We start from the raw sequence: 115343 nt of genomic DNA, 5'->3' as shown, positions 1-115343 counted from the left end.
AGCTGCAATTAAACGCCCTGAAACAGTTCGATGCGTCGCTGAAGGCGCTCGTGACTTCCGGCGGGATGGCTCAGGTCGCAAGCAACTGACGGTGTGGTCCCACGATCATCAGGGCGCGCCAAACAGCATCGTCCAATAAATACCCAAATCGCTACGCGAGTCCGTGGCATAAGCTGCACCCACTTGGGTAAACATCGGGTTCATCAGGTTGGCGCAATGCCCGGGACTGGCCAGCCACCCCTGCATCGCCTGGCTCGGAGAACCTTGCCCGGCAGCGATGTTCTCGCCGATCTGCCGACCACGGTAGCCGACGGCCCGCGCCCGGTCCGCTGGTGAGTCACCCTCCGGATCCTGGTGCGCGAAGTAATTGCCGTAGGCCATCGCCCGGCTATGCCCCTGCGCTGCCAACCCCAAGGCGTTGTTCCAGGTCAGTGGCCGCGCGGCGGCGAAGCGCCGATACCCACACATGCGCGGCTTCGCCCGTGCCGCATTGACCTGTGCCAGCAACGCTTTATCCGCGGTTCGCCGATCAGTCAGGTGAGCATCGACCAAGGGGCGCGCCAGTACCATCTGCCACCGACTGCCCGCGCGAGTGACGCCAATATCGGTCGCTTGGGTATCGAGCAGCGCATCGCAGTAGTCACTCTTGAGCATGGCAAAAGCCGCCTCGACATCGCGCGCGCCGGCCACCTGGATAGCCTGCACCGTCGCCGCCTGATAACCGGCGGCCTTCAACCCGTCCCGTAAACCGCCGTCATAACCAACAGGCAAGGCCAGGCTAGACTTCAGCGCCAACGGCGTCATGGCAGAGGCCGTGCGTCCCTCGCAGCGCTGGGGATGGGCGCGGTAGCCGTTGATGGCTTGCACCAGTTGCCGTTCCCCTTCGGCATAAGCGGGATGGGCGAGCAGGGGGAGCAAAGGGATGAGGCAGAGCGAAACAAAGCGGGAGGAGCGAACGGTTAGGCGCATGAGGCGAACAGCTCAGATGGAATGACGAGGGGCTGGGCAGCAAAGGGGCTGCGGTAGTGACCGGCAAAGCCCGAATAGGACTGCGGGCTTCAACACAAGTTTCACCGGCAGCGGATACACATTCAGAGTTGGAGCCGTGCGTTCGCTGCGGACGGTCAGTTTTATTCCTTTGCGTCTCAAGGCGTTGCACATCGATACTGGCAAAAGGGGCACGCAGCTGCGAGCCGCACGACACTGATTCAAGGATCAAACAATGCTGTTAAGTAAACGCGATCAGGCGCAGATCGAGCGTCGTCTGGTGGCGACCCTGACCGACGCCTGTGAGACGGCCAAAGCCGAAATGGTCGGGTTCTGCTGGCTGACCCATGAGGTTGATTACACCGTGTTCCCGTCCAGCCTGATGGTCGTCTGGGTCTTTGACACACAGGCCAACAAGGACCAGGCCCTTGCGAGTGGGCAGGGTGAGCGCATGGTCGAACTGACGGCGGTGGCGTTAAGCGAAGCGGATATCCACGTCAGTCCGGTGTCGGCCCACGTTCACGTCGATACTGAAGAGCAATGTCAGCGTGCCAATGCCGGAAACTGGCAGCAACGCTTGGCGCGCAAGCGCTCGACTCGGGGTTGAGTCGTGGCCAAGGACATCGAAAATCCCTGCATTTCCGTTTGCCAGCTAAGCGGTGATCTATGCGTGAGTTGTGGTCGCACCAAGGACGACATCAGAAAATGGAAACGCATGAAGCGACCCGAAAAAATGGCCGCCGTGCAACGAGCGGGCCTGCGCCTGAAGAGTTTGCAGAAAAAGGACGCTTGAAATGCGGGTCTCAGTGCGGCTTCGGGTCCTGATCGACGCACCCCTGGATAAAGCCTGATCCGCCTTAAAAAACGCATTCCCACAACTACACTGCGCGAACACCTCGGGAGCCGAACATGAGCAACGCGAAAGAATCGACTGAAATAAAATGGCTTCCAGATGTGGAAGAGCAGGACTACCCCGCGGCACAGTCCTACCTCCTTCTGCTATTCAGCGAAAACCGGGTGCAGAAAATCATTTCCGCCCTGCGTGCGGCTGACATCACCCAATTCAAGGCAAAGGACATCTTCCGTGCGTCAGAACTTTCCCTGCTTGGCATCAGCAACTCCCATGTAGATAAAGACCGCAGCAAAATCAAGAACGGAACGCCGCTGTCACCGTTGCTGCTGGTCAGGGGAGAGACAAACGACAAGCTGATCATCGCGGACGGCTATCATCGCCTCTGCGCCATCTACGGCGTTGCCGAAGATGCCTGGATCAAGTGCAAGATTGTTTAGGCCTGTTTACTGGGTTGATTAAGTGGCAGATACAGAAGTATGCGGTTATAGCCCTCGCGGCTATAAGCCTCTGAGTGTCCCTATTTCGCTGGATTCTGTTTAATGAATGCGATCCACCGGCTGTGCCTGGTCTTGGGCGACCAGTTATCCTTTGACCTGGCCTCATTGAAGGGCCTGGACACCGAGCGTGACACCGTGTTGCTGGTCGAGGTGATGGAGGAGGCCAGCCATGTGCCCCATCATCCGCAAAAAATCACGCTGATCTTCAGCGCCATGCGCCACTTTGCAAAGGCGTTGCAGCAGCAAGGCATCCGTGTGCAGTACGTCGCCCTCGATGATCCGCAAAACACCGGATCGGTGCCAAGCGAGTTACGGCGTTGGCAGTCGCTAATGCAGCCGGACGAACTGCACATGACAGAGTGCGGTGACTGGCGTCTGGAGCAGTCGCTTAAGGACTGCGGCTTACAGATCCAGTGGCATGTCGATACCCGCTTTCTCTGTACCCGTGCCGAATTCTCTTCGTGGGCCAAGGACAAAAAGCAGCTGCGCATGGAGTTCTTCTACCGTGAGATGCGGCGCAAGAGTGGGCTGTTGATCAACGGCGACGGCAGTCCGGTCGGAGGTGCCTGGAATTTTGATGCGGAAAACCGCAAGGCACTGCCCAAGGGCGTGATTGCCCCATACCCGGCCCGTTTTTCCGCAGACTCAATCACCCAAGAAGTGCTTGCGCTGGTGGGGGAACGCTTCAGCAGCCACTACGGTTCTCTGGATGCCTTTGACTATCCGGTGACCCACGTCGATGCCCAGGCGCTGTGGGATTACTTTCTGGATTATGGCCTGGCCGGATTCGGCGATTACCAGGACGCCATGGCCAGCGACGAGCCTTTTCTGTTTCATGCCCGCATCAGCGCTGCGCTCAACATTGGGCTACTGGATGTCCGTCAGCTGTGCAGCGATGTGGAGTCGGCCTATTTGTCGGGCAGGATTGCGTTGAATGCCGCCGAGGGCTTTATCCGCCAACTGATCGGCTGGCGTGAATATGTACGTGGCGTCTACTGGCTGAAGATGCCCGACTACGCCAGTGGCAATGTATTCGGTAACAGCAGGCCGCTGCCAGAGTTCTACTGGACAGGCGAAACGAAAATGAACTGCATGCGCCAGGCTATCGGTCAAAGCTTGAAACATGCCTACGCCCATCACATCCAGCGGCTGATGGTCACCGGCAATTTTGCTCTGCTCGCCGGTATCGCGCCGAGCCAGGTATGCGAATGGTATCTGGCAATCTACATGGACGCTTTCGACTGGGTTGAGCTACCCAATACCCTGGGCATGGTCATGCACGCCGATGGCGGTTATCTGGGTTCCAAGCCTTACTGCGCCAGTGGCCAGTACATAAAACGCATGTCTGACTACTGCCGTGGCTGTGCGTACAAAGTCAGTGAAAGCACCACTGACGATGCCTGCCCCTTCAATTCGCTCTACTGGCATTTTCTGATGCGGCACAGCAATATTCTGCGCAGCAATCAACGCATGGGTATGGTCTACAAAAACCTCGAACGCATGCCCGAATCCAAGCAGCAAGCGCTCTGGCAACGTGGCCAGACACTGCTCGCCAAACTGGATGCCGGGGAGTCGCTTTGAAAAAGAGTGCCAATGGTGATGGAGTCAGTAGGTCAATGGAGAGCCATGCATCAACAAAAGACTAGCCACCGAATGTGGCCACTCAAACCGATCCTGCTGATGTGCTCTCTCTACCTGCTGGCATCAAGCGCCGTCGCCGCGCAGGTGCCGAACGAGACGCTGACGATCATGGTCGAGGATGCTGCCGACCCTTGGTCGAAGAGCGACGGCACAGGTTACGCCAATGACGTAGTCGTCGCCGCGTTCAAGGAGATGGAGGTTGAGGTGCGACTGAAAGTCGTGCCTTATTCACGTTGCAAATACATGGTGCTCAATGGCAAGGTCGCGGCCTGCTTCAACATGAGTTGGCTGCCCGAGTTCGAGGGCAAGATCAAGCTGGCGGCGCTACCGATCTACGCGGCGAATGACGACATCTTCGAACATATCGACGCCCCCTTACCGAAGCCTCCAGACGGCATATGCACGTTGCCGCCCGGGACTGTACTGGGCATCACCAACGACTATGAATATTCGCCCCAGGTCATGGCGCTACAGAAGTCCGGGGTGCTGTTCGAGAACGTTCACTCGGACTTACTGAATCTGAAGAAACTGGCCGCCCGGCGCGTCCAGGCGGCATTGGTCATTACCAACGACCTTGAGGCTCAGGCACAGAAGGCCAAACAGTCGGGCACAGAAAACTCGGTGCGCTTCGCCTTCAATTGCGGAGTGGTCACCGCGACCATAGGCTTTAGCCTGGCTCACCCAGACGGATTGCGTGCATTGAAGACGTATGAAAAGGGATACCAACGTATCGGGGCCAAAGGTGTACTCAAGCAGATTCATGCACGCTGGTTTCCTTAGTTGCACCGCTGCCCGACAGGCAGCAGGTGCTCCGTAAGGGATCGTGTGAAGCTAAGCCTCCCAGCCCGCCCCACTGACCGCTGCCTGCGCCAGTGGGTGCAAGTCGGCCCCCTGATGCTCCGTCTGCCAGGTCAGCAACTCCTTGCGCATGCCGGGCGTCCAGAACATCTGCAGATGATTACGCACGCCGAGCACGGCCTGTTGCTGGTCCGGTTCGCTGGCGAAGTACTGGGCGATCTGGTTGGCCATTTTGATCAGGTTGGCAGTGCTCATCGGCGTACCTCGGCTTTTGTTCCGGCGGTACGCGCCTGGCGGCGTTCGTCGAGCAACGTTTGCTGTTTATCGCTGAACTCCTGGTAGCGTTTTTGCCACTCGGAAGGGTGGTAGACGCGGCTGACTTCCACGGCGGTGACCTTGTACTCCGGACAGTTGGTGGCCCAGTCGGAGTTGTCGGTGGTGATGACGTTGGCCCCCGATTCAGGGAAGTGGAAGGTGGTGTACACCACGCCTGGGGCGACCCGTTCGGTGACCCGCGCACGCAACACGGTCTGTCCGGCGCGGCTGCCGATGCCGACCCAGTCACCTTCGTTGATGCCACGGCTCTCGGCGTCGGTCGGGTGGATTTCCAGGCGGTCTTCGTCGTGCCAGGCGACGTTCTCGGTACGCCGGGTCTGGGCGCCGACGTTGTACTGGCTGAGGATGCGCCCGGTGGTCAGCAGAAGGGGATAGCGATTGTTGACCTTTTCCTCGGTGGGCACGTAGCCGGTGAGCATGAAGCGCCCCTTGCCGCGCACGAACTCCTCGATGTGCATGGTCGGCGTGCCGTCCGGTGCTGCGTCGTTGCACGGCCATTGCAGGCTGCCGTGGCTATCCAGTGCGGCGTAGCTGACGTTGCTGAAGGTCGGCGTCAGGCTGGCGATTTCATCCATGATTTCTGACGGGTGCTGGTAGTTCATCGGGTAACCCAGGGCGTTGGCCAGGGCCACCGTGCCTTCCCAGTCGGCCTTGCCGCCCAGCGGTTCCATGACCTTGCGCACCCGGGAGATGCGCCGCTCGGCGTTGGTGAAGGTGCCGTCTTTTTCCAGGAACGAGCTGCCCGGCAGGAACACGTGGGCGAACTTGGCGGTTTCGTTGAGGAAAATGTCCTGCACCACGATGCATTCCATAGCCGACAGGGCCGAGGTGACGTGCTGGGTATTGGGGTCGCTCTGGGCGATGTCTTCGCCCTGGCAATACAAGCCCTTAAAGCTGCCGTCCAGAGCTGCCTCGAACATGTTGGGGATGCGCAGGCCCGGGTCGGGTTGCAAGGTGACGTTCCAGGCCTGTTCGAACTGGGCCCGTACCACCTCGTTGGAGATGTGCCGGTAGCCGGGCAGCTCGTGGGGGAAGGAACCCATGTCGCAGGAGCCCTGAACGTTGTTCTGCCCACGCAGCGGGTTCACGCCCACGCCTTCGCGACCAATGTTGCCAGTGACCATGGCCAGGTTGGCGATGCCCATGACCGCCGTGCTGCCCTGGCTGTGCTCGGTGACGCCGAGGCCATAGTAGATCGCGGCATTGCCACCGGTGGCATACAGACGGGCGGCGGCACGGATGTCGGCAGCGGCGACACCGCAGATGGCGCCAAGAACTTCCGGCGAGTTTTCCGCGCGGCTGACGAACTCGCGCCAGTGGGCGAAATCGCTGCCCTCGCAACGGGCGTCGATAAAGGCCTGGTTGAGCAGGCCTTCGGTGACGATGACGTGGGCCAGGGCGTTGAGCATGGCGACGTTGGTGCCCGGGCGCAGGGCCAGGTGCAGTTCGGCGCGGGCATGCACCGAGTCCACCAGATCAATGCGGCGTGGGTCGATGACAATCAACCGCGCGCCTTCACGCAGGCGGCGTTTGAGCTGGGAGGCGAACACCGGGTGGGCGTCGCTTGGGTTGGCGCCCATCACCAGGATCACGTCGGCCTGCATCACCGAGTCGAAACTCTGGGTGCCGGCGGACTCGCCAAGGGTTTGTTTCAGGCCATAGCCGGTCGGCGAGTGGCAGACCCGCGCACAAGTGTCGACGTTGTTGTTGCCGAACGCGGCGCGCACCAGCTTCTGCACCAGGTAGGTTTCTTCGTTGGTGCAGCGGCTGGAGGTGATGCCACCAATGGAGTCGCGGCCGTATTTTTGCTGCAGTCGGCGGAATTCGCTGGCGGCGTAGGTCACCGCCTCATCCCAGCTGACTTCCTGCCAAGGGTCGTTGATGTGCTGGCGGATCATCGGCGTGGTGATGCGATCCGGGTGGGTGGCGTAGCCCCAGGCAAAGCGCCCTTTGACGCAGGAGTGGCCGTGGTTGGCGTGGCCGTTTTTGTCTGGAACCATGCGCACCAGTTTGTCGCCTTTCATCTCGGCGCGGAACGAGCAGCCCACGCCGCAATAGGCGCAGGTGGTGATCACGCTGCGTTCGGGCTGACCCAGTTCGACCACGCTTTTTTCCATCAGGGTCGCGGTGGGGCAGGCCTGCACACAGGCGCCGCAGGACACGCATTCCGAGTCGAGGAAGTTATCGCCACCGGCGGCCGCGACCCGGGATTCGAAACCGCGCCCGGTAATCGTCAGGGCAAAGGTGCCCTGGGTTTCTTCGCAGGCGCGCACGCAGCGGTTGCAGACAATGCACTTGCTCGGGTCGTAGTCGAAGTAGGGGTTGGAGGTGTCCTTCACGTCGGCCAGATGGTTGTCACCTTCATAGCCGTAACGCACCTCCCGCAGGCCGACCTGGCCGGCGACGGTTTGCAGCTCGCAGTTACCGTTGGCCGAGCAGGTCAGGCAGTCCAGCGGGTGATCGGAGATGTACAGCTCCATGACGTTGCGGCGCAGGGTGGCGAGCTTCGGCGTCTGGGTGTGCACGCTCATGCCTTCACTGACCGGCGTGGTGCAGGACGCCGGGTAGCCGCGCATGCCGTCGATCTCCACCAGGCACATGCGGCAGGAGCCGAAGGCTTCCAGGCTGTCGGTGGCACACAGTTTGGGAATGGTGGTGCCCAGCAGCGCGGCGGCGCGCATCACCGAGGTCCCTTCGGGCACGCTGATGCTGCGGCCGTCGATATTCAAAGTGACCTGGACCTGGCTGTCGCGGGCCGGGGTTCCAAGGTCAAGAGTGCCTAGGGCGATATCTGTGGCAGGGTCGAAGAGAGTGATCATTGGTCGGCCTCCGAAGATTGCAGACCGAAGTCGGCGGGGAAGTGCTTGAGGGCGCTGGCCACCGGATAGGAGGTCATGCCGCCCAACGCGCACAGCGAACCGTAAAGCAGGGTGTCGCACAGGTCCTTGAGGATGATCGCCTGCGCATCACGAGCGCTCTGGTCAGGCGCGGCCAGCAGGCGGTCGATCACCTCCACGCCCCGGGTCGAGCCGATGCGGCAGGGGGTGCATTTGCCACAGGATTCCTCGGCGCAGAACTGCAGGGCAAAGCGCGCCATGTGGGCCATGTCCAGGCTGTCATCAGCCACCACCACACCCCCGTGACCGAGCATCGCGCCGATGGCGGCGAAGGCTTCGTAATCCAGCGGCGTGTCGAATTGCCCAGGTGGCACCCAGGCGCCGAGGGGGCCGCCAACCTGGGCGGCCTTCAGCGGCCGGCCACTGGCGGTACCACCGCCGTAGTCTTCCACCAGTTCCCGCAGGGTCAGGCCAAAGGCCCGTTCCACCAGGCCGCCGTGACGAATATTGCCCGCCAGTTGGAAGGGCATGGTGCCCAGCGAGCGGCCCATGCCGTAATCGCGATAGAACTGCGCACCCTTGGCCAAAATCAGCGGCACCGAGGCCAGGGTCAGCACGTTGTGCACCAAGGTCGGCAGACCGAACAGACCTTTCAGGGCGGGGATCGGTGGCTTGGCGCGGACGATCCCGCGCTTGCCTTCGAGAGAGTCCAGCAGCGCGGTTTCCTCACCGCAGATGTAAGCGCCAGCACCGACGCGCACGTCCATATCGAAGGCCTGGCCGCTGCCGCCGACATTGGCGCCGAGGTAACCGGCGGACCGGGCGATGTCCAGCGCCTCGCGCAGTGTGGCCACGGCCTGTGGATATTCCGAGCGCACATAGATGTAGCCGTAGCTAGCCCCGACAGTGAGACCGGCAATGGCCATGCCTTCGATCAGCAGGAAGGGGTCGCCTTCCATCAACATGCGATCGGCGAAGGTGCCGGAGTCGCCTTCGTCGGCGTTGCACACAATGTATTTCTGCGCAGCCTGGGTGCCGCGCACCGTGCGCCATTTGATCCCGGCCGGGAAAGCCGCGCCGCCACGGCCACGCAGACCCGAATCGAACACCGCAGTCGCAGTCTGCTCGCCGCCCAGGACGATGGCCTGGGTCAAGCCCTCGAAGCCGCCGTGGGTCCGGTAATCCTCCAGGGACAGCGGCCGGGTAATGCCGGCGCGGGCGAACAGCAGGCGTTGTTGCGTCTTTAGATAAGGCAACTGCTCCACCAGGCCCAAGGCCAATGGATGAGCGGACGGCTCGCCTTGCAGCGCATCGAGCAGGGACGGCACATCGGCAGCGGTCAGCGGGCCGAAGCCGATACGGCCTTGCGGGGTGTCCATTTCCAGCAACGGCTCCAGCCAGTACAGGCCGCGCGAGCTGGTGCGTTGCAGGTCCAGCGGCAGATTGCGTTCCTGGGCCAGAGCGGCCAGGGCCCGCGCCACCTCATCGGCGCCCACGGCGCGGGCAAGAGAATCAACAGGCAAATAGAGGCGCGGCATCATGCGTCCTCCCGGCAAGCGTCGAGCAGGGCATCCAGACGCTCGGCACTGAGCCGCGCATGCACCTGGCCATCCAGCTCCAGGGCGGGCGAACAGGCGCAGGCGCCGAGGCAATACACCGGGCGCAGACTGATGTTGCCGTCGGCACTGCTGCCGTGGTCGTCCAGTTGCAGGCGTTCGCGCAACTGCGCGGCAAGCTGCTCGGCGCCGCGGCTCTGGCAGGACTCGGCCCTGCACAGACGCAAGATATGCCGGGCCGGGGGGGCGGTGCGGAAGTCATGGTAGAAACTGATCACCCCGCGAACCTCGGCCTGACTCTGGTTCAGGGCGTGAGCAATCTCGGGGATGGCGGCATCCGGGATGTAACCGATGCCCTCCTGAATCTCATGAAGGATCGGCAACAGCGCGCCGGGGCAGCCCTTGTGGCGCTCCAGCAGGCTGTTGACCATCGGCAGGTGCAACATCTCATCAGGCATACAGCATTCCTCACGATCACGGGCAAACCAGGCGGTCGCCGGTTGTCCGAAAGTGTCGGCTGCGGCACTCACACCACGTCACGGTATCGTGGCATGTTCAGGCCGTTGGCCAGGGCACCCTTGGCGGGCATCTTGTTGGGCCCGGTGCGGTCTTTGCCGCACCTCTTCAGGGCATAAAAGGCAGCTTGCCACGCCGCCTTTGATTCAACCGCACCAAAGCGACGTGCTCGGTTCTTTCTACGACCATGGGTTGAGTCTAGAAGAGGGTGGGCCGAGGTGTTGTCCCTGAATGGTCGTTATGCCGTTTTGCTTTAGGGGTTGTGCAAATACCATGATCAAACATTCTTTAAATCATTGGCTTTAAATGATTATTTTCTGACGTGGCAAATCAACCGTGGGAGCAGGCTTGCCTGCGAAGAGGCCCGTCGTGCAAAGAAGAGCGTCATGACTTTCGACAGCACAGCGTCGAAGACGCGGCGAGGCCTCTCATCAAGCTAGATGTAACTGATTGAAATATAAGGGTGGGGTTTCAACGGTCGGTTGGAGCTGACTTGTCTGCGAAGACGCTACAACACGGCCTACCAGACACACCGCGCCGCATGGCCTTCGCAGACAAGACTGCGCGTCCTGCGATCGACGGTGCAGCGCTCGCGGTGTTGGCCTGGCTCGTCGCGGCGACTCTGCTGGTGACGTTCTGGATTCTGTTTCACGGGTAACGCGGGAACTCAAGGTGCTGACTTGCTACAGGGGGGCAGGGGGGCAGGGGCTTAAGCAAAAGGCAAAAACCGTTGCGCTCCCAGTAGAGTATTTTCACACGGTTACGGTGGCGATTCAGGAAGACGAAGAGTACAGGGTCGAACACGGCGACTTTGATATCCAGTTCGACCAGAGCGGCCAGGCCGTCGATTGACTTTCGAAAGTCCACCGGCTTTGGGTAGAGGTACACTTTTTCAACTTTGGCGTCGGGTCGCATCATGACGGTGCTGGCTCCAGAGAGAGATCGGGAGCACAGCGTCAGGCATTAGTTGGCGGCTTGGAATGTGGGCTTTATGGCGCGCTTACCTTCCAAACAACTCAATAAAAAAAGATTTTTCTATTTCGATTGATACCATAGCATCAGAAATATGGAATAAGGCCTGCAGGGCTATTACGTGGCTTATAGATCCTGTCCGCTCCAATAGAAAGGATGTAGTGCTTTCGCTCCCGTAAATTACCACAACTAAAAGCATCAATCTCTAATTAAGTTTTTTTGATTATCCATCCAGTTTTTAGTTGTAACGAAATCGAACAGTGTATCGTTGGCACTATTTATCATCCTGTAGTTCCTGTCTGCCCAGCAGTTCTTTGCAGCTTCAAAGTGGCTATTTCCTTCGGAATGGCACTTGTAGCTTACTGAGGTTCTATTGTTATCGATTTCCCTCATGAATATAGCGGTTTTGGAGTCGGAAATTATATCAATACAGTCATCCAACAATCCTTCAGGCCCCATGCTCCCCCAATTAGTCGTTTTTAATTTTCTATCCCAGCACTCTTTAAAATTTTCTTCCGTCGGATTGTTGGTAGCCAGAATAAATTCTACCACTCGGTTAACTTGGGTAGTTATTTCAGGCTTTGTCTCATACAGACCGGTTGTAGCCCCTTGATATATGGAGTTCACAACTTTGAAACGTCTATTTTCTTCTTTGATCTGATTTAGGCTTTCTATCGTGGCGGAAAACTTTATTTTTTGATCTTGCAACTCCTTGCCTTGATTAAATGCAAGTACGGAAACGCCAACTAGTCCAAGTGTCGTCAGTAGAGCAAATGCTTTTATCATTAAGTACTAGCCTCTTTGTTCCCGTTTCAAAGCCGGAAGGCGGGATTTTGCAGTACGCAATTGCCGCTTACTCCCTCTGTTTCCCCGAATCACGACATTAAGTTTCCCATCTAAAGTTAAGATGGTTTCTTTTTTGATATTTTTGTAATTCCTATTTAGCTCGTACTCAAATGAAACCGTATCGCGTTTATAAATCCACTGCTGGGCTCCACACGCTATGAAACTGTACGTTTCACCCTCAATCTCTATTTCATGAGCGTGCAAGGCTGATGTATTACCTCCGCGACTTGGTGGCCTGTATTCCTCTTTTAAGTAAAGTATATATTCAGTTATTTTCTTGTTTTCAACCTTTAGCGTTCCCATGAGCTACTTCTTATGGTTCGGACGATAGAGGTTACTAAGATGCCATTGTCCTGTCTACCTGACGAGATTTTCATTGGATATAGGCAATCTGGCCGTCAAAGGTAAGGATGCAGAGCCTCCACACCCTTGATGACCTCAATCAAGATATCACTCGGCAAACGTGTACCCGATTATGATCGGTCTAGTAGTGTCTGGAGAGAATAATCGTGCGAAACCCCAGAAAAGCCACATTGCGTGACTTTTCTATTTCCCTTGATGCAGATACACCAAAAGTCCAAATTAGCCCGGAAATGGCACTTTTAATGATGATTGACGTTTGGCATTTTTTGCGATCTTGAAAGGTGCAATGCACTGCCAGAATGGCGAGCCGCTACATGCCCAAGCGAAGCGTAAAGGAGGGTAAAAGGATAGATTTTCTGGATAGAAAAAGGTATGCGTCCGGCCAACACACCTTCCTGATCCTGACGCCAAGGGCGATGGTGTCCACCTAATTTAAGTGGACACCATTTCTAGCCTTTTAAGCGGATCTTCCATGCAGCCACAACGCCGTTCCTACTCCAAATCCTTCAAGGCCCAGGTCATTCAAGAGTGCTCCCAGCCCGGGGCCTCGATTGCCAGCGTTGCGCTGAGCCACAGCCTCAACGCGAACCTCGTCCATAAATGGATTCGAGTGCAAACGCAGAAAGCCATGGCGCTGCAACCTGCTTTCATTCCGCTACCCGTACAGTTAGCCGGAGCAAATTCGCAAGCCGCGTCATCGACTATCTGCCTCGAAATCCCACACCCGCGCGGCACCGTGAAAGTGAACTGGCCGACCGAAAGCGCCGCTGCCTGCGCCACCTTTCTGCGAGACCTGTTGCGATGATCCGCATCGACGCCATCTGGCTCGCCACCGAGCCGATGGACATGCGCGCCGGCACCGAAACCGCGCTGGCGCGGGTGGTTGCAGTGTTCGGTGCGGCGCAGCCGCACTGTGCTTATCTGTTTGCCAATCGCCGCGCCACGCGCATCAAGGTGCTGGTGCACGACGGGTTGGGTATCTGGCTGGCAGCGCGCCGCCTGCATCAGGGAAAGTTCTTCTGGCCGGGTTCTCGGCACGGCCCTCAAATAGAATTGGGCGCCGAACAACTGCATGCCCTGGTGCTGGGTTTGCCTTGGCAAAGAGTCGGGCCTGGCAGCGCGATTTCCATCGTGTGACGCCTGCCATGGCCAGCCTGGCCGTGCAATTGTCCGATGAGTCTATCGCCGGTGTAGCCTTGCTCTGGCAAAATAGGCGGCATGACTTCGCTTCCAAACCTCGACCAACTAAACCCTGAACAACTGCGCGCTCTGGCGGCGCAGTTGATGCAGCGTGTCGAGAGTCTCGATCAGAAAGTCGAGACGATGGGCAAGCAAATCCACCACCACAAAACGGTCAACGAGAAACTGGCCCACGAGATCGCGCAGCTCAAGCGTTTCAAGTTTGCCAAGCGCAGCGAGCAATTAAGCCCGGATCAAGCCAGCCTGCTTGATGACCTGATCGACACCGACATCGCGGCCATCGAAGCCGAACTTGAGGCGCTGCAACCCGCGCCCGTTTCGACCGAGGCCCGGCAAAAACCTAAACGCACCGCCTTGCCGCCGCAGTTTCCGCGCACCCTGATCCACCACGAGCCCGACAACAGCCATTGTCAGTGCGGCTGCGCCCTCAAGCGCATTGGCGAGGATGTCAGCGAGAAACTCGACTACACGCCGGGCGTGTTCACCGTCGAGCGTCACATCCGCGGCAAGTGGGTCTGCGATCAGTGCGAAACCCTGATCCAAGCACCGGTTCCGGCGCAGGTCATCGACAAAGGTATCCCAACCGCCGGGCTGCTGGCCCATGTCATGATTGCGAAGTTCGCCGACCATTTACCGCTCTATCGTCAGGAGTCGATTTTTGGTCGGGCCGGTTTGGCCATCGCCCGCTCGACCCTGGCGCAATGGGTCGGCAACTGTGGTGTGCAGTTGCAGCCGCTGGTCGATGCCCTGCGCGATGCTGTTCTCGAACATGGCGTAATCCACGCCGATGAAACGCCGGTGCAGATGCTCACGCCGGGCGCGAAGAAAACCCATCGCGCCTATGTCTGGGCTTATGCCACCAGCCAGTTCTCGGACTTGGCGGCGGTCGTCTACGACTTCAGCCCCAGTCGCGCCGGGGAACATGCACGCAACTTCCTGCAAGACTGGAAGGGCAAGCTGGTCTGCGACGATTTTGGCGGCTACAAGGCCAGCTTCGAACTCGGCGTGACCGAGATCGGCTGCATGGCCCATGCGCGGCGCAAGTTCTTCGAACTGCACGCCACCAACAAGAGTCAGCTCGCCGAACAGGCCATGCGCTACATCCAGCTGCTTTACGAAATCGAGAGCGAAGTCCGCGACCTTGAACCGGATTTACGCCGCCGAATACGGCAAGAAAAAGCCGTGCCGGTAATGGATGCCTTGCATGCCTGGATGATCGCCCAGCGCCAGATCGTGCACGACGGCTCGGCTATCTCTAGAGCTTTGGATTACAGCCTCAAACGCTGGATGGCGCTGTCGCGCTATATCGATGATGGGTCGGTACCCATAGATAACAACTGGGCAGAGAACCAGATTCGGCCATGGGCGTTAGGTCGCAAGAACTGGCTCTTTGCAGGATCACTGCGCAGCGGCAAACGCGCGGCGGCGATCATGAGCCTGATCCAGTCGGCGCGCCTCAACGGGCATGATCCGTACGCCTATTTGAAGGACGTCCTCACGCTCCTGCCGACACAGCGTGCGAGTGAGATTTCCGAGTTGCTGCCGCACCGGTGGCAACCGGTTTAGTTACGCAAGGCGGGATGCCCGGACGCATACAGAAAAAGGGTAGAAATTTCTTTCTACCACCTCTCTATGTTATTGATTTATAAGGATTTATATGGTGCCAGAGGGAGACTCGTGCGTTCTATATAATCCGTGGCTTTTGGCCGGGTTGTACAGTTAGGGATACATACAGGGATACAAGCTTTCGGCGGCTGTTATGTCTAACGACTGAATTGACATTCATTCTCCGAATTCAATCTGCATCCTGCGCCGTCTGGCATCCATAAGCTCAGACATAATGTCCGACCTGATGCTGGTTAGACCCTGCTTAATTTTTATACTGAGAGCGTTCATGTGGTACCACTGCTTTGACTGACTAGCGTCTGGCCAAGTCACCTCTTCAAATAGCTCGTCCAGTACCGTCAGTTCCAGTGCCGTCAGTCGAATGGCTGTCTCGGCAACGGTTGCGGTCTCTTCAGTGGTGTCGTCAGCGGAATCCAGGATGGATTTTTCTCTGAGCTTCACTGCTACGTCGCTAAGCAGGTTGCCCTCCTGAGAGTGATCTTCTGAGGCAAACTGCTCACACATAGCAATGAGTGACGCAAAATCTTGAGGTATCAGCAGCAGATCCGTTACTCGCTCTAACACAGCGGGCTTTTTTAGCTCCTCCTCCAGAAGCTCCATGACGTTCTTTTCTTTCTGGAACCCCAGCGAGCGTATATTTCTTCTCGCTCTCTGCTTCAGCACCTCTGGAACAGCCCTATCCTCGATCATGTCGTTCAATCGCTGAAGGAAAGGTTCGGCTGCATCCTCCCCCTTTGTCGTGTGCACATGGGCGTAATTGACGACGGCTTGCTCAAGCAAGCGTTCCATCTCATGGATAGAGGGACTGTTATCAGTCATTGGGTGAATTCCTTTTGATCGCCGGGTTGAGCCATTTTGTCGTGTGCCGTCTCTAGACGCTTTGGGGGCGGGCACAAAGAACAGCGTGACAGAGGAGTATTGATCACTTCAAGGAGTTCAATGATATGTAGCGCGCGAAAGCTGCCGGGGCCCCTGAGGATTAAGCTACTGCACGGGGTCGGAAAGCCGCGAGATCTTGGTAGCGACAGTTCCCCGGGCTTACTGAAATTTCGACGTTGAAATTGAAAGGATATTGAAGAAAAAAGGGCGTTGCTGCCGCAACGGTAAAGGTGAGCCATTGTGTTGTTGATAGCGAACGGTTGAGCTCGGTCAACCTTGGGGATGGTGTCAACCACGTCAACCTGTCAACCAACGTAGAAAACTCAGTCGCTAACAAGATGCTGCGGGTTCTTTGCCCCGTAGCCCTCCGCAATGCCCAGGGTCCCCAGCGGACTACCAAGCCATAGGGCAAATGCACATGTGAACAAGCAGTTCACCCGGTTCACCTGTTCACTAAGCTGGGCATTTTTCCGCTAACACGATCACGCGGGTTTCCGACCCCGTGTCTACAGAACATTCCCAGGGGCCCTGGCAAATTCGACACCCCAGTCGTTGCATACCACCTCTGGATAGACGGCACCTACCAAGCGACCCGGCATTCGGCGACCCAGCGTTCGAATTCTGCATCAGTCGATACCAGCCAGTATCCCACTCGCTGGCGGCATTATCATCAACGGGGTGTGGGGGCTCGAAAAGACGTGTTACAGGTGTTGCGCGTGTTGCACTTAGAGTTAACTTGTTGAATTTATGGCGTTTTAATTATGTTACACACCGCAAATCTTTCACGGGCGGTGGGTGTTACAAGCCGAATAGGTGTTACAGCAGCGCTCACAAGTTTGGGTGAACCGTAGGCCGGAATCGGTCAAAAGGAACAAGTAGGATGCGCCTACGCCTAGGAGCCTAAAGGAGACTCAAAAATAGGTAGTTGGTAATGCTTAATAAATATTTGCCCCGGGAGTTGTGTCAACTGAACGCTCGACGTACAAGGTGTAATTTGCCGGCGCTTACATTCGACCACGAAGCTTGATGGCTGAGACGTACGGTAATACACCGCAGCACCATAGGAGAAATAAGTGGCGACTACCAAATCAGCCATGAAAATGCCGGAGTTACTGGTTTTTGCCAAGCCATTAGCTGTAGGGTTTATCGCCGCAGAGGTTTGGCGTGCCGCGCATTACCTTGGCAGAAACTTCGCTCCGATCGTAGGGGACTTTGAGTTATGGATGCAGATAAGTGGAATTCTAGCCGCGTTGCTTCTTTGCCTGACGTACGCCTACAAACGGGAAGCACATGTTGCAGCTTTTCGAATGGTTCGGAGCTTTCGGATCGATCTACTATTGGCACTTGGCATTGGCATCTGGACAAATGAGCTGACATCACCATGGCTATCCAAGGTCCACACCGCTTTAGAAGTTGCGGATCCTTATTGGACGCCAGCAGTTCTGATCCTCCTTTGCGCAATGCTGATGTCGCCGCTATTTCAGCAGTACTGGCCCAGAACTAGAAGACCGATTCAACAGCTTTTTTTTATCGCGGACGAGGAAATCAGAGACAAAAAAGAAGACGTCCTCGCGAGTGAAATGCAGGCCAAATCTTTCGCGGAGACCGTACTCGCATGCGGCGCCCATCCTGGTCTTGTTTTTGGAGTCGATGGCCCCTGGGGAGTCGGAAAGACAAGCTTCATTAATCTCGCAGCGCGTCATTGGGCAAGCGCAGAAGAAAGGGCTATTGTGTGTCGCTTCGAACCCCTTCGATACGCGTCAGAGCCCGACCTTGCTGACCGCTTGATCAGAGACCTTTCCGCAGCTATTCAGCGTGAAGTTTTCGCTCCAGAGTTTCGACCTGCGGCATCCCGGTACTCTCGATTGATAAAGGGAAGAGCTGACGTTTCTTTTCTCGGCTTTAAATTGTCGGTGGAGCCGTCTCAGGAAACCGTGGATGAACTGCTGGATGATATTGATGAGGTCCTCCGGCGTATTGGCCGCCGGGTAATCATTGTCATCGATGACCTCGATCGTCTGGACGCAAAAACCACAAACTCCGTTCTATTCGCTACTCGGCGAACGTTCAAGCTTTCCCGAGCCACATATGTGCTTTGCTACGACACGGAAATTCTCGCTAAAAACCAAGATGAGGGATCGAGAGCACGGGAGTTTCTTGAAAAATTTGTCACAGTAAAATTGAGTTTATTCGTCGATAGCTCAGGTATCAGAGATTTCCTACGGAGGGATTGGCAACGCGTAGAAAACCAGCAGGGCTCAATTCCTTCCGACACGATGATGAAACTTGGTTCGGTGCTCAGCGAGTTGGCGGATATTCTCGACGGCAGTCTTGCGGCCAGCTACCTACCGTTTGTGGGCGATCTGCGCAAAGTGAAGCGGTTCGTTAACGCCATGCTGTTAATGCAACTCGAACGCAGTAATTTAGGTCGAACCGACTTCAATAAAAGGGACCTTATCAACCTGATCCTTTTACATTTAAATTATCCCGGGCTGTTCAGACTAATTTATGCGCAAGAAACTGAAGGTCGTTCTGGATCCTTTTCACTTTGTCGTATCCCCGGACAACCAGACTTCACTAACTCCGACGGGTTTTCAGAGCTGATAACGGGGCAACCAGAGCCAGCAAAATTTTTATTGAAACAGCTTTTCGATGTGGCCACGCTAAACTTCCCTGCTCGACGTGACGTGGAAGAGTCGGTCTTAGCAGCGCGTGCTTGTTTCAACGAAGAGTCTTTCAGAAACCTTGAAAACTATTTAAAGCTTATTGTTCGATTTGCTACGCCCGAACCACAACAGACATTTATTCTCTACCAAAATGCAGTGGGGCAGGTCAGCGAAGGGGTATCCGTTGTTTCAATTCTTGAGTCCGAGGACTTCCAGTTAGAGCAAGGTCAATACGCACATGACCAATTCTGGAGGGTCCTCGTGAACCAATCATATGCCCTAACTAAAGCAGTTGCGGATGACGCTATCAGCACTCTCGTTGACTACCTACCAAAGTATTCCTCTGTGGCAAACAATGATAGAAGCCTGCGGCAGAGATCGATCTACTCACTGCTGCGGCTACTAGATCGTGCTGGATGGGGAAGAACAGCCGGTCAACAGCATCTGAACACTGCCGAAAATATCGTAGAGATAGCATGGCGAATTTTTGGAGAGCGCGCTTACGAAGGTGAGGGATTACTCGAGCGACTTATTGGCAACGACCGTGGGGTTTTAGGCTGGAACGATTTGATGCTATTTAGGCTTCAGTGTTCTGCTGACCGAAACGGGCAGTTGAATAATCTTCAATCGGCGCTCCTCGTGCATGAAGACTTAAAGGCCACGACCAATGGCTTGGTAAGTAAGCTCGCGCTGTCGGCAATGAGGAGGCTATCGCAGACGATTGCTGAATTATTTTGGCATGCCTATGTTGACGCAGGAAGAAATTTTTTTAAGGAAGTCGACGATGCGCCTGATGAAGAGTTTCTAGGCGAGGCTTCGCTCTTAATCAGCGAGAGTGCTGTTGGAGATGAGAATTCGATTGCACGTCGTATTTCGTCCGTCCGCTCTGACCTGAAGTCATTTGTAATCTATCAGCTAAGTAATACTAATCCTCCAGATGGATCAGGCGTGGGTTGCGGGTACTACGACCTTCGTGACCATAAAGATGGTGGTGGTATTGCGCTGCTGATGGGAGAATATGTATTTGGGTTTTGCTTTAATCCAGATGTTGACGAAGACAATATTTTCCATTTTATCGATTACTGTTTGGCTAATCTTAGCAATGCTTTCTTCACTAGCTTAGATGAAAGGGGTTATGTTCCGTCTAAGGAGGGTCTCACAGGAGGTTTCGATCCGACAGAGATGGGGCGCTACTGGGCTAAGCACCGCGAGTTTATTCGCGAAAAGCTGGTACACGTCAAGGAGCGATATGTGTTTACATCTAACTACACAGCATCGTACAGCGAACATCTTGACGGTGTTTTTTCTGTTTTAGATGAGCTGGCAGTCGAAGCAATTGGAGCGGCTGCGATGTGAGTCCAGTAATTCCGGCTTGAGATTACGGATTGAATGGCGGAAATAATATAACCCTTCACTCCCTAGGCTTGCCTTCTGGATCAATCTGGCCCTAGGTTTACTCCTCCATGGCCAATTGATTCATCTGCCGCATAGCGTTCCCAAGACAGCTGTCGACGCATCCACCTGGCCGCTTTAGGTCAGACGGAGGCCCTAACGTTAACGGCCTGGCCGATTGTTGCTTGGGAGCGATTCTCAACGAGATGGTTATGTTCCGTCTCGATAGTAGGTGCCCCACCGCTAGAGAGCGGCATCGAAAAGACGTTCTGAGGGATGAAAATGACAATCGAATTAAAGGACTTGATGGAGGACACTAGACTCGGTCGGTTGTTTTCCACGCCCGGGCGTGCGTGTGCTTTGCAAATTTGGATTGCGCAAATTCAAAATGACGATGGCCTGGAGAACCGATTTGTTTACGGTCGTCTCCTTCCATATAGCTTTTCCTCAGGAGTATGGAGTGCGCCCAGCGACGATAAGTTTGAAGCTGTTGGTGACTGGCGCGCTCAGGTGATTCGCGCCACTCTCTACATTGATAGCGATCATGCAGGTGAACTGCTGGGCAAGCTTTCAAAAGGAGACAACATCAAGGAAATCAGTAGCTCGCTTGACCTAAAGCTGTCGGATTCGCTTGAGAGGCGTATCGGGACTTTCAGCTTGAGCGATAGCTACGTATGCAGGCCAGCGGCGTTGCTATTGAATCGCGATGCGCATGAGCATCTTGGTCCACAAAGCCCTCACGGTAGTGCTTCGGCTTTTAGTGCCGCAATTACCACTGTCGACAAGGAGCAATTGTTCACAACTGCGCGAGGCCTTGACCAAGAAATGGCGCGCTTCCTCGTTAAACGAATGAACGCTGATACCGGTTTGGATTTCTCTAGCAAGGATGCGGCACGATTTGGCGATTTGGAATTGCTTGTTTTCCCGACCCTAGACGACCACGAGAGAGAGCTCTTGGATGTGTCGTGGGCAGATGGATGCAAAGCACTTGTGGTCAAACTAAATCTGACGCAACTGCCGAGCTTTTCGAAGCTCTTCGTCCACGCCCAAATAATGAACGATGCACAACGCATATTTTCGAGCATTGCGTCGGTCGATAAAGGAGCAACGGATGTCATCGAGTGTACGATCGAATTGCCTGATGGTTATTGGGATATTGCCGATTCGGTGGAAATCGAAATACATGGAGTGAAGGACGGAGCCTCTGCAGCCACGTTGTGCTGCACCTGGAAGAATCATTATATTCGTGAAGTCTCCATATCAGGACACGCCCTAGGAGGCTTGAACGCAGAAGTTAAGTTGGGCTGGTTGGACAATGCACTAAAGAAGAAGCTGCGAGGGTCCCCCAGGGTGAAAGCCGCGCAAACAGGTAATCGCGGTCATGGCGGATTTGCCTCGGTGATTGGTGGTAGAAAGGCAGACCCCTGGGTAGTGGTCAATCGAAAAATAAATGAATTACTTAGTGTTTTACATCCGCCAAAGTCCGAGGCGCGTTTCTTCGGTCGCCTAAGCGAGGGCGACGGCACTGAGCGCCTACAATTTGTAGAGTGGATCAAGCAGCAGTTTGCGAAGCACCGAGACCATCAGATCATTTTCTTCGACCCTTACTTTGAAGACGCTGGGATAGGTCTATTTTTCCCCAATGCGTCCGACAAAGGGGAGTATGTGGTCTTCACCACAGTTGTGCCGACGACTCCATCAACTCAAAGTCAGAAATCTTTTACCGGCGCTGACCCTGATCCCAACCGTATCGACAACCTGCTGGCGAGCTGCAAGAAGCTTCAAGGGCTGGCACAGCGGATTGACCTCAAAATATTCGGAGTCAAGCCGGGTGCTTTGCATGATCGCTATATGCTCATTGCGGATCGGCGGGGCCTTCCAGTTGCAGGTTTCAATCTTTCGAATTCAATTCAGAAGGCAAACGAAGATCATCCGTTACTCATCACTCCTATCCCTATGGATTCGTTGCATGAGGTCTTCAAATATGCGACTCGATTGATATCGAGAGCTGCGAACGGGTCGAGCGCGGATGGCGAGTACATAGAGCCAATTTTCGATTCTAAACGTCAGGAACAGCCTGTCCGACAACGGAGCGAGCGATTGAGTTTCCTGAGCTGGGATATGACGGGCTCGGTTCTCTCGACTTGGATCGGGGACGATTCGCTTCGGGGCTTACATGGCGAGGAATTGCGTGTTCGACTGGCGGAGCTGGATCTACTCGATGGTGAATCTTTACGATTTCCTAAGACTCCAGGTATGGACGCGTGTGTCAGTGGCTTAAGCACGATGGAAGACGCTTCTCAACAGCGGTGGGAGATTGTGGCTGAGATACTCGCACATACAACTCATGGAGATTCTCCGTGGGGCGCTGCTGACGACCAGAAAGTTGCGTTCTTCGACTTCCTAGAGGGCTCGCTTGAAAACGCATTCTCGCGGATCAGTGACATAGCGCCCGATACCTCTTTTGAGTCGGTTCAGCCGCACTTGTTTCAGCAAGATTTGGAAAGTTTTCTTCGCGGATCTTACTCCTACGAACACTTCCGCCATCGAATTAAATACCAAGCATTGACATGGGCGGATGTCTACGCGATCAAGATCTTGTGGAGTGTCGCACCAGAGAAACTGGTGAATTTGTCGGAGCGCTGCGCGGTCACACTTGATAAAGAAGAGCTCCACCGAGATGCCATCAAGCTATCCCTATTGAGTCAAATTGTCGGGGAGGTTTCTCTTGCAATCGCATTCGGGATTACGAATAAGCAAAGGGAGAGTTTGTTGCGAAGCACGAACGGGCTTCTGAAATGGATGGGATTGGCCAGTCTGCGAGATGCGTCCAAGAATGGTGGCGGGGCGAGGCAAGTAGTAGCTCGTCTAGCATCGTTTGATCGGCAGACAAGCATTCGGACGATGTGTTGGTTGTTAAGCGGTCTGGCACGGGAGGAAGGGAACGGTGAGTCAGTGGATATTGTTCGGCAAGCGCTCTACTACACATTGCCACCGAAGCTAGACAAGAACGAAGCTGAATTTCTTGTTGAGAGCCTGCGAGGCCACATGCGCGAGCTAGGATGGTCTGAGCCTTGGTTGTTTGCCGAGGTGATTGTGCCGCTCCTGGAAGAAGAACGAGTAACGCCGGAAGCACTATCTAGTACATGGATGAAGGAGTTGTACTCGTACCTCGACGAAAAGTTGCTTGGTAAGACCGTCAGCTTCGACCGTTCGCGCGAAGGACGTATTACCGAAGTCGCGGCGTTTCTCCTTGCGAGAAGTTCTTTCGAGACCCAAGGCAAAGCAATCGATGTTCTACTAAAGACTTTGAAGAAAGCACGCACGAACGTGCAACAACCGTTGGCCAGCACGATGAACTGGAACAAGTGGGATTGTTCCTTAGAAGTCGCGATGTGGATCTACGCGTTTTGCCGACATGTCGAGCATCACATGGATGACTCCGCAAAATTACCGGTTCAATTCGTTGATTTGTGCCAGCCATCAAGGGATGTCGCAATGGTTCGCACATTGGACGAATGGCGTTATAACGGAGTGCAGCGAGGGGCGCTTGCGGGGTTTATTGAAGAGGTTGGATATATTTGATTTGGGTCCTGGTGATCAACAAGGTAGGTCAATGATTCCTTCATTGGCGTCGCCTCATTTGGTGGCTCAACAGTGGGCCACCGAGGAGCGGGGTTGTGAGGCGCTCCGCTTCATATGTAGGGTTCTGTCCTGGAGCTGCCTGCCGAAATTGAATGCAACGGAAGCTTTCGTGAGCTTCCGTTTATCCGAATCACCGTTTTTTCAGCTTATGCTCAATGAGCCCCATTTCTGCCTTGATTGCAGTGATGGTGAGCTTCTGCGTCGCTGTGCTTTTTCCATTGGTGGTATCCACGAGCTTGAGTAGTGCGGTCAGGTAGGCTTTTCTCGCACTAAGCGCTTCTGAAGTGGTCGAGGTGTTTTGTGCCGCTGCGTTCATGGCATCGATCCTTGGAGGGATTTAAACAGCCCGCGAAAGCAGACTGTTTCAGGGTAAACGGGTGTTACATCGCGAGCAGATCGCGCGTGCGATGCTGGCTCCCACGGTCTACCAGGTCGCGCCACCTCCAACTGCCCGAGTTTTCACCCTGCTCAGGGATGTCGAGCTTGAACAAGGACACCGGGTCGCGGCCAATCAGGTTGGCTGCGGCGTAAAGCTTACCTCCCACATCAAGCAGCGCTCGGGCGGCTTCATTCCACCTTTCCTCCAGGGCGTCGTGGGCGAGCCGTAAGGCGGTGTTCTCAATTTTTTGGTGTTCTACCTGAGCCTCGCTAATGTGTCGGTCAACGGTTGCCAGCTCTTGCTCCAAGGCGGTGATGATCAGTAGCTGGCGGCGATGTTGTTCGGTCGCGGTAGTGAGGTTTTTCGCCGCTTTCTGAGCGTCTGTGCTGGCTGCTTTTTCGCCTTCGACGTCACCCCAGGCCACGGCTCGTGCGTAAGCGGTAGCCGCCAGGGTCTCAGCCTGCCGTGCGCTGCCCATCTCTTCCTGCGTTTGCTGGCGAATTTCCTCCAGGCGAGTGCTCAGGCTGTGCCGTTTAGCGTTGAGTTCCAATTCATCCGCCATCCAGTTCGCCATGTCGGCAATGTAGCCCTCCATTAAGCTTTCTCGGTTGGCCAGCGTCTCCAGGAGGTCGAGCTTCTGATCCAGCCTGAAAATCTGATCATCGATTGAGTCGATCTTTATTTTTCGACTGCTGATTTCATGCCTGACGTCGCTCTCGCGGCCTTGGTTGATGACGTACTCACTTTGAAGTGCTGCCTCAAAGGTTCTGGCTACCTGGGTTGCTGTCAACGACAGCGCTTGCACGATCTTTTCTATGCCTGTGGATAATTAGGTCAAGGCTCGACTTTCGAAAACTCCACAACTGCGGATTAAGTTATCCACCGGTGAAAATCCGTGGTTTTCAGCGCGTGATTCAAAAGCAATAAAAGATATACCTGTCCTGTGTTCTACCCGTCTCAAAAATGGCTTGAGTCCATTACCTCACTAGCGCGGGACATCGACGTTAGTAGGCACTGGGATTTTCTTGGGGGCAATCAGCGCAAGGTAATCCTTGGGCGGCATTAACTCGATGCTGTAGTCCTTGATCGGGATGATTTTGGCTTTGTGGTCTTCGTAAATAACCAGCCTGGTATCGGACGTCGTGACGAGAAACCCGGTGGCAATGATTTTGGTGCCGTCCATGATTACGTGACAGTGGGTTTTTTGGGCTTCAGGGTGATCGCAGCCCTTGTCGTAAATCGCCAAGTCACGTTCTAACGCTCTGTTCGCGCCGTATTCACCAACAATGCCTGGCAAGATAATAAACGGAAAAATCACCAAGGGAGTTAGCAGAATCAGTATTGCAATCGCTGTTGAAAACGTCAGCAGACCCGTTATCAGGGCGACATACCTGTTTCGGCCCAATGCTTTGGAAGCTGATCTTGCAAATGAAGTCTTCGGCAATAGGTTGATGCAGAACACCTCAAGGGAAAATAGCAAAACCCCGCCAATAACCAAAATCCAGACAGTGGGACTAGCGATCAAGGTGGCCCAGTTTTTAAAAGTTTCAAGCACTGCTGTATAGGCGTAAACAAAGTAGTCCCGAGCCTCACTCTTGAATAGTGTCTCAGGAACATTGAACTTCCCGAGGTACGTTTGCCAGAAGACCAAGCCTGCGACGTAGGGCGCTGAGTAGCAGATGAATCCAAGAATCGGAAGTGCCGCGAGCCAGGTGAAACGTGCAGCCAAGGCGGCAATTGGTTTTTCGATAACCTGTGGCGTTTCTTCAATAACGTCCATGTAAGTCTCGGTTGTAGGCGTGAGGTTGTAGTCTAAGGGGGCAGGGCGGCATCCCCCTACAGCCCTGCGGCAAGACGCTGGGACAGTGTGGGCCAATGCTTTTGATGTGTATGTGAAAGCTGACCGGGACGCATAGTTTTGTCTGCGAATAAGCCCGGCACGGGCTTCTGACAGGTTTGGGTTTGACCCTATAGCCATGATCTGGATCGAGTGGCGGCAGGTAGACCGCGTTGAATGGTCTTCGCAGACGAGTCAGCTCCCACGTCCTGAACTGCGCCTCAAAAGTTGGACACCCATCCGACCTTTGGGGTGTTTTTCATGGGCAAATATTCAAAGCAGCTCAATCTATCCGCCATCACCGCTTCCCTTGAACGGGGTAAAGGTTTCCGCTATGTAGCCGTTCAGTTTCAGATGGATCCTACCTTGCTCTGTCGTTGGGTCGCGCCCAGTCCTTGACCGCGGAAAGGTAGGTGCGGCCTTCCGGAGCCAGTGAAATCAATTATTTTCACGACCGCAACGCAGTCGATTACGGACAAGCTTTTTAGCGAGAACTACCTTGCAACGCGCAGGGATCAGCAGTTGGCTGAAAATTCCACATCCGAGCCTTTCCCCAGCCCCAACCACTTTCCTGCGCCCATAAAAAAAGGCCTTGCAAAGCAAGGCCTTTCTTTAATTTGGTGCCCCGAGGGAGACTCGAACTCCCACTCCTTTCGAAAACGGATTTTGAATCCGCCGCGTCTACCGATTCCGCCATCAGGGCTTGATGGGCGCGGAGTATAGAGAGGGTATTACCGTTGGTCAATCATGTTTCGTGGTGAATGTTCATTATTTCCGCTAAACTTTCCGGCCCTGCTAGACGAACCCCATCATGCGTGTTGCTGACTTTACCTTCGAGCTCCCTGATTCTTTGATTGCTCGCCATCCTTTGGCCGAGCGTTGTGGCAGCCGCTTGTTGACCCTGGATGGGGTTAGCGGCGCATTGGCGCACCGTCAATTCACCGATTTGCTGGAGCATTTGCGCCCCGGCGACTTGATGGTGTTCAACAATACCCGGGTGATCCCGGCGCGTCTGTTCGGGCAGAAGGCTTCCGGCGGCAAGCTGGAGATTCTGGTTGAGCGTGTGCTCGACAGCCATCGGGTATTGGCCCATGTGCGGTCGAGCAAGTCGCCCAAGCCGGGCACGATGATCCTGATCGATGGCGGTGGCGAGGCCGAGATGGTGGTCCGTCATGACACTTTGTTCGAGCTGCGTTTTGCCGAAGAGGTGTTGCCGTTGCTGGAGCGGGTCGGCCATATGCCGTTGCCTCCTTATATAGACCGTCCCGATGACAGCGCCGACCGCGAGCGTTATCAGACGGTGTATGCCGAGCGCGCCGGGGCGGTTGCCGCGCCGACTGCGGGGCTGCATTTCGATCAGGTGTTGCTCGATGCGATTGCGCAGAAGGGCGTTTCAACGGCTTTCGTGACCCTGCATGTCGGTGCGGGTACGTTCCAGCCGGTCCGCGTTGAGCGGCTCGAAGACCACCACATGCACAATGAGTGGCTGGAAGTCAGTCAGGACGTTGTCGATGCCGTGGCGGCGTGCCGTGCGCGGGGCGGTCGGGTGATTGCGGTGGGCACCACCAGCGTGCGTTCGCTGGAAAGTGCTGCGCGCGACGGTCAGCTCAAGGCGTTCAGTGGTGACACCGATATCTTTATTTTCCCCGGGCGTCCGTTCCATGTGGTCGATGCCCTGGTGACCAACTTTCATTTGCCTGAATCCACGCTATTGATGCTGGTTTCGGCGTTCGCCGGTTACCCCGAAACCATGGCTGCCTATGCGGCGGCAGTGGAGCATGGGTACCGCTTCTTCAGTTACGGTGATGCAATGTTCATCACCCGCAATCCCGCGCCGACAGCTCCCAAGGACTCGGCCCCAGAGGATCACGCATGAGCAACACCAGTCGTATGTCTTTCGAGTTGCTGGCCACTGACGGCAAAGCGCGTCGCGGTCGCTTGACCTTTCCTCGGGGTGTGGTCGAAACCCCTGCTTTCATGCCGGTCGGTACTTACGGCACGGTCAAAGGCATGCTGCCTCGGGATATCGAAGCGACTGGCGCGCAGATCATCCTCGGTAATACCTTCCACTTGTGGCTGCGTCCCGGGACTGAAGTGATCAAGCGTCACGGCGACCTGCACGATTTCATGCAGTGGAGCGGGCCGATTCTTACTGACTCCGGTGGTTTTCAGGTGTTCAGCCTGGGCGCCATGCGCAAGATCAAGGAGGAGGGCGTGACCTTCGCCTCTCCGGTCGATGGCGCCAAGGTGTTCATGGGGCCGGAAGAGTCGATGCAGGTCCAGCGTGACCTGGGCTCGGACATTGTGATGATTTTCGACGAGTGCACGCCATACCCGGCTGATGAAGACGTGGCGCGGGTCTCTATGGAGCTGTCGTTACGTTGGGCCAAACGCTCGAAAATCGCCCACGGCGAAAACACGGCGGCGCTGTTTGGTATCGTTCAGGGCGGCATGCACCAGGATCTGCGCATGCGCTCGCTGGAAGGCCTTGATCAGATCGGTTTCGACGGTCTGGCTATCGGCGGTCTGTCGGTCGGTGAGCCCAAGCACGAGATGATCAAGGTGCTGGACTACTTGCCGGGCATGATGCCGGCTGACAAACCTCGTTACTTGATGGGCGTGGGCAAGCCAGAAGATCTGGTTGAAGGTGTACGCCGCGGTATCGACATGTTCGATTGCGTGATGCCAACCCGCAACGCGCGCAACGGCCATTTGTTCATTGATACGGGTGTGTTGAAAATCCGTAACGCGTTCCATCGTCATGACGATTCGTCACTGGATCCGACCTGCGATTGCTATACCTGCAAGAACTTCTCGCGTGCGTATCTGCATCATCTGGATAAGTGCGGGGAAATGCTGGGGAGCATGCTCAATACCATTCACAATTTGCGGCATTACCAAGTGCTTATGGCTGGTTTGCGCGAGTCTATTCAACAAGGTACATTGGCCGCCTTTGTCGATGCCTTCTATGCCAAACGCGGGCTTCCAACGCCGCCTTTGGATTGATTGAGTACTGAGTTTTCTACCCTATTAACAAAATTTTGCAATTGGAGTGCTAAATGAGCTTTTTTATCCCTACCGCGTTCGCGGACGCTGCTGCACCTGCCGCCGGTCCTGCTGGTTCGGGCTTTGAATGGATTTTCCTGGTCGGCTTCCTGGTCATCTTCTATCTGATGATCTGGCGTCCACAGGCCAAGCGCGCGAAAGAACAGAAAAACCTGCTGGGCAACCTGCAAAAAGGTGACGAAGTTGTCACTTCCGGTGGTATTGCGGGCAAGATCAACAAAGTGACCGACGACTTCGTGGTCATCGAAGTGTCTGACACCGTTGAACTGAAAATCCAAAAGGCCGCTATCGCTGCCACGCTGCCTAAGGGCACCTTGAAAGCGATCTAAGTTTCAGTCTTTTACCAATCGACGGGGCGCGCAAGGCGCCCCGCGTTATAAGCGGGCGGCGTGATGCTGAACAAATACCCTCTGTGGAAATACGTACTGATCCTGGCGGTGCTGGTGGTCGGTTTTATTTATTCCGCACCCAATCTCTACCCTGACGATCCGGCCATTCAAATCAGCGGCGCGAGCACTGCGTTGCAGGTGAACCAGGCTGACCTGGATCGTGTGAGCCGAGCGCTTACCGATGCGGGCATTAAGGTCAAAGGCTCCACCCTGGCCGAGAAGGGCAAGGGCGGTTTGTTGCGTCTGACCAAGCAAGAAGACCAGTTGCCAGCGAAGGACGTCGTGCGCAAGGCTTTGGGTGACGACTATGTCGTTGCGTTGAACCTGGCTCCGACCACGCCGAAGTGGTTGCGCAGCATCGGTGCAAGCCCGATGAAGATGGGTCTGGACTTGTCCGGTGGTGTGCACTTCCTGCTGGAAGTGGATATGGATAAGGCTCTGGATGCGCGCCTTAAGGTGTATGAAGGCGAAGTCAAATCCCTGTTGCGTAAAGAGCGTGTGCGTTATCGCAGCCTGCCGCAACTCGACGGTGGTATCCAGCTTGGTTTCAGCGATGCAGATTCTCGCGAACAAGCGCGTACCCTGATCCGCAAGAGCTTCAACGATTTTGACGTGACCACCAGCGAACGCGGCGGTTTGTCCGTACTGCGTCTGGCGATGACGCCGGCCAAGCTGGCCGAGATTCGTGAATACTCGATCAAGCAGAACTTGACCACGGTACGTAACCGGGTCAACGAACTGGGTGTCGCCGAGCCTTTGGTTCAGCGTCAGGGCGCCAACCGTATCGTGGTTGAGCTGCCGGGCGTGCAGGACACCGCTGAAGCCAAGCGTATTCTGGGCAAGACTGCCAACCTGGAGTTCCGTCTGGGCGCCGGCCCTGAAGATTCGAAAGCCACTACCGAGATGTTCGAGTTCCGTGAGGGCGGTCGTCCTGCGGCACCGGTCGAGCGTGGTCTGATCATCACCGGTGACCAGGTGACTGATGCCAAGGCTGGCTTCGACGAACACGGTCGTCCGCAAGTGAACATCCGTCTGGATGGTCATGGCGGCGAGCTGATGAGTCGTTCGACTCGCAGCAACGTGGGTCGCAGCATGGCGGTGATCTTCATCGAGCAGAAGCCGACGACGACCTACGTCAAGCAGATGGTCAACGGTGTCGAGAAAGACGTACCGGTCCAGACCTTCAAGGAAGAGAAGAAAATCATCAGCCTGGCGACCATCCAGTCGCCGCTGGGTAGCCAGTTCCGTATCACTGGCCTGAACGGTCAGGGTGAGGCGTCCGAGCTTGCGCTGCTGTTGCGTGCCGGTGGTCTGGCTGCGCCGATGTACTTCGCTGAAGAACGTACCATCGGTCCAAGCCTGGGTGCTGACAACATCACCAAAGGTATCGATGCATCGCTGTGGGGCATGTTGTTTGTGTCGCTGTTCATCATGGCGATCTACCGTTTCTTCGGCGTCATCGCCACCGTCGCACTGGCCGTGAACATGGTCATGCTGCTGGCACTGATGTCCTTGCTGGGTGCAACGCTGACCCTGCCGGGTATCGCCGGTATCGTTCTGACGATGGGGATGGCGGTCGACGCCAACGTACTGATCTTCTCGCGGATACGTGAAGAGATCGCTGCGGGCATGACGGTGCAGCGGGCAATCAATGAAGGCTTCGGCCGGGCATTCACCGCGATCCTCGACGCCAACCTGACAACATTGTTGGTCGGCGGCATTCTCTTTGCGATGGGCACAGGCCCTGTCAAAGGCTTTGCGGTGACCATGTCGCTCGGGATCTTTACCTCGATGTTCACGGCCATCATGGTGACCCGCGCAATGGTCAACCTGATCTTCGGCGGACGTGACTTCAAGAAGTTGTGGATTTAAGGGGCTGCCATGTTACGTACGATTAACTTCATGGGCGTTCGCAATGTTGCGTTCGCCTTTACCATGTTCCTTACCGCGCTGGCGTTGTTTAGCTGCTTCCACAAAGGGCTTAACTACGGTCTGGACTTCACCGGCGGTACGCTCATCGAGCTGACCTACGAGCATCCGGCTGATCTTGGCAAGGTGCGTGAGGAACTGGTTACTGCCGGTTACCACGAGGCCGTTGTGCAGAGCTTCGGCGCTACCACTGATTTGCTCGTGCGTATGCCGGGCGAAGACCCGCAGTTGGGTACTCAGGTTGCGGAAGCCTTGCGCAAAGGCGGCACGGATAACCCTGTCACCGTCAAGCGCGTCGAGTTCGTTGGCCCGCAAGTGGGTGAAGAGCTGCGCGATCAGGGCGGCCTCGGCATGCTGATGGCGCTGGGCGGGGTATTGATTTACCTGGCCTTCCGCTTCCAGTGGAAATTCGCGGTCGGTGCAATCGTCTCCCTGATTCACGACGTGATCGTCACCATCGGGATCCTGTCGTTCTTCCAGGTGACCTTTGACCTCACGGTGCTTGCTGCTGTGTTGGCGATCATTGGCTACTCGTTGAACGACACAATTGTGGTCTTCGACCGGGTCCGGGAAAACTTCCGGATACTGCGCAAGGCGTCGTTGATTGAAAACATCAACATCTCCACCACGCAAACCCTGTTGCGCACCATGGCGACCTCGATCTCCACCTTGCTGGCAATCGTGGCATTGTGGGTTTTCGGTGGCGACAGCCTGCACGGTTTCTCCGTCGCATTGTTCATCGGTGTACTGGCGGGTACTTACTCCTCCATCTACATCGCCAACGTGGTGTTGATCTGGTTGAACCTGAGCACCGAGGATCTGATTCCTCCTGTTGTGGCTGACAAGGTTGATGAGCGTCCGTAAAGCCTGAGTGCTTACCGGTTTGGACCCAGAAGGGCGTGAGTGTTGAACTCACGCCCTTTTTCGTACTCCAAGGCTGGGAGTAGCGTGGGAAATTTCGCGCGAGGTTACCAGGAGGTTCAAGTGAACAAGTCGTTGCTAATTGGTGCTGTGCTGGGTGCTGTCGGCGTGACTGCCGGGGGTGCTGTCGCCACGTATAACTTGGTGAAAAGCGGCCCTGAGTATGCAGAGGTGTTGGGTGTGCAACCCATCAAAGAGCAGGTCAAAACCCCGCGTGAAGTGTGCAAAGACGTAGCGGTCACCCGTCAGGCGCCGGTCAAGGATCAGCATCAGATCATGGGTAGCGTGCTGGGTGCTGTGGCCGGTGGCTTGCTTGGTAATCAGGTGGGTGGCGGTAACGGCAAAAAAATCGCGACGGTCGCCGGTGCAGTGGGCGGTGGTTACGCAGGCAACAAAGTTCAGGAAGGCATGCAGAACAGAGACACGTACACCACGACTCAGACCCGCTGCAATACGGTCAATGACATCAGCGATAAGGTCGTGGGTTATGACGTGAAATACAAACTGAACGACAAGGTCGGTCAGGTGCGTATGGACCGTGATCCGGGTAACCAGATTCCGGTCAACAAAGAAGGTCAGCTGGTATTGGGTCAAGGCGCTCAGTAATACGCGTCAGTATCGGCATCAAAGAAAAGCACCTTCGGGTGCTTTTTTGTTTATGCGGGGTATAAAAAAACCGGCGAACGCCGGTTTTTGTTGTCGACCCTGAGGCTTAGCGCTTCAGCGAGGCCGGCAGGTGCGGTGCGATCGAGGTCAGCACAGCTTTGAAGCACTTGGTGTTGCCTGCAACGATATGACCTTTTTCAAGGAACTCGTGACCGCCAGTGAAATCGCTCACCAGGCCGCCGGCTTCTTGAATCAGCAGTGCGCCCGCTGCCATGTCCCACTCGGACAGGCCCGACTCCCAGTACGCATCGAAACGACCGGCAGCTACATAGGCGAGGTCGAGGCTGGCGGAGCCTGCACGGCGAATGCCGGCGGTCTGACCGACCAGGCTGCGGAACATGCCCAGGTAGTTTTCCAGGTTGTCCATTTGTCCTTCGCGGAACGGGAAGCCGGTACCCAGCAGGGCGCCTTCGAGGCTTTTACGCTGGCTGACGCGCAGACGGCGACCGTTAAGCGCGGCGCCACGGCCACGGCTGGCGGTGAATTCTTCCTGGCGGACCGGGTCGAGAACCACGGCATGTTCAAGACGGCCACGGTATTTGCAGGCGATGCTGACTGCGAAGTGCGGAACGCCGCGTACGAAGTTGGTGGTGCCATCAAGCGGGTCGATGATCCACAGGTACTCTGTGCCTTCGCCGCTGCCTTCGTGCATGCCGCTTTCTTCGCCAAGGATACCGTGAGTCGGGTAAGCCTTGCGCAGGGCAGCAATGATGTTGTGCTCGGCAGCCCGATCGATTTCAGTGACGTAATCCTTCGCGTCTTTTTCGTCGACCTTGATGGTATCCAAGCGCTCGATGGAGCGGAAAATCAATTCACTGGCGCTGCGGGCGGCGCGCAGCGCGATATTCAGCATGGGCTGCATGGACGTTTCACCTAGGTCGTTAAAGAAAGCCGAACATTGTAGGGCGTAGCATCAATTATTTCCAGCGTGCATAGCGTCCATAGCGTTAATGGGGGTGGTTCTGTAAGATTTGCTCCCCTTTCTCCCGTCTGTGAGAACTTGCATTGCTGCAAAATATTCGTGTTGTCCTGGTCGGTACCAGTCACCCCGGTAATATCGGTGGAGCTGCTCGTGCCATGAAAAACATGGGGCTTTCACGCCTGGTGCTGGTCGATCCACTGGTTTTCCCTAACCATGAAGCGGATGCGCGGGCTTCTGGCGCAAGCGATATCCTGGAAAACGCGCAGGTCGTCGCGACCCTGGAAGACGCGCTGGTCGGCTGCAATCTGGTGTTGGGCACCAGTGCGCGTGATCGGCGAATCCCCTGGCCGCTGCTCGATCCTCGCGAGTGCGGGGTGATGGCGTCCGAGCAGGCGGCGCAGGGCGCGGAGGTGGCGCTGGTGTTCGGTCGTGAGTATGCCGGCCTGACCAATGAAGAGCTGCAGCGATGTCACTATCACATCCATATCCCCTCGGACCCTGAGTTCAGTTCGCTCAATCTGGCGGCAGCGGTGCAGGTGCTGGCCTATGAGGTGCGGATGTCCTGGCTCGCTGCGCAAGGGCAGCCGACCAAGGTCGAGAAGGTCGAAGTAGCCTCTGCGCGCAGCGTGGAAGAAGTCACTATGGATGAGATGGAGCTGTTTTACGGCCATCTCCAGTCCACGCTGGTTGATATCGGTTTTCTCGACACGGAAAACCCGCGTCACCTGATGGCACGCTTGCGTCGCCTGTTCGGTCGTCGCGCGGTGTACCGGTCGGAGATGAATATTTTGCGGGGCATTCTTACCGAGACGCAGAAAGTGGCGCGCGGCGAGCCCCATAAGCGGAAGGATCAATGATGTTCGAGCGTTTGCGAGAAGATATTCAAAGTGTGTTCCATCGCGATCCTGCTGCGCGCAACGCTTTTGAGGTGCTGACCTGCTACCCCGGCATGCACGCAATCTGGCTGCATCGTTTGTCGCATTACCTGTGGGCCCTTGACTGGAAGTGGCTGGCGCGCGTGGTGTCCAACTTCGGCCGCTGGTTGACCGGCATTGAGATTCATCCGGGGGCGACGATTGGGCGGCGCTTCTTTATCGATCACGGGATGGGCATCGTGATTGGCGAAACCGCGGAAATCGGCGACGACGTCACGCTCTATCAGGGGGTGACGCTGGGCGGAACCAGCTGGAACAAGGGCAAGCGCCACCCGACGCTCGAGTCGGGCGTGGTTGTCGGGGCGGGTGCCAAGGTGCTAGGGCCGTTCACGGTCGGTGCTGGGGCCAAGGTCGGCTCCAATGCAGTGGTCACCAAGGCGGTGCCTGCCGGTGCCACTGTGGTGGGCATCCCGGGGCGGATCATCATCAAGTCCGACGACGACGTGGAAGCCAAGCGTAAAGCCATCGCTGAAAAGCTCGGTTTCGATGCCTATGGCGTCAGCGAAGATATGCCTGACCCTGTGGCACGGGCGATTGGTCAACTGCTTGATCATCTGCAGGCGGTCGACGCGAGGCTTGAGGGTATGTGTGGCGCGCTTAACGCGTTGGGCAGTGATTACTGCGCCAAAGAGCTGCCTGCGTTGCACGACGAGGTGTTTGACTGCGTGAAAGACGGCGGCGAAACCAAGGCTGGCTGAAGGGCAGATCGGGCTCGCCGGTACTAGACCTAAGGGGTGTGCCAATGCACCCCTGCGTTTGTTATGATGTCGCCGTTGTTTGCGGGTAATCCCGACTGATTTACTCGGTCTTATAGTTGACTTAAATACTCGGGAATAGCATACTCGCAGTCATTCCGAACCTCCGTGGTACATGCCATGCGACTGACTACAAAAGGCCGATACGCTGTAACCGCCATGCTTGACCTGGCATTACATGCGCAGCACGGGCCAGTGTCTCTGGCCGATATCTCCGAGCGGCAAGGCATATCCCTGTCCTACCTAGAGCAACTGTTCGCCAAGCTGCGTCGCAGTAATCTGGTGTCGAGCGTGCGGGGGCCTGGTGGTGGTTACCAGTTGTCCCGTGACATGCAAGGTATCCAGGTCGCGCAGGTGATCGACGCGGTCAATGAGTCGGTCGATGCAACACGTTGCCAGGGTCTGGGTGATTGCCATGCGGGCGATACCTGCCTGACTCACCACTTGTGGTGTGACCTGAGTTCGCAGATTCACGATTTTCTTAGCGGTATAAGCCTGGCTGACCTTGTGACTCGCCGTGAGGTACAAGAAGTCGCTCAGCGCCAGGATCTGCGTCGAAATACATGCAGAACGCCCCAGCTGGATAAGATTGAAACGTCCGCCGTCGAATGAACGCAGATGAATGCGCGGCGCGCCTGCCTGATAGGAGATATTCAATGAAATTGCCGATTTACCTCGATTACTCCGCGACTACCCCGGTCGATCCGCGCGTCGCGCAGAAAATGAGTGAATGCCTGCTGGTTGACGGAAACTTCGGTAACCCGGCATCGCGTTCCCACGTCTTTGGCTGGAAAGCTGAAGAGGCAGTGGAGAATGCCCGCCGTCAGGTCGCTGATCTGGTGAACGCCGACCCGCGTGAAATCGTCTGGACCTCCGGTGCTACCGAGTCCGACAACCTTGCGATCAAAGGCGCTGCGCATTTTTACGCCAGCAAGGGTAAGCACCTGATCACCAACAAGATCGAACACAAAGCGGTCTTGGACACCATGCGCCAACTGGAGCGTGAAGGTTTCGAAGTCACGTACATCGAGCCTGGTGAAGACGGTCTGATCACGCCTGCGATGGTTGAAGCGGCTTTGCGCGACGACACCATTCTGGTCTCGATCATGCACGTCAATAACGAAATCGGCACTATCAACGACATCGCGGCCATCGGTGAGCTGACCCGTTCGCGCGGTGTGTTGTTCCATGTCGATGCGGCCCAGTCCACGGGCAAAGTCGAAATCGACCTGGCCAACCTCAAGGTTGACCTGATGTCTTTCTCGGCCCACAAAACCTACGGCCCTAAAGGTATTGGCGCGCTCTACGTGAGCCGCAAACCGCGCGTTCGCATTGAAGCGACCATGCACGGTGGCGGACATGAGCGTGGCATGCGTTCGGGGACATTGGCGACTCACCAGATCGTTGGTATGGGTGAAGCGTTCCGTGTTGCCAAAGAAGACATGGCGTCTGAAAACGTACGCATCAAAGCCCTGAGCGCTCGCTTCCTCAAGCAGGTTGAAGGTCTGGAAGAGCTGTACATCAACGGCAGCATGATTTCCCGTGTACCGCACAACCTGAACCTGAGCTTCAACTACGTCGAAGGCGAGTCGTTGATCATGGCGCTCAAGGATCTGGCGGTTTCGTCCGGTTCCGCTTGCACCTCGGCTTCGCTGGAGCCGTCCTACGTCCTGCGCGCCATTGGCCGCAACGATGAACTGGCGCACAGCTCGATTCGCTTCACCTTCGGCCGTTTCACCACCGAAGAAGAAATCGACTACGCCGCGCAGAAAGTATGCGAGTCCGTCACCAAGCTGCGCGCTTTGTCGCCGCTGTGGGATATGTACAAAGACGGTATCGACATCTCCAAGATCGAGTGGGCTGCGCACTAATTAAGTCGCCTGCAAGAGCGGCTACCTGATGAGAGAGGATTAGCACCATGGCATACAGCGAAAAGGTCATTGACCACTACGAAAACCCGCGTAACGTCGGCAAGATGGACGCGGAAGATCCTGATGTTGGCACCGGCATGGTCGGCGCACCGGCGTGCGGCGACGTAATGCGCCTGCAAATCAAGGTCAACGAGCACGGCATCATCGAAGACGCCAAGTTCAAGACCTACGGTTGCGGTTCGGCTATCGCCTCCAGCTCCCTGGCGACCGAGTGGATGAAAGGCAAGACTCTGGATGAAGCAGAGACCATCAAAAACACTCAGCTGGCTGAAGAGCTGGCGTTGCCGCCCGTGAAGATCCACTGCTCGGTACTCGCAGAAGACGCTATCAAGGCGGCTGTTCGCGATTACAAGCAAAAGAAAGGCTTGCTCTGAACAGAGCCTTTTTTAACGAAGCTTGATTCAAGTAAGGAGTTTCGATGGCTATCAGCATGACAGAAGCTGCTGCTCAACACGTACGTCGCTCCCTTGATGGGCGCGGCAAAGGTGACGGCGTTCGCCTGGGTGTTCGCACCACGGGCTGTTCCGGTCTGGCCTATGTGTTGGAGTTCGTCGATGAGGCGGGCAGCGAAGACACTGTGTTCGAATTGCACGGCGTCAAAGTGATCATCGATCCGAAAAGCATGGTCTACCTCGACGGTACTGAGCTCGATTTCGTCAAGGAAGGGTTGAACGAAGGCTTCAAGTTCAACAACCCGAACGCGCGCGGTGAATGTGGCTGCGGCGAAAGCTTCAATATCTGAGGCTGATCGTGGGTATTCCTTGTCATTTCGCCTTATTCGAGCTCAAGCCAAGTTTCCGTTTGGATCTCGATCAGTTGGCGACGCGCTACCGTGAGTTGGCGCGCAGCGTACATCCAGACCGTTTTGCTGACGCCTCCGAGCGTGAGCAGCGGCTGGCGCTAGAACACTCTGCCAGTCTCAATGAGGCCTATCAGACGCTCAAGAACGCTCCGAAACGGGCGCGTTACTTGTTGACGCTGGGGGGCAATGAGTTGCCGTTGGAAGTCACCGTGCAAGACCCCGAGTTCCTCATGCAGCAGATGCAATGGCGTGAGGAACTTGAAGATTTGCAGGATGATGCCGACCTGGTGGGTGTTGCGGTATTCAAGCGCCGGCTCAAAGTCGCTCAGGATGAACTGAACGAAAGCTTCGCTGCCTGTTGGGATGATGCTGCACAACGTGAATTGGCCGAACGGCTGATGCGGCGTATGCAGTTCCTCGACAAGCTCACCTACGAAGTGCGCCAGCTTGAAGAGCGCCTCGACGATTAACCCCGTGCTGCCCTGGCCGCACGCCTGTGAATTTCGATAAGTATGGCCCTACTGCAGATCGCCGAACCCGGCCAAAGTCCCCAACCACATCAGCGTCGTCTGGCGGTTGGGATCGACTTGGGCACTACCAATTCGCTGGTCGCTGCATTGCGCAGTGGACTTTCCGAGCCGCTGGCCGATGGCGAAGGGCAGGTCATCTTGCCGTCCGTCGTTCGCTACCACGCTGATCGGGTCGAAGTAGGGCGGAGCGCCAAAAACGCCGCCGCTATCGATCCGTTCAACACCGTATTGTCCGTCAAGCGGCTGATGGGGCGTGGACTGTCGGACGTCAAACAACTCGGTGAGCAACTGCCTTATCGATTTGTGGGTGGCGAATCGCACATGCCGTTCATCGACACCATTCAGGGGCCAAAAAGCCCGGTGCAGGTGTCGGCTGAAATTCTCAAGGTCCTGCGCCAGCGTGCAGAAGAAAGCTTGGGTGGCGAGTTGGTGGGGGCGGTGATTACCGTTCCGGCCTATTTCGACGACGCCCAGCGCCAGGCCACCAAAGACGCGGCTCGGTTGGCGGGTCTTAACGTTCTGCGTTTGCTCAATGAGCCTACTGCTGCTGCGGTGGCTTATGGTCTGGATCAACACGCTGAAGGCGTGGTTGCTATTTATGACCTGGGCGGCGGTACGTTCGATATTTCCATTTTGCGTCTGACGGGCGGCGTTTTTGAAGTCTTGGCAACCGGTGGCGATACGGCGCTGGGTGGCGATGACTTCGATCATGCGATCGCCAGTTGGATCGTGAGCGAGGCCGGTCTTTCTGCCGACCTCGATCCGTCTGCGCAGCGCAGCCTGCTGCAAACCGCTTGCGCGGCCAAAGAAGCGTTGACTGAAGTCGATTCGGTCGAAGTCGTGCATGGCGATTGGCATTCTGTGCTGACCCGCCAGGCCTTCGATGCGCTGCTTGAGCCCATGCTGGCGCGCAGCCTGAAGGCGTGTCGGCGCGCGGTTCGCGATGCCGGCATCGAGATTGACGAAGTTGAAGCCGTGGTCATGGTCGGCGGTTCGACCCGTGTGCCGCGAGTGCGAGAGGCTGTCGCCGAACTGTTCGGTCGTCAGCCACTGACCAAGATCGACCCGGATCAAGTGGTGGCCATTGGTGCTGCGATCCAGGCTGATACGCTGGCAGGCAACAAGCGTGACGGTGAAGAGCTGTTGCTGCTTGATGTGATTCCGCTGTCCTTGGGGCTGGAAACCATGGGCGGGTTGATGGAGAAGGTGATTCCGCGAAACACCACCATTCCCGTTGCTCGTGCTCAGGATTTCACCACCTATAAAGACGGCCAGTCAGCCATGATGATTCATGTGCTGCAAGGCGAGCGGGAACTGATCAGCGATTGCCGCTCCCTGGCTCGGTTCGAGCTGCGAGGCATTCCTCCGATGGTTGCTGGTGCCGCGAAAATTCGCGTCACGTTCCAGGTCGATGCGGATGGCTTGCTCAACGTTGCGGCCCGTGAACTGGGTTCGGGCATCGAGTCGAGCATCCAGGTCAAGCCATCCTATGGCCTGACCGACGGCGAAATTGCCCGCATGCTCAAGGACTCGTTCCAGCACGCCAGTGATGACAAAGTCGCTCGTGTACTGCGCGAACAGCAAGTTGACGCCCAGCGTCTGCTCGAAGCGGTGCAGGGTGCGCTGGACGTGGACGGTGAGCGCTTGCTCGACGCTGAAGAGCGGATGGTGATCGAGCTGCAAATGAAAGAATTGAGTGAATTGATGCGGGGCACTGATGGTCCTGCCATCGAGCTGCAGACCAAGCGTCTGTCGCAGGTGACCGATGCATTTGCTGCCCGACGCCTGGATTCGACGGTGAAAGCCGCGCTGGCGGGACGCAATCTGAATGAAATTGAGGGATAACTGATGCCGCAGATCATTTTTCTGCCACATGCCGTGCTGTGCCCGGAAGGTCTGGTTGTCGAGGTCGCGCCCGGTACCTCCATTCTCGACGTGGCGCATGATAACCATATCGAGATCGAGAGCGCCTGTGGCGGCGTCTGCGCCTGCACCACGTGTCACTGCATCATTCGCGAGGGTTTTGACTCGCTGAATGAGGCTGACGAACTGGAGGAGGATTTGCTCGACAAGGCCTGGGGGCTGGAGGCGCAATCGCGCTTGTCCTGCCAGGCTATTGTCGGCAATGAAGACCTGACCATCGAAATACCTAAATACACAATCAACCATGCGGCTGAAGCGCCGCACTGATTCAAGGAGTTCTTATGAGTCTGAAATGGGTTGATGTGCAGGAAATCGCGATCCAGCTGGCTGAGAGCAAGCCGGATGTTGATCCAAGATCGCTTAACTTCGTCGATCTGCGTAAATGGGTGATGGAATTGCCCGAGTTCGACGATGCGCCGGATCGCAGCGGCGAAAAAGTTCTGGAGGCCATTCAGGCCCTCTGGATCGAAGAGCTCGACTGAGCCGCGCTGCAGGTTAGGCAATACCAAAGAACCCGCGTATAATTCGCGGGTTTAATTTTTCGAAAATTACCGTTTCTGGAGTTACACCATGGCTGTTCAACGTACTTTCTCCATCATCAAGCCTGACGCCGTTGCAAAAAACGTAATCGGCGAGATCGTCACTCGTTTTGAAAAAGCCGGCCTGCAAGTCGTTGCTTCGAAAATGAAGCAGCTGTCCAAGGCTGAAGCTGAAGGTTTCTACGCTGAGCACAGCGCTCGTGGTTTCTTCGGCGACCTGGTTGCGTTCATGATCTCTGGCCCGGTTGTGGTTCAGGTTCTGGAAGGCGAAAACGCCATCGCTAAAAACCGCGAACTGATGGGCGCTACCAACCCTAAAGAAGCAGCTGCTGGCACCATCCGTGCTGATTTCGCTGATTCCATCGACGCCAACGCTGTACACGGTTCCGATTCCGAAGCTGCTGCTGCACGTGAAATCGCTTACTTCTTCGCCGCTACCGAAGTAACCGCTCGTAAGGCCTAAGGCCATTGAGTGAGGGTGAAAACATGACAACATCGACTGGCAAAACAAACCTGTTGGGTCTGACTCAACCGGAAATGGAGAAGTTCTTCGACTCGATCGGGGAGAAGCGTTTCCGTGCCGGTCAGGTGATGAAATGGATTCACCACCTTGGCGTCGATGATTTCGACGCCATGACGAATGTCAGCAAGGCCTTGCGCGAAAAGCTCAAGGTCTGCGCTGAAATTCGCGGTCCTGAAGTCGTCAGCGAGGACATCTCCACCGATGGCACCCGTAAATGGGTGGTGCGTGTGGCGTCCGGCAGCTGTGTCGAGACCGTTTACATCCCCCAAGGCAAACGCGGCACGTTGTGCGTTTCGTCCCAGGCGGGTTGTGCCCTGGATTGCAGTTTCTGCTCCACCGGCAAACAAGGCTTCAATAGCAACCTCACCGCCGCCGAAGTGATCGGTCAGGTGTGGATTGCCAACAAATCCTTTGGCAGCGTCCCGGCAACCGTCGACCGTGCCATCACCAACGTGGTGATGATGGGCATGGGTGAGCCGCTGCTGAACTTCGATAACGTCGTGGCCGCCATGCATCTGATGATGGATGACCTGGGCTATGGCATTTCCAAACGCCGGGTGACGTTGTCTACCTCGGGCGTTGTGCCGATGATCGACGAGCTGTCCAAGCACATCGACGTCTCACTGGCATTGTCGCTGCATGCACCCAACGATGCACTGCGCAACCAGTTGGTACCGATCAACAAGAAGTACCCGCTCAAGGTCCTGCTCGAATCCTGCCAGCGTTATATGTCGACCCTGGGCGAAAAGCGCGTACTGACCGTTGAGTACACGTTGCTCAAGGACATCAACGACAAGGTCGAGCACGCGGTCGAAATGGCTGAGCTGCTCAAGGACACGCCTTGCAAGATCAACCTGATCCCGTTCAACCCGTTCCCTCACTCGGGTTACGAGCGTCCAAGCAATAACGCGATCCGTCGTTTTCAGGATCAGTTGCATCAGGCCGGTTACAACGTCACTGTGCGCACCACGCGCGGCGAAGATATCGATGCAGCCTGCGGTCAGTTGGTTGGCCAGGTTCTGGATCGCACACGACGCAGTGAGCGTTATATTGCTGTGCGCGAGTTGAGTGCCGAGGCCGATCTGGCCCAAAGCGCTGCGACTCGAACCTGACTGAGAGGACCTCTATGACCCTGCGCGCCGCGCTATTGCTGTGTTTCGTCAACGTGCTGGCTGGCTGCGTTTCGTCGGGCAGTGTCGATCCGATGAGCACCAGCAAGGGTCGTGACCAGGCGCGCGCCGCGTATGTGCAACTGGGTATTGGCTATCTGCAGCAGGGTTCCACCGAGCGCGCCAAGGTTCCGTTGAAAAAAGCCCTCGACCTGGACAGCTCCGATCCCGACGCCAATGCTGCGCTGGCGTTGATCTTCCAGGCTGAAATGGAGCCGGAACTGGCGGACAAGCAATACCTCAAGGCACTTTCTGCGCGTTCCAACGATGCGCGAATCCTGAATAATTACGGCAGTTTCCTGTACGAGCAAAAGCGCTACAAGGAAGCTTACGAGCGTTTTCAACAGGCCGCCGCTGACACCCTCTACCCGGAACGTTCGCGGGTTTTCGAGAGTTTGGGGATGACCGCGCTGAGGCTCAATCAGCGTGACGAAGCCACCGGCTACTTCACCAAAGCCTTGCGTCTGGATCGCCAACAGCCACGCGCATTGCTGGAAATGGCTGAGTTGTCGTTCGAAGACAGGCATTATGTGCCCGCGCGTGAGTATTACGACCGTTTTAGCCAACTGAGCGATCAAAATGCACGTAGTCTATTGCTCGGTACGCGGTTGGCAAAAATCTACGATGATCGCGACAAGGCAGCCAGTTTTGGCCTGCAACTAAAAAGACTCTATCCCGGTAGCCCGGAATATCAGCAATACCTGTCGGAGCAATGATGAAAGCGGCGCATCCCGAAGTTGTAGCAGGCACTCGCGTGAACCCTGGCGAGACCTTGCGTCAGGGCCGAGAGAGCAAAAACTGGTCGCTGCCTGATGTGGCCTCGAGGCTGAACCTCACTGTCGCGTCCTTGGGTAACCTTGAGACTGGTGATTTTGAAAAGCTGCCTGGGCATACCTTCGCCCGGGGCTACATCCGTGCCTACGCGAAACTCCTCGGGCTCGATCAAAGCGCGTTGGTTCAGCAGTTCGATCAATACACCGGCACCGATGCCCATGGCAGTAATGTGCACAGCCTGGGTCGCATCGAAGAGCCGGTGCGGTTGTCGCACAATATTTTGCGCATTGTCAGCTTGCTGTTGCTGGTGGTTCTGGTCGGTGCCGGTTTCTTCTGGTGGCAGGATCAGACGTCGATGCGCGGCAAGGAGTCGACCGGGATCAGCCTTGAACACGTCGAAGTCGAAAGCGCTGACGGCACGACCCAGATTCATCCGCTGGATGAGCCTGAAGATCAAGCCGTGACCGATTCTCAAGGGACGCCTTTGCCTCTCGCCGCGGGTGAGCCTGCGGCTGAAGCCGCCGCGACGGCGCCTGTTGCTCCTTCCGCTCCAGCCGTTGGCACGCCTTCGACCAGCGTCCCGGTTACACCGCCTGCGGCGCCTGTGCGCACAACTCCGATGACGCCAGTGGCGCCATCGACCGTTGCAACGACGCCTGTTACGCCGCAAGCGGACCCTGCGGCTGCGGTAGCGGGTGCTGGCCACCTCAAGCTGCAATACGTCTCCGATTGCTGGACGCAAGTGACCGATGCCAACGGCAAAGTGTTACTCAGCGGTGTGAAGCGCAAGGGCGAGAACCTGGATGTCACCGGCAAGCCGCCGCTCACTTTACGACTGGGCTTTGCTCGCGGTGTTCAAGTGAGCTATAACGGCCAGCCTGTGGACATAGCACCTTTTACCAGTGGCGAAACCGCTCGCCTGAAGCTAGGGCAATAAGTCATGCACGGCGAATCACCGATCAAGCGTCGCGAATCTCGTAAAATCTGGGTCGGCTCCGTCCCGGTGGGTGGTGATGCGCCCATCGCGGTGCAGAGCATGACCAATAGCGACACCAACGATGTCGCGGCCACGGTTGCGCAAATCAATCGTCTGGAAGCGGCTGGCGTCGATATCGTGCGGATTTCGGTCCCGGACATGGATGCTGCCGAGGCGTTTGGCCGGATCAAGCAATTGGTCAAGGTCCCCTTGGTTGCCGACATCCACTTCGACTACAAAATCGCCTTGCGCGTCGCCGAGCTGGGTGTTGACTGCCTGCGGATCAATCCGGGCAACATCGGCCGCGAAGACCGCGTACGCGCGGTGGTGAGTGCCGCCCGTGACCGTGGGATTTCGATCCGTATCGGGGTCAACGCCGGTTCACTGGAAAAAGACCTGCAGAAAAAATATGGCGAGCCGACACCGGCCGCGCTGGTCGAGTCCGCGTTGCGGCACGTCGAGCATCTTGATCGTCTGGATTTCCAGGATTTCAAGGTCAGCGTCAAAGCCAGCGACGTATTCATGGCGGTGGAAGCCTACCGCTTGCTCGCCAAGCAAATCATTCAGCCGTTGCACCTGGGTATTACCGAAGCCGGTGGCCTGCGTTCTGGCACAGTAAAATCAGCTGTTGGCCTCGGTATGCTGCTTGCCGAGGGGATTGGCGATACTATCCGCATCTCGTTGGCTGCTGACCCGGTCGAAGAGGTGAAAGTCGGTTACGACATTCTCAAATCGCTGCACCTTCGTTCCCGTGGCATTAACTTCATTGCCTGCCCGAGCTGTTCCCGGCAGAACTTCGATGTGGTCAAGACCATGAACGAACTGGAAGTGCGCCTTGAAGACTTGTTGGTACCGCTGGATGTCGCGGTGATCGGTTGTGTAGTCAACGGTCCAGGCGAAGCCAAGGAGGCGCATATCGGCCTCACTGGGGGAACGCCTAACCTGATTTACATCGACGGCAAGCCAGCGCAGAAGCTGACCAATGACAATCTGGTGGATGAGCTTGAACGCTTGATCCGTCAGAGAGCGGCCGAAAAGGTCGAAGCCGACGCAGCGCTGATCGCGCGCGGTTGATAGGCCAATACAGATTTCGCTAAGGATTTTTCGTGAGTAAGTCTCTGCAAGCCATTCGTGGCATGAACGACATCCTGCCCGACCAGACGCCCCTGTGGCGCTATTTCGAGGGCACGGTGTCGCGTCTGCTGGATAACTACGGTTATCGCCAGATCCGTATGCCAATCGTCGAGTTCACCGAGCTGTTCAAGCGCTCTATCGGTGAAGTGACCGACATCGTCGAAAAAGAGATGTACACCTTCGCCGATCGTAACGGTGACTCTCTGACCTTACGCCCTGAAGGCACTGCCGCGTGTGTGCGTGCAGTGCTCGAGCACGGTATTACCGGCGGCGGCCAGGTTCAGAAGCTTTGGTACATCGGGCCTATGTTCCGCCACGAGCGGCCACAGAAAGGCCGTTATCGTCAGTTTCATCAGATCGGTGTGGAAGTCTTCAATCTTGATGGCCCGGACATCGACGCCGAGCTGATTGTTCTGACCTGGCGTCTATGGGGCCTGCTGGGCATTCGCGGCGCGGTCAAACTTGAACTCAACAGCCTGGGCACCAGCGAAGCGCGCGGGCGTTATCGCGAGGCGCTGGTCGAGTTTCTGTCGGCACGCCTAAGCGAGCTCGACGAAGACAGCCAGCGCCGTCTGAAAACCAACCCGCTTCGTGTTCTCGACACCAAGAGCCCTGAAACCCAGGCCGTTCTGGTGGACGCGCCGAAGCTGGCGGATTACCTCGACGACGAGTCGCGCATCCACTTCGACGGCCTCAAGGCACGTCTGGACGCAGCCGGTATTCCGTATGTGATCAATCCCAAGCTGGTGCGCGGGCTCGATTACTACAGCAAAACCGTTTTCGAATGGGTCACCGATCAGTTGGGCGCCCAAGGCACCGTGTGTGCCGGTGGTCGTTATGACGGCCTGGTCGAGCAAATGGGCGGCAAGCCTACGAGCGGCGTCGGTTTCGCCATGGGCATCGAGCGTCTGGTCCTGTTGCTGGAAACCCTGGAGCAGATCCCGGAAGAAATCTCGCGTCAGGTCGACGTCTATCTGTGTGCCTTCGGTGAAGCTGCCGAGCTGGCTGCATTGACCCTGACCGAACGTTTGCGTGACCAGTTGCCGAACCTGCGTTTGCAGGTCAATGCCGGCGCTGGCAGTTTTAAAAGCCAGTTCAAAAAAGCCGACAAGAGCGGTGCACTGTACGCGCTGATCCTGGGCGACGATGAACTGGCCCAGCAAGTGGTAGGTTTCAAACCCCTGCGTGGCCAGGGCGAACAACAAAATATTGCCTGGGATGCTCTGTCTGAGCACCTGGCCGCCTGCGTTGTGCAGGGTTGAAGCTGATAAACAGCCGTTTTAGCGAATAGGAGTATTGGGGTGTCGCGTACCGAAGATGAAGAACTGGCCGTGATGAAGGACTGGTGGCAACGCAACGGCAAACCCCTGGTTACTGGCGGTTTGCTGGCGTTGATCGTGGTATTTGGCTGGCAAGCCTGGCACAGATATCAGGGCAATCAGTCGCAAGGCGCCTCGATGCTCTATCAGCAATTGCTGGAAACGGCCCTGACCCCGAGCGGTCAGCCTGACGCGGCACGGGTCGCGGATATCGCCGGCAAGTTGAAAAGTGAATTCGGCGGCTCGGCTTACGCCCAATACGGCAGCCTGTTCGTGGCTAAAGTAGCGGTCGATACCGGCAAGCTCGATGATGCTGTTGCTGAACTTAAAGTGATTACCGCTAAGCCGTCCAGCGACACGCTGGGTGAAATCGCGCGTCAGCGTCTGGCTCGGGTGTTGGCTGCTCAGAACAAGACCGACGAAGCGCTGAAGCTGCTCGACGGTGATGCCGACAAAGCATTCCTGGCCAGCCGTGAAGAACTCAAGGGCGACCTGCTGGTACAGCTGGGCCGTGCCGACGAGGCGCATGCAGCCTATCAAAAAGCCAAATCCGCGCTGTCTGAAGAAGCGGCAGTGGGTGGCCTACAAATGAAACTCGACGACCTGGCGAAAGGGGATGCGTGACGTGATGCGTTGGAAACATGCAGCATTGCTGGCCCTGGCCATATTGGCCGCGGGTTGCAGTAGCAACAGCAAAAAGGAATTACCACCGGCCGAGCTGACCGACTTCAAAGAAGAAGTGGTTCTGCAAAAGCAATGGAGTCGCTCCATCGGTGATGGCCAGGGCAAGAACTACAGCATGTTGGTTCCCGCTGTCGAAGGTGAGCATATCTTCGCTGCGGACGTCACCGGTATTGTGATGTCTCTGGATCGCATTACCGGCGACGTGATCTGGAAGAAAGACCTTGAACTGCCTGTTTCCGGTGCCGTTGGCGTAGGCTCCGGTCTGGTGATGGTCGGTACGCTCAAAGGCGCAGTCGTCGTTCTGGACGCTGCCACCGGCGAAGAAAAATGGCGCGCTCGCGTGACCAGTGAAGTGCTGGCAGCGCCTGCGACCAACGGTGACGTGGTCGTGGTTCAGACGCAGGATGACCGTGTGATCGGCTTCGATGCTGCCACTGGCAACCAGCGCTGGATCTACGAAAGCACCCCTGCGGTCCTGACATTGCGCGGTACTGGCGCGCCGATTGTGACCAATCACCTTGCGGTGGCGGGTCTGTCGACGGGTAAGGTCGTTGCATTGGATACCTCGAACGGCGTGCCGATCTGGGAGCAACGCGTTGCTATTCCACAAGGTCGCTCGGAACTGGATCGTGTTGTCGATATCGACGGTGGTCTGCTGTTGTCCGGCAGTACGCTGTATGTCGCCACCTACCAGGGTCGTGTCGCCGGTCTGGATGTAGAGAGCGGTCGTGTGCTTTGGCAGCGTGATGCGTCAAGCTATGCCGGTGTCGCCCAAGGTTTTGGCAGCGTCTACGTGAGTCTGGCCAGTGGCACTGTCGAAGGCGTCGATGAGCGCTCCTCGACAGCGCTTTGGAGCAACGATGCGTTGGCTCGTCGCCAGCTGGGTGCGCCGGAAGTGTTTTCCAGCTACGTAGCGGTCGGCGATATGGAAGGCTATCTGCACCTGCTGAGCCAGGTCGATGGTCGTTTCGTTGGCCGTGAGAAAATTGACGGCGATGGCCTGCGTGCCCGTCCGTTGGTCGTTGGCGACACGATTTATGTGTTTGGCAACAGCGGCAAGCTGGAAGCCCTGAAGATCAAGTAATGGTTGTCTATGCATGAGGCCGCTGTCTATGTTTGAAACATAGGGCCTCTTGCAGCCTTGCCCCGGCAAGGCCTGCGGCACTTCTGGTGCCGCTCCGAACTCCGGCCGCTGCCATGCAGCGGCTTTTGTATTTTCTGAAATAACGAAGTGGAGAGCCGCATGGTTCCCGTAATCGCCCTGGTGGGTCGACCGAACGTCGGCAAGTCCACCTTATTCAACCGCCTGACCAGGACTCGCGACGCTATTGTCGGCGATCTGTCCGGTCTGACCCGTGATCGCCAGTACGGTGAGGCAAAGTGGCAAGGGCGTTCCTACATTCTGATCGACACCGGCGGTATCTCTGGTGATGAACACGGCATGGACGAAAAGATGGCCGAGCAGTCGCTGCTGGCCATCGAAGAAGCCGATGTCGTGTTGTTCCTGGTAGACGCCCGCGCCGGTTTCACCGCTGCTGACCAAATGATCGGCGAGCACTTGCGCAAGCGTGGCAAGCGTTCCTACGTGGTAGCCAACAAGGTCGACAACATCGATCCTGAAATGGCACGCGCTGAATTCAGCCCGTTGGGCATGGGTGATGCGATCCCGGTGGCCGGTGCTCACGGTCGCGGCATCACTCAGATGCTGGAAATCGCCCTGAGCGAATTCCCGAAAGACCCTGAAGAAGAGATTGAGGCCGAAGATGTCGCCGAAGGCCAGGAAGCCAAGCGCATTCCAGGTCCTAGCGAAAAAGACGGGATCAAGATCGCGATCATCGGCCGTCCAAACGTTGGCAAATCGACGTTGGTCAACCGCATGCTCGGTGAAGACCGGGTTATCGTCTATGACGAGCCAGGCACCACCCGTGACAGCATCTACATTCCCTTCGAGCGCAACGACGAGAAGTACACGCTGATCGACACTGCGGGTGTGCGCAAGCGCGGCAAGGTCCACGAGGAAGTCGAAAAGTTCTCGGTGGTGAAAACCCTGCAGGCGATCAAAGACGCCAACGTGGTGATCTTCGTGATGGACGCCCGCGAAGGCGTGGTCGATCACGACCTCAACCTGCTGGGCTTTGTCCTGGAATCCGGTCGTGCGCTGGTTATCGCATTGAACAAGTGGGACGGCATGGATCCGAGCGAGCGCGAGTTCGTGAAGATTGAGCTGCAACGTCGCTTGTTCTTTGTCGACTTCGCCGATATCCACTTCATCTCGGCCTTGCATGGCACGGGTGTGGGTAACCTCTACCAATCGGTTCAGAACTCGTTCAAGTCCGCGGTCACCCGCTGGCCGACTAACCGCCTGACTCAGATCCTTGAAGACGCGGTCAGCGAGCACGCACCGCCGATGGTTGGCAGCCGCCGCATCAAGCTTCGCTATGCTCACTTGGGCGGTGCTAACCCACCGTTGATCGTGATTCACGGCAACCAGGTCGAGAAAGTACCCAAGTCTTATGTCCGTTATCTGGAAAACACCTACCGCCGCGTGTTGAAGCTGGTCGGTACGCCAATCCGGATCGAGTTCAAAGGCGGTGAGAACCCGTACGAAGGCAACAAGAACACGCTGACAGACCGTCAGGTCAACAAGAAGCGTCGAATGATGTCGCACCACAAGAAAGCTGACAAAAAACGCAAAGATAAGCGTTGATCCGGTAACGGATATTCTTGAAAAGGGCGCCAATGGCGCCTTTTTTTATGCGCGTGGTATGGGCTATCCTGTTTGTTTCCCGTGCCGCCGTAGAGCCGGGTGCAAGCAAGGGAATGGCCCATGATCATCAGTAAGCTGCCGAATGTCGGCACGACCATTTTTACCGTGATGTCCCAGCTCGCCGCGCAGACCGGGGCAATCAACCTGTCCCAGGGTTTCCCGGATTTCGACGGCCCGCAAGCGCTACGTGATGCTGTGGGCCGGCACATCGCTGATGGCCACAACCAATACGCGCCGATGACCGGCTTGCCTGCCCTGCGCCAGCAAGTGGCGGCCAAAATTGCCCGTAGCTATGGGCGTCAGGTGGATGCCGACACAGAAGTCACCATCACCCCCGGCGCAACCCAGGCCATTTTTTGCGCGATCCAGACGGTAATTCAGCCCGGCGACGAAGTGATCGTGTTCGACCCGTGCTACGACAGCTATGAACCTTCGGTCGAGCTGGCGGGAGGTCGCTGCGTGCATGTGCAGCTTGGTTTGGACAATTTCGCCATTGATTGGCAGAAGCTTGGCGAAGCCCTGACCCCGCGCACGCGCATGATCATCCTCAACAGCCCGCACAACCCGAGCGGCGCGTTGATCACCCGCGCTGAGCTCGATCAGTTGGCGGCGTTGATCGCCAATCGCGACATTTATCTGGTCAGCGACGAAGTGTACGAGCACCTGGTGTTTGACGGTGTGCCGCACGCCAGCGTGCTGGCCCATGAAGAACTGTACCAGCGAGCGTTCGTGGTCAGTTCGTTCGGCAAGACCTATCACGTCACCGGCTGGAAAACCGGTTACGTGGTCGCGCCTCCGGCCTTGACTGCCGAGTTGCGCAAGATCCACCAGTACGTGAGCTTCTGTGGCGTAACGCCGCTGCAATACGCCTTGGCTGACTTCATGGCTGAGCACCCCGAGCATGTCGAAGAACTGCCCGCGTTCTATCAGGCCAAGCGCGATCTGTTCTGCGACCTGCTCGAACCCTCCCGCTTCAACTTCAGCCGCGTAGCGGGCACCTATTTTCAGCTGGTGGATTACTCGAACATTCGTCCGGATTTGAATGACGTCGATATGTCGCTGTGGATGACCCGCGAGCATGGGGTGGCTTCTATTCCGATCTCGGTCTTCTACCAAAGCCCACCATCAGGGCAACGCCTGATTCGTTTGTGCTTTGCCAAACGCGAGGAGACGTTGCGTCAGGCAGCGGAAAAACTATGCGCGATTTAAGCGAACTGCCCAACCTCAATATAGCGTTGGTCCAGACCACTCTGGTGTGGCACGACCGCGAGGCCAACTATGAGCATTTCGAGCTGATGCTGGATCAGGCTCGGGGTGCAGATCTGATTATCCTGCCAGAGATGTTCACCACCGGCTTTTCGATGCAGTCCGAAACCTTGTCCGAGCCGGAAAATGGCCCCACCGCCAAGTGGATGCTGGCCCAGGCCAAACGACTGGATGCGGTCGTGACGGGCAGCCTGATCGTTCAGGCTGCTGACGGCAGCCATCGCAACCGCCTGCTATGGGCACGCCCCGACGGTGAGCTGTTGCATTACGACAAACGTCATCTGTTTCGCATGGCGGGGGAGCACAAGCACTTCACTCCGGGTGAGCGTCAGGTTCAGTTCGAATTGAAAGGCTGGCGGATTCGGCCACTGATTTGCTACGACCTGCGTTTCCCGGTCTGGAGCCGTGATGCGCAAGACACTGACCTGCTGCTGTATGTCGCCAACTGGCCCGGCGCACGACGACTGCACTGGAATCGTCTGCTCCCCGCTCGCGCCATCGAAAACCTCTGCTACGTCGCCGCAGTCAATCGAGTCGGCACTGACGGTAAGGGCTTTACCTACACGGGTGACAGCCACGTTTTCGACTTCCAGGGTGAAAGCCTGCTAAGCGCCGGTGAGGCCGATGGGGTGTTTCAGGTTTGCCTGAGCGCTGCCGACCTGGCGGCCTACCGCAAACGCTTCCCGGCGAATCTGGATGCTGACGCTTTCGAGTTGCATTGATTATGCGATTTCCAACCAATCGCTAACCCCCGTAGGCGCTGACTTGTCTGCGAAAGCCGCAACGCGGTGTGCCTGACTGACCTCGTCGAATGGTCTTCGCTCGAGCGAGCTGATTGACGACTGCTGCGCAGCCGATCGCGGGCAAGCGCGCTCCTACAGTTTGAACTGCGCGACAGCGCGGCGTTGCTGACGGGGCGACATCTCCGGCAGGGAATGCGTGAAGCAAATACAAAAACGGCCCCGAAGCGTTCGCTTCGGGGCCGTTTTTTGTTTCAGTCGCTCAGATCAAGCGGCTTTGGCTTGGGCCTGACTCAGTGAGCGATTCAGTGCACTGAACAGTGCGCGGAAGCTGGCAGTGGTGATGTTCTCATCAATGCCAACACCGTGGACCGCACGATCACCGTTCACTCGTAGCTCGATGTAAGCAGCTGCCTTGGCCGTGGTTCCGGCGCCAATGGCGTGTTCGCTGTAGTCCATGATTTCCACGGAATCCGGCAGGCTGGCAACCAGCGCTTCCAGGGCGCCTTTGCCCTTGCCACGCCAGTGCTGGGTCTCGCCATCGCAATGGACTTCGGCATCCACTGAGCTGTTGCCGTTTTCTTCCTGCAGCTTATGGCTGAGCAGGGCGTACGGCACGTTGGCTTGCAGGTATTCGCGGTGCAGCAAGTTGTAAATCTGCTGCGCGCTCATTTCCAGGCCCAGGCGATCGGTTTCACCCTGAACCACCTGGCTGAACTCGATCTGCATCCGGCGTGGCAGGCAGATGCCATATTCCTGTTCCAGCAAGTAAGCGATGCCGCCTTTGCCGGATTGGCTGTTGACCCGAATCACCGCCTCGTAGCTGCGACCGATATCGGCCGGGTCGATTGGCAGGTAAGGCACTTCCCACAACGCATCTGGCTTTTGCTGGCTGAAACCTTTGCGGATGGCGTCCTGGTGCGAGCCAGAGAACGCGGTGTGCACCAGATCGCCCACATACGGATGGCGTGGGTGAACCGGAATCTGGTTGCACTCCTCGACGACTTTGCGCACGCCGTCGATGTCCGAGAAGTCCAGCTGAGGGTTGATGCCCTGGGTGTAGAGGTTGAGTGCCACAGTCACCAGATCGACGTTACCGGTGCGCTCACCGTTACCGAACAGGCAACCTTCAACGCGATCAGCGCCAGCCATCAAGCCCAGCTCAGTGGCCGCAACCCCGGTACCACGGTCGTTGTGGGTGTGCAGGCTGATCAGCACGCTGTCACGGCGATTGATATTGCGGCCAAACCACTCGATCTGGTCGGCGTATATGTTTGGCGTAGCCACTTCAACGGTTGCTGGCAGGTTGAGGATGACTTTGTTCTGAGGTGTCGGGTTCCAGACCTCGATCACTGCGTCGCACACTTCCTTGGCGAACTCGAGTTCGGTCGCGCTGAAAGTCTCCGGCGAATATTCGAACGTCCACTGGGTTTCAGGCTGCAGGGCTGCGAACTTGACGAACAGCTTGGCAGCGCTGACTGCGATCTCTTTCACGCCTGCTTTGTCCTGGTTGAAGACAATGCGGCGGAACGAAGGCGAGGTGGCGTTATACAGGTGAACAATGGCTTTCTTTGCCCCGCGCAGGGATTCGAACGTGCGCGCGATCAAGTCCTCACGACCCTGGGTCAGCACCTGAATGGTGGTGTCGTCCGGGATGTGGTTGCCTTCAATCAGGGTACGGACGAAGTCAAAGTCGGTTTGCGAGGCGGCCGGGAACGACGCTTCGATTTCTTTGACGCCGACGCTGACCAGGGTCTTCCAGAAACGCAGTTTCTTGACCGCATCCATCGGCTCGATCAGCGATTGGTTACCGTCGCGAAGGTCAGAGCTGCACCAGATCGGCGCTGTCGTGATGGTCTTTGAAGGCCAGGTACGGTCAGGCAGGTCAATAGTTGGAAACGCGCGGTACTTGGTCGAGGGATCGTTAAGCATTGCCATGGGAGAAATCCTTGTTGTGCTGGCCGGATAGAGGCGGCCTACCGTTGAAACGAAAGAAAGGGGCGAGGCACCGCAATCTAGCTTGGCAGTCGTGCACTGACCAGGCAAAGGCAGCGATGTTGGCGCAATAGAATGAGGGTGTGTGAGGTTTTCATGCCGTCAACCGTAACCATTGGGGTGAAAGTTGGCAAGCACTCGATAAAAATTGAGATAAATCATCTGATTTAGCGTTTTACCGGGTTTTTATGGCTGAATCATAAGTAAAAGGCCGCGCAAATTGCGCGGTCTTCCACGGGGGCGCAACTCAGGGCTGAAATGCACCGATAAAAATCGCTGGATCAACCCGGGCATCGTTCAGGCTGACGTTCCAATGCATATGCGGTCCGGTAGCGCGGCCGGTTGAGCCGACTCTGCCCACCACGCCGCCACGGGTGACTGTCTGTCCAACCTTCACGTCGATTTTCGACATGTGGCAGAACATGCTGATGAAGCCCTGGCCGTGGTCGACGAACACGGTATTGCCGTTAAAGAAGTAATTGCCGATCAGGATCACCTTGCCAGCGGCTGGCGATTTGATCGGGGTGCCCGCCGGTACAGCGAAATCCAGACCCGCGTGGGGGTTGCGTTCCTCGCCATTAAAGAAGCGGCGAACGCCGAACTTGCTCGAAAGGGGGCCGCTCACTGGCTTGTCCAGCAGCAGGTTGCTCGGCGTCCCCGGTGTGAAGCTGCGGTAAGCGCTAATCTGCTCGGCCAGTTCGCCATCGATACGTTTCAGGTCGGCGGGGTTGGGATTGACCTGACGCTGGTTTTTCAGGGTGATGCGTTGTTCGGGGTATTGCTTGCTGGCGACGGTGAAGGTCAGGGTGCGAGTGCCATTCGCGGTTTTGGCGGTGATCTGTTGGCTGCCGGGCTTGATCGTCAACGGCACACCCACAATCGCCAGCCAGCGCGCATCCTGTTCTTTGACTACTAACACCGGCCGGCCTTGATAACTGGCTTGCGGCGCCTGAGCGCTGGCACCCAGATCGACGACCGCAACACCGCCCGGTACCGGCTTGTTCAGCAGGCGGGCAATGTAACTGTCGTTGCTGGCCTGGGCGGGCGGGGCAAGACACAGTGCAAAAAGTGGCGCAATAAAACGCAGCATCAATAGATCAATCCAGAAGAGAGAGGGTGACAGGCGCCAGATGGTTGTCTTCGACGCGCACCTGCAATTCACCTTCGCCAAGCCGGGCTTTCAAGCGCTGGCCGTTATGGGTTTGTGCCGCACTGCGAATCGCATGACCACGTTCATCGAGCAGGATGCTGTAGCCACGGCTCAGCGTTGCCAGTGGGCTGACCACGTGCAGCGTCTGCATGTGGCTTTGCAGCTGTAAACGTCGGGTCTTGAGGATCTCGCGAATCGCTCGAGGCAAGCGTTGGGACAAACTGTCCAGCCGTTGTCTCAACAGCGCGAGGGTACGGCCCGGATGCTGGGCGGCGAGGCGGGCTTGCAGGTGGGCCAGGCGCGCAGCGCGTTTTTGCGTGTGCTGCTCAAAGGCGCGGCGCAGGCGCATGTCCAGATCGTCCAGACGTTGTGCTTGCTGGCGCAGGCGCTCGCCAGGATGACGCAAGCGTAGGGAAATGCCTTCCAAGCGTAGGCGCTCGCGCATCAAGCGGTCCTGGATGCGGGTGACTAACCGCCGCTTCAGGTTATCGACCCGACGCTGCAGGTCGCTGGAGTCCGGTGCGAGCAGTTCTGCCGCAGCCGATGGCGTTGGCGCACGTACGTCTGCTACGAAGTCGCTGATCGAGACGTCGGTCTCATGCCCGACCGCGCTGACAATCGGCGTCACGCAGGCATCGATTGCCCGGGCCACCGCTTCTTCGTTAAAGCACCACAAGTCTTCCAGCGACCCGCCGCCACGGGCCAGGATCAAGGCGTCAAACCCTCGAGAGTCGGCCAGTTTCAAGGCGCGGACAATTTGCGCGATAGCATCACGACCTTGCACGGCGGTAGGGATCAATGTCAGTTGGACCTGCGGCGCACGGCGGCGGAACACGCTGATGATGTCGCGAATCACCGCGCCCGTAGGCGAGCTGATGATGCCGATGCGTCGGGGATGCGCCGGCAGGGGCACTTTGCGTTCGGTGCTGAACAGGCCTTCGGCGCTGAGTTTGTCTTTCAGTGCATCGAAGGCCAGGCGCAGGGCCCCTTCACCGGCGGGCTCGACAGTGTCGAGAATCAACTGATAATCGCCACGGCCTTCGAACAGCGAAACCTTGCCGCGCACTTTCACCGCCAGACCGTCTTTCAGCACCTGACGAACCCGTGCGGCGCTTTGTCGGAACAGTGCGCAACGCACTTGGGCGCCACTGTCCTTGAGGGTGAAATACACATGGCCGGAAGCCGGGCGGGACAGATTGGATATTTCGCCTTCAACCCAGATATTACTGAACACATCCTCCAGCAGCACGCGTGCGCGGCCGTTGAGCTGGCTGACGGTGAGGACTTCCCGGTCGAGGCCGAGTCTTGCGAAGGGGTCTTTGATCATGGCGAGCATGATAAAGGCATGCCTTTATATAGGATAGGTAGCGGTGGTTTTATCTGGTCGAATGTACTGCGGGCTGGTTACAGTCGGCACGGATCATTTCATGGATGGATGTCGATGACCGTTGCCGATTTAACCGGACTGTTCAATCAACTGGCGTTCACGCCCCTCGACTGGGTGCTGATCGAACTGGGCGTGATAGGCGCATACATCGTATTTGGCATCGCCGGATTTGGTACTGCGTTGATCGCCGGGCCGGTGTTGATCAATTTCATGGCGTTGTCGCGGATCATCCCGTTGTTGGTATTGCTGGATTTCATCGCTGCGTTCGGCAATCTGCTGCCTTCGCGCCGATCGGTGGTCAAGGCCGAGCTCCTGCGCCTGCTGCCTTGCATGGCAGTAGGCTGCACCGTGGGTGTGGTGTTTTTGCTCAACCTCAAGTCCGATATATTGCTGTTGCTGATGGGGTTGTTCATCACCGCTTACGCGCTTTATAGCCTGGGGGTAAAAATCCGTCCGACACAGCTCGCGGCGGGCTGGGCGATACCGATGGGCACCATTGGCGGCCTGTTCGGTGCGTTATTTGGCAGTGGTGGTTTTCTTTACGCTATTTACCTTAACAGCCGTTTGCCTTCCAAGGTGCAGGCGCGGGCGACCCAGGCCGCTTTGATCAGTTGCAGCACCATCGTCCGGTTGAGCCTGTTTCTGCTGGCGGGGGTATACGCCGAAATGCCATTGCTGATGCTGGCCGCGTGTTTGTTTCCGGCGATGGTCGTGGGTTCATGGATTGGCCGCTCACTGATCATGAAACTGTCGCGTGAGGCCTTTGTGCGTCTGGTCACGTGGCTGGTGTTGGCGAGTGGTATTGCGTTGATCGGTCGCTACCTCTCCACATGAGCGAGCACTTGACCTGCAAGAGGGGGGGATTAAGCTGCCTTATTAAGTAGCAGCAATAGGCGTCGTCCATGAACACCCAGAGCATCATCGTCCCGCAGATTTCCGACTTTCCGGCTCACGAGGCCCGAGCCCGGCTGATCCTGCGCTGGCTGATGAACAAGAATATCATCGAGCAAGAATTGACCACCTGCGGCCGCAGTTTCAGCAAGATGGCCTATGCCGTTGCGCCCGGTGCCCGTGATGTCGTCGAGAACCCTGAGGCCTTGCCATTCGGGCAAGCGATCAACGGCCTGGAGATCGTCACCAAACGCTGCATCTTTACCCCGCTGACCGATTTCGCCGAAGAAGCCGGCTGCCCTGAGTGCAGAAAAGAAGTGGGTGAAGCACTGTTCGACAGCCTGGAAGAGTGGATGCCGGGTCACACCGATAACTTCATCTGCCCGGAATGCGGGCATGAAGACGACATCAATGGCTTTCTGTTCCTGCAAGCCTGCGGTTTTTCCAACCTGGGTTTCATCTTCAATAACTGGCTGGACGCCTCGTTCAAGCAGAGCTTTCTCGATGAATTTGCCGAGCGTCTGGATCGTCCGGTTTCGTTCGTCAAAGTGCATTTGGACACTGATTGATAATAGGTTGAGGTTTACATTGAGCCGGCAGGTCGGTATGGGTATAATGGCGCGCTTCCAATTTCCCGCTCGGGAGCCCCCGCGATGCTGCGTATCAGCCAAGAAGCTCTAACCTTCGACGACATTCTCCTAGTGCCCGGTTATTCCGAGGTGCTTCCTAACGAAGTTAGTTTGAAGACACGTTTGACACGTGGCATCGAGCTTAATATTCCGCTGGTCTCTGCCGCAATGGATACCGTGACTGAAGCCCGTCTGGCAATTGCCATGGCTCAGGAAGGTGGTATCGGCATTATCCACAAGAACATGACCATCGAGCAGCAAGCTGCCGAAGTGCGTAAGGTCAAGAAGTTCGAAGCCGGTGTAGTCAAGGACCCTATCACCATTGAGGCGGATGCCACGGTACGTGATCTGTTCGAACTGACGCATCTGCATAATATTTCCGGCGTACCGGTGATGCACAATGGCGACCTGGTCGGCATCGTGACGTCTCGAGACGTGCGCTTCGAAAACCGTCTGGATGTTCCTGTCCGTGAAGTGATGACGCCTAAAGAGCGTCTCGTCACTGTTCGTGAAGGCGCCGACAAGAACGAAGTGCGTGAGCTGCTGCACAGGCATCGTCTGGAAAAAGTCCTGATCGTCGACGACAAGTTCGCGCTCAAGGGCATGATGACCGTCAAGGACATCGAAAAAGCCAAGGCCTACCCATTGGCGAGCAAGGACGATCAAGGTCGTCTGCGTGTCGGCGCTGCGGTCGGTACCGGCAAGGACACTGCCGAACGCGTTGCAGCCCTGGTCTCCGCCGGCGTTGACGTGGTGGTGGTTGACACCGCTCACGGCCACTCCAAAGGCGTGATCGATCGCGTCCGTTGGGTCAAACAGAATTTCCCTGAAGTGCAGGTCATCGGCGGCAACATCGCCACCGGCGCTGCTGCCAAGGCGTTGGCAGAAGCTGGCGCCGATGCGGTCAAGGTCGGTATCGGTCCTGGCTCCATCTGCACCACGCGCATCGTTGCCGGTGTCGGCGTGCCGCAAATCAGTGCCATCGCCAACGTCGCCGCTGCCCTTGAAGGCACGGGCGTTCCGTTGATCGCCGATGGCGGCATCCGTTATTCGGGTGACCTGTCCAAAGCCATCGTGGCCGGTGCTTCCTGCGTGATGATGGGCTCGATGTTTGCCGGTACCGAAGAGGCGCCAGGCGAAATCGAACTGTTCCAGGGTCGCTCCTACAAGGCTTACCGCGGTATGGGTTCGCTGGGTGCGATGTCTCAGGCGCAGGGCTCTTCTGACCGTTACTTCCAGGACTCTTCCGAGGGTGCCGAGAAGCTGGTGCCGGAAGGCATCGAAGGCCGGGTCGCTTACAAAGGCTCGCTGAGCGCTATCGTTCACCAATTGATGGGCGGCCTGCGTTCATCCATGGGTTACACCGGCAGCGCCACGATCGAAGAGATGCGCACCAAGCCAGAATTCGTGCGTATCACCGGTGCCGGCATGGCTGAATCTCACGTCCACGACGTGCAGATCACCAAAGAAGCGCCGAACTACCGCGTAGGTTAAAAGCGCTATCCAGTGTCATCTAAATAATCGGGGCTGCTAGCAGCCCCGTGTTGTTTCCGAATTCCACCGAGAGAATGAGTCATGGCCCTCGACATTCACGCCCACCGCATCCTGATCCTCGACTTCGGTTCCCAGTACACCCAACTGATCGCCCGCCGCGTGCGTGAGATCGGCGTGTATTGCGAGCTGCATCCGTTCGACATGGACGACGAAGCGATTCGCGCATTCAACCCACGCGGGATCATTCTCGCCGGTGGCCCTGAGTCCGTACACGAAGCCGATAGCCCGCGCGCGCCAAAGGCCGTGTTTGACCTGAACGTGCCGGTCTTCGGGATTTGCTACGGCATGCAGACCATGGCTGAACAGCTGGGCGGTCGCGTCGAAGGTTCCGAGCTGCGCGAATTCGGTTATGCCCGCGTCGATGTGGTGGGCAAGAGCCGCCTTCTCGAAGGTATTGAAGACCACGTTGATGCGGATGGTCTTTTCGGCCTTGACGTGTGGATGAGCCACGGCGACAAAGTGACTGAAATCCCGGAAGGCTTTCACGTACTGGCCAGCACCCCGAGCTGCGCGATCGCCGGCATGGCCGACGACGCGCGCGGTTACTACGGCGTGCAGTTCCACCCGGAAGTGACCCACACCAAGCAGGGCGGTCGCATCCTGTCGCGCTTCATTCTCGACATTTGCGGCTGCGAAGCTTTGTGGACGCCGTCGCACATTGCGGAAGACGCCATCGCGCATGTCCGTGCCCTGGTTGGCACCGATAACGTGCTGCTCGGTCTGTCCGGCGGTGTCGATTCTTCGGTGGTTGCGGCATTGCTGCACAAAGCCATTGGCGATCAACTGACCTGCGTCTTCGTCGACAACGGCCTGCTGCGTCTGCACGAAGGCGAGCAAGTGATGGCCATGTTCGCCGAGAACATGGGTGTCAAAGTGATCCGCGCCAACGCCGCAGATCAGTTCCTCGACAATCTGGCGGGCGAAAGCGATCCAGAGAAGAAACGCAAAATCATCGGTCGCACCTTCATCGATGTGTTCGATGCCGAATCCTGCAAGCTGGACAACATCAAGTACCTGGCCCAGGGCACCATCTACCCGGACGTGATCGAGTCGGCTGGCGCGAAAAGCGGCAAGGCTCATGTGATCAAGTCGCACCACAACGTGGGTGGCTTGCCGGACGAGATGAACCTGAAACTGGTCGAGCCGTTGCGCGAACTGTTCAAGGATGAAGTCCGCCGCCTGGGTCTCGAACTCGGCCTGCCGTACGACATGGTTTACCGTCACCCATTCCCGGGCCCAGGCCTCGGTGTGCGGATCCTCGGTGAAGTGAAAAGGGAATATGCCGACCTGTTGCGTCGCGCTGACCACATCTTCATCGAAGAGCTGCGCAAGGCTGACTGGTACCACAAGGTCAGCCAGGCATTCGTGGTGTTCCAGCCGGTGAAATCGGTCGGTGTGGTGGGCGATGCCCGTCGTTACGCTTGGGTTGTAGCCCTGCGTGCGGTGGAAACCGTCGACTTCATGACCGCGCGTTGGGCACACCTGCCTTACGAACTGCTGGAAACCGTCAGCGGCCGCATCATCAATGAAATCGAAGGCATCTCCCGCGTCACATACGACGTATCGAGCAAGCCGCCAGCGACCATTGAGTGGGAATGATCTGATCGCGCTGGCAGCTTCGCAGCGCTGAAATGATTCAATCTATAAGGGCAGCCCAGGCTGCCCTTATTTTTTTTCAAATGCAGGTGTATCGTATTCGCCCCTGGAATCTGTTCTCAGGTGTGTGCGGGTCATCCGGCTCCGCTCTGTTTTCTTTTTGAGGTGCTTGCGCTTATGTCCTTTACCCGTCGACAAATACTCGGAGGTTTAGCCGGTCTTGCCGTGGTTGGTTTGGGCGCAGGTGGCGCTTCGCGCTATTGGCTGGGGCGCAGGGATTCCGACGCGGGGCACGACTACGAGCTGATTGCCGCGCCATTGGATCTGGAGCTGGTGTCTGGCCATCAGACCCCGGCCTGGGCATTCGGTGGCTCCGCGCCGGGCACTGAGTTGCGGGTGCGTCAGGGCGAGTGGTTGCGAGTACGGTTCATCAACAAGCTGCCGGTGCCGACCACGATCCACTGGCACGGAATTCGTTTGCCGCTGGAAATGGACGGCGTGCCGTACGTTTCGCAGCTGCCTGTGTTGCCGGGCGAGTATTTCGATTACAAGTTTCGCGTGCCGGACGCCGGCAGCTACTGGTATCACCCGCATGTGAACAGCAGCGAAGAGCTGGGTCGCGGGTTGGTTGGGCCGCTGATCGTTGAAGAGCGTGAGCCGACCGGTTTCCTGCATGAGCGGACCCTGAGCTTGAAAAGCTGGCACGTTGACGAAGAGGGCGCATTCACTGCCTTCAGCGTGCCTCGTGAAGCCGCGCGCGGCGGTACGGCGGGGCGCTTATCGACTATCAATGGCGTGCCGCAAGCGGTCATTGACTTGCCTGCCGGGCAGATTGTCCGGGTCAGGCTACTCAATCTCGACAATACCCTGACCTATCGCCTGAACATGCCCGGTGTCGAGGCGCAGATCTACGCGCTGGACGGCAACCCGGTCAAGCCACGGCCGCTGGGTAAGGAATATTGGCTGGGGCCGGGCATGCGCATTTGTCTGGCGATCAAGGCGCCCGCGGCGGGTGAAGAGATTTCGCTGCGCAACGGTCCAGTACGCCTGGGGACTTTTCGTTCGGTTGCCAGCAGCGACGCGGTCGGCAAATGGCCACCGGCGCTGCCGGCCAATCCGGTTTCCGAACCTGACATGGCCAACGCCGAGAAGCTCAACTTCAATTTTGAATGGGTGGGTTCCGTGTCGGTGAACGTCGACAATGGTGCGCCACCGAGCTTGTGGCAGATCAATGGCAAGGCGTGGGACATCACCGACAAGACCTGCGCCGACCGGCCCATCGCCAAGCTGCAAAAGGGTAAAAGCTACATCTTCGAGTTGAAGAACATGACCCAGTATCAGCACCCGATTCACTTGCACGGTATGAGCTTCAAGGTTATCGGGTCGAACCGCAGGACGATCATTCCGTACTTCACCGACACCTACCTGCTCGGCAAAAACGAGCGGGCACGTGTCGCGCTGGTAGCCGATAATCCGGGCGTGTGGATGTTCCACTGCCATGTGATCGACCACATGGAAACCGGGCTAATGGCCGCAATAGAGGTGTCCTGATGAGGCAACCGCAGATTATTGATCGCAGTCAGGATCAACATTTCATGCGTGAGGCAATGGCGCTGGCCACGCAGGGCGCAGCCTTGGGTGAAGTGCCGGTGGGCGCGATAGTGGTGCAGAACGGCGAAATTATTGGTCGCGGGTTCAATTGCCCTATCAGCGGTAGCGACCCCAGCGCCCACGCCGAGATGGTCGCCATTCGCGCCGCCGCTCAGGCGCTCAGTAATTATCGGTTACCGGGTAGCACCCTCTACGTCACCCTCGAACCGTGCAGCATGTGCGCCGGGTTGATTGTGCATTCACGCATCGCTCGCGTGGTTTACGGTGCGCTTGAGCCCAAGGCCGGTATTGTCCAGAGTCAGGGGCAGTTCTTCAGTCAGGCCTTCCTCAATCATCGGGTGCTGTTCGAAGGGGGCGTACTGGCGGAGGAGTGTGGGACGATGTTGAGTGAGTTCTTCAAGATGCGCCGGGCGAAGGCTTGAGTTCTCTGGCGCGATAGATCTGGGCAGACGCTTAAAGTGCAGGGTTGTCTTCAGTCGGTTTGGTCTTGTCCACGCCCGGTACATGCAGATTGCCGTCGGCGACCTGGCTGCCTTCAAGCTGCGGCTGGGTAACCCACGTGAGGATGTCGTAATAACGACGGATGTTGGCGACAAAGTGCACGGGTTCGCCGCCTCGGGCATAACCGTAGCGGGTTTTACTGAACCATTTTTTTTGCGCCAGACGCGGCAACATTTTTTTCACGTCCAGCCATTTATTTGGATTCAGGCCCTCGTTCTCGGCCAATTTGCGCGCATCGTCCAGATGACCGCTACCGACGTTGTAGGCAGCAAGCGCTAACCACGTACGATCAGGCTCTTGAATCTTGTCGTCCAGCTGATCCTTCATGTAGGCAAAGTACTTTGAGCCCCCGTCGATGCTCTGCTTGGCATCCAGTCGGTTGGACACGCCCATGGCCTGCGCCGTGTTTTGAGTCAGCATCATCAAACCCCGTACGCCGGTTTTTGACGTGACGCCGGGCTGCCATAACGATTCCTGATAACCGATGGCGGCCAGCAATCGCCAATCCACCTGCTCTTCCTTGCCTGCCGAACGGAAATGCTTTTCATAGTGTGGCAAACGCTGCTGAAGGTGCTGGGCGAAGGTGTAGGCCCCCACGTAGCCAAGGACGTCGACATGCCCGTAATAGCGATCTTTCAAGCGCTGTAGCGTGCCGTTCTTCTCGACCTTGTCGAGGAAATTGTTGATCTCGTTCAGCAGGCTGTTGTCTTCGCCCAGTGCGACGGCCCAGCGCTGATCACGGCTATCGCCCAGGTCGAAGGCAACGCGCACGTTCGGGAAGTACACCTGATTCATCGCCAATTCATTGGAGTCGACCAGGGTCAGGTCAATCTGGCCCTCATCCACCATGCGCAACAGGTCGACCACTTCCACCGCGTCGGACTCTTCGTACTCAAGCGCCGGCGTTTTCAGCTTCAGTGCGGCCAGTTGTTCGGCATGGCTGCTGCCCTTGAGCACCATGATCTTTTTTCCGATCAAATCGCCGGCATCGGTGGGGCGCGACTGGCCGTTGCGGTAGATGATCTGGGGGGTGACTTGCAGGTACGGATGGGAAAAACGGGCTTGCAGCTTGCGTGTGTCGGTAGCGACCAGGCCCGCAGCGGCCAGCACCGGGCCTCCGGGCTTCTGCAACTGATCGAATAAAACATCAAGGTTGTCGGCGGTTTCGATCTTCAGTTCGACCCCGAGATCCTCGGCGAAGCGCTTGACCAGCTCGTATTCGAAACCGGTTTCACCGTTGCGATCCTGGAAATAAGTGGCCGGACTGTTACGAGTGACCACGCGCAGAATGCCGTCCTCCTTGACTCGTTCCAGTGTGTTGGGTTTATCAACACAGGCGCCGAGCATTAGGAAGAGTCCGGTTGCGATGAGCCATTTGGCACAGCGCGGGCGGAAAGCGGATTGGGAAAACATGGGTGCAGTATACGCAAAGGACCCCGACCGCCATATCTCGACAGTGAGGGCCTTGTCTGATAAAGCGGGGCCATTCTCTGGTCGCCGATATTAGGCGATGCTGGAAACCACCGTTCTGGGTGCTGAAAGGGGCGGTTTAGGCTAGAATGTACGGCCTCAAAGCACACCCCTTCCCGAGGCTGTCCCGAAGATGTTGATCCTGCGCGGTGCTCCTGCCCTTTCTGCCTTCCGCCACAGCAAATTACTTGAGCAACTGAAACAAAAAGTTTCAGCTGTCAGTGGCTTGTACGCTGAATTCGCCCACTTCGCTGAGGTCACTGGCGTTCTGACCGATGAAGAACAGCAGGTCCTTGCCCGCCTTCTGAAATACGGCCCGAGTGTGCCGGTTCAAGAGCCGGCCGGTCGACTGTTCCTGGTGTTGCCGCGTTTTGGCACTATTTCACCCTGGTCGAGCAAGGCCAGCGATATTGCCCGCAACTGCGGTCTGGCAAAAATTCAGCGCCTTGAGCGCGGTATCGCTTTCTATGTAGAAGGCCAGTTCAGCGACGTCGAAGCCGAGCTGATTGCTGGCGCTCTGCATGACCGCATGACGCAGCTGGTGTTGGGCACGCTGGAACAGGCCGCCGGTCTGTTCCGCCATGCCGAACCCAAGCCGCTGACGGCCATCGATGTGCTGGGTGGCGGTCGCGTCGCGCTGGAAAAAGCCAACGTCGAGCTGGGCCTGGCCCTGGCCGATGATGAAATCGATTACTTGGTGACCAGCTTCGAGACACTGGGGCGCAATCCTCACGACATCGAGCTGATGATGTTCGCCCAGGCCAACTCTGAGCATTGCCGCCACAAAATCTTCAATGCCAGCTGGGATATCGACGGCCAGAATCAGGAAAAAAGCCTGTTCGGCATGATCAAGAACACCTTCCAGATGCATGGCGAAGGTGTCCTCTCTGCCTACAAGGACAACGCCGCAGTCATCGCGGGCCCGGTGGCGGGGCGTTTCTTCCCGAACCCTGAAACCCGTCAGTACGGCGCGGTGCAGGAGCCGGTGCACATCTTGATGAAGGTCGAGACCCACAACCACCCAACCGCGATTGCTCCGTTCCCGGGCGCCTCTACCGGCTCCGGCGGCGAGATTCGTGACGAGGGTGCAACCGGTCGCGGCGCCAAGCCAAAAGCCGGCCTGACCGGTTTTACCGTGTCGAACCTGCTGATTCCCGGTTTTGAACAGCCGTGGGAAGTGCCGTACGGCAAACCCGAGCGCATCGTAACTGCGCTGGATATCATGCTTGAAGGCCCGCTGGGCGGCGCGGCGTTCAACAACGAATTTGGACGTCCGGCCCTGACCGGTTACTTCCGCACCTTCGAACAATCGATCAGCACCCCGCACGGTGATGAAGTCCGTGGTTACCACAAGCCGATCATGCTGGCTGGCGGTATGGGCAACATCCGTGACGAACACGTGCAGAAAGCCGAGATCACTGTCGGCTCCAAACTGATCGTGCTCGGCGGTCCGGCTATGTTGATCGGTCTGGGTGGCGGTGCAGCGTCGTCGATGGCGACCGGCACCAGCTCGGCGGATCTGGATTTTGCTTCGGTTCAGCGTGAAAACCCTGAAATGGAGCGTCGCTGTCAGGAAGTGATCGACCGTTGCTGGCAGTTGGGCGATCAAAACCCGATCAGCTTCATCCATGACGTCGGCGCGGGCGGTCTGTCCAACGCCTTCCCGGAACTGGTCAACGATGGCGGACGTGGCGGTCGTTTCGAGCTGCGCAACATTCCAAATGACGAGCCGGGCATGGCCCCGCTGGAAATCTGGAGTAACGAATCGCAGGAACGTTATGTGATGGCGGTTGGCGCTGCGGATTTCCAGCGCTTCAAAGCCATTTGCGAACGTGAGCGTTGCCCGTTTGCCGTCGTCGGTGAAGCCACTGCCGAGCCGCAACTGACGGTGACCGACAGCCACTTCGGCAACAGCCCGGTGGACATGCCGCTGGAAGTGCTGCTGGGCAAGGCGCCGCGCATGCACCGTTCGGCGACTCGCGAAAGCGAGCTGGGCGATGATTTCGACCCGAGCACCCTCGATATCGACGAGTGTGTGCAGCGCGTTTTGCATCACCCGGCCGTCGCCAGCAAAAGCTTCCTGATCACCATCGGCGACCGGACCATCACTGGTCTGGTCGCTCGTGATCAAATGGTGGGTCCGTGGCAAGTGCCCGTTGCCGACTGTGCAGTGACGGCGACCAGTTTCGATGTGAACACCGGTGAAGCCATGGCCATGGGCGAGCGTACGCCGCTGGCGCTGCTGGATGCTCCGGCGTCCGGGCGCATGGCGATTGGCGAAACCCTGACCAACATCGTTGCTTCGCGCATTGCGAAAATTTCCGACATCAAACTGTCGGCCAACTGGATGTCCGCTGCCGGTCACCCCGGCGAAGATGCCCGTTTGTATGACACCGTGAAAGCGGTCGGCATGGAGCTGTGTCCTGAGCTGGGTATCACCATCCCGGTGGGCAAGGACTCGATGTCCATGAAAACCCAGTGGCGCGATGAGGGCACCGAGAAGAGCGTGACGTCGCCGCTGTCGTTGATCGTGACCGGCTTTGCCCCGGTGGTCGACATCCGCCAGACCCTGACCCCAGAACTACGCATGGACAAGGGCGAAACCGACCTGATCCTGATCGATCTGGGCCGCGGTCAGAACCGCATGGGCGCCTCGATTCTGGCCCAGGTTCACGGCAAGCTGGGTCGTGTTGCACCCGACGTGGACGATGCTGAAGACCTTAAAGCGTTCTTCGCCGTGATCCAGGGCCTGAATGCTGACGGCCTCTTGCTGGCTTATCACGACCGTTCCGACGGCGGCCTGTTGGTCACCACTCTGGAAATGGCCTTCGCCGGCCACTGCGGTTTGAACCTGTACCTCGACAGCCTGGCGGAAACTTCCGCCGAACTGGCAGCCATCCTGTTCAACGAAGAGCTGGGCGCAGTGATTCAGGTTCACCAGGATGATACGCCGGAGGTGCTTGCACAGTTCAGCGCGGCCGGGCTTCAGGATTGCGTCGCGGTCATCGGTCAGCCGGTGAACAACGATGAAGTGGCGGTCAGCTTCAACGGTGATTCGGTGTTTGCCGGTCAACGTCGTTCGCTGCAACGTCAGTGGGCCGAAACCAGTTATCAAATCCAGCGTCTGCGTGACAACGTCGAATGCGCCGAACAAGAGTTCGACGTATTGCTTGAAGAAGACAACCCTGGCCTGAGCGTCAAGCTGGGCTTCGATGTGAACGAAAACATCAGCGCGCCGTACATCAAGAAAGGCATTCGTCCGCAAGTGGCGGTTCTGCGTGAGCAGGGCGTCAACGGTCAGGTCGAGATGGCGGCGGCGTTCGATCGCGCCGGCTTCAACGCCATCGACGTGCACATGAGCGATATTCTCGCTGGTAGCGTTGATCTGAATGAGTTCAAAGGTCTGGTGGCCTGCGGTGGTTTCTCCTACGGCGATGTGCTCGGCGCGGGCGAAGGCTGGGCCAAGTCGGCCCTGTTCAACAGTCGCGCACGGGATGCTTTCCAGAGCTTCTTCGAGCGTCAGGACAGCTTCACCCTTGGCGTGTGTAACGGTTGCCAGATGTTGTCCAACCTTCGCGAGCTGGTTCCAGGCAGCGAGTTCTGGCCTCACTTCGTGCGCAACCGCTCCGAGCAGTTCGAAGCACGGGTAGCGATGGTTCAGGTTCAGGAATCAGCGTCGATCTTCCTCCAGGGTATGGCCGGTTCGCGTATGCCGATCGCCATTGCTCACGGTGAGGGTCTGGCTGAATTCCGCAACGAAGACGCGTTGCTTGAAGCTGATGTGTCCGGATGCGTAGCGATGCGGTTTGTCGACAACCATGGCAAGGTCACCGAAACCTACCCTGCCAACCCGAACGGTTCGCCGCGCGGGATTACGGGTCTCACCAGCCGTGACGGCCGTGTCACCATCATGATGCCGCACCCTGAGCGTGTGTTCCGTGCCGTGCAGAACTCCTGGTGTCCGGAAGAGTGGGATGAAGACGGTGCCTGGATGCGCATGTTCCGTAATGCGCGGGTATGGGTGAACTGATAGAGACAAAGGTCGAGCCATGTACAAGCTCAGCTTTTTCGTTCCGCCGAGCCATGTAGAGGTGGTCAAGAGTGCCGTATTCGCCGCAGGTGCCGGGCGAATCGGGGCTTACGACAACTGCTCATGGCAGGTGCTGGGTCAAGGCCAGTTTCGCCCGTTGGACGGCAGTCAGCCGTTCATCGGGCAGGCGGGCGAGATCGAGCAGGTGGAGGAATGGAAGGTGGAGCTGGTAGTGGCCGACGATTTGATCGCTCAGGCAGTGATGGCTCTAAAGCAGAGCCATCCCTATGAAATGCCAGCCTACGAAGTATGGAAGCTGGCGGATTTCTGAATCAGCCGCACCAGCGTTATGTTGCCTCTGGCCGACAAGCCACAGGCACTGACTTGTCTGCGATGGAGTACAAAGCGGTCCTGCTTTAATTTCTCACCCTTTCCCCCGCATCGGCCGCAACGCCTCGCTCAACCCTTGAGCACGGCTGTCGATCAGTACATGTCAAACACCCCCTGCGAGTTTACTCAAGCCTTGGCCATCCAGCGCCACGCCCCTGCTTGTCCTCCATCGCCGCGCCGGTTTCGTTGCTCGGTGACTGTTCGCGGCCCGGTGTTTTCAGGTGGAAGTGCCGGATGCAGTAGTCGAATGCCACGTAGTACACGACGGCATAGGCCAGTCCCAGCGGGAAAATCATCCAGCCGTTGGTGGACTCACCCCAGCCCAGCACCATATCGATCGCGCCGCCAGAGAAGGTAAAGCCCAGGTGAATGTCGAGCAGGTTCGTCAGCGCCATCGACAGGCCTGTCAGTACTGCATGGATCAGGTACAGCAAGGGTGCGAGAAACATGAAGGTGAACTCCACGGGCTCGGTAACCCCGGTCAAAAACGAGGTCAGCGCCATGCACAGTAGAACCCCGCCAATCAGTTTGCGTTGGCTGGCGAGGGCGTTGCGGTACATTGCCAGGCACGCCGCAGGCAGGCCGAACATCATCATGGGGAACATGCCGGCCATGAACTGCCCGGCGTCGGGGTCGCCAGCGAAATAGCGCGCCAGATCACCCGTCACCCTGCGCCCTGTGTCCGGGTCGGTAAAGGTGCCAAACACGAACCACACCAGATTGTTCAGGATGTGATGCAGGCCGGTGACGACCAGGATGCGGTTCAGCACACCAAAGGCAAACGCGCCGACGCTGCCGCTTTCCAGCATCAGCTTGCCGAGGCTGTTGATGCCGTCCTGCAAGGGCGGCCAAATCAGGCCAAATATCAGCCCCAGACCGACCGCTATCAGCCCGGTGGCGATGGGCACAAACCGTCGTCCAGCAAAAAAAGCCAGGTACTCAGGGAGTTTGATGTCACTGAATCGGTTGTACAGCGCGCCGCCCATCAAGCCGCTGATGATCCCCGCGAGCACGCCCATGTCGATCTTCGGATCAAGCACCTGGAGCGTGGAGATCATCACCAGATAGCCGATAGCGCCCGCCAGCCCAGCGGTGCCGTTGTTGTCGCGGGCGAAACCGACGGCGATGCCAATGGCGAAGATGAGCGCCAGATTGGCGAAAATCGTGCTGCCCGCTGCGTGCAAGATCGCGATGTTCAGCAGGTCGGTATCACCCAGGCGCAGCAGCAGGCCGGCAATCGGCAAGATGGCGATGGGCAGCATCAAGGCGCGGCCCAGCCTCTGTAAGCCTTTGATCAGGTGCTGGTGCATGGTATTGCTCCTTATTGCGATGCATGGCGCTGTTCTCGCTGAGTGGGTGCGGGTGACGTTGCTCAGGTGGCAGCACGCAAACTCCGGGAACGATCAACCATCACGCAATCAGCCCTGCTCCCGGTTTGCAAGCGCCCACACGCTTCCAGACCCAGATAATCGGCGGGGCATTGAAGCGGTCGTAAAGGCCGGGTGGTGTCTGATCTGGGCGCGCAGGAAGGCCTTTCCGGCCTTATCGCAGAAAGTGCCTACAGGAATGGCGGGGTGCTGAGTCGGGTGGGACCAGAGAGGAAACTGTGCTGATTAAAAATGATCAGGGGCGGATTTCGACCATGGTGCCGTCTTTGACCAGGTCCCAGAGCTCGCGCATGTCGGTGTTTCTCATGGCGATGCAGCCGTCGGTCCAGTCCAGGGTCTGGAAATACCACTCCGGGTAATCATCGTTGACCGGCGTACCGTGGATCATGATCATGCCGCCCGGGTTGACGCCTTCGCGTCGGGCGCGCGCCGAGTCGCTGATATTCGGGTAGGAGATATGCATCGACAGGTTGTAACTGTCGCTGACCTTGCGCCAGTCCAGCCAGTAGAGACCTTCCGGGGTGCGTTTGTCGCCTTCTCGAAGCTTTTGCCCCTTGGGTACTTTGCCCAGCGAGATGCGGTAGGTCTTGAGTGGCTCGCCTTCGCTGATCAACTGCAGTTGATGTGCAGACTTCAGGATCAGTACTTTATCGATGCTTTTAGCAGCGATGCTCTGCGTGTTGATGACTGTTCCACCGATGAACTTCTGTTCACTGCCCTTGGGCAGTCTGGTTTCGGTGAATGCAGCTTGAGACAGCGGAACGACGCAACTACACAAAAGGGCAAGCAACCAACGCATCGAAACGGTATCCCTGAGCAATGTATGGGTAGCGCTACACGCGCTACCGGCGGAGTAACTAGGTCTTTTTTATCTGCTGCGACGGTGTCAGGGACTCAGTTCGCACTGGGTAAACCTGCTGGATCCGGTCGGCAAAGAAGCATTCTAAGGTACGCTTTACCGTCATGAAAGCCAGTTCTGACCATGGAATGTCTGCCTCGTCGAAAAGCCGCACCTCCAGGCTCTCGACCCCGGCAGCAAATTCCAGATCTACCAGCTCGGCGCGATAAAACACGTGAACCTGACTGATGTGCGGCACATCGACCAGCATGTACAGGCTCAGGTTGCGCAGCGTGGCGCAGGCTTCTTCCACCGTTTCGCGGCGGGCGGCCTGTTCGACCGTTTCCCCGTTTTCCATGAAACCGGCCGGTAAGGTCCAGTACCCCATGCGCGGCTCGATGGCGCGACGGCATAGAAGCACCTGCGTGCCCCAGATCGGCAGGCACCCGGCGACGATATTAGGGTTCTGATAATGGACGGTCTGGCAACGCTCGCAGACGTAACGTAAGCGGCTATCGCCCTCGGGGATGCGCTGAACGACCGGGTTGCCGCACTGGCTGCAGAATTTCATACTGAACGTCGATTCCTGAAATCAGCCGCTATCTTGGCGTGCCGCACCGGGGTCGGCAAGCTGAGCCTGCACAAGCAGGTCCAATCAGTTGCCGGGTTGTCCTACAAGGGGTTGGGCGCATCGCCGCTTTGGTGCATTATGCCAGGTAGGCAACAGATCGAGATTTCCCATGCTGGACGAGCTACTTCGCCGTGTAAGCAGTCATACGCCGCGTACTCTGGAAACGGATCGACGTTTCCCCGAGGCCGCTGTCCTAGTGCCCATCACCCGGAGTGATGAGCCAGAGTTGATTCTGACCCTGCGCGCCAGCGGGCTGTCGACCCATGGCGGCGAAGTCGCCTTCCCTGGTGGGCGACGTGACCCTGAAGACCCGGACCTGATTTTTACGGCCTTGCGTGAGGCCGAGGAAGAAATCGGTCTGCCGCCAGGTCTGGTCGAGGTGATCGGCCCGCTCAGTCCGTTGATCTCTTTGCACGGAATCAGGGTCACGCCTTACGTCGGCATCATTCCCGACTTCGTCGAATACCAGGCCAACGATGCCGAGATTGCAGCTGTCTTCAGCGTGCCGCTGGCGTTCTTTCGCGAAGACCCGCGTGAGCACACTCACCGTATCGATTACCAGGGTCGCAGTTGGTATGTGCCCAGCTATCGTTTCGGTGAATTCAAGATCTGGGGCCTGACAGCGATCATGATCGTCGAGCTGGTCAATGTCCTGTACGACGCCGACATCAGCCTGCACAAACCGCCTGAGCGTTTCATCAATATTTGATACTTACCCCCGGCCGGCGCGCCATGAGGAAAACACTATGAAATATCGCTTGGGGGACTCCCATGTCGAGACTCATCCGCAAAGCTGGGTTGCGCCTACTGCCACCCTGATTGGCAAGGTCAAGCTCGAAGCCGGTGCCAGCGTTTGGTTTGGCGCCGTATTGCGTGGCGACAACGAGCTGATCCATATCGGTGAGAACAGCAACGTACAAGACGGCACCGTGATGCACACCGACATGGGGTCGCCTTTGACCATCGGCAAAAATGTCACCATTGGCCATAACGTCATGCTGCATGGTTGCACCGTGGGCGATTGCAGCCTGATCGGCATCAACTCGGTCATCCTTAACGGTGCGAAGATCGGCAACTATTGCATCATCGGCGCCAACTCGCTGATTGGCGAGGGCAAGGAAATCCCCGACGGCTCGCTGGTCATGGGTTCGCCTGGCAAAGTGGTACGTGAACTGACTGACGCGCAGAAAAAAATGCTCGAAGCCAGCGCTGCGCATTACGTGCACAACGCCCAGCGCTATGCGCGTGATCTGGCCCCGCAGGAAGACTGATGAGCGTCGAGCGACCGGTTGCTTCGCCGTGTGTGAATATTTGCGCGCTGGACGAGGCAGACATCTGCCTGGGCTGCCAGCGCACCGTTGAGGAAATCACCCGTTGGAGTCGCATGGATAACGCAGAGCGCCGTGTGGTGCTTGGGCGCTGCCATGAGCGAGCGCGGGACAGTGGCATGCTGTGGACGGTGGGTGTGAAAACCACCCTTTGATTCTGGCGCCTCGCTTTTTCGGGACGGGGCCCAAGTGATCGGCTTCGTGGTAAATTGCGCGCCTTTCTTCTCCCCATGAGTCGCCCACCAATGGCGGACTGACTCGATGATCTGCTCCACGAGGACCTGAGATGACTCAAATCGGAACGCCACTGTCGCCTACCGCGACGCGCGTATTGCTCTGCGGTTGCGGCGAGCTTGGCAAGGAAGTGGTGATCGAACTGCAACGCCTGGGCGTCGAAGTGATCGCTGTTGACCGTTACGCCAACGCGCCGGCCATGCAGGTCGCGCATCGTAGTCATGTGATCAACATGCTCGATGGCGCAGCCTTGCGCGCAGTGATCGAGGCCGAGAAGCCGCATTACATCGTCCCGGAAATCGAAGCCATTGCGACCGCGACCCTGGTCGAGCTGGAGTCCGAAGGTTTCACCGTGATCCCGACTGCCCGGGCTGCTCTGTTGACGATGAACCGCGAAGGCATTCGTCGTCTGGCCGCTGAAGAGCTGGATCTGCCGACTTCGCCGTATCACTTCGCAGACACCTTTGAAGACTACCGTCAGGCGGTTGAAAACCTCGGTTTCCCGTGCGTGGTCAAGCCAGTGATGAGCTCGTCGGGTAAAGGCCAGAGCCTGCTCAAAAGCACAGGCGACGTGCAAGCTGCCTGGGATTACGCTCAGGAAGGTGGCCGTGCCGGTAAAGGTCGGGTGATCATCGAGGGGTTCATCGATTTCGATTATGAAATCACCCTGCTGACCGTGCGCCATATTGGCGGCACTACCTTCTGCGCGCCGGTCGGGCATCGTCAGGAGAAGGGCGACTATCAGGAATCCTGGCAGCCGCAGGTCATGAGCCCGGTTGCTTTGGCTGAGTCCGAGCGGGTTGCACGCGCCGTGACCGAGGCCTTGGGTGGCCGTGGCTTGTTTGGCGTCGAGTTGTTCATCAAGGGCGATCAGGTCTGGTTCAGCGAAGTCTCGCCGCGTCCGCATGACACGGGCCTGGTAACCCTGATCTCTCAGGATCTGTCGCAGTTCGCGCTGCATGCGCGGGCGATCCTCGGCCTGCCGATCCCCTTGATCCGTCAGTTCGGACCCTCGGCTTCGGCAGTGATTCTGGTGGAAGGCAAGTCCACGCAAACCAGTTTCGCCAACCTGGGTGCAGCCTTGAGCGAACCCGACACCGCGCTGCGCCTGTTCGGCAAGCCGGAAGTCAATGGTCAGCGGCGCATGGGTGTAGCCCTGGCTCGCGACGAGACCATCGAAGCCGCCCGCGCCAAAGCGACGCGTGCGTCCAAAGCGGTGAAGGTTCAGCTATAACTGCAACTGCGAATTGCCTGACGCGGTGCGTCAGGCAATTCGGTCCAGATCGTTTTCCCGCGTCTCTTTCAGGCACAGCACAGCGATCAAGCTGAGCAAGGCTGCTGCCGACACATACCCGCCGACCCAGCTCAAGCCGCCCATCGCCACCAGTTTCTGGGCGAAGAAGGGCGCCACTGACGCCCCCACGATACCGCCCAGGTTGTACGCCGCAGAGGCGCCGGTATAACGCACGCGCGTCGGAAACAGCTCGGGTAGCAGGGCGCCCATCGGCGCGAAGGTCACGCCCATCAAGAACAACTCGATGCACAGGAACAGCGCAACGGCCCACGTAGTGCCGTAAGTCAGCAAGGGTTCCATGGTGAAGCCGGACAGGATCGCCAGCACACCGCCAATGATCAGCACCGGTTTGCGCCCGAAACGGTCGCTGGCCCAGGCCGCCAATGGTGTGGCTGCTGCCATGAACAGCACGGCGAAGCACAGCAGTCCGAGGAATGTTTCGCGGCTGTAGCCGAGCGTCGTTACGCCATAGCTCAGGGAGAACACGGTCGAGATGTAGAACAGTGCGTAGCAGACCACCATCGACGCCGCGCCCAGCAGCATCGGACGCCAGTATTGGCTGAGCAGCTCGACCAATGGCATCTTGACCCGTTCATGCCGTGCGATGGCCTTGGCGAACACCGGCGTTTCTTCAAGCTTGAGTCGGACGTACAGGCCAACCATCACCAGTAGCGCGCTGAGCAAAAACGGAATGCGCCAGCCCCAGGAGCGGAACTGTTCGTCGTTCAACGTCATGGCCAGGGTCAGGAACAAGCCGTTGGCCGCCAGGAACCCGATCGATGGGCCCAACTGCGGGAACATGCCAAACCAGGCGCGCTTGCCCTTGGGTGCGTTTTCGGTAGCGAGCAATGCCGCTCCGCCCCATTCGCCGCCTAGCCCCAGTCCTTGGCCGAAGCGCAGCACGCACAACAGAATCGGGGCCCAGGCGCCAATCGTCGCATAGCCTGGCAGCACGCCGATCAGGGTGGTGCAGATGCCCATCAGCAAGAGCGAGGCCACCAATGTCGATTTGCGGCCGACGCGGTCGCCAAAATGGCCGAACAAAGCCGAGCCCAGCGGCCGCGCAAGAAAGGCGATGCCGAAGGTCAGGAACGCCGACATCATTTGTGCGGTGCCTGACGTCTGTGGGAAGAATACCGGGCCGATGACCAGAGCGGCCGCCGTGGCGTACACGTAAAAATCGTAGAACTCGATGGCGGTGCCAATGAAGCTGGCAACGGCCACGCGCCGGGCTGAGTTGGCCGGTTTGGTCACTACGGCGTCGTTGTCGACAGTGGTGCTATTGGTCATCCGAATGTCCCTGTTGGATTTTTGTTTTTATGATGTCGCCGAGGTCCAGCGAGTGGCGCTTGTTTCGGCCTGGGCGGCGAGCAGCCGGCACGACCGGCAAGCGCTTAAGCGACGGCGCGGGTGCTGCTGTTCTGCCACATCAGGACTCGGGTGACCCGATTGTCTTCGGTTTCGAGAATTTCCAGGCGGTACGGACCGATCTTCAGGCACACCGAGCTGTCTGGAATGGTTTCCAGTGCTTCGGTGACCAGGCCATTGAGGGTTTTCGGGCCATCGGAAGGCAGGTGCCAGCCGAGACTTTTATTCAATTCGCGAATAGACGCAGTGCCATCAATCACCAGGCGGCCGTCGGCTTGCGGGTGGATATGCGGATTGTCGAAGCTTTGTTCGTTTTCAAACTCACCGACGATTTCTTCGAGGATGTCTTCCAGGCTGACAATGCCAAGCACTTCGCCGTACTCGTCGACGACCACGCCCAAGCGGCGCTGTTGCTTGTGAAAATTCAGCAGTTGCAGTTGCAACGGGGTGCTTTCGGGGACGAAATAGGGTTCGTAGCAGGCCGCTATCAAGTCGTCCTTGGTCAGCTGCGCCCGCGGCAGCAAATGGCTGATCTGGCGTGTATTGACGACGCCTTCTACCTGGTTGATATCGTTGTGATACACCGGCAGCCGCGTGTGGCGGGAGATGATCAGTTGTTCGATGATGCGCTGGATCGGGTCATCCAGATTGATGCCGTCGACTTCGCTACGCGGCACCAGAATGTCGTTCACGGTAATGCTGTCCAGCGCGTGAATGCCCGATAGCATATGCGAACGGCCAGGCCGTTGATCCTGCTCGCTGTCATGGAGCAAGACTGCCAGCGGTACGTCGGTATCTTTTTTACGGGCTTTCGGCTTGGCGGCAATGCCGAACGGTCGCAGCAGCGTGCAGGCGATGGCGGAGAACAGCCAGGCCAAGGGAAAGAGCAGCGTCATGGGCAGGCGCAGGAGGCTGTTGCCCAGGATCAAAATGGCTTCAGGGTAACGTGCAGCCAGGGTGCGGGGGATGAACTCGGCAAAAATCAACAACGCACTGCTGACGCCTATCCATGCCAGCGTCGGGCCGTTGTTGTTCCAGAAGTGCAGCGCCAGCAGCATGCTGATGATGGTGATCAGCACTTTGATCAGGGTGTTGCTCAGGATCAGGCTGCCCAGCTCAAACGCCAGCTTTGGCGTGGCGGTGTCAGTGGCGCGGCCGTTCGGACGCGCAGCCTTGAGGTACTGGTGTGCGGCGTCGACCGCAGTGAGCAGGCCGGACCAAAGAATCAGCAGGGCCAATACACCAAACATCGGGCCGATGGGCAGGTTATCCATGATCAGCGCCCGTCAGATGTGCAGAATGAATTCGCGTACCAGCTTGCTGCCGAAATACGCCAGCATCAGCAGGCAGAAACCGCCCAGAGTCCAGCGAATTGCCTTGTGCCCACGCCAGCCGAGACGGTTACGCCCCCACAGCAGCACGCTGAAAACCACCCAGGCCAGGCAGGCGAGGAGTGTTTTGTGCACCAAATGCTGGGCGAACAGGTTTTCGACAAACAACCAGCCCGAGATCAGTGACAGCGAGAGCAGGCCCCATCCGGCCCAGAGAAAACCGAACAGCAGGCTTTCCATGGTTTGCAGTGGCGGGAAGTTCTTGATCAGTCCAGACGGGCGTTTGTGCTTGAGCTGGTGATCTTGCACCAGTACCAGCAAGGCCTGAAACACCGCGATGGTGAACATGCCGTATGCCAGGATCGACAGCAGGATGTGGGCCAGAATGCCCGGCGCTTCATCGATGGGCTGTACCGTGCCGGTAGGCGCGAACTGTGCAAGCAGTACCGTCGCCAGCCCGAGGGGGAGCAGCAGCACCAGCAGATTCTCCACCGGTATTCGCGCACAGGCGAGCATGGTCAGGGCAATGACCGCGACTGCAATCAGGCTCGCGGCACTGAAAAAGTCCAGGCCCAGGCCAACGGGTGTAATCAGCTGGGTGTAAAGACTGAGCCCGTGAGCGATTACAGCGAAGCCGCCGAGCAGGCAAAGTAGACGTTTATCCACCTTTGCACCTTGGCGCAGGCGGATGCTTTGATAAAGGGTCGCAGCGGCATACAAGCAGGCGGCGGCGAGACTGGGAAGCAAGCTGGGTGACAAGGGAAGCATAAATCCTGTTAGGCAAGCCCGAAAGGCGCTGAGTTTGGCATAGAACCGACATTTCACGAAAGACTACAGAAGCAGACTCGATGGTGTCCGTCCAGCAGAGTCTTCGCTATAATCCGTCACCTGCTCAAGTCGCAGGCTCGTCGAACACTATTTTTAGCCGTTGTTTTCAACAGCGGGCCACCACGAGCCGGACCGCACCAACCGGGGTTCAACTAGAGCCTGAAAGGATCGCGCATGTTTGAAAACCTTACAGACCGCCTCTCGCAGACGCTACGCCATGTTACCGGCAAGGCGAAGCTGACCGAGGACAACATCAAAGATACCCTGCGTGAAGTGCGCATGGCTTTGCTTGAAGCCGACGTTGCATTGCCGGTGGTTAAAGACTTCGTCAATAAGGTCAAGGACCGCGCTGTCGGTACCGAGGTGTCGCGCAGCCTGACGCCGGGCCAGGCGTTCGTGAAGATCGTCCAGGCCGAGCTCGAAGAGTTGATGGGGGCGGCCAACGAAGATCTGGTCCTCAACGTCACGCCACCGGCCGTCGTCTTGATGGCGGGCTTGCAGGGCGCGGGTAAAACCACCACCGCCGGCAAGCTGGCGCGCTTTCTAAAAGAACGCAGAAAGAAAAGCGTGATGGTGGTCTCGGTGGACGTTTATCGTCCTGCGGCCATCAAGCAGCTGGAAACCCTGGCCAACGACATCGGCGTGACGTTCTTTCCGTCCGATATCAGCCAGAAGCCGGTAGAGATTGCGCTGGCGGCCATTAAAGAGGCCACGCTCAAATTCATCGACGTGGTGATCGTCGATACCGCCGGTCGCTTGCACATCGATGTCGAGATGATGGGCGAGATCCAGGCGTTGCATGCTGCAACCAAACCGGCTGAGACGCTGTTCGTGGTTGACGCCATGACGGGCCAGGATGCTGCCAACACCGCCAAGGCCTTTGGCGATGCGTTGCCATTGACCGGTGTGATCCTCACCAAAGTCGACGGTGATGCTCGTGGCGGTGCGGCGCTGTCGGTGCGTGCGATCACCGGCAAACCGATCAAGTTCATCGGTATGGGCGAGAAAAGCGACGCCCTCGAACCGTTTCACCCGGACCGGATCGCCTCGCGCATCCTTGGTATGGGCGATGTGCTCAGCCTGATCGAGCAGGCCGAACAGACTCTCGACAAAGACAAAGCCGATAAACTGGCGAAAAAACTGAAGAAGGGCAAAGGCTTCGACCTCGAAGACTTTCGCGATCAGTTGCAACAAATGAAAAGCATGGGCGGCCTCGGCGGGCTCATGGACAAGCTGCCGAACATTGGTGGGGTGAATCTGGCGCAGATGGGCAATGCTCAGAGCGCCGCTGAAAAGCAGTTCAAGCAGATGGAAGCCATCATCAACTCGATGACCCCGGCCGAGCGCCGTGACCCGGACCTGATCAGCGGCTCGCGCAAGCGCCGGATCTCCATGGGTTCAGGTACTCAGGTGCAGGATATCGGGCGTCTGATCAAGCAGCACAAGCAGATGCAGAAGATGATGAAGAAATTCTCCGCCAAAGGCGGTATGGCAAAAATGATGCGCGGCATGGGCGGAATGTTGCCCGGCGGCGGCATGCCGAAGATGTGATTGCGTCGCGCGGGAGACTCTTTTCGCGCATCCCCACACGGAGGGTGACCTCCAGTAACCCTGCTTTTTGCAGGGTTGATAAGCCGCTGTTCGCAGCGGCTCCATAGCAGATCTGGATGGCATGCCGATAGGCGCCGGAAAAAGACATTTGCAAATGTCCGGATATTCCTTAGAATATGCGGCCTTTCGGGCACCTATGCCCGCTGTGCATCTTAAGATTTGCAGCACCGACTACAGGAACGATGTCCACATGCTAACCATCCGTCTCGCCCTTGGCGGCTCCAAAAAGCGCCCGTTTTACCACCTCACCGTGACCGACAGCCGCAACCCGCGCGACGGTTCACACAAAGAACAAGTTGGTTTCTTCAACCCGGTTGCCCGTGGTCAAGAAGTCCGTTTGTCCGTGAACGAAGAACGCGTGACTTACTGGTTGAGCGTTGGTGCACAACCTTCTGAGCGTGTTGCTCAGTTGTTGAAGGAAAATGCTAAGGCTGCGGCCTGAGCAATATGAACGCGACGCCTGCAGTAGCCGAAGATTTGATCGTTATCGGCAAGATTTATTCTATTCATGGCGTTCGCGGCGAAGTGAAGGTGTATTCCTTTACTGATCCGATTGGAAACCTGTTGGATTACAAAACCTGGACGCTTCGGCGCGAAGGCGATGTGCGACAGGTAGAGCTGGTCAGCGGACGCTTGCAAAACAAGTTCCTGGTCGTAAAGCTCAAAGGTCTCGATGACCGTGAGGAAGCTCGTCTTCTGTCCGGTTTTGAGGTCTGCGTGCCGCGCAACCTGTTCCCTGATCTGACCGACGGCGAGTACTACTGGTACCAGCTGGAAGGTCTTAAGGTCATCGACCACCTTGGGCAATTGCTCGGGAAAATCGATCACCTTCTGGAAACTGGCTCGAACGATGTAATGGTGGTCAAGCCTTGTGCAGGCAGTCTGGATGATCGCGAACGCTTGTTGCCCTATACAGAGCAATGCGTGTTGGCAGTCGACCTGGGTGCTGGCGAGATGAAGGTGGATTGGGATGCGGACTTCTAAGCGACATGGCTAGCCTACGCGTAGAAGTGATCAGTCTGTTCCCCGAGATGTTTTCCGCCATCAGCGACTACGGCATTACCAGCCGTGCGGTGAAACAAGGGCTTTTACAGCTGACTTGTTGGAATCCGCGGGACTACACCACAGATCGACATCACACTGTGGATGATCGCCCATTTGGCGGTGGTCCGGGCATGGTGATGAAGATCAAGCCCCTTGAAGACGCTTTGGTTCAGGCCAGGCAGGCAGCAGGGGATGCGGCGAAGGTTATTTACCTGTCGCCACAAGGCCGCCAACTGACTCAGTCGGCGGTACGCGAACTGGCGCAAGGGGAAGCATTTATCCTCATCGCAGGTCGTTATGAAGGCATTGACGAGCGTTTCATTGAAGCTCATGTCGATGAAGAGTGGTCGATTGGTGACTATGTACTTTCCGGTGGCGAGCTGCCGGCGATGGTCCTGATAGACGCGGTTACGCGGCTGCTGCCTGGAGCTTTAGGGCATGCGGACTCCGCGGAGGAAGATTCCTTCACGGATGGTCTGCTGGATTGCCCGCATTACACCCGACCGGAGGTGTATGCGGATCAGCGTGTTCCCGACGTGTTGCTAAGTGGCAATCACGCGCACATCCGGCGTTGGCGTTTACAGCAGTCCCTTGGGCGGACCTATGAACGACGCGCCGATCTTCTGGAAAGCCGCTCGCTTTCTGGAGAAGAGAAGAAGCTGCTGGCGGAGTATCTCCGCGAGCGGGACGATAGTTAACGTATCGATGGTAGATCCTGATGATCTACCTTAGGAGCACAGCATGACTAACAAAATCATTCTGCAACTCGAAGCTGAGCAGATGACTAAAGAGATCCCTCCCTTTGCCCCGGGCGACACTATTGTCGTTCAGGTGAAAGTGAAGGAAGGCGACCGTTCGCGTCTGCAAGCGTTCGAAGGCGTTGTGATTGCCAAGCGTAACCGTGGTGTGAACAGTGCTTTCACTGTTCGTAAAATCTCCAACGGTGTTGGCGTAGAGCGTACTTTCCAGACTTACAGCCCGCAAATCGACAGCATGGCTGTGAAACGTCGCGGTGACGTTCGCAAAGCCAAACTGTACTACCTGCGTGACCTGTCCGGTAAAGCAGCTCGCATCAAAGAAAAACTGTCTTAAGTTCAGTCTTTCCGATGCAAAAAAAAGCAGCCTAAGGGCTGCTTTTTTGTTGCCCGGTTTTTAATCTCTTTCAGGCAATGCTCGCCGCGCCATGACCCGGTGTGGAACACTGTCACCGCCTTTATTGCAGAAGTCCCGAATAACATGCCCGCTATCGACCACCCGCTGATTGACCGTTTTCTCGACGCGTTATGGCTGGAGAAAGGCCTGTCGGATAACACCCGCGAGGCCTATCGCAGTGATCTGGCTTTGTTCAATGGCTGGTTGCAGGAGCAAGGCGTTGAATTGAGTAGCGCGGGTCGAGAGCTGATTCTCGATCACCTGGCCTGGCGCCTGGACAAAGCGTACAAGCCCCGTTCGACGGCGCGCTTTCTGTCCGGCCTGCGTGGGTTTTATCGGTTTTTGCTGCGGGAAAAACTGATCCAGGTTGACCCGACCCTGCAAGTGGACATGCCGCAACTGGGCAGGCCCTTACCCAAGTCATTGTCCGAAGCCGACGTCGAAGCGCTGTTGGCCGCGCCGGATCTTGGCGAGGCCATTGGTCAGCGTGACCGGGCGATGCTTGAGGTGCTGTACGCCTGCGGCTTGCGCGTCACTGAACTGATCAGTTTGACCCTTGAACAAGTCAACTTGCGGCAGGGCGTCGTGCGGGTCATGGGCAAGGGCAGCAAGGAACGACTGGTGCCCATGGGGGAGGAGGCGATTGTCTGGATCGAACGCTACCTGCGTGATGCCCGGTGGGAGCTGCTGAACGGACGGCCCAGTGACGTGCTGTTCCCGAGTCTGCGCGGTGAGCAGATGACTCGTCAGACGTTCTGGCATCGCATCAAGCACCAGGCCAAGGTCGCCGGAATCGGCAAGTCCCTTTCGCCGCATACCTTGCGCCACGCTTTCGCTACCCACCTGCTCAACCACGGTGCTGACCTGCGTGTGGTGCAGATGCTGTTGGGGCACAGTGATTTGTCCACGACGCAGATATACACTCATGTAGCGCGCGCAAGATTGCAGGAAATACATGCAAAACATCACCCTCGTGGCTGATGTTGCAGGCCTGCCCGAGAGGTGTCCTGCGTCACTCTCAGTCGGCCTGACAGCCCTTATGTGATAGGCTTTGCCGGTTTCGAAAATTGGGCAGCACTAAAACGCCTTCGGTCCTCCATGACCGCCGTTTTCAGCAGCGCCCATCTGTCCACCGTTCAAGGAGTCTCCATGCGCGTGACCCGGATTTTCGCCGCCGCAGTTATTGCGCTGGCCAGTACGCTCAGTATGTTCGCTCAGGCGGATGATGCCGCCGATAAAGCCATCCGCAAGGCCCTTGAAACGCTGCAGCTCGAGCTGCCAGTCGACAGTATTGCCAGCAGCCCGCTGAGCGGTTTGTACGAAGTCAAACTCAAGGGTGGTCGTGTGCTGTATGCCAGCGCTGACGGCCAGTTCGTGATGCAGGGTTATCTGTTCCAGATCAAGGACGGTAAACCGGTCAACCTGACCGAGAAGACCGAACGCCTGGCTATCTCGAAAACCATCAACGGCATTCCTGCCGGTGACATGGTGGTCTACCCGGCCATCGGCGAAACCAAATCGCACATCACCGTGTTCACGGATACCACGTGCCCGTATTGCCACAAGCTGCACGCTGAAGTCCCCGAGCTGAACCGTCTGGGGATTGAAGTGCGCTACGTTGCCTTCCCGCGTCAGGGCCTGGGCTCGCCGGGCGATGAGCAACTGCAGGCGGTCTGGTGCTCCAAGGACCGCAAAGGCGCCATGGACCGCATGGTCACCGGCAAGAATATCGAAGCACCGAAATGCGCCAATCCCGTGTCGAAGCAATTTGCCATAGGCCAATCGATTGGTGTCAATGGCACGCCAGCCATCGTGCTGGCGGACGGCCAGGTGATTCCGGGCTATCAGCCGGCCAAGCAAGTGGCCAAGCTGGCATTGGGCACCCAATAATCCTGCTTCGCCAGGGTTAGCTTTTGACGATCATGGAGCCGCGGGTTTACCGTCGCTTTATTAAATAGCGAGCCACCTCATGGCAGGTGGCTGTTTTCCACGGCCGGCCTCGCGTCGGCCGTTTTATGGGGACTTCATAGTGAAACCGGTCAAAGTAGGCATCTGTGGGCTGGGTACTGTCGGTGGCGGTACCTTCAACGTACTTCAGCGTAACGCCGAGGAGATTTCCCGCCGCGCCGGCCGTGAAATCGAAGTAGCGCAAATTGCCATGCGTACGCCAAATCCCCTCTGCCAGATTACCGGTACCCCCATTACCCACGACGTCTTTGCCGTCGCGACCAACCCTGAAATCGATATTGTCATCGAACTGATTGGCGGCTACACCATTGCGCGTGATCTGGTCCTGCTGGCCATCGAGAACGGCAAGCATGTCGTCACTGCCAACAAGGCACTGATCGCCGTGCACGGTAATGAAATCTTCGCCAAAGCCCGCGAGAAGGGCGTGATCGTTGCGTTCGAAGCCGCTGTTGCTGGTGGCATTCCAGTGATCAAGGCGATCCGTGAAGGCTTGTCAGCCAACCGCATCAACTGGGTCGCCGGGATCATCAACGGCACCGGCAACTTCATCCTCACCGAAATGCGCGAAAAGGGCCGCACCTTTGCTGACGTGCTGGCCGAAGCCCAGGCTCTGGGTTACGCCGAAGCCGATCCGACTTTCGACGTCGAAGGTATCGACGCCGCGCATAAGCTGACCATTCTGGCGTCGATTGCCTTTGGCATTCCGCTGCAGTTCGACAAGGCCTACACCGAAGGCATCACCAAGCTGACCACCGCCGACGTGAACTACGCCGAAGCGTTGGGCTACCGCATCAAACACCTGGGCGTGGCACGTCGCACGGCTGCGGGCATCGAGCTGCGGGTTCACCCGACCTTGATCCCGTCTGACCGCCTGATCGCCAACGTCAATGGCGTGATGAACGCGGTGATGGTCAATGGTGATGCCGCGGGTTCGACCCTGTTCTACGGCGCGGGTGCAGGCATGGAGCCTACCGCTTCCTCAGTGGTTGCCGATCTGGTCGACGTGGTTCGCGCCATGACCTCGGATCCAGAGAACCGTGTACCGCACCTGGCCTTCCAGCCAGACTCGTTGTCCGATCACCCGATTCTGCCGATCGAAGCCTGCGAAAGTGCTTACTACCTGCGGATTCAGGCCAAGGATCACCCGGGCGTTTTGGCGCAGGTGGCGAGCATTCTGTCCGAGCGCGGGATCAACATCGAATCGATCATGCAGAAAGAAGTCGAAGAACACGACGGTCTGGTGCCAATGATTCTGCTGACCCACAGCGTGCTCGAACAGCGTATGAACGACGCGATCACAGCCCTTGAAGCCTTGCAGGATGTGGTTGGCAGCGTGGTGCGTATTCGTGTTGAACAGCTGAACTAACCGCGGCTATCGAATCAAGCAGCTCTTGTTTTAGAGAGGAACAATCATGCGTTACATCAGTACCCGCGGCCAAGCGCCAGCCCTGAATTTCGAAGACGTGCTGCTCGCAGGCCTTGCCAGTGATGGCGGCCTGTATGTGCCGGAAAACCTGCCGCGCTTTACCCAGGAAGAAATCGCCTCCTGGGCGGGTCTGCCGTATCACGAGCTGGCGTTTCGGGTCATGCGCCCCTTCGTCACCGGCAGCATCCCGGACGCCGATTTCAAAAAGATTCTGGAAGAAACCTATTCGTCAGGAGAGGGGGGCGTCTTCGCCCACAGCGGTATTGCCCCGCTGCGCCCGTTGAATGGCAATGAGTGGGTGCTTGAGTTGTTCCATGGTCCGACCCTGGCCTTCAAGGACTTCGCCCTGCAACTGCTCGGGCGTCTGCTCGATTATGTGTTGGCCAAGCGTGGCGAGCGCGTAGTGATTCTGGGCGCGACCTCCGGTGATACCGGCTCGGCTGCCATTGAAGGTTGCCGTCGTTGCGACAACGTCGACATCTTCATCCTGCATCCGAACAATCGTGTCTCGGAAGTTCAGCGTCGGCAGATGACTACCATCTTCGGCGAGAACATCCACAACATCGCCGTCGAAGGTAACTTCGATGACTGCCAGGAGATGGTCAAAGACAGCTTCGCCGATCAGGACTTCCTCAAGGGCACGCGTCTGGTTGCGGTCAACTCGATCAACTGGGCACGGATCATGGCCCAGATCGTGTACTACTTTCATGCGGCCCTGCAGCTCGGTGGGCCGGCACGTTCGGTGGCGTTCTCGGTTCCAACCGGTAACTTCGGCGATATTTTCGCCGGTTACCTGGCACGCAACATGGGCTTGCCGATCAGCCAGTTGATCGTCGCCACCAACCGCAATGACATCCTGCACCGCTTCATGAGTGGCAATCAGTACTCCAAGGAAACCCTGCACGCGACCTTGTCGCCGTCCATGGACATCATGGTGTCGTCGAACTTCGAGCGTTTGCTGTTCGATATGCACGGGCGCAATGGCGCAGCCATCGCTGGCTTGATGGACACCTTCAAGCAGACCGGTACGTTTAGCGTCGATGAAGACCGCTGGACCGAAACCCGCAAGCTGTTCGATTCCCTGGCAGTCAGCGACGAGCAGACCTGCGAAACCATCGCCGAAGTGTTCGCGCAGACGGGCGAAGTGCTTGATCCGCACACCGCCATTGGGGTCAAGGCTGCCCGCGATTGCCGTCGCAGTCTGGATACGCCGATGGTGATTCTGGGGACCGCGCATCCGGTCAAGTTCCCGGATGCAGTGGAGAAAGCCGGTGTAGGAAAAGCCCTTGAGCTGCCTGCGCATTTGGCTGATTTGTTTGAGCGAAAAGAGAAGTGCACCGTTCTGCCCAATGACCTTAAAGCCATACAGGCCTTTGTTAGCCAGCACGGTAATCGCGGCAAACCGCTCTGACGGTATCGTCGTGTAACAAGATCAGGCCCGCCATTTGGCGGGCTTTTTTGTTTTTGCGTGCCACACTCCGGGGGTTTTGGATCCCTACGGACGGGAAGACTGCGGTGAAGAAAATCAGCAGGCACGGTATGAGTGCCACAAACAAAAGCGTTCTGCACACAGCCCTGCTGTGGATGCTGTTATTCCTGAGTCAGGCCGCGCCCGCTGCGCAAAGTTTGCCTTTCAGTCTGGTGGCGCCCTTTGTGAGTCTGCCGCCGATCGTCCTGGGTCCTCAGGATCAGCAATGGCTCGATCAGCATCGCCCCCTTCGCGTGGGTATCTCGATTGCCGATTACGAGCCGATCGACATCACCAGTGATCGCAATCGCTATCAGGGCATTAGCGCCGACTACCTGAGCCTGATCGGCAGCACACTGTCGGTGCCCATGCAGGTAGTGGGTTTCGCTCGACGCGAAGAGGCCATTCTCGCCCTGCGTAACGGCACCATCGATATTCTTACCAGTGCCAATGGCTTCGAGCGAGGCGTGAAGGAACTGGCGTTCTCCGCCGATTACATGCCCGACCGCTCGGTGATCGTCGGACGCGGGAGTGACGTGACCCTGCCGTCTGGGCTGAAGGGCAAGAAAGTGGTGTTGCTTGATGGCTACGCCGATGCCCAGGTGGTCCATGCGGTTTATCCCGACAGCGAAATTATCCTGGCGCCTAATCTCTACAGTGCTCTTGAGGCCCTGAGCCAGGGCGAAGTCGATGCGTTTATCGGCAACGAAGTCATCGTGCGCTCCTACAGTGCCTTGCGCCCCTATCTGGGGTTGCAGATCAAATCCGAAAGCGCGCTGCCGCCGGTTGGGTTCTCGTTCGCCACTCGCAAAGAAGACGGAACCCTGCTCGCGATGATTGACCGTGCGCTCAAGAGCCTTGATCCGTCGGTCAGGCGTGAGGTCGTCGTGCGCTGGACCACGGGTCTGGGCTCGGACATTGCCCGACAACGCATCAAGTTGACGACCGCCGAGCAGGGCTGGGTCCGTAAACATCCTCATGTCACGGTGGCTTCTGGCCAACATCCGCCCTACCTGTACCAGGACAAGAACGGCCAATGGGTGGGCCTGAATGTGGACGTGCTGGCGCGTATTTCGCGCATGACCGGGCTGCAGTTCGCGCACAAAGAATCGTCTTCGACTGAAGAAACCCTACACTTGCTGCGCACCGGTCAGGCCGATATGAATACGACCTTGGGGGAGAACGCCGAACGCAAGAAGTTCCTCGACTTCACCTATTCGTATGGTGGCAATGCCTGGGTTTTCGTCGTGCGCAGCAAGGACCCGTCGCCGCTGACCCTGAATGATCTGTCGGGACGGGTTCTGGCGCTGCCAGCCAAACATGCGCTGGAAGACTTTATCCGGCGCAATCATCCAGACATCACGCTTCGATCGGTCAAGACTTACGAGCAAGCCCGTCAGTTGGTCGAAGACGGTCAGGCCGATGCGACCATCCAGAATGAGGCGGGTGCCTATCTGTTACCGCCGGGCGCGCTGAAAGTCGGTCGCAGCGTTGAGGGTCAATGGTCTCCTGATCGTTTCTCGGTGGTCGAGACTCAACCGGAACTGCTGAGCATCCTGAACAAGGCCCTTGAAGAATTTCCCGTAGGTGAATTACGGGCTATTCGCCTGAAGTGGCTGGGTGCGGTCACCCCTCAGCCCACGGTCTGGCAACGCATCCCGCCATGGGTTTACTGGACCCTTGCCGTCGCATTGATGCTGGGCCTGGTCTCACTGGTCTGGAGCAGTCGCCTGAAGGTGCAGATTCGCCAGCGGCTCAGGGCCGAGGAACAGCTCAGTGATCAGTTGGCCTTCAAGCATGCCTTGCTCGACGGTATCCCCAACCCGATTTATGTGCGGGACCTTGATGGCCGGTTGATTTCGTGCAACCGCAGTTATGAGGAAAGCTTCGGGATCAGTTTTGAACAGATGAGTGGCCGGCGCTTGATCGATGTGGATTTGATCCCTCGTCCGAGCGCGGAACAGATGCACGCCGATTACTTGAAACTGCTGGAAACCCGGCAACCGGTGTTCGCTGACCGGCAGATGGAGCTCTTTGGCCGGTTGATTGAGGCCTATCAGTGGACCGTGCCCTTTTACCGGGCCGATGGTCAGTTGCAGGGCTTGCTGGGTGGCTGGATCGACATCACCGAACGTAAGCAACTGGAAGCCCAGCTCAACCAGGCGCGGCAGGAGGCAGAGCAGGCCAACGTCGCCAAAAGCGCTTTCCTGGCAACCATGAGCCATGAAATCCGCACGCCGATGGGCGCCATCATCGGTCTGCTCGAGCTTGAGCGCGAACAGGCTTTACGTCAGGGCACGCTGCCGTCCGAGGGGCTAAACGTCGCATACCAGTCCGCCCAGGAGTTGATCGCGCTGATCGGCGACAGCCTGGACCTGGCCAAGATCGAATCCGGGAGTATGCAATTGACGCTCGCCGCAACCCCGTTGCGACCGTTCTTTGAAGGCATTTGCAAGCTGTTCGAGGCCAAAGCGTCGGAGAAGGGCCTTGAGCTGAGGCTGGAGTTCGCCGAGCCGGCCGAGGGTGACTACTGGCTTGATCCGATGCGTCTGCGTCAGGTGCTGCACAACCTGCTCGGCAACGCCTTGAAATTCACCCGCGAAGGCGGGGTGCTTATTCGTGTCAGCGCGATGGGTGCTGATCAGCACCGGCCTTGTTTGCGGATCAGCGTCAAGGACAGCGGTGTCGGCATCAGTGCGCAGCAGCAAAGCCTGTTGTTCCAACCGTTTTCTCAGGCCAGTGGCGATACCGCAGCCGAATATGGCGGCACCGGTCTGGGGTTGAGCATTTGCAGGCAACTGGTGGAATTGATGGGCGGCCAGATCAGCCTTGAGAGCGAGCAGGGGGTCGGAACACAGGTCACGGTTGAACTGGAGCTGGCCCGCGCCCAAGCGCCGAGCAAAGCCTCCAAGCCTCTTCAGTCGCGAGCTGTCAGCCGTTCGTTACAGTTGCTGATTGTCGATGATCTGTCGGCCAATCGCCTGGTACTGACTCAACAGCTTGAATTTCTCGGGCATGAAGTGGTGTCCACCCACAGTGCTGAGTCGGCCTTGACGCTCTGGCGTGAGGGCGACTTCGACGCGGTTATCACTGACTGCAATATGCCAGGCATGAGCGGTTATGCCCTGACCGAAAACATTCGGCTTATCGAAGCCAGGGAGCAACTGCGGCCTTGTCCGGTCATCGGTTGCACCGCCAACGCCATGAGTGATGAACGCCAGCGCTGTGAGCAGGCAGGCATGGACCGGCTGCTGGTCAAGCCCGTGCCGCTGGAGCAACTGGCGCAATTGCTCGCCGATATCGCGCCCGTACAATCGTTTGATATCCAGTCCTTGCGGCAAATGACCCGGGCCAACGATGAGCAGATGCAGCTATTGCTTCTGGAACTGTGGAAAAACCTGGAACAGGAATGGACCGTTTTGCAGCCTGCGGTGAGCGCGCAGGACTGGAAGGCGTTGAGCGCTTCGCTGCACCGTTTGAAGGGTGTCGCGTGCCTGATCGACGCAGTGCCATTGGCGAAGGCCTGTGCCAGCCTCGACGCTAGCGTGCGCGTGCAATCACGCGTAACGCTGGTCGAGGAGTGGCAGAAGCTGGACGACGCTATCGGGCAGTTGCGCGTCGACATTCAGCAGCACTTGCCGGTGCCGCCTGTTTAGGACTTGTCCTATGGGGTACAGATGCGGGGGCCTTTAAAGTACAGATCACTTTTGGCTAAAACTGCTCCGGCCCGCGAGGCATGACTGTGAACTCTCTTAACGTTCTGATCCTTGAAGACAATCCGTTTCAACTGATGGCGCTGCACCAGATGCTCAATGCCAATCAAGTCTTCAACGTCCTGGCGGCTGACAGCGTCGCAGCGGCGCAACAATCGTTGACCAATCGGGGCCGCGTCGATATCGCCATCTGCGATTTGCAGATGGACGGCCCGGACGGGCTCGAAATGATCCGGCATCTGGCCGAGACCCGGCAGGCCCGTGCGGTGATCATTCTCAGCAGCACCGACACCAGCGTGCTGGACGGCGCGGCACATCTGGCACGACAGCAGGGGCTCTGGGTGCTCGGCAGCCTGGCAAAGCCCGCGTCGGCAACGGCGCTGCGTAAACTGCTGGAGGTTTACAGCGAGGGCATCGAGCACGACACCGCGCCCTTGCCGTTGTTGCAGGTGTCAGAGTCATTGTCACTGGAAGCACTGTATCCGATAGCCCCCGGTCAACGCATCGACGATACCCGAGTGTCTGAACAGTGGATCGCCCACTACCAGCCCAAGGTCAGCCTGGAGGGGACATTACTGGGCGTTGAGGCGTTGGTCCGCTGGCAGCACCCACAGTTTGGCCTGTTGGCGCCGGGCCGGTTCATGGCCGCAGTGGAGCATGCGGGTCTGATTGCGCCGCTGACCTGGCGCATGCTGGAACTGGCGTTGAAATTGTCCTCCGAGGTGTTGCAGGCACGCGGGGAAGCGTTGCCCGTGGCGGTGAATATCGCGCCAGTGATGCTCGAACATGTGGATTTTGCCCAGCAAATTCTGGCACTGCTGGCGCGTTTCGGTCTGCCTCCAGAGGTGCTGACCCTGGAAGTCGTCGAGAGCTCGGTGCTGAACACGTCGACCTGGCAACTGGAAAGCTTGATGCGCTTGCGCCTGCAAGGGTGCAAATTATCCATCGACGACTTTGGCACGGGTGCCTCAAATATTGAGCGTTTGCTGCAATTGCCCTTCTCCGAGCTAAAGATTCCCTCCGAATTCGTGCGTGGCATGGCCGAAGACGGACGTAAGTCGGCGGTGGTCGCCGGTGCATTGATCATGGCGCGGCGGATGGCGATGAACGTGGTGGTCGAAGGCGTGGAAACCGCTGATGACTATCAAGCCTTGCAGGCGCTGGGCAAACCCGCAGTGCAGGGGTATTTCATTGCTCGCCCCATGAGCGAGACCGATCTGCTGAGCTGGATGGCGGAGCGTACGGGTTCGGCTTCAGGTCAGCCCGTGCTCTTGCAGATAAATGAATAAGGACGCGTCGTTGGCCAGGCCCAACTTGCGCATGGCGCTGACTTTTTGAGTGCTGACCGTTTTTTTGCTTCGGTTAATCTGCACAGCGATTTCCCCCACCGAGCGCCCGGCCGCCAGTAAACGCAGGACTTCCTGTTCTTTGGGGGAGAGCTGCTCGTGGGATACCAGGGCGTCAGAACCGTAATCGCCGGCTTCGAGCAGAGCCTGTTTTACCGAGTCCGCAATGTAGTGTTTGTTCTGCCGGATACTCAGGATTGCGGCAGGCAACTCGCCCGCCAGGCTGGCTTTGCTCAACAACGCATTGACCCCCAACGCAAGGATCGAGCTAAACAGTCCTGCGTTATTGAGCATGGTGACCACCACAATGGGCAATTGCGGATGATCGCGGCGAATCCGCTCCAGTAACCGCAGCCCGTCGTTCTGTTGGTCGACCGGCATCATGAAATCGGTCACAAGCACATCACACGCATAGCTTTTCAGCGCTTCATTGAGTTCCACCGGGCTGCCGGCCTCGGCGACTACCTGAGCGTCGCCGCCTTGTTCGAGCACAACCCGCAGCCCTATCAGGAAAATAGGGTGATCGTCCGCCAGGATGATGCGCAGTGTTCGATCAAAGGGCTTACTCAAGGTCAGGCTCCGTTTGCATGGGCAAGATGGGTTTGACCTGCCTTCAAGGTTATCGGCAGCTCTTCGTGCGTATTGATAGCGTATTGCAGGCTGATCTCTCCGTCGCGAGGCGGTGTACCCGGTTGTTTTTTATCTGTCATGTTCAGCAGGCATGCTCAAGGTTCCTGATTGCAGGCAATCCCCCGACTCACGGCGTACGAACTTTTTCCTCAAGCCGGGGGTCATTGATAAGCACCTTTGCATTCAAACTGTTGAGTGGTGATCTAGATGGAAAATATCAGCTTACTACTAAGCGAAGCCCTGACGCCGTACCAGGCAACGCTGGGCCCTGCGGGTGCTCAGGGTGAGCGTCTGGTGACCCTGAAAAACCCGGCGGGTGCGATTGTGATCGAGCGCACGCTGTGTGTAGCGCAGTTTTGCGACAAGCGCCAACTGACAGATGTGGTCGACGGTTTTCACCGAGACCTGTTAGTGGCCGAGGGGCGTATCGAGCCCTGCGTGATTGCGGCCATGCGCCACGCTCAAGCGCAGGCGTTTAGACCGGTTCTGGATTTTATTTGACTGATTGGGGAACCTTAGTCGTATTCAGGCCTCATATTAAGTACGGCAGGTTCAGGCATTGTGCTCCGGTGATTGTTGCCTGCCGTACTGGTCCCGAGGGACCACGGTTTGACCCCGAGTTAGTTACCCCGCTGCTCGGGGTTTCTTTTGTCTATAGTTTGGCAAACGTCTGTACTTCCGCAGGCTCAGGGCTTATCGAAAAACGCCTTGGCATCCTTCAGATATTCCACGCGGGACGACGGGTCGAGCCACTCTGCATAGAGATCGACAAGTGTGCTTTCGCGCAATACGCGCATTTCGCGGTTGATAATCTCTATGGCCTCTCGGCCTCGCTCGGTATTTGAACAACCGACATGGGCGAACTGATATTTGGCGGTGCCTTTGACCGGGTAAAACGTCAGTTCTTCAGGGTCGATGCTTTGATGCTGTGCCTGATAGCGGGCTTCTGGCCAGTAACTGATAAAGGCTTGCAAGCGGCCCAGGCGCTCCATCTGTAACAGGCTGCCGACCGCATCGTTGCCATAATGCTCGCTGACGTCAGCGCCTGACGCGCCATGAACAATTTGATCGATCACCGGGCCATAACTGCGTTCGGCCACCACCCCGAGCTTTATCGTCTGGCTCGCCAGTAACGCCACCAGATCGATCTGGCCGTTTTCGAGGAAGGGGCTGAAGCGGCTCGCGTCTTCCCGACGAATGACGATGCCGTTGCTGGCCACTGCATACGTAGGGATCGAGAAAATGATGGTTTTCGCTCGCTCTGGAGTCCAGAGCAGCGTCGGGTCGCAGGTGAGGGAGGGCTCATTAAGCATTTGCATGCCCCTGGCGCGATTGACCCGCAATAGCAGGTGGTCGAACTCAGGCATGCGGGCGATCAACAACGGCATCAGCCGATCAATCGAACCTTGGCCCTGCTGCGGGCCTGAAGCGATCGTCAAGGGCGGTAGATCGCGTAGCAACCAGATCAACGTGTCTTTTGCCATGCTGGTGCGCGGCACGCCAATGAGCGTTACCAGAACCAGCATGAGCGTCAGACAAGGTTTGGTGGCCTGTAGGGGGCGATAGACCATTCGCTGATTAATCCTCTGGAAGTGCCTGAATTATAGCGCCACTTAGATGGCGCCCTGTTCGCGCAAACGAACAATCTGGTCTGCGTCGTAACCCAGAGCCTTCAATAGCTCGGCATTATGGGCTCCCAGTTCGGGCCCGACCCAGTCTGCAGACCCCGGTGTTTCCGAGAGTTTGGGGACAATGCCAGGCATTTTGAACGATTTTCCATCGGGTAATTTGGCCTGGAGAAACATCTCCCGAGCGAGAAATTGCGGGTCACTGAACATGTCTTCAGCTGAATAAATACGGCTGGCAGGCACCTGGGCGTCGGTCAGCATGCTCAACAGTGTTTCCAGCGGCAGCGAGCCGACCCAGCGATCAATCACGCCGTACAGTTCATCACGGCGGCTGTCCCGCCCGTCATTGCTGGCCAGCGCGGGATCATTGGCCAGGTCCTCACGCCCGATGACCTGCATGAACCGTTTGAAGATCGCATCGCCATTGGCGCCGATCTGTATGTGCTTGCCATCGGCGCTGGTGTGAATCGAAGAGGGCGTAATGCCGGGCATGATGTTGCCGGTGCGCTCGCGGATAAACCCGAACACATCGAACTCCGGGACCATGCTTTCCATCATTGCGAAAATCGCTTCGTACAACGCCACATCCACCACTTGGCCCTGGCCGCCGTTGACTTCGCGGTGACGCAACGCCATCAGTGCCCCGATCACACCCCACAGTGCGGCAATCGAGTCACCGATGGAAATCCCGGTGCGCACCGGTGGCCGATCCTCGAAACCAGTGATGTAGCGTAATCCGCCCATGGATTCCCCGACCGCGCCGAACCCTGGCTGATCTTTCATCGGTCCCGTCTGGCCAAAGCCGGACAGGCGCACCATCACCAGTTTCGGGTTCAACGCGTGCAAGGTCTCCCATCCCAGGCCAAGCTTTTCCAGGACGCCGGGGCGAAAGTTTTCGATGAGGATGTCGGCCTCGCCCAGCAACTGCTTGAGGATGGCCAAACCCTCGGGATGCTTGAGGTTGAGCGTCAGCGACTTTTTATTGCGCGACTGAACAAACCACCACAGGGAAGTCCCCTCATACAGCTTGCGCCACTTGCGCAGGGGATCTCCGCCGTCCGGCGATTCGATTTTGATCACCTCGGCACCGAACTCGGCGCAGATGCGCGAGGCGAAAGGGCCGGCGATCAACGTTCCCAATTCAATGACTTTGAGACCGGCAAGGGGTTTGGCAGTGAGTGGCATGGGGCATCCTGTGGGCAGCGAATGGCCTTAGCCTATTCGATTCTGCCGACAGATTCTGCCCCGGCGGCACCTTGGTCTGGCATCAGGCGCTTATTTGTCCCGACCGCCGGGCAGATCAGGTCGGTTCGGTCGTTCAATGGGCCAGCATCGGTTAGACTTGGCGCCTTTCTCCGTATCTAGAAGCCCGTTCATGGCCCAGCCGTCCACGACCTACAAATTCGAACTCAATCTCACCGACCTCGACCGTAGCGTCTATGAAAGCGTCAAACAGACGATCGCCCGGCACCCCTCCGAAACTGAAGAGCGCATGACCGTGCGTTTGCTGGCTTACGCCTTCTGGTACAGCGAGCACCTGGCGTTTGGCCGTGGCTTGTCGGACGTGGACGAGCCCGCGCTCTGGGAAAAGAGCCTGGATGGTCGCGTGTTGCACTGGATCGAAGTGGGCCAGCCGGACGCTGATCGCATGACCTGGTGCTCGCGCCGTACCGAACGCACCAGTTTGTTGGCCTACGGCAGCTTGCGTGTCTGGGAAACCAAGGTCATCCCGGTCGCGAAAAACCTGAAAAACGTCAACATCGCCGCCGTGCCGCAAGACATTCTGGAAGTCCTGGCCAAGGACATGCCACGTGTTATCAAGTGGGACGTGATGATCAGCGAAGGAACGATCTTCGTGACCGACGACCGTGGTCAGCACGAAGTTCAGCTGCAATGGCTCACCGGCGAGCGCGGCTGATACGCCTCGCCACTGATTGCTCTGCCAGCTCGCCAATCAAAGAAATCCAGCGGAAACCGAATGCGCATTGAACCTCGCCTGTTGCCTGACACCTTGCCGTTTCTCGGCGACCTGCCGCCTTTGCTGACGCGACTGTATGCCGCGCGCGGGGTGCTGTCCGAGGTCGAGCTGGACAAAAGCCTGGCCCGCCTGATTCCTTATCAGCAGCTCAAGGGGATCGATGCGGCGGTGGACCTGTTGGTGACGGCGTTGAACGAGGGGCAGCGCATCCTGATCGTCGGCGACTTCGATGCGGACGGTGCGACCGCCAGCACGGTGGGCGTGCTGGGGTTGCGACTGCTCGGTGCGGCGCATGTCGATTATCTGGTGCCGAACCGTTTCGAATATGGCTACGGCCTGACCCCGGAAATTGTCGCCGTCGCCTTGCAGCGAGATCCGCAACTGCTGATCACCGTGGACAACGGTATTTCCAGCGTCGACGGCGTGGCGGCGGCCAAGGCGGCGGGCTTGCAGGTACTGGTCACCGACCACCACTTGCCCGGCCATGAACTGCCGGCAGCCGACGCCATCGTCAACCCGAATCAGCCCGGTTGTGAATTCCCCAGCAAGGCCCTGGCCGGCGTCGGGGTGATTTTCTACGTGTTGATGGCATTGCGCGCACGGTTGCGTGATACCGGTTGGTTCGAGGCCAACCAACGGGTGCAACCGAACCTCGGTGAGCTGCTCGACCTGGTTGCACTGGGCAGCGTCGCAGACGTGGTGCCGCTGGACGCCAACAATCGCATCCTGGTCCATCAAGGCCTGCTGCGCATCCGAGCAGGTCGGGCACGACCGGGGCTCAAGGCGATTCTCGATGTCGCGCGCCGTGAACCTGCACGCATTACCTCGACCGACCTCGGGTTTATCATCGGGCCACGTCTGAATGCTGCCGGTCGTCTGGATGACATGAGCCTGGGCATCGAATGCCTGCTGTGTGAAGACGAAACCCTGGCCCGTGAAATGGCGGTGCAACTCGATGAGTTGAACCAGGACCGCAAATCCATCGAGCAGGGCATGCAGCGTGAAGCACTGGCCCAGCTCAAGGACTTGCCACTGGAGTCGATGCCGTTCGGCTTGTGTCTGTTCGAGGCGGATTGGCACCAGGGGGTGATCGGGATTCTCGCGTCACGTCTGAAAGAGCGTTATCACCGGCCGACCATCGCCTTCGCCAGCGCCGGGGAGGGCGTACTCAAAGGTTCGGCGCGTTCAGTGCCGGGGTTTCATATCCGCGATGCGCTGGACGCTGTGGCGGCCAAACATCCAGAACTGATCAGCAAGTTTGGTGGGCATGCGATGGCCGCCGGCCTGTCGTTGCCTGAAGCAAACTTCCCGGCGTTCGCCGAAGCCTTTGACGCGGAAGTGCGTCGTCAATTGTGTGAAGACGATTTGACCGGGCGCTTGCTGTCAGATGGCACGCTGGCCGTCGAAGAGTTTCATCTGGAACTGGCCCGTGCGCTGCGCAACGCGGGTCCCTGGGGTCAGCATTTCCCTGAGCCGTTGTTCCATGGCGTGTTTCAGTTGGTGGAACAACGCATCGTTGGCGAGCGTCATCTGAAGATGGTGCTGAAAAGCGAATGCGGCTCGCTGAAACTCGATGGCATCGCCTTCAGCGTCGACCGCGAGATATGGCCGAACCCGACCATTCGCTGGGTCGAACTGGCGTACAAGCTGGACCTCAACGAGTTTCGTGGTAACGAAACCGTGCAGTTGATGGTGGCGCATATCGCGGCGCGTTGATTTGCTGCAGGAACCCTCATCTCTCTTGAGTTGTCGACTAGGCTCTAGGCATCGTTGTACAGAAACATGCCACACAGAATCTGGAACCCGATTGTCAATTTGAGAGGTCCCCATGAGCCTGCTGCTTGAACCCTTTACCCTGCGCCAACTGACCCTGCTCAATCGCATCGCGGTGTCGCCGATGTGTCAGTACTCCTGTGTCGATGGCCTGGCCAACGACTGGCATCTGGTTCATCTCGGTAGTCGCGCCGTCGGCGGTGCCGGGCTGGTGTTTACCGAGGCTACCGCCGTCACCCAGGACGGGCGAATCACTCCAGAAGATTTGGGGTTGTGGAACGACGAACAGATCGAACCTTTGCAGCGCATTACCCGTTTCATTACGGCTCAAGGTGCGGTTGCGGGTATCCAGCTGGCGCATGCCGGTCGGAAGGCCAGCACCTGGCGTCCCTGGTTGGGCAAGCAGGGCAGCGTGCCATTAAGTGAAGGTGGCTGGACGCCTGTCGGGCCTTCGCCTATCGCATTCGACCCCAAACACACGGCGCCTGCACAGCTGGATGAGCGCCAGATCCAGGACGTGATTCAGGCCTTCGTAGACGCGGCGCAGCGTGCGCTGACGGCGGGTTTCAAAGTGGTCGAGATTCACGCCGCTCACGGCTATCTGTTGCATCAATTCCTGTCGCCGTTGAGCAATCAGCGTCGCGATCAATATGGCGGCACGTTTGAAAATCGCATTCGCCTGACCCTGCAAGTCACCGAGGCCGTACGCGCCATTTGGCCCGAAGAGCTGCCATTGTTCGTACGTGTCTCTGCCACCGACTGGGTCGAAGACGGCTGGAATCCGGACGAAACCGTTGAGCTGGCGCGACGTTTGAAAAACATAGGCGTGGACTTGATCGACGTGTCGTCTGGCGGCACGTCTGCCAATGCGGAAATTCCGGTCGGCCCTGGTTACCAGACACGCTTCGCCGAGCGGGTGCGCAAGGAGTCGGGCATTGCTACCGGCACAGTCGGCATGATCACAGAACCGGCCCAGGCCGAGCACATCCTGCGAACCGGGCAAGCTGACTTGATCCTGCTCGCCCGCGAACTGCTGCGTGATCCGTACTGGCCCCTGCACGCTGACGATGACCTGGGCGGACGCAAAGCCACCTGGCCCGCGCAATATCAACGCGCCACCCACCGTGATCAACCGATCCATGAGTCCGATTTGCGCGAGTGAGGTAGAGCACTCCGCCCACTGTGGGCGAACGTGCTCGCGAAGACGCCCATACAAAAATGCCCACGCAGAGCGTGGGCATTTTCAGAGCAAAAGCGGTTACTTCCTGACTTTCCAGGCATCCCCAGCGGGCGCCGTACCGTGGTCGTACGGTTTGCCCAGCCACATGTAGACCAAGCCCAGGCCAATGACAATGGCGGTGGTCAGGACCATGGCGTAGTTGATGTACCAGGCGGCATCCGGGGTACGAGGCCAGGCCATGTTGATGATGGCCAACACCCCGTAGATCAACGCGCCAAGGTTGATTGGCAGGCCCCATTTACCGAGGCTGAATTGACCGCTTGGCTTCCAGCCGCGTGCGCGGGCGAAGAGGGCGGCCATGACAATCATCTGGAACGCCAGGTAGATACCGATGGCGGCGAAGCTGACGATGGTGGCGACTGCGTCCTGTAACACAAAGCCCAGGCAGATGATCAGTGCGGGCAGCACGCCAGCAACGAACAGCGCGGCGACCGGCACCTGAGTGTTGGGTGACAGGCGTTTCAGCACAGTGCTGCCGATGATCATTTCATCCCGTGCGTAGGCATAAAGCAGGCGGCTGGCGGCCGCTTGCAAGCTGATGACGCAGGAGATGAAGGACACCATCACCACGGCCATCACCACTTTCGAGCCATTGACGCCAAAGGCGTTGCTGAGGATGGTGGTCACCGGATCCTTGTCGGTGCCGTTGATCACGGCGGCCATGTCCGGTACGGAGAGGATCAGCGCCAGGCAGGCGAACATCGCTGCTGCGCCACCGATATAGATGGTCATGCGCATGGCGCGCGGGATCATCTTGCTCGGGTTAGGCGTTTCCTCGGCAACATCGCCGCAGGCCTCGAAGCCGTAGTACAGGAACATCCCCGCCAGCGACGCCGTCAGGAACGCCGGCATGTAAGAGCCATCGATGCGGATGTCGAAGGTGTTGAACAACACACTCAACGGTTGGTGACGCTCGAAGATCAGCAGATACAGACCGACGATTACTGCACCGATCAGTTCGCAGAGGAAACCGAACATGGCGATGCGCGCAAGCACTTTGGTGCCGCTGAGATTGACCAGCGTGGCAAACAGGGTCAGCACCAGTGCGATGACAATGTTGGTGTTGGCGCTAGGCTCGAATCCGAGCATGGCGGCCAGATACGGTCCGGCACCCACAGCAACGGCGGCGATGGTCACGCACAGGGCGATTGCATAGATCCAGCCAACCATCCATGCCCAGCGCTTGCCCACCAAGCGACGAGCCCATGGGTACACACCGCCGGAAATCGGGAACTGCGAAACCACTTCACCGAAAATCAGGCACACCAACATCTGACCCATGCCCACTAACAGGTAAGCCCAGAACATCGGCGGGCCACCTGCTGCGAGGCACAGGCCAAACAAGGTGTAGACGCCCACTACGGGCGACAGGTACGTGAAGCCGAGGGCGAAGTTCTCCCACAGGCTCATGGTGCGGTTGAAGTTGGAGGTGTACCCCAACTTGCGGAGTTGTTCGGCATCGCTGTCCAGCGCGGCGGCTAGCGGGGTTACGCTCATGTGTTTCTCCAGGAAATCGGCAGATTTGGTGTGTCCGAAACCGTGGTTGTGCACTCACTGCACAACCCGATTCGGTTGTTATTGTTTTGATCTGGATTGCGGGTGAAACAGGTGAATCAGACATCGCCGAAGGCCGTTCCGGCCTTATCGCAGCCTCCGGCAGCGCCTACAGTTGAAACGCCCTCAGTGTTTGAACATCACATGGCGCACGGTGGTGTAATCCTCCAGCCCGTACATGGACATGTCTTTGCCATACCCGGAAAGCTTCTGCCCGCCATGAGGCATTTCGCTGACCAGCATGAAGTGGGTGTTGACCCAGGTGCAGCCGTACTGCAAACGCGCAGCCATTCGGTGGGCGCGTCCGACGTCTTGGGTCCAGACCGATGAGGCCAAGCCGTAATCCGAGTCGTTGGCCCAACCCAATACTTGCGCCTCATCGTCGAACTGGGTGACCGAGACCACTGGGCCGAACACTTCGCGACGGACGATTTCATCATCCTGTTTCGCATCGGCAATCACGGTGGGTTCAAAGAAGAAGCCGTTGCCCTCAACCACCTTGCCGCCGGTGATCAAGCGCATGTGTGATTTAGCGAGTGCGCGTTCGACGAAGCCCACCACGCGGTCGCGATGCTGCGCAGTGATCAGTGGACCGAGCTCGGTTTCCGGGTCGTCTTGCACGCCGTACTTGATGGTGCTGACAGCTTCGCCAAGCCGGGTAACGAATTTTTCGTAGATGCCTTTTTGTGCGTAGATCCGGCACGCGGCGGTGCAATCCTGGCCGGCGTTGTAGAAACCGAACGTGCGAATGCCCTCGACCGCAGCGTCGATATCAGCGTCATCGAAAATGATCACGGGTGCCTTGCCGCCCAGCTCCATGTGCATGCGTTTGACGCTGTCGGCGGTGCTGGAAATGATGTGCGAGCCCGTGGCGATAGAGCCGGTCAGCGAGACCATGCGCACTTTTGGATGGGTCACCAACGGATTGCCCACGGTCTGCCCGCGGCCGAAGACCAGGTTGAGCACACCGGCCGGGAAGATATCGGCCGCCAGCTCCACCAGACGCAACGCAGTCAGTGGCGTTTGCTCGGAGGGTTTGAGCACCACGGTATTGCCAGCGGCCAGCGCCGGGGCGATTTTCCAGGCGACCATCATCAACGGGTAGTTCCAGGGCGCAATCGACGCCACGACACCGATAGGATCACGACGGATCATCGAGGTGTGGCCCGGCAGGTATTCACCGGCCGCTGATCCGCTCATGCAGCGACTGGCGCCCGCGAAGAAGCGAAATACGTCGGCAATCGCCGGGATTTCATCGTTCAGTGCGGCGCTGTAGGGCTTGCCGCAGTTGTCCGATTCCAGTTTGGCCAACTCTTCGCCATGGGCTTCAATGGCGTCGGCCAGTTTGAGCAACAGCAGCGAGCGATCTTTGGGCGAGGTCTGCGACCAGCTTTCAAAGGCGGCATCGGCAGCCCGCACTGCGGCATCGACCTGGGCTTCACTGGCTTCGTTGATTTCAACCAACACCCGGCCCAAGGCAGGGTTGAAGACAGGCTGACTGGCACCTTCACCAGCGACGAGATGGCCATTGATCAACAGTTTTGTTTGCATGGTTGATTCCTCTTCAGGCAATTATTGTCGTCGAGCAAAAAAACGGTAGGAGCCGCCGAAGGCCGTTCCGGACTTATCGCAGCCTTCGGCAGCGCCTACAGGGGATTGTTGGTATTCGTTATTTACCGCCACTGCCGGCCACGCTCTCGCCGCCGCGTGTCAGGTAATAGGCGCCGAGGATCGGCAGCATGGTCACCAGCATCACCAGCATGGCGACCACGTTGGTCACCGGTACGTCGCGTGGGCGACTGAGTTGGTTGAGCAGCCAGATTGGCAACGTGCGTTCATGGCCGGCGGTAAAGGTGGTCACGATGATTTCGTCGAACGACAGGGCGAACGCCAGCATGCCTCCGGCCAGCAATGCCGAACCGAGGTTGGGCATGATGATGTAGCGAAAGGTCTGCCAGCCGTCGGCACCCAGGTCCATCGACGCTTCGATCAGGCTGTGGGATGTGCGGCGCAAGCGGGCGATAACGTTGTTGTAGACGATCACCACACAGAAGGTCGCGTGGCCGACGATGATGGTGAACATCCCCGGTTCGATACCCAGGGTCTTGAAGGCCGAGAGCAGGGCAATACCTGTGATGATCCCCGGCAGGGCGATGGGTAGAATCAGCATCAGCGAGATGCCGTCCTTGCCGAAAAAGTCCCGTCGGTACAGCGCTGCGGAGGCCAGCGTGCCGAGGACCATGGCGATCAACGTGGCGATGCAGGCGATCTCCAGCGAGAGCTTGATCGACTCCAGCACGTCGGGGCGCGAGAACGCCACGCTGAACCACTTCAGGGTGAAACCCTGGGGTGGGAAGCTAAAGGCGGCGTCTTCGGTGTTGAAGGCGTACATGAAGATGATGAAAATCGGGAAGTGCAGGAACACCAGCCCGCCCCATGCGGCCAGCTTCAGGCCAAGGGAGGCTTTTTCCCCCTGCAACGAAGGTTTAGAGCGCATCGAAGGCCCCCAGTCGTTTGACGATGGACAGATAAACAGCGATCAGCACGATCGGCACCAGAGTGAAGGCTGCTGCCATGGGCATATTGCCGATAGCGCCTTGTTGGGCGTAGACCATGCTGCCGATGAAGTAGCCGGGCGGACCGATCAGTTGCGGCACGATGAAGTCGCCCAAGGTCAGGGAAAAGGTGAAAATTGAACCGGCAGCGATTCCTGGCACCGACAGCGGCAGCGTCACGTTCATGAAGGTCTGGCGTGGCGTGGCGCCAAGGTCGGCCGAGGCTTGCAACAGCGACGGTGGCAAGCGCTCCAGTGACGCCTGGATTGGCAGGATCATGAACGGCAGCCAGATGTAGACGAAGACCATGAAGCGCCCGAGGTGCGAGGTCGACAAGGTACTGCCGCCCACGCCGGGAATGCCCAGGATGAACTGCAACACGGGTTCCAGCCCCATGTGCTGAACGAACCACTGCGCCACGCCGCCTTTGGCCAACAGCAGGGTCCAGGCATAGGCCTTGACGATGTAGCTGGCCCACATCGGCATCATCACGGCGATGTAGAAAAAGGCCTTGGTCTTGCCCGTGGTATAGCGCGCCATGTAATAGGCGATAGGGAACGCGACGATGCCGCTGGCAATAGACACCGCCACCGCCATGCCCAAGGTGCGCTTGATGATGTCGAAATTCGCCGGGCTGAACAGGGCCGCGAAGTTGGCCAGGGTCAGTTCGGGCGTGACCGCCATGGTGAAGTCGTCGAAGGTGTAGAAACCCTGCCACAACAGCGTCAGCAGCGAACCGAGATAGACCGCGCCGAACCACAGCAGCGGCGGGATCAGCAGCAGCGCAAGGTAGAGATTGGGTCGGCGATAGAGCAGGTTGGAGAAGCGCCGCAAGGGCGATTGTCCGGGCTGCGTCGCCGGATGGATGATGGCCTGGCTCATGGTTACAGACCCTCGCCCACGGCCGGTTCATGCAGCGTGATCATCGCTTCACGGGCCCAGCGTGCAGTGATTCGCTGACCGGTCTGGTAGTGCGTGCTGGTGTCCAGCCACTGGTTGTTGGCCTGGCTGACATTCAGGGTCTGGCCGTTGTCGAGGGTGAGTTCGTAGCGGGTGGCGCTGCCTTGGTACTGAATGTCGTGCAGCAGGCCGCTGACCTGAATCTCGTGACTGCCCGCTTGGCCTTCCGCAAAGCGAATGTGTTCCGGGCGAATCGAAAACGGCTGAGCGATGCCGCTCAATTGCAGGGCCAGCTCGCCATGCAACACGTTGGAGGTGCCAACGAATTCGGCAACAAAGGTGGTGGCCGGTTTCATGTACAGATTGCGCGGGGTATCGACCTGCTCGATGCGACCTTTGTTGAACACCGCCACGCGGTCTGACATGGACAGGGCTTCGGTCTGGTCATGGGTGACGAAAATAAAGGTGATGCCGAGTTGGCGCTGGAGCTTCTTCAGCTCGCCTTGCATCTGTTCACGCAGCTTCAAGTCGAGGGCGCCCAGAGGCTCATCGAGCAGCAGCACGCGGGGCCGATTGACCAAGGCGCGCGCCAGTGCAACGCGTTGGCGCTGGCCGCCGGAGAGTTGCACCGGTTTGCGGTCGCCGTAGCCATTGAGCGCGACCATGGCCAAGGCTTCTTCGGCACGGTTGAGGCGTTCGGTTTTGCCGACGCCCTTGACCTTCAAACCATAGGCAACGTTGTCTCGCACGTTCATGTGCGGGAACAGTGCATAGTCCTGGAACACGGTGTTCACATCACGCTGATAAGGCGGCAGGCCCGCCGCCTCTTCGCCATGAATGCGGATTGAACCTGCGCTCGGCTGCTCAAAACCGGCAATCAAGCGCAGACAGGTCGTTTTGCCCGAGCCCGACGGGCCCAGCATGGAAAAGAACTCGCCGTCCTGGATATCGATGGAAACCCGGTCAACGGCCTTCACTTCGCCGAACTGACGGGAAACGTGGGTGAATTGGACTGCAAGCGTCATGGTGTGTAGCTCCAAAAAGGCGGGTGAATCATTTGCGACTGCTTTGCAGTCGCTCGCGGGCAAGCCCGCTCCTACAGGGGCAGCGCAGATTTTTGTAGGAGTGTGGCTTGCCCGCGATAAGCCGGGGTCGCGCTCGACCCGCAGCTCTTTCAGACGGACTCAGCGCCCGCCCATGATCGCGATGTAATCCTGGGTCCAGCGGCTGTACGGCACGAACTTGCCGCCTTCAGCTTGTGGGGTTTTCCAGAAAGCGATCTTGTCGAACTGGTCGAAACCATTGGTCGCGCACCCTTCGGCACCCAGCAGTTCGCTGGCCTTGCAGGCTGCGGGTACTGCCGGCAAAGAACCGAACCAGGCGGCAACGTCGCCCTGGACTTTGGGTTGCAGCGACCAGTCCATCCACTTGTAGGCACAGTTCGGGTGCTTGGCGTCGGCGTGGAGCATGGTGGTGTCAGCCCAGCCGGTAGCGCCTTCTTTTGGAATGGTCGAGGCCACAGGCTGTTTGTCAGCCTTGAGGCCATTGACCATGTAACCCCATGAGCTGGAGGCCGCGACGCCTTCGTTCTTGACGTCACTCATCTGGACGGTGGCGTCGTGCCAATAACGGTGGACCAACGGCTGCTGTTTGCGCAACAGGTCGAGGACTGCCTTGTACTGGGTTTCGTTGAGTTCGTACGGGTTTTTAATCCCCAGTTCAGGCTGGGTCGACTTCAGGTACAGCGCGGCATCGGCGATATAGATCGGGCCGTCATAAGCCTGTACACGGCCTTTGTTAGGCTTGCCGTCTGGCAGGTTTTGCGCTTCGAACACCACGCTCCAGCTGACGGGCGCGACCTTGAACACATTGGTGTTGTACATCAGCACGTTCGGGCCCCACTGATAAGGCGTGCCGTAGGTTTGCTTGTTGACCACGTACCAAGGGCCGTTCGCCAGGCGCGGGTCGATGTTCTTCCAGTTCGGAATCAGCGCGGTGTTGATGGGCTGGACCCGCTTGCCGACGATCAGTCGCAGCGAAGCATCGCCGGACGCCGTCACCAGGTCATAACCGCCCTTGGCCATCAAGCTGACCATCTCGTCGGAGGTGGCGGCAGTTTTGACGCTGACCTTACAGCCGGTCTCTTGCTCGAAGCCGGTCACCCAATCGTATGCCTTGTCGCTTTCACCCCGTTCGATGTAGCCCGGCCACGCAACAATATCGAGCTGGCCTTCGCCGTCGCCGACGGTTTTGAGCATCTCTGCTGCGGATATACCGCAGCTGGTGAACATACCGGTGACTACAGCGCTGAGTAATGCGGTCTTGAGCACTGACATGGGATTCCCTCTTCTTTAATTATGGTCGGGGCAGTTTTGAACGGGTACGGCATGCCCTCTTCGGGCTGATTATTAGAGTGCTGTAAAGCGTAGTGCAGTCATTCGTCTTGAGCGTTGCTCAGCTCAAGTCTTGCCCGTGACGCGCCATGATGTGGCGCACCACGCTGTAGTCCTGCAACGAGTCGCTGGACAAATCTTTGCCATAACCCGAGCGCTTGAGGCCGCCGTGGGGCATTTCGCTGACCAGCATGAAATGGCTGTTGATCCAGGTGCATCCGTACTGCAAACGCGCGGCCACTTGCATGGCCTTGTCCAGATTCTGGGTCCAGATCGACGACGCGAGGCCGTATTCCGAGTCGTTGGCCCAATCCACCGCTTGTTCAAGCTGATCGAAGCGGGTGACGGTGACGACCGGACCGAACACCTCGCGCTGGACGATCTCGTCGGTCTGTTTGCAGCCGGCGAGCAGGGTCGGCTGATAGTAGAAGCCTGCCCCGGAATGCACCGCCGCACCCGTAACGCGCTCGATGTGTGGCTGCCCCAATGCGCGCTCGACGAAGCTGGCGACCCGATCACGCTGGCGGGTGCTGATCAGCGGACCGATTTCATTGTCGGCGTCACGTTTGCCGGCAAAGCGCAGGCTGCTGACCGCCGCGCCGAGTTCGGCCACCAAGCGATCATGGATGCCTGTCTGTGCGTAGATTCGGCACGCGGCGGTGCAGTCCTGCCCCGCGTTGTAGTAGCCATACGTGCGCACGCCCTCGACCACTGCCTGAATGTCGGCGTCGTTGCAGACAATGACCGGGGCTTTGCCGCCCAGTTCCAGGTGCGTGCGTTTGAGGGTTTTGGCGGCTGCCTGAAGGATTTTCTGTCCGGTAACGATGTCGCCGGTCAGCGACACCATGCGCACTTTCGGGTGGCTGACCAAATGGCTGCCGACACCTTCACCGCCGCCGCAGATGATATTGATGACCCCGCGCGGCAACAGCTCAGCCAGCGCCGGGGCCAGCGCCAGGATCGACAGCGGTGTGTGTTCGGACGGTTTGAACACCAACGTATTACCCGCCGCCAGTGCCGGGGCGATTTTCCAGGCGGCCATCATGATCGGGTAATTCCACGGTGCGATGGACGCCACTACGCCGATCGGGTCACGCCGAACCATGCTGGTGTAGCCGGGCAGGTATTCGCCGGAGAGTTGCCCGGTCTGGCAGCGCACGGCACCGGCAAAAAAACGGAACACGTCGACCGTGGCGCTCAAATCATCCTGGCGCGCCAGGTGCAGGGGCTTGCCGCAGTTCAGCGATTCCAGGCGGGCGAGTTGGTCGGCTTGTTTTTCAATGACGTTGGCAATAGACAGCAGGATGTTCGAGCGTTGTTGCGGTGTGGTTCGAGACCAGTTGGCAAAGGCCCGGTGGGCGGCGAGGATTGCGGCTTCGACTTGTTCAATGCTGGCTTCAGCGATATGGGTCAACACTTCGCCGGTGGCCGGATTGAGGATCGGCTCGACGAAACCTTGGCCTGCGACCAGTTCACCGTCGATTAACAGTGCCGTGAACAATGGGGTCGGGTGCGCGCCGGGCATGTTGGGTGCTCTCTTTTTTTGTGTGGCCGTGGGGTCCATGGGCTTGCTCCTTGGCGCGCCCGGCCATCTATAGCCACAGAGACTAGTGCGCGGGCGAGAGGTCGACAAATGCTAAATACTGAAACCAGCGTTCGATTAAATAGATAGCCTGCGCCCGGTATGAGGCTGCTCCCGGGCGACGCTCAAAAAGGGGTCGACCAACGCGGGCCGGGCCGTGCCTCGGCGCCATGCCAGGCCTACGTCCAGGGTCTGACTGAGGTCCGCCAAGGGGCGCGCTTCGATGATGTCGCCCTCCAGCGACCAGGGCCGATAGGTCATGTCTGGCTGGATGGAAACCCCGAGTCCGGCTGCCACCAGGCTCCGAACCGCTTCGGTCGAGGCTGTGCGCAGGGTGATGTGCGGCTGTAGACCGGCTCGCGACCACATGCGCTGGGCATTCATGTCCATTTCGTCGACATTGAGCTGAATGAGCGGCTCGCGAGCGATGTCTGCCAGGTTGATGCTGTCGTGTTCCAGCAGGGGATGCTGCGCAGGCAACCAGACCCGGTGCGGCGAATGGGTGAGTACTTCGGTTTGCAGGGCGTAGCGGTCTTCGAGGTTGGACAGGATCAACACCCCGACATCAATCTCGCCGCTGACCAGCAAATGCTCGATATACGGGCGCTCGTCTTCCATTACGCGGATGTCGACGTTGGGGTAGGCGCGCTGAAAACGGGTCAACAAGTCCGCCAGGTAATAGCCCGCCACCAGGCTGGTCACGCCGACAATTAACTGGCCTGCCACCTGATCGGTGCTTTGTTGCAGGCTGCGCTTGGCGTTGTCCACCGTGGCCAGAATCAAGTGCGCCTGGCGCAGGAACTGGTGGCCTTGGTGCGTCAGGCTCATGCCCTTGGCGTGGCGGTTGAACAGCGAGACGCCGATTTCCTGTTCCAGTTGCTGGATCGCCAGCGTCAGCGTGGACTGGGAAATGTACACCGCCTGGGCGGCGGCCGAGATCGAACCGGTTTCCGCGACCGCGATGAAGTGACGGATCTGGCGCAGCGTCATCATGAGGGACTGCTCTGGCGAGGTTGTTGATTAGGTTTTTAGATGTTTCAGAGTGTATATCTTTTTAATCGATAGTTAAGCGAGTGACGCGGCCCCGAGGGCCATGCAACATTTCGAAGCACTCCTCAAACCTGCCCGGACACACTTCGTTCTACTCTGCTTGCCACGAAACGACTGACAAGCCCCTGGAGGCTTTCCCATGAACACGCGTGGCTTACTCGATCAACTGCTCAAATCCGGGCAGGACCTGCTACAGAACAAAACTGGCGCACGGACGGGCACTCACTCCGATAATAGCGCCCCCGCTGCGGGCGGTTTAGGGGGGTTAGGCGGTTTGCTCGGTGGGGCGGGCGGAGGTTTGGGCGGGCTCCTGTCCGGTGCGGGCGGTGGCGCATTGGCGGCCGGTGCGATGGGTTTGCTGATGGGCAATAAAACCGCACGCAAGGTCGGAGGCAAGGCGCTGACCTACGGCGGTCTCGCGGCGCTGGGCGTTTTGGCCTACAAGGCTTATGGCAATTGGCAAGCCAATCAAGGCACCGCCCCACAGTCCGAGCCGCAAACCATCGACCGTCTGCCAGCGCCGCAGGTCGAAGAACACAGCCAGGCGATTCTCAGGGCGCTGGTGGCGGCGGCCAAGGCGGATGGCCATGTCGATGACCGTGAGCGTCAGCTGATAGAAGGTGAATTCACCAAACTGACCAACGATCAGGAGTTGCAGCACTGGTTGCAGGCCGAGCTCAACAAGCCTCTCGACCCGGCAGAAGTCGCCCGAGCGGCGAACACGCCGGAAATGGCCGCCGAAATGTACATCGCCAGTGTGATGCTGGTGGATGAGGAACACTTCATGGAACGCGCTTACCTCGACGAACTTGCTCGCCAACTCAGGCTGGACCCGGCGCTCAAGGCGGAACTTGAGGCGCAGGTGCGGCAGGCTTCTCATAACGGGTAAGTAACCGGCTTAAAGTATGTAGGAAACATCCGTATTAGCCTTAGGGGGGGCTGGGCTATACTCGGCCCGCTTTGGGCCGCCTGTTGGCCCACTTCTTGAACTCGGCGGATGCTGCCGGTGTTGAACTCTTGAGGGCTGACTGTGAAGAATTGGACGTTGCGCCAACGGATTCTGGCGAGTTTCGCTGTGATCATCGCCATCATGTTGTTGATGGTTGTCGTGTCGTACTCCCGACTGCTTTCTATTCAGTCCAGCGAGGAGCAGGTCCGCACCGATGCTCTGCCGGGCCTTTATTACAGCACCACCATCCGCAACGCTTGGGGCGCTAGTTACGTTGTCACCTTGAAGCTGCTCGGCGAAGACGAAGGTCGACCGCTTACGACGGCTGAACTTGAGCAGTTCAAGGCTAACGAAGCCATCCTCGAAAACGAAATGAGTAACTATAGGAAGACAATTTTCAGCTCAGATGATCAGGCCCGCTTCGATGCATTTGAGAGGCAACATGAGGTTTATCGGAAAGCCCTCGATGACGTGCTCGCGCTTTATCAAGCCAATGATTTTATCAAGGCCCGCAGTGCGCTCAACACGCAGCTGTCTCCTGTCTGGAATCTGGGTCGCGATCTTATCAATACGTTGATCACCGAAAACAAGAAACTGGCTGACCATGCGGCCGAATCAATTAGCGTCTCGGTGGCTGACGCGAAAATCAGCATGGGTATTTCCCTGCTGATCGCCCTCGCTGCTGCCGCGAGCTGTGGCTTGCTGTTAATGCGCGCAATCATGGCGCCCATGCAGCGCATCGTGCAGATTCTCGAGATCATGCGTACTGGTGACTTGAGCAAGCGCCTGGACCTGGACCGCAAGGATGAGTTCGGTGCAGTCGAAACCGGCTTCAACGACATGATGGCCGAGCTGACGGGCCTGGTTTCACAGGCTCAGCGCTCGTCGGTACAGGTCACCACCTCGGTGACCGAGATCGCCGCGACCTCCAGGCAGCAGCAGGCCACGGCCACCGAAACGGCTGCCACCACCACGGAAATCGGCGCGACCTCCAGGGAAATCGCCGCCACGTCCCGTGATCTGGTGCGCACCATGACCGAGGTTACCTCCGCCGCGGACCAGGCTTCGATCCTTGCAGGCTCCGGCCAGCAAGGCCTGGCGCGCATGGAAGAGACCATGCATCAGGTGATGGGGGCGGCCGATCTGGTCAACGCCAAGTTGGCGATCCTCAATGAGAAGGCCGGCAACATCAATCAGGTGGTAGTGACCATCGTCAAAGTGGCCGACCAGACCAACCTCTTGTCGCTCAACGCGGCCATCGAAGCGGAAAAAGCTGGCGAATACGGGCGCGGTTTTGCCGTGGTCGCGACCGAAGTACGTCGTTTGGCCGATCAGACTGCCGTGGCAACGTACGACATCGAACAGATGGTTCGTGAGATTCAGTCGGCCGTGTCCGCAGGCGTGATGGGCATGGACAAGTTCTCCGAAGAAGTCCGTCGTGGCATGTTCGAAGTGACTCAGGTCGGCGAACAGCTTTCGCAGATCATCTATCAGGTGCAGGCGTTGGCGCCGCGAGTCCTGATGGTCAATGAAGGCATGCAGGCGCAGGCCACCGGTGCCGAACAGATCAATCAGGCGCTGGTGCAACTGGGTGATGCCAGCAGCCAGACGGTGGAGTCGTTGCGTCAGGCCAGTTTCGCGATTGATGAACTGAGTCAGGTGGCGGTGGGGCTGCGCAGCGGCGTCTCGCGTTTCAAAGTCTGAGACCGGACGATGATCGAGCACTCAACCAAGCGTGGCGCCCCGGCGTTACCGCAGAACAAGCTTTTTTTGTTGTTTCGCATAGGTGACGAGCGTTACGCCCTGGAGGCGGTCGAAATCGCCGAAGTACTCCCACGTTTGCATCTCAGGCTCATCCCCCAGGCGCCGCATTGGGTGGCCGGGGTGTTTGCGCACCGGGGCGTGGTGGTGCCGGTGATTGATCTCAGTGCGCTCACCTTTGGTCGTCCGGCACAGGCTCGAACCAGCACCCGTCTGGTCCTGGTTCACTATCGACCGGACGCTGACCGATCCGGCCAACTGCTCGGCCTGATCCTGGAACAGGCCACTGACACCCTGCGTTGCCCGCCTCGCGAGTTCAAGGAATACGGTCTGGATAATCGACTGTCACCCTACCTCGGGCCTGTCCGTGAGGACGCGCATGGTTTGTTGCAATGGATTCGGGTTCAGGACCTGCTCAGTGATTCGGTGCGCGAGCTGCTTTATCCTGCCCACCCCTTGAGTATCGAACTGTTTGAGGAGGCGCCATGAGCAACGATGCGCGTTTCTTCGCCTTCCTCAAGGACCGCATCGGCCTGGACGTTGCCTCTGTCGGTGAGGCGATCATCGAGCGTGCCGTGCGCCAGCGTTGCGCCGCATCGAGCGCGCAGGACAGTGACGGCTATTGGCAGTTGTTGCAGACGTCGGCCCGCGAGCAGCAAGCACTGATTGAAGCGGTGATTGTCCCCGAGACCTGGTTTTTTCGTTACCCGGAATCGTTTTCGACCCTGGGCAAGCTGGCGCAGACGCGACTGGCGGAGCTGATGGGCTCGCGACCGCTGCGCATTCTCAGCCTGCCCTGTTCCACGGGTGAAGAACCTTATTCGATTGCCATGGCCCTGTTCGATGCCGGGATTTGCCCGCAACAGTTTCAGGTTGATGCCATCGATATCAGCCCCTTGTCCATCGAACGGGCCACGCGGGCGATTTATGGCAAAAACTCGTTTCGCGGCGAGCAGATAACCTTTCGTGACCGGTACTTCAGTGCTGAGGTCGATGGTTTTTTACTCAATCAACGGGTGTGCAACCAGGTCAACTTCCAGGCGGGTAATTTGCTCGATCCGACGCTGCTGGCGGCGAAACCCGCTTATGACTTCGTGTTCTGCCGCAATCTGTTGATCTATTTCGATCTGGCGACCCAGCAACGTGTTTTCGAAGTGCTCAAGTGCATGACTCGCGAAGAAGGTGTGCTGTTTATCGGTCCGGCCGAGGGCAGTCTGCTGGCGCGTTTGGGCATGCGTTCAATCGGCATTGCGCAGTCGTTTGCTTTTAGCCGCTGCGCGGAAAAAGCCGACGTGCCGCCTGCCGCTTTTGTGTCCCTGTCGCTTCCAGCCCTGGCCCCAGCGACCTTTACTCGCTCGGTGGCCAATCTGCCATTGCGGGCGAGCCCCCGATCATTTGCGCCAAGCCCGCTGGTTCGTGCAAGCGCCAGGGCTATACCTGCTCCTGCAGGGGGCCTCGACAGTGACGCCGCCAGCCTGCTGGTAAACATCGCGAGCCTGGCCAACGAGGGTAAAAGTACCGAAGCGCGCGCGGCCTGCGAACGCTACCTGACGTTACATGAGCCGGTAGCCCAAGTGTTTTATTGGCTGGGACTGCTCAGCGATCTCGGCGGCCAGACGGCGGAGGCGCAGGGGTTGTATCGCAAAGCGTTGTACCTGCAGCCGCAACATCCCGAGGCATTGGCGCAGTTGGCGACCCTGCTGGCCTCTCAAGGCGATACCGCAGGTGCCCGCCGTTTGCAGGAGCGGGCTGCCCGTGGCCTGAGCAAGGAAGGACGTAATCGATGAGCGGCCCGCTGAGCGAACAAAGCCTGACCCAGCAAGATGCCCAGGCAATCGACGATTGCTGGAACCGTATTGGTATACACGGCGAGCGTTCTTGCCCGTTGCTGGCCGAGCATATTCATTGCCGTAACTGTTCGGTGTATTCCGCTGCTGCCACGCGCCTGCTGGATCGCTATTCACTGGCCCAGGAACATCGGGTGCAGGGCCATACCATCGAGGCGCACAGCGAGATCAAGACCCGCTCGATCCTGGTGTTTCGCCTGGGCGAAGAATGGCTCGGGTTGCCCACCCGTTGCCTGGTCGAGGTGGCGCCGTTGCAGGCCATTCATTCTCTGCCGCATCAGCGCTCGCGAGCGTTGCTTGGCGTCGCCAATGTACGGGGCGCCCTGGTGGCCTGCCTGTCGCTGGTTGAGTTGCTGGGCCTGGACAGCTCGCCAGCGGTGACACAGTCCGCGCGGATCATGCCGCGCATGCTGATCGTCGCCGCACAGGGTGGCCCGGTTGTGGTGCCGGTGGACGAGGTCGATGGCATCCATGCCATGGATGAGCGTGCACTGGACTCGGCATCCGGCGCCGGTCATCAGGCCCATGCCAGATTTACCCGGGGCGTTCTGCAGTGGAAGGCGCGCAGTTTGCGTCTGCTCGATGAAGATCAACTGCTGTCGGCGGTCAACCGGAGCCTCACATGACCCCAGAACAAATGCGCGATGCATCGCTGTTTGAGTTGTTCGCGCTGGAAGCCGAAGCACAAACCCAGGTCCTCAGTGCCGGCTTGCTGGCGCTGGAGCGCAACCCCACGCAGGCAGAGCACCTGGAAGCCTGCATGCGCGCGGCCCATTCGCTCAAGGGCGCGGCACGGATTGTCGGGGTCGATGCCGGGGTCAGCGTGGCCCATGTAATGGAAGATT

105 protein-coding genes, 1 tRNA gene and 1 pseudogene (2 of these 107 running past the window's edge) are annotated in these 115343 nt (G+C 58.0%); 72 read left to right on the top strand and 35 right to left on the bottom strand.

Features of this window, described 5'->3' with window-relative positions:
- Positions 1-89, top strand: the 3' portion of a protein-coding gene (locus tag AC1MEA_RS01880; RefSeq protein ID WP_449632990.1) for an ATPase. It extends 583 nt beyond the left edge of the window; the window shows 89 of its 672 coding nt (coding positions 584-672); its start codon lies beyond the left edge, outside the window; it ends in the stop codon at positions 87-89.
- Between the two features lie 19 nt (positions 90-108).
- Here AC1MEA_RS01880 and AC1MEA_RS01875 read toward each other — a convergent pair whose 3' ends face one another.
- Positions 109-969 carry a CAP domain-containing protein gene (locus AC1MEA_RS01875; protein WP_449632989.1) on the bottom strand — a complete coding sequence of 287 codons (861 nt, stop codon included), beginning with the start codon at positions 967-969 and terminating at the stop codon, positions 109-111.
- A gap of 253 nt (positions 970-1222) precedes the next feature.
- On the opposite strand from AC1MEA_RS01875, the gene AC1MEA_RS01870 reads away from it, so the two are divergent.
- The 5 genes from AC1MEA_RS01870 (at position 1223) to AC1MEA_RS01850 (ending at position 4758) form a co-directional block, all read left to right on the top strand.
- Complete coding sequence (locus AC1MEA_RS01870; RefSeq protein ID WP_480916469.1) at positions 1223-1594, top strand: hypothetical protein; 372 nt, start codon at positions 1223-1225, stop codon at positions 1592-1594.
- Positions 1595-1597: 3 nt separating this feature from the next.
- A complete protein-coding gene (locus AC1MEA_RS01865) occupies positions 1598-1780 on the top strand; it encodes a DUF1289 domain-containing protein (RefSeq protein ID WP_219061022.1) in 183 nt (60 codons plus the stop codon).
- A gap of 116 nt (positions 1781-1896) precedes the next feature.
- Positions 1897-2277, top strand: coding sequence for a hypothetical protein (locus tag AC1MEA_RS01860; protein ID WP_480916468.1), 381 nt, complete (start codon positions 1897-1899; stop codon positions 2275-2277).
- 102 nt (positions 2278-2379) lie between these two features.
- Complete coding sequence (locus tag AC1MEA_RS01855) at positions 2380-3918, top strand: cryptochrome/photolyase family protein (protein WP_480916467.1); 1539 nt, start codon at positions 2380-2382, stop codon at positions 3916-3918.
- 45 nt (positions 3919-3963) lie between these two features.
- A complete protein-coding gene (locus AC1MEA_RS01850; RefSeq protein WP_480916466.1) occupies positions 3964-4758 on the top strand; it encodes a substrate-binding periplasmic protein in 795 nt (264 codons plus the stop codon).
- Between the two features lie 51 nt (positions 4759-4809).
- Here the strand turns inward: AC1MEA_RS01850 and AC1MEA_RS01845 are convergent, their stop codons facing one another.
- The 4 genes from AC1MEA_RS01845 to AC1MEA_RS01830 are packed head-to-tail and all read right to left on the bottom strand — an operon-like array spanning position 4810 to position 9963.
- Positions 4810-5031, bottom strand: coding sequence for a formate dehydrogenase subunit delta (locus AC1MEA_RS01845; protein WP_480916465.1), 222 nt, complete (start codon positions 5029-5031; stop codon positions 4810-4812).
- Positions 5028-7931 (bottom strand): formate dehydrogenase subunit alpha, encoded by a 2904-nt coding sequence (gene fdhF / locus AC1MEA_RS01840; RefSeq protein WP_480916464.1) that lies wholly within the window; start codon positions 7929-7931, stop codon positions 5028-5030. The genes AC1MEA_RS01845 and fdhF overlap by 4 nt, the downstream gene beginning before the upstream one ends.
- The gene (locus tag AC1MEA_RS01835) at positions 7928-9490 is read right to left on the bottom strand and encodes a formate dehydrogenase beta subunit (RefSeq protein WP_480916463.1); all 1563 of its coding nucleotides are present in this window, start codon (positions 9488-9490) and stop codon (positions 7928-7930) included. Before AC1MEA_RS01835 ends, fdhF begins: the two co-directional genes overlap by 4 nt.
- The gene (locus AC1MEA_RS01830) at positions 9487-9963 is read right to left on the bottom strand and encodes a formate dehydrogenase subunit gamma (protein ID WP_480916462.1); all 477 of its coding nucleotides are present in this window, start codon (positions 9961-9963) and stop codon (positions 9487-9489) included. The genes AC1MEA_RS01835 and AC1MEA_RS01830 overlap by 4 nt, the downstream gene beginning before the upstream one ends.
- Positions 9964-10514: 551 nt before the next feature.
- Here AC1MEA_RS01830 and AC1MEA_RS01825 point away from each other — a divergent pair.
- Positions 10515-10679 (top strand): hypothetical protein, encoded by a 165-nt coding sequence (locus AC1MEA_RS01825; protein WP_480916461.1) that lies wholly within the window; start codon positions 10515-10517, stop codon positions 10677-10679.
- On the opposite strand, the gene tnpB (AC1MEA_RS01820) is transcribed toward AC1MEA_RS01825, so the two are convergent.
- The 3 genes from tnpB (AC1MEA_RS01820) to AC1MEA_RS01810 form a co-directional block, all read right to left on the bottom strand.
- Entirely contained in the window at positions 10670-10939 is a 270-nt protein-coding gene (tnpB, locus tag AC1MEA_RS01820; protein ID WP_480916460.1) for an IS66 family insertion sequence element accessory protein TnpB, read from the bottom strand. The two genes, AC1MEA_RS01825 and tnpB (AC1MEA_RS01820), sit on opposite strands and share 10 nt — an antisense overlap.
- A 252-nt stretch (positions 10940-11191) precedes the next feature.
- Positions 11192-11779, bottom strand: a complete 588-nt coding sequence (locus tag AC1MEA_RS01815) for a hypothetical protein (RefSeq protein ID WP_480916459.1) — start codon at positions 11777-11779, stop codon at positions 11192-11194.
- A gap of 6 nt (positions 11780-11785) precedes the next feature.
- The gene (locus AC1MEA_RS01810) at positions 11786-12142 is read right to left on the bottom strand and encodes a hypothetical protein (protein ID WP_480916458.1); all 357 of its coding nucleotides are present in this window, start codon (positions 12140-12142) and stop codon (positions 11786-11788) included.
- Positions 12143-12674: 532 nt separating this feature from the next.
- Between AC1MEA_RS01810 and tnpA the strand changes: the two genes are divergently transcribed.
- From tnpA to tnpC, 3 genes are all read left to right on the top strand, one after another.
- Positions 12675-13007, top strand: coding sequence for an IS66-like element accessory protein TnpA (gene tnpA / locus AC1MEA_RS01805; protein WP_480916457.1), 333 nt, complete (start codon positions 12675-12677; stop codon positions 13005-13007).
- Positions 13004-13339 (top strand): IS66 family insertion sequence element accessory protein TnpB, encoded by a 336-nt coding sequence (gene tnpB, locus AC1MEA_RS01800; protein WP_480916456.1) that lies wholly within the window; start codon positions 13004-13006, stop codon positions 13337-13339. Before tnpA ends, tnpB (AC1MEA_RS01800) begins: the two co-directional genes overlap by 4 nt.
- Positions 13340-13420: 81 nt before the next feature.
- The gene (gene tnpC / locus AC1MEA_RS01795) at positions 13421-14968 is read left to right on the top strand and encodes an IS66 family transposase (protein ID WP_480916455.1); all 1548 of its coding nucleotides are present in this window, start codon (positions 13421-13423) and stop codon (positions 14966-14968) included.
- A 216-nt stretch (positions 14969-15184) separates the two neighbouring features.
- On the opposite strand, the gene AC1MEA_RS01790 is transcribed toward tnpC, so the two are convergent.
- Complete coding sequence (locus tag AC1MEA_RS01790) at positions 15185-15847, bottom strand: hypothetical protein (RefSeq protein WP_480916454.1); 663 nt, start codon at positions 15845-15847, stop codon at positions 15185-15187.
- Between the two features lie 1133 nt (positions 15848-16980).
- Here AC1MEA_RS01790 and AC1MEA_RS01785 point away from each other — a divergent pair.
- Together AC1MEA_RS01785 and AC1MEA_RS01780 are read left to right on the top strand one after the other, a co-directional pair.
- Positions 16981-19929, top strand: a complete 2949-nt coding sequence (locus tag AC1MEA_RS01785; RefSeq protein ID WP_480916453.1) for a KAP family NTPase — start codon at positions 16981-16983, stop codon at positions 19927-19929.
- A gap of 318 nt (positions 19930-20247) precedes the next feature.
- Entirely contained in the window at positions 20248-23550 is a 3303-nt protein-coding gene (locus tag AC1MEA_RS01780) for a VPA1262 family protein (RefSeq protein ID WP_480916452.1), read from the top strand.
- Positions 23551-23740: 190 nt separating this feature from the next.
- On the opposite strand, the gene AC1MEA_RS01775 is transcribed toward AC1MEA_RS01780, so the two are convergent.
- The 4 genes from AC1MEA_RS01775 to AC1MEA_RS01760 all read right to left on the bottom strand — a co-directional run bounded on the left by AC1MEA_RS01775 (position 23741) and on the right by AC1MEA_RS01760 (position 26529).
- The gene (locus AC1MEA_RS01775) at positions 23741-23926 is read right to left on the bottom strand and encodes a hypothetical protein (RefSeq protein ID WP_480916451.1); all 186 of its coding nucleotides are present in this window, start codon (positions 23924-23926) and stop codon (positions 23741-23743) included.
- A 64-nt stretch (positions 23927-23990) separates the two neighbouring features.
- Complete coding sequence (locus tag AC1MEA_RS01770; protein WP_480916450.1) at positions 23991-24794, bottom strand: chromosome segregation protein SMC; 804 nt, start codon at positions 24792-24794, stop codon at positions 23991-23993.
- A gap of 180 nt (positions 24795-24974) precedes the next feature.
- Entirely contained in the window at positions 24975-25769 is a 795-nt protein-coding gene (locus AC1MEA_RS01765; protein ID WP_480916449.1) for a hypothetical protein, read from the bottom strand.
- A gap of 675 nt (positions 25770-26444) precedes the next feature.
- Positions 26445-26529 (bottom strand) — tRNA-Leu (locus AC1MEA_RS01760).
- Positions 26530-26637: 108 nt separating this feature from the next.
- Between AC1MEA_RS01760 and queA the strand changes: the two genes are divergently transcribed.
- The 6 genes from queA (at position 26638) to AC1MEA_RS01730 (ending at position 32737) form a co-directional block, all read left to right on the top strand.
- Positions 26638-27702, top strand: coding sequence for a tRNA preQ1(34) S-adenosylmethionine ribosyltransferase-isomerase QueA (gene queA / locus AC1MEA_RS01755; protein WP_480916448.1), 1065 nt, complete (start codon positions 26638-26640; stop codon positions 27700-27702).
- Positions 27703-27716: 14 nt separating this feature from the next.
- Positions 27717-28832: a tRNA guanosine(34) transglycosylase Tgt gene (tgt, locus tag AC1MEA_RS01750; RefSeq protein WP_219061312.1), complete on the top strand. Its 1116-nt coding sequence runs from the start codon at positions 27717-27719 to the stop codon at positions 28830-28832.
- 53 nt (positions 28833-28885) lie between these two features.
- Entirely contained in the window at positions 28886-29221 is a 336-nt protein-coding gene (gene yajC / locus AC1MEA_RS01745) for a preprotein translocase subunit YajC (RefSeq protein ID WP_219061116.1), read from the top strand.
- Between the two features lie 63 nt (positions 29222-29284).
- On the top strand, positions 29285-31153 hold the full coding sequence (gene secD, locus AC1MEA_RS01740) for a protein translocase subunit SecD (RefSeq protein WP_219061117.1): 1869 nt from the start codon (positions 29285-29287) through the stop codon (positions 31151-31153).
- 9 nt (positions 31154-31162) lie between these two features.
- The gene (gene secF, locus AC1MEA_RS01735) at positions 31163-32074 is read left to right on the top strand and encodes a protein translocase subunit SecF (protein WP_219061118.1); all 912 of its coding nucleotides are present in this window, start codon (positions 31163-31165) and stop codon (positions 32072-32074) included.
- A gap of 120 nt (positions 32075-32194) precedes the next feature.
- Complete coding sequence (locus tag AC1MEA_RS01730) at positions 32195-32737, top strand: glycine zipper 2TM domain-containing protein (protein WP_219061119.1); 543 nt, start codon at positions 32195-32197, stop codon at positions 32735-32737.
- 106 nt (positions 32738-32843) lie between these two features.
- Here the strand turns inward: AC1MEA_RS01730 and suhB are convergent, their stop codons facing one another.
- On the bottom strand, positions 32844-33659 hold the full coding sequence (gene suhB, locus AC1MEA_RS01725; protein WP_219061120.1) for a type III secretion system regulator SuhB: 816 nt from the start codon (positions 33657-33659) through the stop codon (positions 32844-32846).
- A 143-nt stretch (positions 33660-33802) separates the two neighbouring features.
- On the opposite strand from suhB, the gene trmJ reads away from it, so the two are divergent.
- The 21 genes from trmJ to AC1MEA_RS01620 all read left to right on the top strand — a co-directional run bounded on the left by trmJ (position 33803) and on the right by AC1MEA_RS01620 (position 52468).
- Positions 33803-34576, top strand: coding sequence for a tRNA (cytosine(32)/uridine(32)-2'-O)-methyltransferase TrmJ (gene trmJ, locus AC1MEA_RS01720; protein WP_219061121.1), 774 nt, complete (start codon positions 33803-33805; stop codon positions 34574-34576).
- Positions 34576-35352 carry a serine O-acetyltransferase gene (cysE, locus tag AC1MEA_RS01715; RefSeq protein WP_480916447.1) on the top strand — a complete coding sequence of 259 codons (777 nt, stop codon included), beginning with the start codon at positions 34576-34578 and terminating at the stop codon, positions 35350-35352. The genes trmJ and cysE overlap by 1 nt, the downstream gene beginning before the upstream one ends.
- A gap of 177 nt (positions 35353-35529) precedes the next feature.
- Positions 35530-36021 carry a Fe-S cluster assembly transcriptional regulator IscR gene (iscR, locus tag AC1MEA_RS01710; protein ID WP_219061123.1) on the top strand — a complete coding sequence of 164 codons (492 nt, stop codon included), beginning with the start codon at positions 35530-35532 and terminating at the stop codon, positions 36019-36021.
- Positions 36022-36065: 44 nt separating this feature from the next.
- The gene (locus AC1MEA_RS01705) at positions 36066-37280 is read left to right on the top strand and encodes an IscS subfamily cysteine desulfurase (RefSeq protein ID WP_480916446.1); all 1215 of its coding nucleotides are present in this window, start codon (positions 36066-36068) and stop codon (positions 37278-37280) included.
- 47 nt (positions 37281-37327) lie between these two features.
- Positions 37328-37714: a Fe-S cluster assembly scaffold IscU gene (iscU, locus tag AC1MEA_RS01700; RefSeq protein WP_219061125.1), complete on the top strand. Its 387-nt coding sequence runs from the start codon at positions 37328-37330 to the stop codon at positions 37712-37714.
- 44 nt (positions 37715-37758) lie between these two features.
- Positions 37759-38082, top strand: coding sequence for an iron-sulfur cluster assembly protein IscA (iscA, locus tag AC1MEA_RS01695; RefSeq protein WP_219061126.1), 324 nt, complete (start codon positions 37759-37761; stop codon positions 38080-38082).
- 8 nt (positions 38083-38090) lie between these two features.
- On the top strand, positions 38091-38612 hold the full coding sequence (hscB, locus tag AC1MEA_RS01690) for a co-chaperone HscB (protein ID WP_480916445.1): 522 nt from the start codon (positions 38091-38093) through the stop codon (positions 38610-38612).
- Positions 38613-38654: 42 nt separating this feature from the next.
- On the top strand, positions 38655-40517 hold the full coding sequence (hscA, locus tag AC1MEA_RS01685; protein WP_480916444.1) for a Fe-S protein assembly chaperone HscA: 1863 nt from the start codon (positions 38655-38657) through the stop codon (positions 40515-40517).
- A 3-nt stretch (positions 40518-40520) separates the two neighbouring features.
- Positions 40521-40862 carry an ISC system 2Fe-2S type ferredoxin gene (gene fdx, locus AC1MEA_RS01680; protein ID WP_219061129.1) on the top strand — a complete coding sequence of 114 codons (342 nt, stop codon included), beginning with the start codon at positions 40521-40523 and terminating at the stop codon, positions 40860-40862.
- Positions 40863-40876: 14 nt separating this feature from the next.
- Complete coding sequence (gene iscX / locus AC1MEA_RS01675) at positions 40877-41077, top strand: Fe-S cluster assembly protein IscX (RefSeq protein WP_219061130.1); 201 nt, start codon at positions 40877-40879, stop codon at positions 41075-41077.
- A gap of 88 nt (positions 41078-41165) precedes the next feature.
- Positions 41166-41597, top strand: coding sequence for a nucleoside-diphosphate kinase (gene ndk / locus AC1MEA_RS01670; RefSeq protein WP_219061131.1), 432 nt, complete (start codon positions 41166-41168; stop codon positions 41595-41597).
- A gap of 23 nt (positions 41598-41620) precedes the next feature.
- Positions 41621-42769, top strand: coding sequence for a dual-specificity RNA methyltransferase RlmN (rlmN, locus tag AC1MEA_RS01665; protein WP_480916443.1), 1149 nt, complete (start codon positions 41621-41623; stop codon positions 42767-42769).
- A 14-nt stretch (positions 42770-42783) separates the two neighbouring features.
- Positions 42784-43542, top strand: coding sequence for a type IV pilus biogenesis/stability protein PilW (pilW, locus tag AC1MEA_RS01660; protein WP_480916442.1), 759 nt, complete (start codon positions 42784-42786; stop codon positions 43540-43542).
- Entirely contained in the window at positions 43542-44537 is a 996-nt protein-coding gene (locus AC1MEA_RS01655; RefSeq protein ID WP_449632973.1) for a RodZ domain-containing protein, read from the top strand. Before pilW ends, AC1MEA_RS01655 begins: the two co-directional genes overlap by 1 nt.
- A gap of 3 nt (positions 44538-44540) precedes the next feature.
- Complete coding sequence (ispG, locus tag AC1MEA_RS01650; RefSeq protein ID WP_219061135.1) at positions 44541-45650, top strand: flavodoxin-dependent (E)-4-hydroxy-3-methylbut-2-enyl-diphosphate synthase; 1110 nt, start codon at positions 44541-44543, stop codon at positions 45648-45650.
- Positions 45651-45682: 32 nt separating this feature from the next.
- Complete coding sequence (hisS, locus tag AC1MEA_RS01645) at positions 45683-46972, top strand: histidine--tRNA ligase (RefSeq protein WP_219061136.1); 1290 nt, start codon at positions 45683-45685, stop codon at positions 46970-46972.
- Positions 46973-47044: 72 nt separating this feature from the next.
- The gene (locus tag AC1MEA_RS01640) at positions 47045-47653 is read left to right on the top strand and encodes a tetratricopeptide repeat protein (protein ID WP_480918087.1); all 609 of its coding nucleotides are present in this window, start codon (positions 47045-47047) and stop codon (positions 47651-47653) included.
- Positions 47646-48797, top strand: coding sequence for an outer membrane protein assembly factor BamB (gene bamB / locus AC1MEA_RS01635; protein ID WP_449632971.1), 1152 nt, complete (start codon positions 47646-47648; stop codon positions 48795-48797). Before AC1MEA_RS01640 ends, bamB begins: the two co-directional genes overlap by 8 nt.
- Before the next feature lie 159 nt (positions 48798-48956).
- Positions 48957-50420, top strand: a complete 1464-nt coding sequence (gene der, locus AC1MEA_RS01630; protein ID WP_219061138.1) for a ribosome biogenesis GTPase Der — start codon at positions 48957-48959, stop codon at positions 50418-50420.
- A 120-nt stretch (positions 50421-50540) separates the two neighbouring features.
- The gene (locus AC1MEA_RS01625) at positions 50541-51689 is read left to right on the top strand and encodes a pyridoxal phosphate-dependent aminotransferase (protein WP_219061139.1); all 1149 of its coding nucleotides are present in this window, start codon (positions 50541-50543) and stop codon (positions 51687-51689) included.
- Positions 51677-52468 (top strand): amidohydrolase, encoded by a 792-nt coding sequence (locus AC1MEA_RS01620; RefSeq protein WP_219061140.1) that lies wholly within the window; start codon positions 51677-51679, stop codon positions 52466-52468. The genes AC1MEA_RS01625 and AC1MEA_RS01620 overlap by 13 nt, the downstream gene beginning before the upstream one ends.
- Positions 52469-52753: 285 nt before the next feature.
- Here the strand turns inward: AC1MEA_RS01620 and leuA are convergent, their stop codons facing one another.
- The 3 genes from leuA to xseA all read right to left on the bottom strand — a co-directional run bounded on the left by leuA (position 52754) and on the right by xseA (position 56958).
- Positions 52754-54424 (bottom strand): 2-isopropylmalate synthase, encoded by a 1671-nt coding sequence (gene leuA / locus AC1MEA_RS01615; protein ID WP_480916441.1) that lies wholly within the window; start codon positions 54422-54424, stop codon positions 52754-52756.
- A gap of 304 nt (positions 54425-54728) precedes the next feature.
- Complete coding sequence (locus AC1MEA_RS01610) at positions 54729-55571, bottom strand: peptidoglycan DD-metalloendopeptidase family protein (RefSeq protein WP_480916440.1); 843 nt, start codon at positions 55569-55571, stop codon at positions 54729-54731.
- 7 nt (positions 55572-55578) lie between these two features.
- Positions 55579-56958, bottom strand: coding sequence for an exodeoxyribonuclease VII large subunit (gene xseA / locus AC1MEA_RS01605; protein WP_480918086.1), 1380 nt, complete (start codon positions 56956-56958; stop codon positions 55579-55581).
- Positions 56959-57066: 108 nt separating this feature from the next.
- Here xseA and AC1MEA_RS01600 point away from each other — a divergent pair, with 108 nt between their 5' ends.
- From AC1MEA_RS01600 to tadA, 6 genes are all read left to right on the top strand, one after another.
- On the top strand, positions 57067-57852 hold the full coding sequence (locus AC1MEA_RS01600; protein ID WP_480916439.1) for a sulfite exporter TauE/SafE family protein: 786 nt from the start codon (positions 57067-57069) through the stop codon (positions 57850-57852).
- A gap of 68 nt (positions 57853-57920) precedes the next feature.
- A complete protein-coding gene (locus tag AC1MEA_RS01595; RefSeq protein ID WP_480916438.1) occupies positions 57921-58478 on the top strand; it encodes a sugar ABC transporter ATPase in 558 nt (185 codons plus the stop codon).
- Positions 58479-58562: 84 nt separating this feature from the next.
- The gene (gene guaB / locus AC1MEA_RS01590; RefSeq protein ID WP_219061145.1) at positions 58563-60032 is read left to right on the top strand and encodes an IMP dehydrogenase; all 1470 of its coding nucleotides are present in this window, start codon (positions 58563-58565) and stop codon (positions 60030-60032) included.
- Between the two features lie 81 nt (positions 60033-60113).
- Positions 60114-61691 (top strand): glutamine-hydrolyzing GMP synthase, encoded by a 1578-nt coding sequence (gene guaA / locus AC1MEA_RS01585; RefSeq protein WP_480916437.1) that lies wholly within the window; start codon positions 60114-60116, stop codon positions 61689-61691.
- A 174-nt stretch (positions 61692-61865) separates the two neighbouring features.
- Entirely contained in the window at positions 61866-63239 is a 1374-nt protein-coding gene (locus tag AC1MEA_RS01580) for a multicopper oxidase family protein (protein WP_449632964.1), read from the top strand.
- Entirely contained in the window at positions 63239-63721 is a 483-nt protein-coding gene (tadA, locus tag AC1MEA_RS01575) for a tRNA adenosine(34) deaminase TadA (RefSeq protein ID WP_480916436.1), read from the top strand. Before AC1MEA_RS01580 ends, tadA begins: the two co-directional genes overlap by 1 nt.
- Before the next feature lie 31 nt (positions 63722-63752).
- On the opposite strand, the gene mltF is transcribed toward tadA, so the two are convergent.
- Entirely contained in the window at positions 63753-65213 is a 1461-nt protein-coding gene (mltF, locus tag AC1MEA_RS01570) for a membrane-bound lytic murein transglycosylase MltF (RefSeq protein ID WP_219061149.1), read from the bottom strand.
- Positions 65214-65403: 190 nt separating this feature from the next.
- On the opposite strand from mltF, the gene purL reads away from it, so the two are divergent.
- Positions 65404-69300, top strand: a complete 3897-nt coding sequence (gene purL, locus AC1MEA_RS01565) for a phosphoribosylformylglycinamidine synthase (RefSeq protein WP_480916435.1) — start codon at positions 65404-65406, stop codon at positions 69298-69300.
- A 19-nt stretch (positions 69301-69319) separates the two neighbouring features.
- Positions 69320-69631 (top strand): NGG1p interacting factor NIF3, encoded by a 312-nt coding sequence (locus tag AC1MEA_RS01560; protein WP_480916434.1) that lies wholly within the window; start codon positions 69320-69322, stop codon positions 69629-69631.
- 235 nt (positions 69632-69866) lie between these two features.
- Here the strand turns inward: AC1MEA_RS01560 and AC1MEA_RS01555 are convergent.
- The 3 genes and pseudogenes from AC1MEA_RS01555 to AC1MEA_RS01545 all read right to left on the bottom strand — a co-directional run.
- A pseudogene (locus AC1MEA_RS01555) lies at positions 69867-71000 on the bottom strand (PTS transporter subunit EIIC); the annotation flags it as partial.
- A 313-nt stretch (positions 71001-71313) separates the two neighbouring features.
- Entirely contained in the window at positions 71314-71877 is a 564-nt protein-coding gene (locus AC1MEA_RS01550; protein WP_480916433.1) for a L,D-transpeptidase family protein, read from the bottom strand.
- Between the two features lie 58 nt (positions 71878-71935).
- Complete coding sequence (locus tag AC1MEA_RS01545; protein ID WP_219061152.1) at positions 71936-72487, bottom strand: NUDIX hydrolase; 552 nt, start codon at positions 72485-72487, stop codon at positions 71936-71938.
- A 169-nt stretch (positions 72488-72656) separates the two neighbouring features.
- On the opposite strand from AC1MEA_RS01545, the gene AC1MEA_RS01540 reads away from it, so the two are divergent.
- The 4 genes from AC1MEA_RS01540 to purT all read left to right on the top strand — a co-directional run bounded on the left by AC1MEA_RS01540 (position 72657) and on the right by purT (position 75343).
- The gene (locus AC1MEA_RS01540; protein WP_219061153.1) at positions 72657-73256 is read left to right on the top strand and encodes a CoA pyrophosphatase; all 600 of its coding nucleotides are present in this window, start codon (positions 72657-72659) and stop codon (positions 73254-73256) included.
- Between the two features lie 37 nt (positions 73257-73293).
- Positions 73294-73818 carry a gamma carbonic anhydrase family protein gene (locus AC1MEA_RS01535; protein WP_480916432.1) on the top strand — a complete coding sequence of 175 codons (525 nt, stop codon included), beginning with the start codon at positions 73294-73296 and terminating at the stop codon, positions 73816-73818.
- Positions 73815-74030 (top strand): DUF1289 domain-containing protein, encoded by a 216-nt coding sequence (locus tag AC1MEA_RS01530; RefSeq protein ID WP_219061316.1) that lies wholly within the window; start codon positions 73815-73817, stop codon positions 74028-74030. Before AC1MEA_RS01535 ends, AC1MEA_RS01530 begins: the two co-directional genes overlap by 4 nt.
- Positions 74031-74161: 131 nt before the next feature.
- A complete protein-coding gene (gene purT, locus AC1MEA_RS01525; protein WP_219061155.1) occupies positions 74162-75343 on the top strand; it encodes a formate-dependent phosphoribosylglycinamide formyltransferase in 1182 nt (393 codons plus the stop codon).
- Between the two features lie 30 nt (positions 75344-75373).
- Here purT and AC1MEA_RS01520 read toward each other — a convergent pair whose 3' ends face one another.
- The 3 genes from AC1MEA_RS01520 to AC1MEA_RS01510 all read right to left on the bottom strand — a co-directional run bounded on the left by AC1MEA_RS01520 (position 75374) and on the right by AC1MEA_RS01510 (position 78870).
- Positions 75374-76693, bottom strand: coding sequence for an MFS transporter (locus AC1MEA_RS01520; protein WP_449632959.1), 1320 nt, complete (start codon positions 76691-76693; stop codon positions 75374-75376).
- Positions 76694-76797: 104 nt separating this feature from the next.
- Positions 76798-78045, bottom strand: a complete 1248-nt coding sequence (locus AC1MEA_RS01515; RefSeq protein WP_480916431.1) for an HlyC/CorC family transporter — start codon at positions 78043-78045, stop codon at positions 76798-76800.
- 12 nt (positions 78046-78057) lie between these two features.
- On the bottom strand, positions 78058-78870 hold the full coding sequence (locus AC1MEA_RS01510) for a cytochrome C assembly family protein (RefSeq protein ID WP_219061157.1): 813 nt from the start codon (positions 78868-78870) through the stop codon (positions 78058-78060).
- Positions 78871-79104: 234 nt separating this feature from the next.
- Between AC1MEA_RS01510 and ffh the strand changes: the two genes are divergently transcribed.
- The 11 genes from ffh to AC1MEA_RS01455 all read left to right on the top strand — a co-directional run bounded on the left by ffh (position 79105) and on the right by AC1MEA_RS01455 (position 92601).
- Positions 79105-80481: a signal recognition particle protein gene (ffh, locus tag AC1MEA_RS01505; protein WP_219061158.1), complete on the top strand. Its 1377-nt coding sequence runs from the start codon at positions 79105-79107 to the stop codon at positions 80479-80481.
- Positions 80482-80731: 250 nt separating this feature from the next.
- Positions 80732-80983: a 30S ribosomal protein S16 gene (gene rpsP, locus AC1MEA_RS01500; protein ID WP_219061317.1), complete on the top strand. Its 252-nt coding sequence runs from the start codon at positions 80732-80734 to the stop codon at positions 80981-80983.
- Between the two features lie 5 nt (positions 80984-80988).
- Positions 80989-81525 (top strand): ribosome maturation factor RimM, encoded by a 537-nt coding sequence (gene rimM, locus AC1MEA_RS01495; protein ID WP_219061159.1) that lies wholly within the window; start codon positions 80989-80991, stop codon positions 81523-81525.
- Between the two features lie 5 nt (positions 81526-81530).
- Entirely contained in the window at positions 81531-82283 is a 753-nt protein-coding gene (gene trmD / locus AC1MEA_RS01490; protein ID WP_219061160.1) for a tRNA (guanosine(37)-N1)-methyltransferase TrmD, read from the top strand.
- 43 nt (positions 82284-82326) lie between these two features.
- Complete coding sequence (rplS, locus tag AC1MEA_RS01485; RefSeq protein ID WP_219061161.1) at positions 82327-82677, top strand: 50S ribosomal protein L19; 351 nt, start codon at positions 82327-82329, stop codon at positions 82675-82677.
- A gap of 144 nt (positions 82678-82821) precedes the next feature.
- Positions 82822-83718 (top strand): site-specific tyrosine recombinase XerD, encoded by an 897-nt coding sequence (gene xerD / locus AC1MEA_RS01480; protein ID WP_480916430.1) that lies wholly within the window; start codon positions 82822-82824, stop codon positions 83716-83718.
- Positions 83719-83886: 168 nt separating this feature from the next.
- The gene (locus AC1MEA_RS01475; RefSeq protein ID WP_449632956.1) at positions 83887-84627 is read left to right on the top strand and encodes a DsbC family protein; all 741 of its coding nucleotides are present in this window, start codon (positions 83887-83889) and stop codon (positions 84625-84627) included.
- Between the two features lie 139 nt (positions 84628-84766).
- The gene (locus AC1MEA_RS01470; RefSeq protein WP_449632955.1) at positions 84767-86071 is read left to right on the top strand and encodes a homoserine dehydrogenase; all 1305 of its coding nucleotides are present in this window, start codon (positions 84767-84769) and stop codon (positions 86069-86071) included.
- A gap of 46 nt (positions 86072-86117) precedes the next feature.
- Positions 86118-87542: a threonine synthase gene (gene thrC / locus AC1MEA_RS01465; protein ID WP_219061165.1), complete on the top strand. Its 1425-nt coding sequence runs from the start codon at positions 86118-86120 to the stop codon at positions 87540-87542.
- Positions 87543-87670: 128 nt separating this feature from the next.
- Positions 87671-91255, top strand: a complete 3585-nt coding sequence (locus AC1MEA_RS01460; RefSeq protein WP_480916429.1) for a transporter substrate-binding domain-containing protein — start codon at positions 87671-87673, stop codon at positions 91253-91255.
- 86 nt (positions 91256-91341) lie between these two features.
- The gene (locus AC1MEA_RS01455) at positions 91342-92601 is read left to right on the top strand and encodes an EAL domain-containing response regulator (protein WP_480918085.1); all 1260 of its coding nucleotides are present in this window, start codon (positions 91342-91344) and stop codon (positions 92599-92601) included.
- Here the strand turns inward: AC1MEA_RS01455 and AC1MEA_RS01450 are convergent.
- On the bottom strand, positions 92566-93228 hold the full coding sequence (locus AC1MEA_RS01450) for a response regulator (protein WP_480916428.1): 663 nt from the start codon (positions 93226-93228) through the stop codon (positions 92566-92568). The two genes, AC1MEA_RS01455 and AC1MEA_RS01450, sit on opposite strands and share 36 nt — an antisense overlap.
- Positions 93229-93495: 267 nt before the next feature.
- Between AC1MEA_RS01450 and AC1MEA_RS01445 the strand changes: the two genes are divergently transcribed.
- Entirely contained in the window at positions 93496-93789 is a 294-nt protein-coding gene (locus tag AC1MEA_RS01445; RefSeq protein ID WP_219061167.1) for a DUF3509 domain-containing protein, read from the top strand.
- 185 nt (positions 93790-93974) lie between these two features.
- On the opposite strand, the gene AC1MEA_RS01440 is transcribed toward AC1MEA_RS01445, so the two are convergent.
- A complete protein-coding gene (locus tag AC1MEA_RS01440; RefSeq protein WP_480918084.1) occupies positions 93975-94811 on the bottom strand; it encodes a TIGR02285 family protein in 837 nt (278 codons plus the stop codon).
- 90 nt (positions 94812-94901) lie between these two features.
- Positions 94902-96101: a CaiB/BaiF CoA transferase family protein gene (locus tag AC1MEA_RS01435; RefSeq protein ID WP_219061168.1), complete on the bottom strand. Its 1200-nt coding sequence runs from the start codon at positions 96099-96101 to the stop codon at positions 94902-94904.
- A 190-nt stretch (positions 96102-96291) separates the two neighbouring features.
- Between AC1MEA_RS01435 and AC1MEA_RS01430 the strand changes: the two genes are divergently transcribed.
- The 3 genes from AC1MEA_RS01430 to AC1MEA_RS01420 all read left to right on the top strand — a co-directional run bounded on the left by AC1MEA_RS01430 (position 96292) and on the right by AC1MEA_RS01420 (position 99829).
- Positions 96292-96834, top strand: coding sequence for a YaeQ family protein (locus AC1MEA_RS01430; RefSeq protein WP_219061169.1), 543 nt, complete (start codon positions 96292-96294; stop codon positions 96832-96834).
- Positions 96835-96894: 60 nt separating this feature from the next.
- Positions 96895-98610 (top strand): single-stranded-DNA-specific exonuclease RecJ, encoded by a 1716-nt coding sequence (gene recJ / locus AC1MEA_RS01425; protein ID WP_449632952.1) that lies wholly within the window; start codon positions 96895-96897, stop codon positions 98608-98610.
- 112 nt (positions 98611-98722) lie between these two features.
- Positions 98723-99829 (top strand): NADH:flavin oxidoreductase/NADH oxidase, encoded by a 1107-nt coding sequence (locus AC1MEA_RS01420; RefSeq protein WP_480916427.1) that lies wholly within the window; start codon positions 98723-98725, stop codon positions 99827-99829.
- 96 nt (positions 99830-99925) lie between these two features.
- Here the strand turns inward: AC1MEA_RS01420 and AC1MEA_RS01415 are convergent, their stop codons facing one another.
- From AC1MEA_RS01415 to AC1MEA_RS01380, 8 genes are all read right to left on the bottom strand, one after another.
- The gene (locus AC1MEA_RS01415; protein WP_480916426.1) at positions 99926-101404 is read right to left on the bottom strand and encodes an APC family permease; all 1479 of its coding nucleotides are present in this window, start codon (positions 101402-101404) and stop codon (positions 99926-99928) included.
- 183 nt (positions 101405-101587) lie between these two features.
- Positions 101588-103012, bottom strand: coding sequence for a gamma-aminobutyraldehyde dehydrogenase (locus AC1MEA_RS01410; protein WP_480916425.1), 1425 nt, complete (start codon positions 103010-103012; stop codon positions 101588-101590).
- A 118-nt stretch (positions 103013-103130) separates the two neighbouring features.
- On the bottom strand, positions 103131-103940 hold the full coding sequence (locus AC1MEA_RS01405; protein ID WP_374028615.1) for an ABC transporter permease: 810 nt from the start codon (positions 103938-103940) through the stop codon (positions 103131-103133).
- Between the two features lie 7 nt (positions 103941-103947).
- Positions 103948-104898, bottom strand: a complete 951-nt coding sequence (locus AC1MEA_RS01400; protein ID WP_480916424.1) for an ABC transporter permease — start codon at positions 104896-104898, stop codon at positions 103948-103950.
- 2 nt (positions 104899-104900) lie between these two features.
- Positions 104901-105941 (bottom strand): ABC transporter ATP-binding protein, encoded by a 1041-nt coding sequence (locus tag AC1MEA_RS01395; protein ID WP_219061176.1) that lies wholly within the window; start codon positions 105939-105941, stop codon positions 104901-104903.
- Between the two features lie 159 nt (positions 105942-106100).
- On the bottom strand, positions 106101-107252 hold the full coding sequence (gene ydcS / locus AC1MEA_RS01390; RefSeq protein ID WP_449632947.1) for a putative ABC transporter substrate-binding protein YdcS: 1152 nt from the start codon (positions 107250-107252) through the stop codon (positions 106101-106103).
- Between the two features lie 118 nt (positions 107253-107370).
- Entirely contained in the window at positions 107371-108834 is a 1464-nt protein-coding gene (locus tag AC1MEA_RS01385) for a gamma-aminobutyraldehyde dehydrogenase (protein ID WP_480918083.1), read from the bottom strand.
- Between the two features lie 135 nt (positions 108835-108969).
- Entirely contained in the window at positions 108970-109884 is a 915-nt protein-coding gene (locus AC1MEA_RS01380) for a LysR family transcriptional regulator (RefSeq protein ID WP_480916423.1), read from the bottom strand.
- Between the two features lie 196 nt (positions 109885-110080).
- Between AC1MEA_RS01380 and AC1MEA_RS01375 the strand changes: the two genes are divergently transcribed.
- The 6 genes from AC1MEA_RS01375 to AC1MEA_RS01350 all read left to right on the top strand — a co-directional run.
- Complete coding sequence (locus AC1MEA_RS01375) at positions 110081-110830, top strand: tellurite resistance TerB family protein (protein WP_449632946.1); 750 nt, start codon at positions 110081-110083, stop codon at positions 110828-110830.
- A gap of 141 nt (positions 110831-110971) precedes the next feature.
- A complete protein-coding gene (locus AC1MEA_RS01370) occupies positions 110972-112594 on the top strand; it encodes a methyl-accepting chemotaxis protein (protein WP_480916422.1) in 1623 nt (540 codons plus the stop codon).
- Positions 112595-112603: 9 nt separating this feature from the next.
- The gene (locus AC1MEA_RS01365) at positions 112604-113140 is read left to right on the top strand and encodes a chemotaxis protein CheW (RefSeq protein ID WP_480916421.1); all 537 of its coding nucleotides are present in this window, start codon (positions 112604-112606) and stop codon (positions 113138-113140) included.
- Positions 113137-114438 (top strand): CheR family methyltransferase, encoded by a 1302-nt coding sequence (locus AC1MEA_RS01360; RefSeq protein WP_480916420.1) that lies wholly within the window; start codon positions 113137-113139, stop codon positions 114436-114438. The genes AC1MEA_RS01365 and AC1MEA_RS01360 overlap by 4 nt, the downstream gene beginning before the upstream one ends.
- Positions 114435-115124, top strand: a complete 690-nt coding sequence (locus tag AC1MEA_RS01355) for a chemotaxis protein CheW (RefSeq protein ID WP_219061183.1) — start codon at positions 114435-114437, stop codon at positions 115122-115124. The genes AC1MEA_RS01360 and AC1MEA_RS01355 overlap by 4 nt, the downstream gene beginning before the upstream one ends.
- Positions 115121-115343, top strand: the 5' portion of a protein-coding gene (locus AC1MEA_RS01350; protein WP_480916419.1) for a response regulator. Its footprint extends 2111 nt past the window's final position; the window shows 223 of its 2334 coding nt (coding positions 1-223); its start codon is at positions 115121-115123; its stop codon lies beyond the right edge, outside the window. Before AC1MEA_RS01355 ends, AC1MEA_RS01350 begins: the two co-directional genes overlap by 4 nt.

Source organism: Pseudomonas sp. ASL8 (assembly GCF_056680355.1).
Note: the sequence above shows the minus strand (reverse complement) of the source record. Positions and strands in the feature narration are given on the sequence as shown.

Excerpts from the sequence above, each read along its gene's own strand:
- AC1MEA_RS01875 (WP_449632989.1), bottom strand. The coding sequence starts at position 969 with ATGCGCCTAACCGTTCGCTCCTCCCGCTTTGTTTCGCTCTGCCTCATC.
- AC1MEA_RS01870 (WP_480916469.1), top strand. The coding sequence starts at position 1,223 with ATGCTGTTAAGTAAACGCGATCAGGCGCAGATCGAGCGTCGTCTGGTG.
- AC1MEA_RS01860 (WP_480916468.1), top strand. The coding sequence starts at position 1,897 with ATGAGCAACGCGAAAGAATCGACTGAAATAAAATGGCTTCCAGATGTG.
- AC1MEA_RS01855 (WP_480916467.1), top strand. The coding sequence starts at position 2,380 with ATGAATGCGATCCACCGGCTGTGCCTGGTCTTGGGCGACCAGTTATCC.
- AC1MEA_RS01850 (WP_480916466.1), top strand. The coding sequence starts at position 3,964 with ATGCATCAACAAAAGACTAGCCACCGAATGTGGCCACTCAAACCGATC.
- AC1MEA_RS01845 (WP_480916465.1), bottom strand. The coding sequence starts at position 5,031 with ATGAGCACTGCCAACCTGATCAAAATGGCCAACCAGATCGCCCAGTAC.
- fdhF (WP_480916464.1), bottom strand. The coding sequence starts at position 7,931 with ATGATCACTCTCTTCGACCCTGCCACAGATATCGCCCTAGGCACTCTT.
- AC1MEA_RS01835 (WP_480916463.1), bottom strand. The coding sequence starts at position 9,490 with ATGATGCCGCGCCTCTATTTGCCTGTTGATTCTCTTGCCCGCGCCGTG.
- AC1MEA_RS01830 (WP_480916462.1), bottom strand. The coding sequence starts at position 9,963 with ATGCCTGATGAGATGTTGCACCTGCCGATGGTCAACAGCCTGCTGGAG.
- tnpB (WP_480916460.1), bottom strand. The coding sequence starts at position 10,939 with ATGATGCGACCCGACGCCAAAGTTGAAAAAGTGTACCTCTACCCAAAG.
- AC1MEA_RS01815 (WP_480916459.1), bottom strand. The coding sequence starts at position 11,779 with ATGATAAAAGCATTTGCTCTACTGACGACACTTGGACTAGTTGGCGTT.
- AC1MEA_RS01810 (WP_480916458.1), bottom strand. The coding sequence starts at position 12,142 with ATGGGAACGCTAAAGGTTGAAAACAAGAAAATAACTGAATATATACTT.
- tnpA (WP_480916457.1), top strand. The coding sequence starts at position 12,675 with ATGCAGCCACAACGCCGTTCCTACTCCAAATCCTTCAAGGCCCAGGTC.
- tnpB (WP_480916456.1), top strand. The coding sequence starts at position 13,004 with ATGATCCGCATCGACGCCATCTGGCTCGCCACCGAGCCGATGGACATG.
- tnpC (WP_480916455.1), top strand. The coding sequence starts at position 13,421 with ATGACTTCGCTTCCAAACCTCGACCAACTAAACCCTGAACAACTGCGC.
- AC1MEA_RS01790 (WP_480916454.1), bottom strand. The coding sequence starts at position 15,847 with ATGACTGATAACAGTCCCTCTATCCATGAGATGGAACGCTTGCTTGAG.
- AC1MEA_RS01780 (WP_480916452.1), top strand. The coding sequence starts at position 20,248 with ATGACAATCGAATTAAAGGACTTGATGGAGGACACTAGACTCGGTCGG.
- AC1MEA_RS01775 (WP_480916451.1), bottom strand. The coding sequence starts at position 23,926 with ATGAACGCAGCGGCACAAAACACCTCGACCACTTCAGAAGCGCTTAGT.
- AC1MEA_RS01765 (WP_480916449.1), bottom strand. The coding sequence starts at position 25,769 with ATGGACGTTATTGAAGAAACGCCACAGGTTATCGAAAAACCAATTGCC.
- queA (WP_480916448.1), top strand. The coding sequence starts at position 26,638 with ATGCGTGTTGCTGACTTTACCTTCGAGCTCCCTGATTCTTTGATTGCT.
- tgt (WP_219061312.1), top strand. The coding sequence starts at position 27,717 with ATGTCTTTCGAGTTGCTGGCCACTGACGGCAAAGCGCGTCGCGGTCGC.
- yajC (WP_219061116.1), top strand. The coding sequence starts at position 28,886 with ATGAGCTTTTTTATCCCTACCGCGTTCGCGGACGCTGCTGCACCTGCC.
- secD (WP_219061117.1), top strand. The coding sequence starts at position 29,285 with ATGCTGAACAAATACCCTCTGTGGAAATACGTACTGATCCTGGCGGTG.
- secF (WP_219061118.1), top strand. The coding sequence starts at position 31,163 with ATGTTACGTACGATTAACTTCATGGGCGTTCGCAATGTTGCGTTCGCC.
- suhB (WP_219061120.1), bottom strand. The coding sequence starts at position 33,659 with ATGCAGCCCATGCTGAATATCGCGCTGCGCGCCGCCCGCAGCGCCAGT.
- cysE (WP_480916447.1), top strand. The coding sequence starts at position 34,576 with ATGTTCGAGCGTTTGCGAGAAGATATTCAAAGTGTGTTCCATCGCGAT.
- iscR (WP_219061123.1), top strand. The coding sequence starts at position 35,530 with ATGCGACTGACTACAAAAGGCCGATACGCTGTAACCGCCATGCTTGAC.
- AC1MEA_RS01705 (WP_480916446.1), top strand. The coding sequence starts at position 36,066 with ATGAAATTGCCGATTTACCTCGATTACTCCGCGACTACCCCGGTCGAT.
- iscU (WP_219061125.1), top strand. The coding sequence starts at position 37,328 with ATGGCATACAGCGAAAAGGTCATTGACCACTACGAAAACCCGCGTAAC.
- iscA (WP_219061126.1), top strand. The coding sequence starts at position 37,759 with ATGGCTATCAGCATGACAGAAGCTGCTGCTCAACACGTACGTCGCTCC.
- hscA (WP_480916444.1), top strand. The coding sequence starts at position 38,655 with ATGGCCCTACTGCAGATCGCCGAACCCGGCCAAAGTCCCCAACCACAT.
- fdx (WP_219061129.1), top strand. The coding sequence starts at position 40,521 with ATGCCGCAGATCATTTTTCTGCCACATGCCGTGCTGTGCCCGGAAGGT.
- iscX (WP_219061130.1), top strand. The coding sequence starts at position 40,877 with ATGAGTCTGAAATGGGTTGATGTGCAGGAAATCGCGATCCAGCTGGCT.
- ndk (WP_219061131.1), top strand. The coding sequence starts at position 41,166 with ATGGCTGTTCAACGTACTTTCTCCATCATCAAGCCTGACGCCGTTGCA.
- rlmN (WP_480916443.1), top strand. The coding sequence starts at position 41,621 with ATGACAACATCGACTGGCAAAACAAACCTGTTGGGTCTGACTCAACCG.
- pilW (WP_480916442.1), top strand. The coding sequence starts at position 42,784 with ATGACCCTGCGCGCCGCGCTATTGCTGTGTTTCGTCAACGTGCTGGCT.
- AC1MEA_RS01655 (WP_449632973.1), top strand. The coding sequence starts at position 43,542 with ATGAAAGCGGCGCATCCCGAAGTTGTAGCAGGCACTCGCGTGAACCCT.
- ispG (WP_219061135.1), top strand. The coding sequence starts at position 44,541 with ATGCACGGCGAATCACCGATCAAGCGTCGCGAATCTCGTAAAATCTGG.
- AC1MEA_RS01640 (WP_480918087.1), top strand. The coding sequence starts at position 47,045 with ATGAAGGACTGGTGGCAACGCAACGGCAAACCCCTGGTTACTGGCGGT.
- bamB (WP_449632971.1), top strand. The coding sequence starts at position 47,646 with ATGCGTGACGTGATGCGTTGGAAACATGCAGCATTGCTGGCCCTGGCC.
- der (WP_219061138.1), top strand. The coding sequence starts at position 48,957 with ATGGTTCCCGTAATCGCCCTGGTGGGTCGACCGAACGTCGGCAAGTCC.
- AC1MEA_RS01625 (WP_219061139.1), top strand. The coding sequence starts at position 50,541 with ATGATCATCAGTAAGCTGCCGAATGTCGGCACGACCATTTTTACCGTG.
- AC1MEA_RS01620 (WP_219061140.1), top strand. The coding sequence starts at position 51,677 with ATGCGCGATTTAAGCGAACTGCCCAACCTCAATATAGCGTTGGTCCAG.
- leuA (WP_480916441.1), bottom strand. The coding sequence starts at position 54,424 with ATGGCAATGCTTAACGATCCCTCGACCAAGTACCGCGCGTTTCCAACT.
- AC1MEA_RS01610 (WP_480916440.1), bottom strand. The coding sequence starts at position 55,571 with ATGCTGCGTTTTATTGCGCCACTTTTTGCACTGTGTCTTGCCCCGCCC.
- xseA (WP_480918086.1), bottom strand. The coding sequence starts at position 56,958 with ATGATCAAAGACCCCTTCGCAAGACTCGGCCTCGACCGGGAAGTCCTC.
- AC1MEA_RS01600 (WP_480916439.1), top strand. The coding sequence starts at position 57,067 with ATGTCGATGACCGTTGCCGATTTAACCGGACTGTTCAATCAACTGGCG.
- AC1MEA_RS01595 (WP_480916438.1), top strand. The coding sequence starts at position 57,921 with ATGAACACCCAGAGCATCATCGTCCCGCAGATTTCCGACTTTCCGGCT.
- guaB (WP_219061145.1), top strand. The coding sequence starts at position 58,563 with ATGCTGCGTATCAGCCAAGAAGCTCTAACCTTCGACGACATTCTCCTA.
- guaA (WP_480916437.1), top strand. The coding sequence starts at position 60,114 with ATGGCCCTCGACATTCACGCCCACCGCATCCTGATCCTCGACTTCGGT.
- AC1MEA_RS01580 (WP_449632964.1), top strand. The coding sequence starts at position 61,866 with ATGTCCTTTACCCGTCGACAAATACTCGGAGGTTTAGCCGGTCTTGCC.
- tadA (WP_480916436.1), top strand. The coding sequence starts at position 63,239 with ATGAGGCAACCGCAGATTATTGATCGCAGTCAGGATCAACATTTCATG.
- mltF (WP_219061149.1), bottom strand. The coding sequence starts at position 65,213 with ATGTTTTCCCAATCCGCTTTCCGCCCGCGCTGTGCCAAATGGCTCATC.
- purL (WP_480916435.1), top strand. The coding sequence starts at position 65,404 with ATGTTGATCCTGCGCGGTGCTCCTGCCCTTTCTGCCTTCCGCCACAGC.
- AC1MEA_RS01560 (WP_480916434.1), top strand. The coding sequence starts at position 69,320 with ATGTACAAGCTCAGCTTTTTCGTTCCGCCGAGCCATGTAGAGGTGGTC.
- AC1MEA_RS01550 (WP_480916433.1), bottom strand. The coding sequence starts at position 71,877 with ATGCGTTGGTTGCTTGCCCTTTTGTGTAGTTGCGTCGTTCCGCTGTCT.
- AC1MEA_RS01545 (WP_219061152.1), bottom strand. The coding sequence starts at position 72,487 with ATGAAATTCTGCAGCCAGTGCGGCAACCCGGTCGTTCAGCGCATCCCC.
- AC1MEA_RS01540 (WP_219061153.1), top strand. The coding sequence starts at position 72,657 with ATGCTGGACGAGCTACTTCGCCGTGTAAGCAGTCATACGCCGCGTACT.
- AC1MEA_RS01535 (WP_480916432.1), top strand. The coding sequence starts at position 73,294 with ATGAAATATCGCTTGGGGGACTCCCATGTCGAGACTCATCCGCAAAGC.
- purT (WP_219061155.1), top strand. The coding sequence starts at position 74,162 with ATGACTCAAATCGGAACGCCACTGTCGCCTACCGCGACGCGCGTATTG.
- AC1MEA_RS01520 (WP_449632959.1), bottom strand. The coding sequence starts at position 76,693 with ATGACCAATAGCACCACTGTCGACAACGACGCCGTAGTGACCAAACCG.
- AC1MEA_RS01515 (WP_480916431.1), bottom strand. The coding sequence starts at position 78,045 with ATGGATAACCTGCCCATCGGCCCGATGTTTGGTGTATTGGCCCTGCTG.
- AC1MEA_RS01510 (WP_219061157.1), bottom strand. The coding sequence starts at position 78,870 with ATGCTTCCCTTGTCACCCAGCTTGCTTCCCAGTCTCGCCGCCGCCTGC.
- ffh (WP_219061158.1), top strand. The coding sequence starts at position 79,105 with ATGTTTGAAAACCTTACAGACCGCCTCTCGCAGACGCTACGCCATGTT.
- rpsP (WP_219061317.1), top strand. The coding sequence starts at position 80,732 with ATGCTAACCATCCGTCTCGCCCTTGGCGGCTCCAAAAAGCGCCCGTTT.
- rimM (WP_219061159.1), top strand. The coding sequence starts at position 80,989 with ATGAACGCGACGCCTGCAGTAGCCGAAGATTTGATCGTTATCGGCAAG.
- trmD (WP_219061160.1), top strand. The coding sequence starts at position 81,531 with ATGGCTAGCCTACGCGTAGAAGTGATCAGTCTGTTCCCCGAGATGTTT.
- rplS (WP_219061161.1), top strand. The coding sequence starts at position 82,327 with ATGACTAACAAAATCATTCTGCAACTCGAAGCTGAGCAGATGACTAAA.
- xerD (WP_480916430.1), top strand. The coding sequence starts at position 82,822 with ATGCCCGCTATCGACCACCCGCTGATTGACCGTTTTCTCGACGCGTTA.
- AC1MEA_RS01475 (WP_449632956.1), top strand. The coding sequence starts at position 83,887 with ATGCGCGTGACCCGGATTTTCGCCGCCGCAGTTATTGCGCTGGCCAGT.
- thrC (WP_219061165.1), top strand. The coding sequence starts at position 86,118 with ATGCGTTACATCAGTACCCGCGGCCAAGCGCCAGCCCTGAATTTCGAA.
- AC1MEA_RS01460 (WP_480916429.1), top strand. The coding sequence starts at position 87,671 with ATGAGTGCCACAAACAAAAGCGTTCTGCACACAGCCCTGCTGTGGATG.
- AC1MEA_RS01445 (WP_219061167.1), top strand. The coding sequence starts at position 93,496 with ATGGAAAATATCAGCTTACTACTAAGCGAAGCCCTGACGCCGTACCAG.
- AC1MEA_RS01435 (WP_219061168.1), bottom strand. The coding sequence starts at position 96,101 with ATGCCACTCACTGCCAAACCCCTTGCCGGTCTCAAAGTCATTGAATTG.
- AC1MEA_RS01430 (WP_219061169.1), top strand. The coding sequence starts at position 96,292 with ATGGCCCAGCCGTCCACGACCTACAAATTCGAACTCAATCTCACCGAC.
- recJ (WP_449632952.1), top strand. The coding sequence starts at position 96,895 with ATGCGCATTGAACCTCGCCTGTTGCCTGACACCTTGCCGTTTCTCGGC.
- AC1MEA_RS01420 (WP_480916427.1), top strand. The coding sequence starts at position 98,723 with ATGAGCCTGCTGCTTGAACCCTTTACCCTGCGCCAACTGACCCTGCTC.
- AC1MEA_RS01415 (WP_480916426.1), bottom strand. The coding sequence starts at position 101,404 with ATGAGCGTAACCCCGCTAGCCGCCGCGCTGGACAGCGATGCCGAACAA.
- AC1MEA_RS01410 (WP_480916425.1), bottom strand. The coding sequence starts at position 103,012 with ATGCAAACAAAACTGTTGATCAATGGCCATCTCGTCGCTGGTGAAGGT.
- AC1MEA_RS01400 (WP_480916424.1), bottom strand. The coding sequence starts at position 104,898 with ATGAGCCAGGCCATCATCCATCCGGCGACGCAGCCCGGACAATCGCCC.
- AC1MEA_RS01395 (WP_219061176.1), bottom strand. The coding sequence starts at position 105,941 with ATGACGCTTGCAGTCCAATTCACCCACGTTTCCCGTCAGTTCGGCGAA.
- ydcS (WP_449632947.1), bottom strand. The coding sequence starts at position 107,252 with ATGTCAGTGCTCAAGACCGCATTACTCAGCGCTGTAGTCACCGGTATG.
- AC1MEA_RS01385 (WP_480918083.1), bottom strand. The coding sequence starts at position 108,834 with ATGCCCGGCGCGCACCCGACCCCATTGTTCACGGCACTGTTAATCGAC.
- AC1MEA_RS01380 (WP_480916423.1), bottom strand. The coding sequence starts at position 109,884 with ATGATGACGCTGCGCCAGATCCGTCACTTCATCGCGGTCGCGGAAACC.
- AC1MEA_RS01375 (WP_449632946.1), top strand. The coding sequence starts at position 110,081 with ATGAACACGCGTGGCTTACTCGATCAACTGCTCAAATCCGGGCAGGAC.
- AC1MEA_RS01365 (WP_480916421.1), top strand. The coding sequence starts at position 112,604 with ATGATCGAGCACTCAACCAAGCGTGGCGCCCCGGCGTTACCGCAGAAC.
- AC1MEA_RS01360 (WP_480916420.1), top strand. The coding sequence starts at position 113,137 with ATGAGCAACGATGCGCGTTTCTTCGCCTTCCTCAAGGACCGCATCGGC.
- AC1MEA_RS01355 (WP_219061183.1), top strand. The coding sequence starts at position 114,435 with ATGAGCGGCCCGCTGAGCGAACAAAGCCTGACCCAGCAAGATGCCCAG.